The organism is Microvirga lotononidis (assembly GCF_034627025.1).
Classification (GTDB): Bacteria; Pseudomonadota; Alphaproteobacteria; order Rhizobiales; family Beijerinckiaceae; genus Microvirga; species Microvirga lotononidis.
Genome location: NZ_CP141048.1, coordinates 168,320 through 283,144, shown reverse-complemented (window position 1 = coordinate 283,144; position 114,825 = coordinate 168,320). Strand labels below are relative to the sequence as shown.

Annotated in this window: 103 protein-coding genes and 2 pseudogenes (2 of these 105 only partly in view); 59 read left to right on the top strand and 46 right to left on the bottom strand. The window is 64.1% G+C overall.

Annotated elements, in window-relative coordinates:
* Positions 1-5, bottom strand: the 5' portion of a protein-coding gene (locus U0023_RS01340) for an FAD-binding oxidoreductase (protein WP_009764162.1). The gene continues 1,372 nt to the left of window position 1, outside the view; the window shows 5 of its 1,377 coding nt (coding positions 1-5); the start codon lies at positions 3-5; the stop codon falls past the left edge of the window.
* Positions 6-70: 65 nt separating this feature from the next.
* A complete protein-coding gene (locus tag U0023_RS01335) occupies positions 71-1,270 on the bottom strand; it encodes a mandelate racemase/muconate lactonizing enzyme family protein (protein WP_009764163.1) in 1,200 nt (399 codons plus the stop codon).
* A gap of 441 nt (positions 1,271-1,711) precedes the next feature.
* On the opposite strand from U0023_RS01335, the gene U0023_RS01330 reads away from it, so the two are divergent.
* The 4 genes from U0023_RS01330 (at position 1,712) to denD (ending at position 5,692) form a co-directional block, all read left to right on the top strand.
* On the top strand, positions 1,712-2,254 hold the full coding sequence (locus U0023_RS01330; protein WP_040638750.1) for a TRAP transporter small permease: 543 nt from the start codon (positions 1,712-1,714) through the stop codon (positions 2,252-2,254).
* On the top strand, positions 2,251-3,534 hold the full coding sequence (locus tag U0023_RS01325; RefSeq protein WP_009764165.1) for a TRAP transporter large permease subunit: 1,284 nt from the start codon (positions 2,251-2,253) through the stop codon (positions 3,532-3,534). Before U0023_RS01330 ends, U0023_RS01325 begins: the two co-directional genes overlap by 4 nt.
* A gap of 43 nt (positions 3,535-3,577) precedes the next feature.
* Positions 3,578-4,588 carry a TRAP transporter substrate-binding protein gene (locus tag U0023_RS01320; protein WP_009764166.1) on the top strand — a complete coding sequence of 337 codons (1,011 nt, stop codon included), beginning with the start codon at positions 3,578-3,580 and terminating at the stop codon, positions 4,586-4,588.
* Positions 4,589-4,711: 123 nt separating this feature from the next.
* A complete protein-coding gene (gene denD / locus U0023_RS01315; protein WP_009764167.1) occupies positions 4,712-5,692 on the top strand; it encodes a D-erythronate dehydrogenase in 981 nt (326 codons plus the stop codon).
* Positions 5,693-5,734: 42 nt separating this feature from the next.
* On the opposite strand, the gene U0023_RS01310 is transcribed toward denD, so the two are convergent.
* Entirely contained in the window at positions 5,735-6,001 is a 267-nt protein-coding gene (locus U0023_RS01310; protein WP_322883769.1) for a hypothetical protein, read from the bottom strand.
* Between the two features lie 191 nt (positions 6,002-6,192).
* A complete protein-coding gene (locus U0023_RS01305) occupies positions 6,193-6,492 on the bottom strand; it encodes a hypothetical protein (protein WP_009764169.1) in 300 nt (99 codons plus the stop codon).
* Positions 6,493-6,647: 155 nt separating this feature from the next.
* Between U0023_RS01305 and U0023_RS01300 the strand changes: the two genes are divergently transcribed.
* The 5 genes from U0023_RS01300 to U0023_RS01280 all read left to right on the top strand — a co-directional run bounded on the left by U0023_RS01300 (position 6,648) and on the right by U0023_RS01280 (position 11,302).
* Positions 6,648-7,982, top strand: a complete 1,335-nt coding sequence (locus tag U0023_RS01300; RefSeq protein ID WP_040639138.1) for a globin-coupled sensor protein — start codon at positions 6,648-6,650, stop codon at positions 7,980-7,982.
* A 154-nt stretch (positions 7,983-8,136) separates the two neighbouring features.
* Complete coding sequence (locus tag U0023_RS01295) at positions 8,137-8,349, top strand: hypothetical protein (RefSeq protein WP_040638752.1); 213 nt, start codon at positions 8,137-8,139, stop codon at positions 8,347-8,349.
* Positions 8,350-8,524: 175 nt separating this feature from the next.
* Entirely contained in the window at positions 8,525-9,505 is a 981-nt protein-coding gene (locus U0023_RS01290; protein ID WP_009764172.1) for a S1C family serine protease, read from the top strand.
* Between the two features lie 96 nt (positions 9,506-9,601).
* On the top strand, positions 9,602-10,438 hold the full coding sequence (locus U0023_RS01285; protein WP_009764173.1) for an aldo/keto reductase: 837 nt from the start codon (positions 9,602-9,604) through the stop codon (positions 10,436-10,438).
* A 33-nt stretch (positions 10,439-10,471) separates the two neighbouring features.
* Positions 10,472-11,302 (top strand): inositol monophosphatase family protein, encoded by an 831-nt coding sequence (locus tag U0023_RS01280; RefSeq protein WP_009764174.1) that lies wholly within the window; start codon positions 10,472-10,474, stop codon positions 11,300-11,302.
* Here U0023_RS01280 and U0023_RS01275 read toward each other — a convergent pair.
* Positions 11,293-11,934: a helix-turn-helix transcriptional regulator gene (locus tag U0023_RS01275; RefSeq protein WP_009764175.1), complete on the bottom strand. Its 642-nt coding sequence runs from the start codon at positions 11,932-11,934 to the stop codon at positions 11,293-11,295. The two genes, U0023_RS01280 and U0023_RS01275, sit on opposite strands and share 10 nt — an antisense overlap.
* Positions 11,931-13,046, bottom strand: coding sequence for an aminotransferase class I/II-fold pyridoxal phosphate-dependent enzyme (locus tag U0023_RS01270; RefSeq protein ID WP_009764176.1), 1,116 nt, complete (start codon positions 13,044-13,046; stop codon positions 11,931-11,933). Before U0023_RS01270 ends, U0023_RS01275 begins: the two co-directional genes overlap by 4 nt.
* 194 nt (positions 13,047-13,240) lie before the next feature.
* On the opposite strand from U0023_RS01270, the gene U0023_RS01265 reads away from it, so the two are divergent.
* From U0023_RS01265 to U0023_RS01250, 4 genes are read left to right on the top strand one after another with little or no spacing between them, the layout of a single operon-like run.
* Positions 13,241-14,353: an aminotransferase class I/II-fold pyridoxal phosphate-dependent enzyme gene (locus tag U0023_RS01265; RefSeq protein WP_195904221.1), complete on the top strand. Its 1,113-nt coding sequence runs from the start codon at positions 13,241-13,243 to the stop codon at positions 14,351-14,353.
* A 12-nt stretch (positions 14,354-14,365) separates the two neighbouring features.
* Positions 14,366-15,751 (top strand): M20/M25/M40 family metallo-hydrolase, encoded by a 1,386-nt coding sequence (locus U0023_RS01260; protein WP_009764178.1) that lies wholly within the window; start codon positions 14,366-14,368, stop codon positions 15,749-15,751.
* The gene (locus U0023_RS01255) at positions 15,748-16,710 is read left to right on the top strand and encodes a pyridoxal-phosphate dependent enzyme (protein WP_009764179.1); all 963 of its coding nucleotides are present in this window, start codon (positions 15,748-15,750) and stop codon (positions 16,708-16,710) included. The genes U0023_RS01260 and U0023_RS01255 overlap by 4 nt, the downstream gene beginning before the upstream one ends.
* Positions 16,711-16,723: 13 nt before the next feature.
* Positions 16,724-17,683 carry a Rossmann-fold NAD(P)-binding domain-containing protein gene (locus tag U0023_RS01250; RefSeq protein ID WP_009764180.1) on the top strand — a complete coding sequence of 320 codons (960 nt, stop codon included), beginning with the start codon at positions 16,724-16,726 and terminating at the stop codon, positions 17,681-17,683.
* A 14-nt stretch (positions 17,684-17,697) separates the two neighbouring features.
* Here U0023_RS01250 and U0023_RS01245 read toward each other — a convergent pair whose 3' ends face one another.
* The 3 genes from U0023_RS01245 to serA form a co-directional block, all read right to left on the bottom strand.
* Positions 17,698-18,303 carry a hypothetical protein gene (locus U0023_RS01245; protein WP_009764181.1) on the bottom strand — a complete coding sequence of 202 codons (606 nt, stop codon included), beginning with the start codon at positions 18,301-18,303 and terminating at the stop codon, positions 17,698-17,700.
* 356 nt (positions 18,304-18,659) lie between these two features.
* Positions 18,660-18,965, bottom strand: a complete 306-nt coding sequence (locus U0023_RS01240; protein WP_154661152.1) for a hypothetical protein — start codon at positions 18,963-18,965, stop codon at positions 18,660-18,662.
* 388 nt (positions 18,966-19,353) lie between these two features.
* Positions 19,354-20,601: a phosphoglycerate dehydrogenase gene (gene serA, locus U0023_RS01235; protein WP_009764183.1), complete on the bottom strand. Its 1,248-nt coding sequence runs from the start codon at positions 20,599-20,601 to the stop codon at positions 19,354-19,356.
* Between the two features lie 592 nt (positions 20,602-21,193).
* On the opposite strand from serA, the gene U0023_RS01230 reads away from it, so the two are divergent.
* The 3 genes from U0023_RS01230 to U0023_RS01220 all read left to right on the top strand — a co-directional run bounded on the left by U0023_RS01230 (position 21,194) and on the right by U0023_RS01220 (position 24,463).
* Positions 21,194-22,495 (top strand): O-antigen ligase family protein, encoded by a 1,302-nt coding sequence (locus tag U0023_RS01230; RefSeq protein ID WP_009764184.1) that lies wholly within the window; start codon positions 21,194-21,196, stop codon positions 22,493-22,495.
* A gap of 149 nt (positions 22,496-22,644) precedes the next feature.
* Positions 22,645-23,418, top strand: coding sequence for an endonuclease/exonuclease/phosphatase family protein (locus U0023_RS01225; protein ID WP_040638756.1), 774 nt, complete (start codon positions 22,645-22,647; stop codon positions 23,416-23,418).
* Between the two features lie 103 nt (positions 23,419-23,521).
* Positions 23,522-24,463, top strand: coding sequence for a putative bifunctional lysylphosphatidylglycerol flippase/synthetase (locus U0023_RS01220; RefSeq protein ID WP_009764186.1), 942 nt, complete (start codon positions 23,522-23,524; stop codon positions 24,461-24,463).
* A 3-nt stretch (positions 24,464-24,466) separates the two neighbouring features.
* Here U0023_RS01220 and U0023_RS01215 read toward each other — a convergent pair whose 3' ends face one another.
* Complete coding sequence (locus U0023_RS01215) at positions 24,467-25,975, bottom strand: phospholipase D-like domain-containing protein (RefSeq protein ID WP_009764187.1); 1,509 nt, start codon at positions 25,973-25,975, stop codon at positions 24,467-24,469.
* Positions 25,976-26,390: 415 nt separating this feature from the next.
* Here U0023_RS01215 and U0023_RS01210 point away from each other — a divergent pair, with 415 nt between their 5' ends.
* The 3 genes from U0023_RS01210 (at position 26,391) to glgA (U0023_RS01200) (ending at position 29,618) form a co-directional block, all read left to right on the top strand.
* Positions 26,391-26,735 (top strand): DUF2934 domain-containing protein, encoded by a 345-nt coding sequence (locus tag U0023_RS01210; protein WP_009764188.1) that lies wholly within the window; start codon positions 26,391-26,393, stop codon positions 26,733-26,735.
* Between the two features lie 154 nt (positions 26,736-26,889).
* Positions 26,890-28,173, top strand: a complete 1,284-nt coding sequence (glgC, locus tag U0023_RS01205) for a glucose-1-phosphate adenylyltransferase (RefSeq protein ID WP_009764189.1) — start codon at positions 26,890-26,892, stop codon at positions 28,171-28,173.
* Positions 28,170-29,618, top strand: coding sequence for a glycogen synthase GlgA (glgA, locus tag U0023_RS01200; protein WP_009764190.1), 1,449 nt, complete (start codon positions 28,170-28,172; stop codon positions 29,616-29,618). Before glgC ends, glgA (U0023_RS01200) begins: the two co-directional genes overlap by 4 nt.
* A 205-nt stretch (positions 29,619-29,823) precedes the next feature.
* Here glgA (U0023_RS01200) and glgX read toward each other — a convergent pair whose 3' ends face one another.
* The 4 genes from glgX to treZ form a co-directional block, all read right to left on the bottom strand.
* Positions 29,824-32,031, bottom strand: coding sequence for a glycogen debranching protein GlgX (gene glgX / locus U0023_RS01195; protein WP_009764191.1), 2,208 nt, complete (start codon positions 32,029-32,031; stop codon positions 29,824-29,826).
* Positions 32,032-32,111: 80 nt separating this feature from the next.
* Complete coding sequence (gene glgB, locus U0023_RS01190) at positions 32,112-34,376, bottom strand: 1,4-alpha-glucan branching protein GlgB (RefSeq protein WP_154661153.1); 2,265 nt, start codon at positions 34,374-34,376, stop codon at positions 32,112-32,114.
* Between the two features lie 125 nt (positions 34,377-34,501).
* On the bottom strand, positions 34,502-39,361 hold the full coding sequence (locus U0023_RS01185) for a malto-oligosyltrehalose synthase (protein ID WP_009764193.1): 4,860 nt from the start codon (positions 39,359-39,361) through the stop codon (positions 34,502-34,504).
* On the bottom strand, positions 39,358-41,178 hold the full coding sequence (gene treZ / locus U0023_RS01180) for a malto-oligosyltrehalose trehalohydrolase (protein WP_009764194.1): 1,821 nt from the start codon (positions 41,176-41,178) through the stop codon (positions 39,358-39,360). The genes U0023_RS01185 and treZ overlap by 4 nt, the downstream gene beginning before the upstream one ends.
* Before the next feature lie 256 nt (positions 41,179-41,434).
* Between treZ and glgA (U0023_RS01175) the strand changes: the two genes are divergently transcribed.
* From glgA (U0023_RS01175) to U0023_RS01115, 13 genes are all read left to right on the top strand, one after another.
* A complete protein-coding gene (glgA, locus tag U0023_RS01175; RefSeq protein WP_009764195.1) occupies positions 41,435-42,961 on the top strand; it encodes a glycogen synthase GlgA in 1,527 nt (508 codons plus the stop codon).
* Between the two features lie 312 nt (positions 42,962-43,273).
* Positions 43,274-44,530, top strand: a complete 1,257-nt coding sequence (urtA, locus tag U0023_RS01170; protein WP_052600653.1) for an urea ABC transporter substrate-binding protein — start codon at positions 43,274-43,276, stop codon at positions 44,528-44,530.
* A 70-nt stretch (positions 44,531-44,600) separates the two neighbouring features.
* The gene (gene urtB, locus U0023_RS01165; RefSeq protein WP_009764197.1) at positions 44,601-46,190 is read left to right on the top strand and encodes an urea ABC transporter permease subunit UrtB; all 1,590 of its coding nucleotides are present in this window, start codon (positions 44,601-44,603) and stop codon (positions 46,188-46,190) included.
* Entirely contained in the window at positions 46,187-47,323 is a 1,137-nt protein-coding gene (gene urtC / locus U0023_RS01160) for an urea ABC transporter permease subunit UrtC (protein WP_009764198.1), read from the top strand. Before urtB ends, urtC begins: the two co-directional genes overlap by 4 nt.
* Positions 47,324-47,326: 3 nt before the next feature.
* Complete coding sequence (urtD, locus tag U0023_RS01155) at positions 47,327-48,079, top strand: urea ABC transporter ATP-binding protein UrtD (RefSeq protein ID WP_009764199.1); 753 nt, start codon at positions 47,327-47,329, stop codon at positions 48,077-48,079.
* A 2-nt stretch (positions 48,080-48,081) separates the two neighbouring features.
* Positions 48,082-48,777 (top strand): urea ABC transporter ATP-binding subunit UrtE, encoded by a 696-nt coding sequence (gene urtE / locus U0023_RS01150; RefSeq protein WP_009764200.1) that lies wholly within the window; start codon positions 48,082-48,084, stop codon positions 48,775-48,777.
* Positions 48,778-48,892: 115 nt separating this feature from the next.
* Complete coding sequence (locus U0023_RS01145; protein WP_245272998.1) at positions 48,893-49,606, top strand: urease accessory protein UreD; 714 nt, start codon at positions 48,893-48,895, stop codon at positions 49,604-49,606.
* A gap of 9 nt (positions 49,607-49,615) precedes the next feature.
* Positions 49,616-50,236: an urease subunit gamma gene (locus U0023_RS01140; RefSeq protein ID WP_009764202.1), complete on the top strand. Its 621-nt coding sequence runs from the start codon at positions 49,616-49,618 to the stop codon at positions 50,234-50,236.
* Complete coding sequence (gene ureC, locus U0023_RS01135; protein WP_009764203.1) at positions 50,236-51,963, top strand: urease subunit alpha; 1,728 nt, start codon at positions 50,236-50,238, stop codon at positions 51,961-51,963. The genes U0023_RS01140 and ureC overlap by 1 nt, the downstream gene beginning before the upstream one ends.
* A 1-nt stretch (position 51,964) precedes the next feature.
* Positions 51,965-52,444 carry an urease accessory protein UreE gene (locus tag U0023_RS01130; protein WP_009764204.1) on the top strand — a complete coding sequence of 160 codons (480 nt, stop codon included), beginning with the start codon at positions 51,965-51,967 and terminating at the stop codon, positions 52,442-52,444.
* Complete coding sequence (locus tag U0023_RS01125; protein ID WP_009764205.1) at positions 52,437-53,138, top strand: urease accessory protein UreF; 702 nt, start codon at positions 52,437-52,439, stop codon at positions 53,136-53,138. Before U0023_RS01130 ends, U0023_RS01125 begins: the two co-directional genes overlap by 8 nt.
* Entirely contained in the window at positions 53,135-53,758 is a 624-nt protein-coding gene (gene ureG / locus U0023_RS01120) for an urease accessory protein UreG (RefSeq protein ID WP_009764206.1), read from the top strand. The genes U0023_RS01125 and ureG overlap by 4 nt, the downstream gene beginning before the upstream one ends.
* 14 nt (positions 53,759-53,772) lie before the next feature.
* Positions 53,773-54,342, top strand: coding sequence for a HupE/UreJ family protein (locus U0023_RS01115; protein WP_009764207.1), 570 nt, complete (start codon positions 53,773-53,775; stop codon positions 54,340-54,342).
* A 115-nt stretch (positions 54,343-54,457) separates the two neighbouring features.
* On the opposite strand, the gene U0023_RS01110 is transcribed toward U0023_RS01115, so the two are convergent.
* Positions 54,458-55,018, bottom strand: coding sequence for a hypothetical protein (locus U0023_RS01110; protein ID WP_154661154.1), 561 nt, complete (start codon positions 55,016-55,018; stop codon positions 54,458-54,460).
* Positions 55,019-55,412: 394 nt separating this feature from the next.
* Complete coding sequence (locus U0023_RS01105; RefSeq protein WP_009764209.1) at positions 55,413-56,840, bottom strand: protein adenylyltransferase SelO; 1,428 nt, start codon at positions 56,838-56,840, stop codon at positions 55,413-55,415.
* A 364-nt stretch (positions 56,841-57,204) separates the two neighbouring features.
* Between U0023_RS01105 and U0023_RS01100 the strand changes: the two genes are divergently transcribed.
* Positions 57,205-57,405, top strand: coding sequence for a hypothetical protein (locus U0023_RS01100; RefSeq protein ID WP_009764210.1), 201 nt, complete (start codon positions 57,205-57,207; stop codon positions 57,403-57,405).
* Positions 57,406-57,484: 79 nt separating this feature from the next.
* A complete protein-coding gene (locus U0023_RS01095) occupies positions 57,485-57,859 on the top strand; it encodes a hypothetical protein (RefSeq protein ID WP_009764211.1) in 375 nt (124 codons plus the stop codon).
* 44 nt (positions 57,860-57,903) lie between these two features.
* Here the strand turns inward: U0023_RS01095 and U0023_RS01090 are convergent, their stop codons facing one another.
* A complete protein-coding gene (locus U0023_RS01090; protein ID WP_322883768.1) occupies positions 57,904-59,274 on the bottom strand; it encodes a L,D-transpeptidase family protein in 1,371 nt (456 codons plus the stop codon).
* Between the two features lie 164 nt (positions 59,275-59,438).
* Here U0023_RS01090 and U0023_RS01085 point away from each other — a divergent pair, with 164 nt between their 5' ends.
* Both U0023_RS01085 and U0023_RS01080 read left to right on the top strand, forming a co-directional pair.
* Complete coding sequence (locus U0023_RS01085) at positions 59,439-62,771, top strand: transcription-repair coupling factor (RefSeq protein WP_009764213.1); 3,333 nt, start codon at positions 59,439-59,441, stop codon at positions 62,769-62,771.
* A 154-nt stretch (positions 62,772-62,925) separates the two neighbouring features.
* Entirely contained in the window at positions 62,926-63,153 is a 228-nt protein-coding gene (locus tag U0023_RS01080) for a hypothetical protein (RefSeq protein ID WP_009764214.1), read from the top strand.
* Positions 63,154-63,179: 26 nt separating this feature from the next.
* Here the strand turns inward: U0023_RS01080 and U0023_RS01075 are convergent, their stop codons facing one another.
* From U0023_RS01075 to U0023_RS01050, 6 genes are all read right to left on the bottom strand, one after another.
* Positions 63,180-64,013: an alpha/beta hydrolase gene (locus tag U0023_RS01075; RefSeq protein ID WP_009764215.1), complete on the bottom strand. Its 834-nt coding sequence runs from the start codon at positions 64,011-64,013 to the stop codon at positions 63,180-63,182.
* An 11-nt stretch (positions 64,014-64,024) separates the two neighbouring features.
* Positions 64,025-64,723 carry an ABC transporter ATP-binding protein gene (locus tag U0023_RS01070; RefSeq protein ID WP_009764216.1) on the bottom strand — a complete coding sequence of 233 codons (699 nt, stop codon included), beginning with the start codon at positions 64,721-64,723 and terminating at the stop codon, positions 64,025-64,027.
* Positions 64,723-65,478, bottom strand: coding sequence for an ABC transporter ATP-binding protein (locus U0023_RS01065; RefSeq protein WP_009764217.1), 756 nt, complete (start codon positions 65,476-65,478; stop codon positions 64,723-64,725). The genes U0023_RS01070 and U0023_RS01065 overlap by 1 nt, the downstream gene beginning before the upstream one ends.
* Positions 65,471-66,502, bottom strand: a complete 1,032-nt coding sequence (locus U0023_RS01060; RefSeq protein ID WP_009764218.1) for a branched-chain amino acid ABC transporter permease — start codon at positions 66,500-66,502, stop codon at positions 65,471-65,473. The genes U0023_RS01065 and U0023_RS01060 overlap by 8 nt, the downstream gene beginning before the upstream one ends.
* An 8-nt stretch (positions 66,503-66,510) precedes the next feature.
* Positions 66,511-67,431 (bottom strand): branched-chain amino acid ABC transporter permease, encoded by a 921-nt coding sequence (locus U0023_RS01055; RefSeq protein ID WP_009764219.1) that lies wholly within the window; start codon positions 67,429-67,431, stop codon positions 66,511-66,513.
* A 119-nt stretch (positions 67,432-67,550) separates the two neighbouring features.
* Positions 67,551-68,726, bottom strand: a complete 1,176-nt coding sequence (locus tag U0023_RS01050) for an ABC transporter substrate-binding protein (protein WP_052600613.1) — start codon at positions 68,724-68,726, stop codon at positions 67,551-67,553.
* A gap of 396 nt (positions 68,727-69,122) precedes the next feature.
* Here U0023_RS01050 and U0023_RS01045 point away from each other — a divergent pair, with 396 nt between their 5' ends.
* The 8 genes from U0023_RS01045 (at position 69,123) to U0023_RS01010 (ending at position 78,737) form a co-directional block, all read left to right on the top strand.
* Positions 69,123-70,796, top strand: a complete 1,674-nt coding sequence (locus U0023_RS01045) for a benzoate-CoA ligase family protein (protein WP_009764221.1) — start codon at positions 69,123-69,125, stop codon at positions 70,794-70,796.
* A gap of 48 nt (positions 70,797-70,844) precedes the next feature.
* Positions 70,845-73,199 (top strand): bifunctional salicylyl-CoA 5-hydroxylase/oxidoreductase, encoded by a 2,355-nt coding sequence (locus U0023_RS01040; protein ID WP_009764222.1) that lies wholly within the window; start codon positions 70,845-70,847, stop codon positions 73,197-73,199.
* Between the two features lies 1 nt (position 73,200).
* Positions 73,201-73,968, top strand: a complete 768-nt coding sequence (locus U0023_RS01035; RefSeq protein WP_009764223.1) for an SDR family NAD(P)-dependent oxidoreductase — start codon at positions 73,201-73,203, stop codon at positions 73,966-73,968.
* 2 nt (positions 73,969-73,970) lie between these two features.
* Positions 73,971-74,480: a MarR family winged helix-turn-helix transcriptional regulator gene (locus U0023_RS01030; protein WP_009764224.1), complete on the top strand. Its 510-nt coding sequence runs from the start codon at positions 73,971-73,973 to the stop codon at positions 74,478-74,480.
* The gene (locus tag U0023_RS01025; RefSeq protein ID WP_009764225.1) at positions 74,477-75,313 is read left to right on the top strand and encodes an enoyl-CoA hydratase family protein; all 837 of its coding nucleotides are present in this window, start codon (positions 74,477-74,479) and stop codon (positions 75,311-75,313) included. Before U0023_RS01030 ends, U0023_RS01025 begins: the two co-directional genes overlap by 4 nt.
* A gap of 1 nt (position 75,314) precedes the next feature.
* Positions 75,315-76,520, top strand: coding sequence for an acyl-CoA dehydrogenase family protein (locus U0023_RS01020; protein WP_009764226.1), 1,206 nt, complete (start codon positions 75,315-75,317; stop codon positions 76,518-76,520).
* Positions 76,521-76,533: 13 nt separating this feature from the next.
* On the top strand, positions 76,534-76,977 hold the full coding sequence (locus U0023_RS01015; protein ID WP_009764227.1) for a RidA family protein: 444 nt from the start codon (positions 76,534-76,536) through the stop codon (positions 76,975-76,977).
* Between the two features lie 284 nt (positions 76,978-77,261).
* The gene (locus tag U0023_RS01010) at positions 77,262-78,737 is read left to right on the top strand and encodes a sensor domain-containing diguanylate cyclase (RefSeq protein ID WP_009764228.1); all 1,476 of its coding nucleotides are present in this window, start codon (positions 77,262-77,264) and stop codon (positions 78,735-78,737) included.
* A 238-nt stretch (positions 78,738-78,975) separates the two neighbouring features.
* Here the strand turns inward: U0023_RS01010 and greA are convergent, their stop codons facing one another.
* The 9 genes from greA to U0023_RS00965 form a co-directional block, all read right to left on the bottom strand.
* A complete protein-coding gene (gene greA / locus U0023_RS01005; RefSeq protein WP_009764229.1) occupies positions 78,976-79,443 on the bottom strand; it encodes a transcription elongation factor GreA in 468 nt (155 codons plus the stop codon).
* 64 nt (positions 79,444-79,507) lie between these two features.
* Positions 79,508-80,632 carry a branched-chain amino acid ABC transporter permease gene (locus tag U0023_RS01000; protein ID WP_009764230.1) on the bottom strand — a complete coding sequence of 375 codons (1,125 nt, stop codon included), beginning with the start codon at positions 80,630-80,632 and terminating at the stop codon, positions 79,508-79,510.
* Complete coding sequence (locus U0023_RS00995) at positions 80,629-81,651, bottom strand: branched-chain amino acid ABC transporter permease (RefSeq protein WP_009764231.1); 1,023 nt, start codon at positions 81,649-81,651, stop codon at positions 80,629-80,631. Before U0023_RS00995 ends, U0023_RS01000 begins: the two co-directional genes overlap by 4 nt.
* Positions 81,648-82,373 (bottom strand): ABC transporter ATP-binding protein, encoded by a 726-nt coding sequence (locus U0023_RS00990; RefSeq protein ID WP_009764232.1) that lies wholly within the window; start codon positions 82,371-82,373, stop codon positions 81,648-81,650. Before U0023_RS00990 ends, U0023_RS00995 begins: the two co-directional genes overlap by 4 nt.
* The gene (locus U0023_RS00985) at positions 82,366-83,145 is read right to left on the bottom strand and encodes an ABC transporter ATP-binding protein (protein WP_009764233.1); all 780 of its coding nucleotides are present in this window, start codon (positions 83,143-83,145) and stop codon (positions 82,366-82,368) included. Before U0023_RS00985 ends, U0023_RS00990 begins: the two co-directional genes overlap by 8 nt.
* A gap of 6 nt (positions 83,146-83,151) precedes the next feature.
* Entirely contained in the window at positions 83,152-84,342 is a 1,191-nt protein-coding gene (locus tag U0023_RS00980; RefSeq protein ID WP_009764234.1) for a substrate-binding domain-containing protein, read from the bottom strand.
* Positions 84,343-84,449: 107 nt separating this feature from the next.
* Positions 84,450-85,385 carry a DMT family transporter gene (locus U0023_RS00975; RefSeq protein WP_009764235.1) on the bottom strand — a complete coding sequence of 312 codons (936 nt, stop codon included), beginning with the start codon at positions 85,383-85,385 and terminating at the stop codon, positions 84,450-84,452.
* 220 nt (positions 85,386-85,605) lie between these two features.
* Positions 85,606-86,520: an SMP-30/gluconolactonase/LRE family protein gene (locus U0023_RS00970; RefSeq protein WP_009764236.1), complete on the bottom strand. Its 915-nt coding sequence runs from the start codon at positions 86,518-86,520 to the stop codon at positions 85,606-85,608.
* A gap of 17 nt (positions 86,521-86,537) precedes the next feature.
* The gene (locus tag U0023_RS00965) at positions 86,538-87,374 is read right to left on the bottom strand and encodes a universal stress protein (protein ID WP_040638758.1); all 837 of its coding nucleotides are present in this window, start codon (positions 87,372-87,374) and stop codon (positions 86,538-86,540) included.
* 140 nt (positions 87,375-87,514) lie between these two features.
* Between U0023_RS00965 and U0023_RS00960 the strand changes: the two genes are divergently transcribed.
* Positions 87,515-88,567 (top strand): YdcF family protein, encoded by a 1,053-nt coding sequence (locus U0023_RS00960; protein ID WP_009764238.1) that lies wholly within the window; start codon positions 87,515-87,517, stop codon positions 88,565-88,567.
* A 9-nt stretch (positions 88,568-88,576) separates the two neighbouring features.
* Here the strand turns inward: U0023_RS00960 and U0023_RS00955 are convergent, their stop codons facing one another.
* Positions 88,577-89,401: a polyphosphate kinase 2 family protein gene (locus tag U0023_RS00955; protein WP_009764239.1), complete on the bottom strand. Its 825-nt coding sequence runs from the start codon at positions 89,399-89,401 to the stop codon at positions 88,577-88,579.
* Between the two features lie 139 nt (positions 89,402-89,540).
* On the opposite strand from U0023_RS00955, the gene U0023_RS00950 reads away from it, so the two are divergent.
* Positions 89,541-90,176: a glutathione S-transferase family protein gene (locus U0023_RS00950; protein ID WP_009764240.1), complete on the top strand. Its 636-nt coding sequence runs from the start codon at positions 89,541-89,543 to the stop codon at positions 90,174-90,176.
* A gap of 3 nt (positions 90,177-90,179) precedes the next feature.
* Here the strand turns inward: U0023_RS00950 and ligD are convergent.
* The 8 genes and pseudogenes from ligD to U0023_RS00915 all read right to left on the bottom strand — a co-directional run.
* Positions 90,180-91,049: pseudogene (gene ligD / locus U0023_RS35480) on the bottom strand (non-homologous end-joining DNA ligase); the annotation flags it as partial.
* 75 nt (positions 91,050-91,124) lie between these two features.
* Positions 91,125-91,760, bottom strand: a pseudogene (locus U0023_RS35475) (DNA polymerase ligase N-terminal domain-containing protein); the annotation flags it as partial.
* A 41-nt stretch (positions 91,761-91,801) separates the two neighbouring features.
* Complete coding sequence (locus tag U0023_RS00940; RefSeq protein WP_009764242.1) at positions 91,802-93,436, bottom strand: ABC transporter ATP-binding protein; 1,635 nt, start codon at positions 93,434-93,436, stop codon at positions 91,802-91,804.
* Position 93,437: 1 nt separating this feature from the next.
* On the bottom strand, positions 93,438-94,580 hold the full coding sequence (locus U0023_RS00935) for an ABC transporter permease subunit (protein WP_009764243.1): 1,143 nt from the start codon (positions 94,578-94,580) through the stop codon (positions 93,438-93,440).
* 7 nt (positions 94,581-94,587) lie between these two features.
* Positions 94,588-95,535 carry an ABC transporter permease subunit gene (locus U0023_RS00930; RefSeq protein ID WP_407667364.1) on the bottom strand — a complete coding sequence of 316 codons (948 nt, stop codon included), beginning with the start codon at positions 95,533-95,535 and terminating at the stop codon, positions 94,588-94,590.
* 58 nt (positions 95,536-95,593) lie between these two features.
* Positions 95,594-97,180: a peptide ABC transporter substrate-binding protein gene (locus tag U0023_RS00925; protein WP_009764245.1), complete on the bottom strand. Its 1,587-nt coding sequence runs from the start codon at positions 97,178-97,180 to the stop codon at positions 95,594-95,596.
* A 170-nt stretch (positions 97,181-97,350) separates the two neighbouring features.
* Positions 97,351-97,785 carry a GlcG/HbpS family heme-binding protein gene (locus U0023_RS00920; protein WP_009764246.1) on the bottom strand — a complete coding sequence of 145 codons (435 nt, stop codon included), beginning with the start codon at positions 97,783-97,785 and terminating at the stop codon, positions 97,351-97,353.
* A gap of 136 nt (positions 97,786-97,921) precedes the next feature.
* Complete coding sequence (locus U0023_RS00915; RefSeq protein ID WP_009764247.1) at positions 97,922-99,145, bottom strand: urate hydroxylase PuuD; 1,224 nt, start codon at positions 99,143-99,145, stop codon at positions 97,922-97,924.
* A 193-nt stretch (positions 99,146-99,338) separates the two neighbouring features.
* Here U0023_RS00915 and uraH point away from each other — a divergent pair, with 193 nt between their 5' ends.
* From uraH to U0023_RS00885, 6 genes are all read left to right on the top strand, one after another.
* Complete coding sequence (gene uraH, locus U0023_RS00910; RefSeq protein WP_009764248.1) at positions 99,339-99,692, top strand: hydroxyisourate hydrolase; 354 nt, start codon at positions 99,339-99,341, stop codon at positions 99,690-99,692.
* Positions 99,693-99,694: 2 nt separating this feature from the next.
* Positions 99,695-101,137, top strand: a complete 1,443-nt coding sequence (gene puuE / locus U0023_RS00905; RefSeq protein WP_009764249.1) for an allantoinase PuuE — start codon at positions 99,695-99,697, stop codon at positions 101,135-101,137.
* Between the two features lie 78 nt (positions 101,138-101,215).
* Positions 101,216-101,662, top strand: a complete 447-nt coding sequence (gene lysM / locus U0023_RS00900; RefSeq protein ID WP_009764250.1) for a peptidoglycan-binding protein LysM — start codon at positions 101,216-101,218, stop codon at positions 101,660-101,662.
* A 66-nt stretch (positions 101,663-101,728) separates the two neighbouring features.
* Positions 101,729-102,046, top strand: coding sequence for a rhodanese-like domain-containing protein (locus tag U0023_RS00895; RefSeq protein WP_009764251.1), 318 nt, complete (start codon positions 101,729-101,731; stop codon positions 102,044-102,046).
* A gap of 135 nt (positions 102,047-102,181) precedes the next feature.
* Positions 102,182-102,619 carry a c-type cytochrome gene (locus U0023_RS00890; RefSeq protein ID WP_009764252.1) on the top strand — a complete coding sequence of 146 codons (438 nt, stop codon included), beginning with the start codon at positions 102,182-102,184 and terminating at the stop codon, positions 102,617-102,619.
* A 173-nt stretch (positions 102,620-102,792) separates the two neighbouring features.
* Entirely contained in the window at positions 102,793-103,740 is a 948-nt protein-coding gene (locus U0023_RS00885) for a c-type cytochrome (protein ID WP_009764253.1), read from the top strand.
* 661 nt (positions 103,741-104,401) lie between these two features.
* Here the strand turns inward: U0023_RS00885 and U0023_RS00880 are convergent.
* The 3 genes from U0023_RS00880 to U0023_RS00870 all read right to left on the bottom strand — a co-directional run bounded on the left by U0023_RS00880 (position 104,402) and on the right by U0023_RS00870 (position 106,425).
* Positions 104,402-105,019, bottom strand: a complete 618-nt coding sequence (locus U0023_RS00880) for a helix-turn-helix domain-containing protein (RefSeq protein ID WP_009764254.1) — start codon at positions 105,017-105,019, stop codon at positions 104,402-104,404.
* 105 nt (positions 105,020-105,124) lie between these two features.
* Positions 105,125-106,057 carry a DMT family transporter gene (locus U0023_RS00875; protein WP_009764255.1) on the bottom strand — a complete coding sequence of 311 codons (933 nt, stop codon included), beginning with the start codon at positions 106,055-106,057 and terminating at the stop codon, positions 105,125-105,127.
* A 110-nt stretch (positions 106,058-106,167) separates the two neighbouring features.
* Positions 106,168-106,425, bottom strand: a complete 258-nt coding sequence (locus U0023_RS00870; protein WP_009764256.1) for a CBU_0592 family membrane protein — start codon at positions 106,423-106,425, stop codon at positions 106,168-106,170.
* 184 nt (positions 106,426-106,609) lie between these two features.
* On the opposite strand from U0023_RS00870, the gene U0023_RS00865 reads away from it, so the two are divergent.
* Positions 106,610-107,422: a UDP-2,3-diacylglucosamine diphosphatase gene (locus U0023_RS00865; RefSeq protein WP_009764257.1), complete on the top strand. Its 813-nt coding sequence runs from the start codon at positions 106,610-106,612 to the stop codon at positions 107,420-107,422.
* Entirely contained in the window at positions 107,422-108,429 is a 1,008-nt protein-coding gene (locus U0023_RS00860) for a glycosyltransferase family 4 protein (protein WP_009764258.1), read from the top strand. Before U0023_RS00865 ends, U0023_RS00860 begins: the two co-directional genes overlap by 1 nt.
* Before the next feature lie 5 nt (positions 108,430-108,434).
* Here U0023_RS00860 and U0023_RS00855 read toward each other — a convergent pair whose 3' ends face one another.
* Positions 108,435-108,935 carry a hypothetical protein gene (locus U0023_RS00855; RefSeq protein ID WP_009764259.1) on the bottom strand — a complete coding sequence of 167 codons (501 nt, stop codon included), beginning with the start codon at positions 108,933-108,935 and terminating at the stop codon, positions 108,435-108,437.
* A gap of 154 nt (positions 108,936-109,089) precedes the next feature.
* Between U0023_RS00855 and U0023_RS00850 the strand changes: the two genes are divergently transcribed.
* On the top strand, positions 109,090-110,271 hold the full coding sequence (locus tag U0023_RS00850) for an MFS transporter (protein WP_009764260.1): 1,182 nt from the start codon (positions 109,090-109,092) through the stop codon (positions 110,269-110,271).
* On the opposite strand, the gene dgcA is transcribed toward U0023_RS00850, so the two are convergent.
* Positions 110,241-111,224, bottom strand: coding sequence for an N-acetyl-D-Glu racemase DgcA (gene dgcA / locus U0023_RS00845; RefSeq protein WP_009764261.1), 984 nt, complete (start codon positions 111,222-111,224; stop codon positions 110,241-110,243). The two genes, U0023_RS00850 and dgcA, sit on opposite strands and share 31 nt — an antisense overlap.
* Before the next feature lie 146 nt (positions 111,225-111,370).
* On the opposite strand from dgcA, the gene U0023_RS00840 reads away from it, so the two are divergent.
* The 4 genes in view from U0023_RS00840 to U0023_RS00825 are tightly spaced (at most 9 nt apart) and all read left to right on the top strand, a layout consistent with a single transcriptional unit that may run on beyond the window.
* The gene (locus U0023_RS00840) at positions 111,371-112,453 is read left to right on the top strand and encodes an ABC transporter permease (protein ID WP_009764262.1); all 1,083 of its coding nucleotides are present in this window, start codon (positions 111,371-111,373) and stop codon (positions 112,451-112,453) included.
* 4 nt (positions 112,454-112,457) lie between these two features.
* Positions 112,458-113,258, top strand: coding sequence for an ABC transporter ATP-binding protein (locus U0023_RS00835; protein WP_009764263.1), 801 nt, complete (start codon positions 112,458-112,460; stop codon positions 113,256-113,258).
* Positions 113,259-113,266: 8 nt separating this feature from the next.
* On the top strand, positions 113,267-114,604 hold the full coding sequence (locus U0023_RS00830) for an MlaD family protein (RefSeq protein ID WP_009764264.1): 1,338 nt from the start codon (positions 113,267-113,269) through the stop codon (positions 114,602-114,604).
* Between the two features lie 9 nt (positions 114,605-114,613).
* A protein-coding gene (locus U0023_RS00825) for an ABC-type transport auxiliary lipoprotein family protein (RefSeq protein ID WP_009764265.1) crosses the window boundary here: on the top strand, positions 114,614-114,825 show its beginning. Its footprint extends 478 nt past the window's final position; only the first 212 of its 690 coding nucleotides appear in the window; its start codon is at positions 114,614-114,616; its stop codon lies beyond the right edge, outside the window.

Sequence of the window (114,825 nt, the reverse complement as noted above, 5' to 3'; positions counted from 1 at the left end):
CTCATTGTCGTCTCACTCGATATCAGAAGCGGCCTGGTGCGGAGGGATCATTCGCAGGTCGTTTGCATTCCTATAACCTGTCGGTCAGGCGCACGATGGCATCAGGCCGCTGCCAGAGTTCCGGCAGCAATTCGAGGCCGAGGCCCGGCTTCATGTTCACCGTCACCTCGCCATTCTTGACGGTCGGCAGTTCCGTCACGAGTTCAGTGTACCATCCGGTATAGAAAGCCCGGACGCTCTCCTGGATCAATGCATTGCGCGCATGCAGGGAGAAATGGCAAGAAGCGGCATAAACCACCGGGCCCGTGCAGTCGTGCGGCGCGACCGGCACATGCCATGCTTCCGCCAATGCGGCGATCTTGCGCGCCTCCGTCAGGCCGCCGCACCAGGACAGGTCGAGCATGGCGACGCCGGCGACGCCGGTTTCGAGATATTCACGGAACGCGTGGGTATAGGACAGGGTCTCAGACGCACAGACCCAGGCCTTCGAGTGTTGCGCGTATTCCTTGAGGTCCCCGATATTGTCGAGGCGGAAGGGATCCTCGTGCCAGTAGGTGTCGAACTCGGCCAGCGACGCAGCGAGCTTCTTGGCCATCGGCAGGCTCCACAGGGAGTGGAACTCGACCATGATGTCCATCTTGTCGCCCACGGCCTTGCGGATCTTGGCAAAGGGTTCGAGCGCCGTCCGGAGTTCGTCCGGCGAGATGTCGTAACCGTGGCTGCGTTCGGCCGCGACGTCGAAGGGCCAGATCTTCATTCCCGTGATGCCCTGTTCCAGCAGGGAATGGGCGAGCTCGTCCGCGCGGTGCAGGAACGCGTCCAGATCCTCGTAGGCACCTTCCGTTTCGCCGACGCCCCAGTTGGCGACTTTCTGCGCCCGGCTGTCGCGAATGTAACGGTAGCCGGCACAGGTATTGTAGACCCGGATCCTGTCCCGTGAGCGGCCTCCCAGCATGTCGCAGACGGGCTTGCCGTGGACCTTGCCGAAGAGATCCCACAAGGCGATGTCGACGGCGGAGTTGCCGCGCGTTTCGACGCCGGCGGAGCGCCAGCCCAGATAATTCTGGAGATCGCGGTTGATCCCTTCGATCTGGAGCGGGTCGCGTCCGATCAATTTGGCCGCGACGGTCTCGTGAATATACGCCTCGACGGCCGCCGCACCCATGAAGGTTTCACCGAGGCCGATGAGTCCCTCATCCGTGTGCAGGCGGATCCAGACGATGTTCGCGAATTCCTGGAGACGGATTGTTTCGACGCCTGTGATCTTCATGGGATCCTCGTTTGGATTGCGCTCTCGTGGCGATCGGCAGAGGCGGAACGTTTGATGCCTCCTGCAGACGGGATGGAAGCCGCCGCTCTCATGATATCCACCGAAATGCTTCGCGCGAGCAGGTATTCATAAGTCTAATTTGATACATTGATGCAAGATGGGCATGGCTCACCTTTTCCCTTGAAGGCGTACGATAGAATTTTCCAAGGCATGCATGGATGTTGCCCGCAAATGAAAATGCGGGCGAACAAGACGGAACGGGAAAAGTTCATCGTCCTGCACCGCGTTCAGCTCGCGAAACCGCTCCATCGGCTGAATTGACACTCCCTTTAACTGCGCCTTAGATCGACTAACATGTTTGGCTTTCCCAAGGCTTGAAGCATGCTTTGGGAAGAACAGAATAATGAGCGCCGAAACGGGCGCCAATGGCAGGGAGAACGCGTGAGCAGGGTAATCTCCATCTTTTTCAAAGGCTTGGAAGGACTGTTGGTTCTTCTTCTCGCCGCCATGGTCGCCATGGTCTTCGGCAATGTCGTCCTGCGCTATCTCTTCGATACCGGCATCGATGTCTCGGAGGAGCTGTCCCGTTTCTTCTTCGTCTGGCTGACCTTCATCGGCGCCGTCGTGGTGGGGCGCGAGAATGCCCATCTGGGCGTCGAGACCCTGGTGGCGCGTCTCGGCGACAATGGCCGCAAGGTCTGCATGGTCCTGTCCGACCTGTTCATCATCGGGTGTTGCGCGGTCTTCTTCTGGGGGACATGGCAGCAGGCCGAGATCAACGCCACGAACTATGCGCCCATCACCGAGATCTCGATGCTCTGGGTCTACGGGATCGGGTATTTTACCAGCATCGGCCTGGGATTGATGGCCGCCCTCCGGATCATGCGCGTCCTCACCGGACGCGTCAGCGAGCATGAGCTCAAGGTCTTCGCCGGCGACTACAGCGGCGACGAAGCCCATGCCTTGAAGGAGCGGCTCGAGTGACCATTCTCGTTTTCCTCGTCTCGCTTCTCGGGGCCATGGCGCTCGGAATGCCGATCGCCTTTGCGCTGATCGTCTGCGCTCTCGCGCTCATGCTCTGGCTCGGCAACTTCGACAGCCAGATCGTGGCTCAGAACATGATCATCGGCGCCGACAACTTTCAGCTTCTGGCCGTCCCGTTCTTCCTGCTCGCCGGCGAGCTGATGAATGTCGGCGGCCTGTCGAAGCGCATCGTCAACTTCGCCCTGGCCTGCCTCGGCCATATCCATGGCGGTCTTGGATACGTCGCCATCGTGGCGGCGCTGATCCTCGCGGCCCTGTCCGGCTCAGCGGCCGCCGATACGGCGGCGCTGGCAGCCATTCTGATTCCTATGATGCGCAATGCCGGCTACGACATTCCACGCGCAGCGGGCCTCATCGCGGCCGGCGGCATCATCGCGCCGGTGATCCCGCCGTCGATCGGCTTCATCGTCTTCGGCGTCGCGGCCAACGTGTCGATCTCGCAGCTTTTCCTCGCGGGCGTCGTTCCCGGTCTGATGATGGGGCTGGCGCTCGTCGTCGCCTGGGCCATCGTCAGCCGACGCGACAAGATGAAGACGGCGCCCCGCGCGACGATGCGAGAGCGGGGAAGGGCCTTCATCGATGGCTTCTATGCTCTCCTCATGCCCGTGATGATCCTGGGCGGCATCAAGTGGGGCATCGTCACGCCGACGGAGGCCGCCGTCCTCGCCGCCGTCTATGCGCTCGTCATCGGCATGTTCGTCTACCGCGAGCTGAAGCCGTCGATGCTCTACGGCGTGTTCCTCACGGCCGCGAAGACGACGGCCGTGGTGATGTTCCTGGTGGCGGCGGCGCTCGTGTCCGCGTGGCTCATCACCCAGGCGAACATTCCCGGCGAGATCAGCGGGCTCATCGAACCCCTGATGGGCAACAAGACCATTCTCATGTTCGCCCTCATGTTCCTGGTGGTCATCGTCGGAACCGCGTTGGACTTCTCGCCCACGGTCCTGATCCTGACTCCGGTTCTCATGCCGATCGTGAAGCAGGCCGGCATCGATCCGGTCTATTTCGGCGTGCTGTTCATCATCAACAACGCCATCGGGTTGATCACGCCTCCGGTCGGAATTGTGCTGAACGTGGTAAGCGGCGTCGCCCGTGTGCCCATGGGCGCGGTCATCCGCGGGGTGAACCCGTTCCTGATCGCTCAGCTCATCGTACTCGTCCTGCTCATCATCTTCCCCGACTTGGTCATGGTACCCTTGGCCTGGCTTCGGGGGCGTTGAGACGGCAGAATTGTTGAAAAACCAAAAGAGAGAGGAAACGACCATGAAAGCACTCACATTCGCACTTGCCGCCGGCGTGGCAGCGACCATCATGGCGGCCGTTCCGGCCAATGCCCAGTTCACGGAACGCAACATCCGCCTGTCCAATGGCGTGAACGAGGATCACCCGAACGGAAAAGGCGTCGAGAAATTCCGCGCCTGCCTTACGGACAAGTCCGGGGGCAAGATCAAGGTGCAGGGCTTCTGGGGCAACGCCCTCGGAGGCGATCTCCAGGCCACGCAGGCGCTGCGTTCCGGCACCCAGGAGATGGTCGTCACGTCCAGCTCGCCCCTCATCGGAATCCTGCCGGATCTCGGCGTGTTCGATCTGCCGTTCCTGTTCGCCAACAACAAGGAGGCCGATTCCGTCCTCGACGGTGAGTTCGGCAAGTACATCGACGGCAAGCTCGAAACGGTCGGCCTCGTCAATCTCGCCTATTGGGAGAACGGCTTCCGCAATCTCACCAATTCCCGCCGTCCGGTGGAGAAGTGGGAGGACTTCAAGGGCTTGAAGGTTCGCGTCATGCAGAACAACGTGTTCCTCGACACGTTCAAGAACATGGGCGCCAACGCGGTGCCGATGGCGTTCGGCGAGGTTTTCACCGCCCTTGAGACGAAGGCGATCGACGGTCAGGAAAATCCGTTCGTGACCATCGATACGTCGAAGTTCTACGAGGTGCAGAAGTACCTGTCCGTGACACGTCACGCCTATACCCCGTTCCTCGTGCTGTACTCCAAGAAGCTGTGGGACGGGTTGTCGAAGGACGAGCAGGCTGCCCTGCGCGAATGCGCCGCCGTCTCTCGCGATGAGCAGCGCAAGGTTTCGCGCGAGCTGTCGGAATCCTCGCTGAACAAGATCAAGGGCGCTGGCATCGTCGTCAACGAGCTGAACGAGCAGGAGGCGAACCGCATGCGCGAGCAGGCAAAGCCCGTCTGGGAGAAGCACGCCGCAACCATCGGACCCGAGACGGTGAAGATGATGCAGGCGGAGCTCGACAAGGTCCGGCAGAAGTAAGATCCTACTCAGATCAGCGCGCCGCCGTTCGGAGCCTCCGTGCGCCGGACGGCGGCGCCCCATTCCCTTCCGCCTGAACGACAATCGTGGTCGGCAGGCCCGATTAGAAAAGATTGCCGATCGATGCAGATCCTCATTCTCGGGGCGGCCGGAATGGTCGGCCGCAAGCTCACGGAACGCCTGGTCAGGGAAGGCCAACTGGGAGGTGAGGCGATCACGCGTCTCATTCTGCACGATGTGGTCGAACCCGAACGCCCTCAGGCGTCCTTTGCCGTCGAAACCCTGACGTCCGATTTCTCGATGCCCGGAGAGGCGGAGAAGCTCGTTGCGGGTCGTCCCGACGTGATCTTCCACCTTGCGGCCATCGTGTCCGGCGAGGCGGAGGCCGATTTCGACAAGGGATATCGGATCAATCTCGACGGAACGCGCTTCCTGTTCGATGCCATTCGCATCATCGGCGATGGGTACGGGCCGCGCCTCGTCTTCACGTCCTCCATCGCGGTGTTCGGCGCGCCGTTCCCGGATGCGATTGGGGACGAGTTCTTCCTGACGCCGCTGACGAGCTACGGGACGCAGAAGGCGATCGGTGAACTGCTGCTGGCCGATTATACCCGGCGCGGGTTCTTCGACGGCGTCGGGATCCGGCTTCCCACGATCTGCGTCCGTCCGGGCAAACCCAACAAGGCGGCATCGGGCTTTTTCTCCAGCATTATCCGCGAGCCGCTGAACGGTCAGGAGGCCGTTCTTCCCGTCTCGCTGGACGTCCGCCACGCCCATGCTTCGCCGCGATCCGCCGTCGGCTTTCTCATCCATGCGGCGAGCATGAACACGTCTAGGATCGGACCTCGGCGCAACTTGACGATGCCGAGCGTGTCGGTGACCGTCGGCGAGCAGATCGACGCGCTTCGGCGCATCGCCGGCGAGCAGACCGTCGCCCGGATCCGCCACGAGCTCGATCCGACCATCATCCGTTTCGTCGAGGGATGGCCCCGCCGCTTCGATGCGAGCCGCGCCGAGAGCCTGGGTTTCCGCGCGGAGTCCAGCTTCGACGAAATCATCTCCATCTATGTCGAAGACGAGCTAGGCGGCGTCGTCCCAACCTGATCGGTTCCCGCATGGATGGATTATCGCCGGTCGGGGAGACGCTTAGCGCAGGGGACGCTCGGGGAAGAATCGCTGCCTGAGCGAAGCCCATTTCTGGATCGCCCAAAGGGTAAACCGGCCCACGGGCTTCTGCAGGATGGGGACGTCGCGGGCGATCAGCAGAAGACCCAAGGGCAGCATCCACAATCCGAGGACGGGCAGAAACGAGAAGATGCCGCCCAGGATGAGAAGCAGGCCGGCCGGGATCCTGATCCAGCGCGAATTCGGGTGGCGAAGGCTGCGGAGCACGCGGGCGACCTTGCCCGGCACTTCATGCTCCAGGCGTCTGAACGCTTGCCTCAGGACGGCTCGTCCGCTTTGGTGTCCCATGCTCTTTGAAGTGTCAGCCACCGAGAGGAGTTCCCCCATGATGCGCCTTTGTGAGCCCGGGGCAGTGAACGCGGGCTGAAGACCTCGGTCCGCCGGAACGAGGCCAGCCGCGGATTCTTCTCCGAATGGCTCTAGCAGGTGAAGCCAGCGAGAGCTTCGGCCACGGCCTGTGTGCCCTGTTCCCGAACCCGCATGATCCTGAGAGTCCGCTCCTTCTGCTCAAGGCGGTAGAGATAGGGGTCGAATTCGAGCGGGAGCGCGGGATCGCCGAGGTAGCGCGGCTTATCGGACCGCTCATAATAATCGGCCCTCAGCAGCCGGCCGAGATGCTCCTGGACCGAGTGAGGAAGCGGCGGAACGTTGTGGCGAACGGGCAACGCCATGGAAGCCGATTGGGTCAAATCAGGATTCTTCGCAATGTTATCAAGCATCGCCTGGCCCCTTGAAACTGCCTAGATTAACGCGCGGGGCGCCGTCCGGTTTCGGCCGCGGGTGGCGCAAACTGCCGCAGGCTTGGCCGGGGAGCAAGCTTCGGCCAAGCCTGCCACCTTAGATGTTCGCGGAAGACGAGGTTTGGGGAAAAATTTTGCAGAACGACCTGTTTCTTGCCGAGCGGCTCGCATTCCTGGGCATCGACGACGATGCCTGCCGGGAGCTTCGCGGGATCTGGCACGACATCTCCCCCGAGCTGCCGAAGATCCTCGAACGCTTCTACGCGCATATGCATCGGCAGCCGGAGCTGTCACGGCTGATCGGCACGCAGCAATCCCGGCTTGTGTCCGCCCAGATGCAGCATTGGGGCAGGCTGTTCAGCGGCAGCTTCGATGCCGCTTATGTGGAAGGCATCCGGCGCATCGGCCTGATCCATAACAAGATCGGCCTCGCGCCGCGCTGGTACATCGGAGGCTATGCCTTCATCCTCAACGAGCTGATTCATGTGCTGTCGCGGAAGCACCGCTTCAGCGGAGGGGCTCTTGCCCGCAGGCTGGCGACGGTGAACAAGGCGGTCATGCTCGACATGGACTTCGCCATCTCCGTCTATCAGGACGCCTTCGTTCACGATCGCCAGAAGAAGGGTGAGGACCTGTCGCAGGCCGTCGCCTCCTTCTCCGAGGCCGTACAGGAGAGCCTGGAGATCTCGGGGCAGGCGAGCCATGCCCTCTCTGCGAGCGCAACGGTTCTCGACCAGGCGACCGGAAGCGCCAGGAGCCTTGCCGTTCAGGTCACGACGGCGGCCGAACAGACCGCGTCCAACATGCAATCCGGGGCGGCCGCCACGGAGCAGCTCGCATCGTCGGTTCGCGAGATCGGCCAGCAGGCCAGCCGCTCGGCGGATGTGGCGCGCCATGCTCTGGAGAGCTCCCAGCGGACGAAGGAAACCGTCAACGGCTTGGCCGAGCAGGCGAAGGAGATCGGAGACGTCGTCGATCTGATCGAGCGCATCGCAGCTCAAACCAACCTGCTCGCCTTGAATGCCACCATCGAGGCGGCCCGCGCCGGGGAGATGGGCAAGGGGTTCGCCGTCGTGGCGCAGGAGGTCAAGACTCTCGCCAACCAGACCGCCCAGGCCACGACCGAGATCGGCTCGCGCATCGGAGCGATCCAGGACGCGACACAGCGTAGCGTGTCCGACATCGACAATATCGGCCGCATCATGGAAGAGCTGAGCGGGATCGCCACGGCGATCGCGGCCGCCGTCGAAGAACAGGCTGCGGTGACGTCGGAGATTTCCGTCAGCGTCAACCAGACGACGGACCATACCCATGCGGTCGTGCGGAGCATCGAGGCGCTGACCGGGTCGACGGCCTCCGCGGCCTCCGCCGCGCAGGAGGTGTCGAGTGCCAAGCACACCCTGGACCAGCAGCTTCAGCGCCTGAGGCAGGACATCGACCGGTTCCTTGCGACCGCCAGGGCCGCCTGACGCCTTTACAAGCGACAATAGCGATTTGTGGCTGAATCGTGTCTTTTTGGGTACAGACAGGAATCCGCAAATCAGACACCTTGCCAACAGTTGCCGCCGGACTTGCTCTCGGCGCAACTGGCGGAGCCGTGAGGGCTCCTGTGTGGGGGCACAGGTGGATCAGACGGACCAGGAAATCGAGCAGATCGCTCGGGCATTCTTTGTCGCGCGGCATGAGGACGGCGTTTGGGAAACCGCATCGCGGCTTCTGCAACACGAATTTCGTCTCTATGCCCGGCAGGCTCTGCGCATGCTGGAAAAGAAGCATGAGCAGGTCTGGAACGAGGCGCCCGCAATGATGCGGGCGGATGTCCTCGAAGCGGCCTAGCAAACCTTTGCCCTTGGGACGCCCTGTGAGAGGCAGGCCGGACGTCCGCTGTGCCGGATGCGATTCCGTGTAACGGCTTTTTGTGCGTCAAATGGGGGAGGCCTGTTGAAGGCAGCCCTTGCTCGGCCAATTTTACAGGGTGCAGACTCTCTGCCGAGGGTCTGAGGAGCTTTGCATGCAATCACCCGATGAATGGGAAATCCCTCCTGAGTATCAACCGGATCCGAGATCGCTCGGCTATGACCTCAAGGACGCTCTGGCGGCTGTCGTCTCCCTGAGGGCGCGGGTTCCCGATGATGCCTTCACGGCCGAAACGCTCGGGACGGAACGGGCCGGGCAGGGCGTCGTCATCCGGGACGACGGTCTCGTCCTCACCATCGGCTACCTGATTGCCGAGGCCGAAGAGGTCTGGCTCACCACCAATAAGGGGCGGGCCGTTCAGGCCGATGTGCTCGCTTACGATTACGAGAGCGGTTTCGGATTGGTGCAGGCGCTCGAGCCCCTTGGCGTGCCGGTACTGGCCCTGGGCGATTCCCGCCATCTGAAACCGGGCGATCATGTGGTCATCGGCGGGAGCGGAGGACTGAGCCACTCCCTGGCGGCCCAAGTGGTCGCCTGCCAGGAATTCGCCGGCTATTGGGAGTATCTCATCGATCCGGCCATCTTCACCGCGCCAGCCCATCCCAATTGGGGCGGCACGGCCTTGATCGGACCCCGGGGTGATCTCGTCGGCATCGGTTCGCTCCAGCTCCAGCATCAGGCTTCCGGCGGCACCGTGGTGCCTCTCAACATGAGCGTGCCGATCGATCTCCTGAAGCCGATTCTGGACGATCTCCTGACCCTCGGTCGGACCAAAAGCAAACCGCGGCCTTGGCTCGGATTCTATGTCGCAGAGGCCGAGGATGATCAGATCACGGTCATCGGCCTTGCCGGCGATGCGCCGGCGCAGCGGGCAGGCTTGAGGGCCGGTGACCAGATCCACGCGGTTGCCGGTCAAACGGTGACCTCTCTCGCGGAGTTCTATCGCGCCGTCTGGGATCTGGGCGCCGCAGGGGTCGACGTCCCGCTCACGCTCGAGCGGGAGGGAGATATGTTCGACGTGACGATCCGGTCCGCCGACCGGGGGCGCTTCATGAAGGGGCCGCGCCTGCAGTGATCGTCCGGGTGCCGTGAAATGTGCTTGGCGCCCCGCCGCTCTCACGCGCGATCGTGAATTTTCCGAGCGAGGATCGCTCCAGGCGGAGGTTGAGACATGGGCCTTGAAGTCATGTTGCCGGGCGGTGAAGCCGTTCCGGCTCTCGGGCAGGGGACCTGGCACATGGCCGAGTCGGCGAGTCACCGGGCGCGGGAGATCGACGCGCTCCGCCTCGGCGTCGAACTCGGCATGACGCTCATCGATACGGCCGAGATGTACGGCGAGGGCGCGGCGGAGCAACTCGTCGCGGAGGCGCTCGCCGGGCAGCGGGATCGGCTCTTCCTCGTCAGCAAGGTGTATCCCCACAATGCGAGCTGCCAGGGCGTGATGCAGGCCTGCGAGCGCAGCCTCGGGCGGTTGAAGACGGACCGGCTGGATCTCTATCTCCTGCATTGGCGCGGCAGCGTGCCGTTGGAGGAAACCGTTGCCGGGTTCGAGGAGCTTCGCCGCGCCGGCAAGATCCGGCACTGGGGTGTCAGCAACTTCGACACCGCCGACATGGAAGAGCTGTTCGCGATTCCGGAAGGCGCGAACTGCGCCACCAATCAGGTGCTCTACAACGTGAGCCGGAGAGGGCCGGAATTCGACCTCATCCCGTGGATGCAGGACCATCGTATGCCCCTCATGGCCTACAGCCCGATCGAACAGGGCAGGCTTCCGCGCAGAAGCATCCTGGACAGGGTCGGGCAGAAACATGGAGCAAGCCCGTTCCAGATTGCTCTGGCCTGGGTCCTAGATCGGCGCGGCGTGATCGCAATTCCGAAGGCGTCGAGCGCCGATCACGTGCGGGACAATCATCAAGCGCTTGAGATCCAACTGGATAGGGACGATGTTGAGGCCATCGATGCAGAGTTTCCGCCGCCTCGGCGCAAGCGCCCGCTCGAAATGATCTGAATCGGTTCCGAAACAGCAGGGTACGACAAGACCATGACCTTCACCCGAGCCGATGCACTCGCCGTTGCGGAGATCCTCCGGGCGACCGCCCAGGCCGAGATCCTGCCGCGGTTCCGGAACCTGTCGGCCGACGCGATCCGGACCAAGTCCTCACAGCTCGACCTCGTGACCGATGCGGACGAGGCCGCCGAGCGCGTCATCGAGGCCGAGCTCCTGCGCCGGTTTCCGGGTGCGCTCGTCGTCGGCGAGGAGGGCGTCAGCCGGGACGCGAGTCTGCTCGACGGTCTTGGACAAGCCGAGCTCGCCTTCATCCTCGACCCGGTCGACGGCACGTTGAACTTTGCCTCGGGCCTTCCGCTCTTCGGCGTGATGGCCGCGGCCCTGGTGAAGGGCGAGATCGTCTGCGGCGTGATCCTGGATCCGATTTCGGACGACTGGTCGATGGCCGTTCGCGGCGAGGGTGCCTGGGTCCAGCGTCCCGACGGCAGCGCCAGCCCGCTTCAGGTCGCATCGAAGGTTCCCTTGTCGCAGATGGCGGGCAACGTTTCATGGCGTTACCTGCCGGAGAACCTTCGCCCCGTGGTGACGGGCAACCTGCCAAAGGTCGCCATGGCGGCGGATCTGCGGTGCGCGGCGCATACCTATCGCCTGACGGCCGCCGGGTACCTGCATTTCTCTTTCTCGTCGAGCGTGATGCCATGGGACCATGCGGCCGGGTGGCTGATCCATCGCGAGGCCGGCGGGTACACGGCGCATTTCGATGGTTCGCCGTATCGTCCCGTCAATCGCGGCGGCGGCCTCATCAGTGCGCCGGACGAGGAGAGCTGGCAGGCTCTGCGAGATGCGCTTCTCCCTCAGGCCTGATCCTTCTTGAGATAGTTGTAGACGGTGGCCCGGCCCAATCCCAGCACGCGCGAGATATAGGCTGCCGCGTTGCGCCCGCCGAAGGCGCCGTCGCCGGCAAGATCCGTCACGAGCTGCTGCTTCTGCGCGCGGCTCATCTCGGCGATGGTCAGACCTCGCTCGCGCGTCCATGACTGGATGTATTCGTTGATGCGCTCGTGCCAGTCCTCCTTGAACAGCGAAGCCGGCTTCTCGGGCGATTGCGGCACGGCGACAAGCGCCGTCAGCGTCTGCATCACGGCGTGGAAATGCGACACGTCCACGTTGATGCAGAGAATGCCGATGGACCGTTCATGCACACGCAGGACGGCGCTGACGGACTTGATGCGCCGCCCGTCCCAGTTCACCTTCTCATAAGGCCCGATGATGATGTCGGACGGCTTGAAGTCGATCTCGTGCAGGAGGGACGGCTCGCCGAGTTCGCGCTTTGAGAAGGGATTGGAGAGATGCACGACGGTCTCGGTGGCGAGATCGTGGAGCACCACTTCCGCATAGGGCTGGAAGAGCAGTGCGATGGCGTCGCAGACGGGCGCATAGCTCGCCAGTTCAGGCGAGAGCGATGTCTTCGCTCCGATTTTTCGCGTGCGGTTCATGTGGCTTGCGCGCGCACGAACGCGGCGAGACGCTCCAGGCCCGCCTCCAGATGGTGCGCGGGGGCGCCGATACCGATCCGGATGTAGCGATCCATGCCGTAGACGTCGCCCGGCAGCAGCATGACGCCGCGCTCCTCGCGCAGGCGGTGCACCAGATCGGTCGAGTTCATGGACATGGCGTAGCGGATGAAGGCCATGCCGCCGGCCTTGGGCGGTACGAAGGAGAAGAGGTCGCCGTTGGCATCGACCCAGCGCTGCAGCAAGGCGAGGTTCTCGCGCAGGATGCGCTTGCTGCGGGACAGGATCTCCTGCCGCTTGGCGGGCTGCACGGCGATCTCCGCCACGAACTCGCTGACCGCACCCGTCGTGATCGAGGTGTAGTCCTTGCGCTGCCAGGACGTGTAGATCTCCTCGACGGGGCCGACCAGCCAGCCGATGCGCAGGCCCGGGAGCGCCATGGCTTTCGACAGGCCGTTCGTCACGATGGCTTTCTCATAGAGGTCAGCGAAGCTCGGAGGTTCGTCCTGATCGAGTTCCGCACCCTTATAGACCTCGTCCGCATGGAGATAGATGCCGTGCTCGCGGGCGATCCCCACGAGACCATCCATCGTCTCGCGCGACAGGACGGCGCCGGTCGGATTGTTGGGATTGCAGATCGTCATCATCTTCGTGCGGCTCGTGACGGCCTTGCGCACGTCGTCGAGATCTGGCGTCCACCCGAGTTCCTCGCGCAGCAGAACCTCCTTCACGGTCACGCCGATGGCGCGGGCCCAACCCCAGATCTGCAGATAATTCGGAACGAAGACCACGAGCTCGTCGCCGGGCTCGAGCAGCGACATCACGAGGATAAAATTCGCCTCGGCCGAGCCGTTGGTGACCATCACATGTTCGGGGGTGCGGTTGGGATGCAGATTGGCGATGGCCTGGCGCAATTCCGTGCGACCGTTGGTCCAGCCGTAGCCGAGTTCGACGTCGAGCACCTGGCTCTGCTGTTCGGGCGTCAGAAGCTCACGCAGGGAATAGGGATGCACGCCGCTGTCGGACAGGTTGTACTCAACCGTGTTCTCATAGAGCGACTGGATGCGCTCGAGCGTGAACTCTTCGATCTTCATGGCAATCCCCGCAATGCGAAACGATACGATTCATGGCCTCTTAGCACCGCAAAAATAGACTTCATAGTCCAAATTGGACTTGACGGTTCAATCTTCCGCCTGCCATGGTCCGCCCCTGCCGCGTGCCCGGGTCCTGCGTTGGCGCGGCCATTCTCTACCATTGCCTCGACCCGATTCCTGATTGGAGCTTTTGGGTGCAGTTCGATACTTTCCTAATGGAGCGGAACCAGACGCTGTTCGAGAACGGCGTCGAGATCAATCTGACCGAAAGCGGGGTGCATCCCTGCAGCATCGAGGAGATCCTTCCGCCGGACGAGGCCCAGGCGCTGTTGCGCCAGCCGCTCGGCTACGGCTGGACCGACGGACGCCCCGATCTCAGGAGCGCCATAGCCGGCTGGTATCCGGGCGCATCCGCTTCCAACGTGCTGGTGACGAACGGCTCGTCCGAGGCGACGATGATCACCCTGATGGCGATGATCGATCCTGGCGACAAAGTGCTGTTCGCGGTTCCGAACTTCATGCAGGTGGACGGTCTCGGGCGGGCGCTCGGCATGAACGTCGAGCGCCTTCCCCTGCTGGCCGACCAGGGTTGGCAGGTGGACGAGAAGGCGTTGGCCAAGGCGCTGGACGGCGTGAAGCTGATCGCCGTCACCAATCCCGGCAATCCGACCGGCGCCGTCCTGTCGCGCAGGAGCCGCGAGGCGTTGCTCGATGCGGCGCGGAGGGCAGGTGCCTGGCTGCTGGTCGACGAGATCTATCGCGGAGGCGAGATCGACGGGGCCGAGACCGAGACATTCTATGGAGAGTATCCACGCGTCATCGTCACGAGCAGCCTGTCGAAATCCTTCGCATGTCCCGGCCTGCGCCTCGGCTGGATCGTCGGGCCGGAAGAAGTGGTTGAGGCTGCGGCGGAGCGGCAGGATTACACGACCATCGGCAGCGGGATCCTGAGCCAGATCCTCGGAGCGTCCGTCATGGAGCCGCAGAACCGCGAGCGCATCCTGGCGCGCGGGCGTGCCCTTCTGCGCGAGAATGCCGACATCGTCGAGCGCTGGGTCGAGAAGCGGAACCGCTGGTCCTGGCAGCGTCCCGCCGCCGGCGGCATGGCGTTCCTTCGCTATGACTTCGACATGTCGTCCGAGGATCTGTCGAACCGTCTGCGGGAAGAGGAGAGCGTTTTCGTCGTCGCAGGGAGCTGGTTCGGGATCGAGGGCCACATCCGCATCGGCATCGGCGTGAAGACCGAGCATCTGGTGGAGGGGCTGACCCGGCTCGATGCGTTCCTGTCTCGTCACGGCCTCGCCTAGAAGGCGCAAGCGATGCTGCCGAAAGAGAGCCTTTGGCGGGCAAGAGAGGATCTGAGGCGCCTCGTCGGCATCCCGTCCGTGAGTGCGCGCGGGGAGCGTCTTTCCGACTGCGCCCAAGCGGTCCGTGATCTGCTCGCCGGAGCCGGTTTCGAGGCGGAGGTCTGCACTGGGGAAATCGGGCCGTTCGTCGTGGGCGAGATCGGCGACGGCCCCCTGACCGTCATGATCTACAATCATTACGACGTGCAGCCCGAGGATCCGGTGGATTTGTGGCACAGCCCGCCGTTCGAACTGAGCGAGCGCGACGGGCGCTGGTATGGACGCGGCGTTGCCGACGACAAGGGCGAGTTCGTCAGCCGTCTCGAAGGCTGGCGCCTGTTCCGGGAGCGGCATCCGGGCCCCTTGCCCTTCAGGATCATCTGGCTCGTCGACGGCGAGGAGGAGATCGGCAGTCCGTCGCTCGAGGGGTTCCTGAAGAGGCGCTTCTCCGGCGTGACGGCGGACATCTGCTGGTGGGAATATGGCGAGATCGACTCGAGCGGCCACCCCGTCATCCTCTGCGGTTTCAAGGGGGTGATGGCCGTCGAGCTGCGCTGCAGGACGGCGAGAGCCGATCTGCATTCGAGCCTGGGCGCCGTGTTCGACAATCCGCTCTGGCGGCTCGCGGCCGCGACAGCCTCCTTGCGCGACGGTTCCGGCCGTGTGCTGATCGACGGCTTCTACGATACGGTCCGGCAGCCCACGCAGCAGGAACGGGATCTTGCCACCGTGCCGCCATTCTCGTTCGACAGCTTGGCTCGGGCGACGGGCGGGCAGCGGGTTCTCGATGGCATCGACGGAGCCAGTTTCTACGCGGCGATGAACTTCGCGCCGTGCATGAACGTGAACGGCTTCTCCGGTGGCTATGCGGGCGAGGGCGCGAAGACCGTGCTGCCGGCCGAAGGCTCCGTCAAAATCGATTTCCGCCTTGTCCCCGATCAGGATCCGCAGCACGTCGTAAGCCTTCTTCGCGCGCATCTCGACCGGCAAGGTTTCGAGGATATCGAGCTCATCGTTCACGATGCCAATGTGAAGCCTGTCAGGTCGTCGACGGACCATTGGTTCATTCAGGACGCGAAGGAGCTTCTGGAGCGGCATTTCGGGCGGCCCGTCATCGTGCAGCCGAGTTCGCCCGCATCCGGGACGTCGCATCCCTTCGTCGAGCAGCTCGGCGCGAATATCGTCGGCATCGGCCTCACGCATCACGGTGCCATGCTCCACTCGCCGAACGAGAACATCATCGTCGCGCAGTTCGAGGCGATGATCGCCTGTTCCGCGGACATCTTTCAAAGGCTCTTGGAACGCGCGAACGGGACAAGGGCGAACGATACGTCTCCGATGGATGGAGGAGCGCCATGACCAGCATCGTTTTCGAGTCCGCCGCGCGGTCGGTTCAGTCGCGTCGACGCATTCGCCACCATATCTATGAGACGCCTCTTCTGCCGTCCCGCCGGATCGGGATCGAGACGGGATCATCCGTCTTCTTCAAGGCCGAAAATTTTCAGCTGACCGGCTCCTTCAAGATCCGAGGTGCGGCGAGCAAGATGACGGCGCTCGGGAGCGACCGCGCGGTCATCACCGCGTCCTCCGGCAATCACGGCATCGCATCGGCGCAGGCGGCGAGCTCGATCGGTCAGGCCTTGACCGTCGTGCTGCCTGAGAACGTCGCCCCGGCGAAACTCGAACGGATCCGCTCGTTCAACGTCGATGTGATCCTGCACGGCGCCGAGAGCGGGCTCGCGGAACTTCATGCCCAGCAGGAAGCTGCTTCGCGCGGCCTCGTCTATGTCTCTCCCTACAACGATCCCGAGATCGTGGCCGGGCAGGGGACCATCGGATTGGAGCTGCTGGAGCAGGCCGAGAGCATCGACAATGTCTTCGTCGCCATGGGGGGAGGCGGGCTGATCGGCGGCATCGGTTCCGTTCTCAAGAGCTTCAGTCCGCAGACCCGTGTCTTCGGTGTGGCGGCTCGAAACTCCGCTGCGCTGGCCGCTTCGATCATCGCCGGGCGCGTGGTCGAAACCGAGCATTTCGACACGCTCGCCGATGGCGTTGCCGGCGGCATCGATGAGGACAGCATGACCCTGCCCCTGGCCATGTCCGTCATCGACGAGGTCGTGACCTGTACCGAGGCCGAGATTGCCGGCGCTCTCAAGGATCTGGCCTTGAAGGAAAACCAAATCGTCGAGGGCGCGGCGGCCCTCGCCCTGGCCGGGTTCCTCAAAGTTGCCGAACGCTGCAAAGGACAGAGGAACGTCATCGTTCTGTGCGGGGCGAATTTCGACCGCGATAAGATTTTCTCTGTCCTGAACGGTTAGGGTCCCGACCGCCATGGTGACTGCATCCTCCATCACCTTTCTCGATCTCGCGCAGATCGAAGAACGCCTGAAAGGTCTCGATCTGGTCGGTCTGATGGAAGGGGCTTTCGCGGCCTTCTCCCGCGGCGAGGCCGTGGTGCCGGCACCCGGTGAGCTATTGCTCGAAGAACCGCCGGGAGAGGTGCACATCAAATATGGGTATCTGACCAGCGGCGATACCTATGTGATCAAGATCGCTTCGGGGTTCTGGAACAATCCCGCACGGGGCCTCAGCAGCAGCGACGGGCTGCTCCTCGTCTTCAGGAAGGACACGGGAGAGCTGGCGGCGGTGCTGAATGATCGCGGCCGGCTGACGGATCTGCGCACGGCCGCCGCCGGTGCCGTCGCGGCGAAGCACTTGGCGCCTGAGACGGTGGAACCCATCGGCGTGCTCGGGTGCGGCATCCAGGCGGAGCTTCAGGTGCAACTGCTGCAATCCGTCAGGCCCTGCCGCAATATCGTGGTCTGGGGGCGCAATCCTGAACGGGCTTCGGCCTATGCGCGACGGATGCAGGAGAAGGATTTCTCCGTCGAGGTCGCATCGTCGCCGGCAGAGGTCGCGTCCCGTTGTCGGTTGATCGTCACGGCGACCGCCAGCCCGTCGCCGCTGCTCGTATGGCGTGATCTCCAGCCCGGTACACACATCACTGCCATCGGTGCCGACAGTGCCGACAAGCAGGAGCTGGATGCATCGATCATCCACAATGCCGATATCGTCGTGACGGATAGCAGGGTTCAGGCTCAGTCAAGAGGCGAGCTCGGACATGCCTACGGGGGCGATCCGTCAGCCATGAATACCGTGGCCGAGATCGGTGAGATCGTCATGGGCAAGGCGAGAGGCCGTGAGACGGCGGACCAGATCACCGTTTCTGCATTCTCGGGGCTGGCCGTCCAGGATATCGCGATCGCGTCGGCCGTTCTGAAGCATTCGTGACGGATCCATCCCTATCAGGACGCCCGCTCGATCCGGTCGATCAGGGCATCGATGTCAGAGATCTTCCTGAGACGGCGCTTGCAGGTTCTGTCGAGATACCAGGCTCTGCCGATGCTGAAGCCGAGAAAGGGCAGAGCCCAGAGAAGGCTGACGGCATTCAGGAGAACGAGGCCGAGGAACGACAGAGAGAGGATCCAGGACTCGATGCGCCCGAAGCCCTCGGTGAGTTGGTTCTTCACCAGCAATTGCTGCCGCTCGATCAGAAGCTGAATCTTCGCGTGATCCATTCTGGACTTCTGCGAGACCGTGGACAGCGCGCCGCGCAGGGTTACGAGCGAATCTTTGATATCGTACAGGTGCGATGAGCGTTCCGGCGCATGCGGTTCGATTGCAACCGGCGCAAATGCTGCCGTGATATTGCGATAGAACGCGACCAGTGCGGGTGGCCGGTTGTCCTGCTCCGTCTGGAATTCGCCGTGCCGGAAGCTGTCCGTGATGCGGCTTCGGCTCCGCGCCGCGATGGTGACATCCGTGTTCCGGCCGCTCCGCTGGAAGGAAATGGCGACATGTTTGGCGATTGCCAATTCGAGTGCCGCTTCGGCCCGTTCCGTCGACATCATTGACTTCCTTCGCCTCTAGAGCTGTTTCCACTTACGCGAAATCAGCTCTCTTCTTTGTTTTTCGCATCTTTCCACGCAAAACCGGTTCCCACTTTTGCGTTCGATGCTATGGCGCATCGTGCGAACCCGAAGGGTCACGCCAGTGAAAAGTGGCCCCGGCTTTCGCTGACGCGGCCCTCCGGATCCGCCCCGGATGATGCGCTCTTCAACGAGTGGGACGTCGGACGGGGCCGCTCCACGTCGATAGTTTCCTCAAGGTGAAGGAACGTGGTTAACGGATGATTAATTGCCGGGCGAATTCCGTGCGCTGTCAGGAGGATACTCTCAAGGCCCCGACACTTTGCTTCGACGGCTCCTCAGCGTTGATCGTCCGGGAGCATGGCGGCGAGGTCCTGCAGGAACTTGATGGACGCGGGCGGTCGTCCTTCCTGTTCGGCGATCTTGATGATGTTGTTAAGGATATGGGCGATCTCGCTCAGCTTGGCGACGCGTCCCGCCGACAGGACGTGGAAGAAGGTCGAGAAGGCGACCACGATCGCCTGGTCGTGTTCTTCGAGCCTGCGGCATTGCTCCTTGAGCGCCTTGATGTCCCTTTCCTGGGCCGAGACGATGTCAACGAGAGTCAGCATCTGTTCGGCCAGGGTATCCACGGAAGCATTCATGTCGATTGAGCGTCCCAAGTCTTCGATGCCTGAGCGTGGCGGAGGAGTGAAATCGTCGGCAACGTGGTGCCGAAGCGATGCACTGACGGAATGGAGCGCCGATGATACGCGATCCGGTTCGTCCAGGCGAGCATAGACCTTCGTGGAAGTCTGCTGAGCAGGAGCGGCGTCCGGTTTGCCGCCGGCAATCCTGGCCCGGGCCCTCAGGCGGAGGAGGCGGGACGCAACTTGCTGCAAGAAGCTGCGCAACTTACCTCGAACATCGGAAATCACGGTTCTACGCCTGCTCCGCCAACTTGCACTCTTGTCTCCTAGGAGGAGGGCCTCCCTGACGGTAGCATGACTTCAGCACGAATGCTTCAGGAAGCTTCCTGTGAAACCGTGACGGTTATCCTCTGGCATAGAGCAGCCGTGCCCGGATGGTTCCATCAAGAGCACGGATCTCGTTGAGGGTTTCGCGGCTTTGCCCGGGGAGCCCTTCCGCTTCGATCACCACGTAGCCGATCTCGCCGTCCGTCTGCAGATGCTGGCCCGTGATGTTGAGGCCGCGCTGCGAGAAGACGTTGTTGAGGCGACCGAGAATGCCGGGCACGTTCCGGTGCACATGGATGTAGCGCGTCCCCGCTGCACGGGACGGCAGCTGAACCTGCGGGAAGTTGACCGCTCCGACGGTCGTGCCGACATCGGAGTATTCGACGAGCTTCTTCGCGACCTCGGCGCCGATGCGTTCCTGGGCCTCCTCCGTCGATCCGCCGATATGCGGTGTCAGAATAACGTTGGGCAGGCCTTGCAGCGGCGTGACGAACGGTTCCTTGTTCGAGGCGGGCTCGACGGGGAACACGTCCACGGCGCCACCGCGAAGATGGCCGCTCCGCAGGGCCTCGGCCAGCGCGTCGAGGTCGACGACCGTGCCGCGGCTGTTGTTGATGAGATAGGCGCCCTTCTTCATGGCTGCGATCTCGGCCTTGCCGATCATGCCATGGGTGGCCGGCGTCTCGGGAACGTGCAGGCTGACCACGTCGCTCTGGCCCAACAGGGCGTGCAGGCTGTCGGCGGGCTCCGTGTTGCCATGACGGAGCTTGTCCGTCTGGTCGAAGAAGATGACCCGCATGCCCATTGCCTCGGCCAGGTAGGAAAGCTGCGAGCCGATATTGCCGTAGCCGACGATGCCGAGGGTCTTGCCGCGGACCTCGTGGCTGTCGGCGGCGGATTTATCCCATTGCCCGGCATGAGCCGCCACGGATTTGGGGAAAGTCCGCCGCAGCAACATCACGATCTCGCCGATCACGAGCTCGGCCACGCTTCGGGTGTTGGAGAAGGGGGCGTTGAAGATCGGGATACCCGCCTGACGCGCGGCCTCCAGGTCCACCTGATTGGTGCCGACGCTGAAGCACCCGACGGCGATCAACCTGTTGGCCGCTTGCAGGACCTTGCCCGTCAGCTGCGTCCGCGAGCGAATGCCCAGCAGATGGACGCCCTGCAGGGCTTCGATCAGCTCGGCCTCGTCCAGGGCCGTCTTGAGATGGGTCAGGTTCGTGTAGCCGGCGCCTCTGATCAGTTCGACAGCACTGTCGTTCACGCCTTCGAGCAGGAGAACGCGGATCTTGTCTTTCTGAAGAGAGAACATCTCGGACATGTCAGCTCCAATTCGCCATGTGCCGGGATGGCATACCGCGCGGGAACGGGGGCGCAAGCCCCTTTCGGTGCATCGCGCCCATGTCCCAGAGGGCAGGGCAGCCCTCGGGTGGGCATTCCGGTACCTCCAATGCGCCGTCCCCACCAGGTCGGTCTGGACTATGATGAATCAATCCGGGTGCAGCGGCAGCCGGTCAAGGAGATGGGAGCCAGTGCCGGATGTACGCACGGCTCCCGTTTCTTTTAGAGCGCCCTCCGGTCGTCTCGACCTGAAAACCAGTCCGGATGGGGAGCCGCCGAGCCTGTCGTGCCGGAACGTGAGTCCACTTTGAAGCGCGATGCACTAGCTTTCCGTAAGGGCGGTGCCCGTTGCCTCGAACTTCACCAATCGGTTACCATGGCATGTCGCCGATAGAATCTGTCAAATCTGGCCGTCGGAGCGACCGAGGGACATTCCGTCATTCGAGTGGACTCCAATCTTTCTAGGCTATGAATGTTGTTTCATATCGACTACCCGTGCTGTTGCGCTCCTGATCGGTGCTCAAGACCGATCCGGCGGCCGGGTTACAGGATTTCGAATAACGAGAAGGCGCATGATTGCGGATGCTAAAGGGGACCATGAGCAAGACCATGTCGGCGATCCGCAGAAGACTGTAAGCGTGGACGATATTTCCCCAAGATCCGTTGCCGGCAGGCAGAAGAGGCTCGGAGTTCATCTGGACAATATCGGCCATGGATTCATCGTTCTCCTGCCGATAGCGATGGTGGTCGCCAATCGCTCCTCGCCATTGTTGCTGGCTTGCGCGGCCTTCTTCGTGCTTGCTTCACGCTTGGCCTCTGGTGCGATCGGATCCGATCGATCGCCGTTCAAGAATGTGCGACCGGGCGTCCTGCTCCTCGTGCTCTGCGGGATTGCCTATCCGCTGATCTCTCTCAGCTGGGCGATTGGTCCGGCTGTCGGCTTGTTTTCCTGGGGTGAGGCCGTGCTGCCTGCCGTGTCGAGCGCGGCCCTGATCATGAGCTGGCGTGCCGCTCCTCCGCCGCAATGGATGGCGAAAGCCCTCGCATGGACGATGCTGATCGCCGCAGGACTGATCGCAGTCGAGCTTCTGCTCAAATTCCCATTGAGACGATTTCTGCCCGAGCGCATTGGCGGTTTCATTCACAACAGGCCTGTGGTGACGATTTTGCTCCTGCTGGCGCCCGTTCTCGTTCTGGTCGATTTTCGCTCGCATCGCATGCTCTGCTCGGCGCTGCTGCTCATCGGTATAGGCACCATCTTCGTCTCCGACAGCGAGGCCGCAAAGCTCGGCTCGCTGGTTGCGGTGGGAACCTTTGCGCTGAGCTACGCCCCGTTCATCTGGGTCAAGCGGTTTCTGACGGTCGTCCTCCTCGGCCTGATCTGGATGCAGCCCTTTTTCGGGAGCGCCATGAGGAATTTGCCCGAATCCGTGGTCGAGGCGACCAAGGCCGGCCATTCGCGGGAGCGCATTGCCCTGTGGCAGGCGTTCAGCGACGTCACGCACCACTTCCCGGTCCTCGGAACAGGCTTCTCGTCCTCGCCGCACATGGCCCGCCATCCGGTCGCGGCGCAGATCGACCCTGCCTACCGTCCAATGCTCAGGGTCGGCCATCCTCATAACGCCTTCCTGCAGGTCTGGGTCGAACTGGGGGCCGTAGGCGCCCTGCTTCTGTCCGCTCTCGTCCTGTGGGTTCTGAGGTGCCTTTCGGGCGCACCGGAGGATGTCCGGCGGGTGGGCCTGATGACTCTTATGACGGCGAGCGCCATCGCCCTCGTCAGCCACGGCGCGTGGCAGGGGTGGTGGATTGCCGCCGTCACCCTCGCAGCCGCACTCCTGACCATCCGCCCCGTCCAGCCGAAACCTATGGAATGACGGCAGGCTGCTGGAAGGAGCTTCCTCCCGCAGTGTCAGGCTTGGCGGGATCCAACCCCAGGCGATCCGAGTTTGGCTTCAAACTGGACCGAATTGGCCCTCACGGATCGGAGACGGTCGCGCAGGGAGGGTTGCGACAGGGGGGGCGAGTGCCGCGAATTCTGACCTATAACGTGCACCGCTGTCTCGGGACGGATGGCCGGCTCTCCCCATCCCGGATCGCCGATGTGATCGCCGCTTACGAGCCGGATGTGGTTGCCCTTCAGGAACTCGACGTGGGGCGCCTGCGCACGGGCGGCATCGACCAGGCTCACGCGATCGCGCAGGCACTCGGGATGCAAGTGCATTTCCATGCCAGCCTGAAGGTGCTCGAGGAGGAATACGGCAACGCCATTCTGACCCACAGGCCCTCGCAGCTCGTGAAGGCGGAAGCGCTGCCGGGATGGGTGCGCAAGCCCGGCTTGGAGCCAAGGGGGGCCCTCTGGGCCTCTGTCCGGATCGGCGGCAGCGACGTTCAGGTGATCAACACCCATCTGGGTCTGCGCCGGCATGAGCGACTGGCCCAGATCGACACTTTGCTGGGGCCGCGATGGCTCGGGCACCAAGCCTGCCGGGACCCGGTGCTCCTGGTCGGCGATCTCAACGCCACGCCTCGGTCCAGGGCCTACCGTCGGCTGGCCTCGCACCTGTGCGACGCGCAGGCTCAGATCCGGCTTCCCCGGCCCAGGCCGACCTTTCCCTCCCGGTTGCCGATGTTGCGCATCGACCACGTCTTCGTCAGCCGCTCCGTGCGCGTCCTGCGGGTCGAGACCGTTCGGACGCCGCTTGCCCGCGTCGCCTCGGATCACCTGCCGCTCCTCGTCGAGTTTGAGATCGCCCAGGGCCTAGGGCACAGATCCGCCCTTGCTCATGCACAGGAATAAAAGTGGCGTGAGACGCCTTACGGATCGCAGGGCGTTCCACCGCGTTTAGCTCCTCGGAGCGAAGCCGTTTCAAGGGCTGGCTCATGCAGGACGAGGAGTGCGGATGCGGAACTGGAAATACGTGATTGCCGTGGCGGCCATCGGCCTTGCGGCGTTCCTTCTTTACCGCACCCTCAGCCGTTACAGCCTGGACCAGCTGGTCGCCGCCGTGACGGCCGTTCCCGGGCCACGGCTCCTGGGTGCCATGGGTTTCGCCGCCGCGAGCTACCTGTCCCTGACCCTCTTCGACTATCTCGCCCTGCATTACGTAAAGCGGCCATTGCCGTACCGACAGACAGCCCTGGCCTCGTTCACGGCCCTGTCCCTCGGGCACAATATCGGGTTGGCCGCCTTGAGCAGCGGGGCGGTCCGCTACCGCTTCTACGACCGCTGGGGCCTGAAAGCCGCCGAGGTCGCCAAGGTGATCGTCTTCTGCGGAATCACGGTCGGCTTGGGCCTTCTGGTTCTCGGGGGAGCGGCCCTCATGCTGCGCTCCGGGCTGGCGGTGGAGATCACGGGACTGACCCGGCCCGTCGTCCTTGCCCTAGGGGCCGGCTGCCTCGCGCTTCCCACCCTGTACCTGATCCTGGCGGCCTTCGTCCGAAAGCCCCTGACGATCCGGCGCTGGTCGCTTGAGATGCCTCCCCTCAGGCTTGCCATCGGGCAGGTCCTGGTCGGATCCGTCAACTTCGCCTTCGTGGCCGCCTGCCTTCACCAGACGCTCGCTGCCGTGGCCGACGTGGCTTATCCGGGGGTGGCATCGGTCTATGTGATCGCCAATGCGACGGCCCTGGTCAGCCATGTTCCCGGCGGTCTCGGGGTCATCGAGAGCGTCGTCATGTATCTGCTGCCGCAGGCCGACCTGATCGGGCCGCTTCTGGTGTTCCGGTTCGTCTATTTCCTCGTGCCGCTCGTCCTCGGCAGCATCCTGCTCGCGGTCACTGAACTCGTCTACCGGCGCAGGGCCGGGGCCTATGTGGCCGATGGCATCGGCGCGAATGCGTGACGCCTATTCCTTGCTGCGCTTGAACAGGGACAGGGGATCGAAGGGTTCGAGCGGATCGAGGAGCCCCGTGCCCGCCGCCGGGACGGCAGGACCGTCATCCGTCATGGCCTGGAAGGCGCGAAGGCCGCGGATGTTCGTGTTGAGCTCTTCGACGGCCGCGATGACGGAGCCGCCATGGGCATAGAGAGCCCGGTCGAACGTCTTGGGAGCCACGTCCAGATGCTCCGCGAGGAGGCGGTTGCGAAGGGCCACGATGGTCCGGCGCATCTCGTCCGTCGTAGCCTCGATGGCGGCGTCGCATTCGCTGTCGAGACCGATGGAGCGGTTGTTCAGGTTCGAGGAGCCGATGCGGACAAAGACGTCATCGACGATGATGAGCTTGGAATGGATCAGCACCTGGCATTCCCCGCCATTTCCGTTGGGAATGACCGGGTAATAGACCCGCAGGCGGCCATGATGGTCGCATCGGCGCAGGCGGCGGATCAGCCGGTCCCGGTTGGTGCCCATGACGAGCTCCTCGGCCCAGCCGTGGGATTCATGGGTCTGGACGACCACGACCTCGGGCCCGTCCGGATCGGCAAGACGCCGCTCCAGCACGTCGCCCACATAGGGTGCCGTCATGTACTGCGCCTCAATGTAGATCGTCTTCTTGGCGGCCGAGAGCGCATCCAGCGTGAGCGCCGCCGCCTCGTTGGCGGCAGGCTGCTCGCCCCAGGCCGGATAGGTGCGGGCGATGGCGACCGGTGCATGGCGGAAATCGGGAACGAGGCCGTCGGGCCAGGGGGGCGTTGCGCTCGGAGCCGGCGCGAGCTCTTCGCCGGTGGCGAATTTCCAGCGCCCGTAACCGACCTCGGCAATGGCCCGCGCCGCGTCGCCGTCCACCGCCATCTGGAGATCGTGAACGGGCTCGTAGATGGTCCCGTCGTCCTTCAGGCGGGTCGGGTCATCGCAGGCATGGCGGGAGGTGTCCCAACGCTCGACGGTCAGGTCCATGCCGCCGATGAAGGCCAGGCTGTCGTCGATGCAGACGATCTTCTGATGGTGGGCGGCATAGAGCGGGTGATGGGTGTCGAGCCTAAGCTGCAGGCGCGGATGGTCCTGCCAGTCGGCCCCGAAGATGAGAGGGCCCGGCGCGCCAGGCGCATGAACGACCGCGACGCTCCAGACGAGAATCCTCACCTCGAGGTCGGGCCACTCGTTGACGAGCGAGCGGAGCAGGGGACCGAGCTGCGGCGATTCCTCGATGCCGACATCGGGCCTGAGGCGAATGCTGCCGTCGAAATCCCATCCGATGATGAGAATCGAGCGGCGAGCCTTGCGCAGGGCGGCTTCGAGATTGGCGAAATAGGCGGCGCCGTCGATCAGGACGCTCGCCCGGTCGGCCTCGGCCACACGCCAGCAATTCTGCCCCGGGCGCAGGATCGGAGCCGCGGGAGGTTTCACCGCCGGAACCCTGTCGAGGGCCTGCCTGCTTGTCGCTTGTTCCAGAAGTTGCACGTCAGCCACGATCATGAACGGAGTAACTTCCCAACTCGGGACTGAAGCCAAGGTTCCGGTTGACGCAGCCAGGACACGCTCGCGGAAGGATCGCCGTGCGGCCGCACAGCCGGGCGAGGGCGCATCGAACGGCTCGATCGCGTCGCAAACGTCATCGCCGGATCGACGCTTTGGGGCGTGTCCCGGCTCGTCCACTTCAAGGCGCCGGAATCGTCGTGGTCGCCCGCGCTGAAAACTTCATCCCAATGCGCATCAAGTTCGGGCAAACATTTGCCGCAGATTCGGCGGGCGGCCGTTGCCATTCGCCGGAACTGCCTAATAATTTACACAGTTCAGTTTCCGATGAACGCGCAACCTTGCGACTGGGCGGTGATGCCAGTCCGCTTCGCGCGGCATCCGAGCGCGCACGGTATGAGGACAAAGGTTAGTCATGGACAAGCAAATCGAAGAACGAATCCGTGAAAGGGCATACGAGCTCTGGATGCGGCACGGGAGCATTCACGGCCGCGCCGATGAATATTGGTATCAGGCCGAGCAGGAAGTTCTCGGTGGGGGCAGCGAGACGGAAGGCACTAAGGCGCCGATCGTCGATCCGGCGCCATTGGGCATGACAAGCATGACGGCGGATGAAGAGCTCTCCAGCCCAGCGGCTCCGAAGACTCGCAGGAAGCGCAGTCCCGCGGCTGCTCCTGCGGCTGATGCAGCGCCCGGCGCGGACGGCGGCGAGGCGCCTCTCGCGGCGCCGAAGCGCAGGCGCACAACGCGTGCGACCTGAACGCGCGACATGACATGAGCCTTCGGCCGATGCGGCCGGAGGCTCAAGGGGCAAGAGGAAAACTGAGGCCGGTATCAACAAGCCAAGAACTTGCGGGCGGTTTCAGCGTCTATAAAGCGGGGCAGGTGGCTGCCGTTGATGTGAGGACCCGGTCTTGCCTAATTCCAGCGTTACGAATGCCCCTCTCGCCCGCCATGCGATGGCTTACATTCTCGCCGGCGGACGCGGCAGCCGCCTGATGGAGTTGACCGACATCCGCGCCAAGCCCGCCGTTTATTTCGGCGGCAATACGCGGATCATCGACTTCGCCCTATCCAACGCCCTGAACTCCGGCATCCGGCGCATCGGCGTGGCCACGCAGTACAAGGCGCACAGCCTCATCCGGCATCTCCAGCGAGGCTGGAACTTCTTCCGCGCCGAACGGAACGAGAGCTTCGACATCCTGCCCGCCAGCCAGCGCGTCTCCGAGACGATGTGGTACGAGGGCACGGCCGATGCGGTGTACCAGAACATCGACATCATCTCGAGCATCGACCCGGAATACATCATCATTCTTGCGGGCGACCACGTCTACAAGATGGATTACGAGATCATGCTGCGGCAGCACGTCGATTCAGGAGCCGACGTCACCGTCGGCTGCCTCGAGGTGCCGCGTATGGAGGCGGTTGGTTTCGGGGTGATGGCCGTCGACGAGACGGACCGCATCATCTCGTTCCTGGAAAAGCCCGCCGATCCTCCGGGCATGCCCGACAAGCCTCACATGGCGCTGGCCAGCATGGGCATCTACGTCTTCAACACCCGGTTCCTGTTCGAGCAGTTGCGCCGCGACGCGGAAACGCCCGGCTCGAACCGGGATTTCGGCAAGGACATCATCCCCTATCTGGTGCAGTACGGGAAAGCCGTGGCCCATCGCTTCACCAGTTCCTGCGTCCGTTCGGGCGCCGAGGCCGGGGGGAGCGACGCGGAAGCCTATTGGCGCGATGTGGGAACGGTCGACGCCTACTGGGAGGCCAACATCGATCTCACGGCCATCGTCCCGTCGCTCGATCTCTACGATCGCGACTGGCCGATCTCGACCTTCTCTGAGACATGGCCGCCGGCGAAATTCGTTCACGACGAGGACGGACGCCGTGGGCACGCGATCAATTCGCTGGTTTCCAGCGGCTGCATCGTATCCGGCGCGGCCCTGCGACGGTCCCTCGTATTCACGGCGGTGCATCTGCATTCCCATGCCGATGTGGAGGGCGCGGTCATTCTTCCCTTCGTGGAAATCGGTCGCGGCGCACGGCTGCGAAACGTGGTCATCGACCGCGGTGTCCGCATCCCCGATGGATTGGTGGTGGGCGAGGATCCCGAGTTGGATGCCCGACGCTTCCGGCGCACCGAGAAAGGCGTCAGCCTCATCACCAAGCCGATGATCGAGAGATTGGCGGAATGAGGCCTCTGAACGTTCTGTCGGTCGCGTCAGAGGTCTTTCCCATCATCAAGACAGGCGGGTTGGCCGATGTGGCCGGCGCTCTGCCGTCCGCGCTTGCGGAGGAGGGCGTGACGGTCGTCACGCTCATGCCGGGTTATCCCGCGGTGCTCAACGCCCTGGAGAACGCGGAGACCCTGCATCAATATCCCGCCTTCTTCGGCGGAACGGCGCGGCTCCTGTCCGGCCGGGCAGGGGGCCTCGACCTCTTCGTCATCGACGCGCCCCATCTCTTCGAACGCCCCGGCTCACCCTATCTCGCGCCGAACGGGCGCGACTGGCCGGACAATGCCCGGCGCTTCGCCGCGCTCGGACGGGCGGCTGCCGATATCGGACAGGGGCTGGTCCCCGGATTCATTCCCGATATCGTGCACGCCCATGACTGGCAGGCGGCTCTCGTTCCCGTTTACCTGAGCCTCACCGGCCAGCCGCGCCCCGGCACGGTCGTCACCATTCACAACATCGCCTTTCAAGGAATCTTTCCGGCGGATCTCCTGTTCGAACTCGGCCTGCCGGCCAGCATCTTCACGGTGGACGGCGTCGAGTATTACGGACAGATCGGCTTCCTGAAGGGCGGCCTGCAGCTGGCCGATCGCATCACCACCGTATCGCCGACCTACGCCAAGGAGATCCAGACGCCCGAGGGCGGGATGGCACTCGATGGGTTGCTGCGCGCAAGGTCCGGCATCGTGTCCGGCATCCTCAACGGCATCGACGACAAGGTGTGGGATCCGGCAACGGACCAGCACCTGGCGCTCACCTATGATCGCGGCAGCCTCGAGCGACGGGCTGCCAACAAACGGGCGCTCCAGGATCGGCTGGGATTGAAGCCCGATCCCGACGCGCTCCTGTTCGGCGTCGTCAGCCGCCTGTCGGAGCAGAAGGGGCTCGACCTCGTGCTCGCGGGTCTCTCACGTCTGCTCTCCGAGGGCGCGCAGCTGGCTCTGCTGGGCGCCGGGGATCGCACCCTGGAGGAGAGTTTCCAGACGGCGCGCGTCGTCTATCCGGGCCAAGTCGGATGCGTCATCGGCTACGACGAGAAGCTGGCTCATCAGATCCAGGGAGGAAGCGACGCGCTTCTCGTGCCTTCGCGGTTCGAGCCCTGCGGCCTGACTCAGCTCTGCGCCATGCGCTACGGGAGCATTCCGGTCGTCTCTCGCGTGGGGGGATTGGCCGACACGATCATCGACGCCAACGAGATGGCCATTGCCAACGGGGCCGCGACGGGTTTCCAGTTCGGACCCGTCACGTTCGGCGCAGCCCTGGATGCGATCGACCGGGTGAAGCATCTGTGGCGCGACAAGGATGCTTGGCACCGGCTCCAGGCGAACGGCATGGGAGCCGACCTGAGCTGGCATCGCCCGGCGCGGCAATACGCCGATCTGTATCGCAGCCTTCGAGCCGTGTAGGCGAGAGACTGATAGGTTCTTCGTTCGTGGAGCGCAGGTTCACCTCGCCCCGGTGAGGGAGGTCGAGCGCAGCGAGGGTGAGGGGGAGAGCGCTCTCCGGATAGACCCGTAACCCCTCACCTGCGCCTGAAGGCGCGACCTCTCCCTCAGGGAGAGGTGAAACAGCGCTCTTCCTTCATGAGCCAGCCTTTGAGGAAAGCGCCTGTCACGCGCCCCTCTTCTTCTCCGCCTTCCGCTGCTTCTCGGGCTTCAGCTGGAACAGAAGCAGGGAATGGGCCGTCACGGTGTATTCCTTGCCGAACCTGAATTCGGTAGGCGCCTCCAGATCCGGCTGGTTGGTGTCGATGTGGCACATCCAGGCCTCGCCGCCCACCACCTCGGGCAACGTGCACTTCACCACGTCGTGGTGCGCGTTGAGGATCAGCAGCAGGGTCACGTCCGTGCCGCGTCGGCGGATGCCGGTCGGCTGGGCGCGGCCGTCGAGCAGGATGCTGATGCAGCGGGCGTTCGGGTCCTGCCAATGCTCCGGAGTCATCTCGTCCCCGGCGGGCGTGAGCCACGTCACGTCCTTGACGTCGAGCTCCTCGTTGTAGACGCCGGACAGGAACCGTCCTCTGCGCAGGATCGGCAGGTCCTGGCGCAGCTGGATCAGCTTGCGGGTGAATTCGAGCAGCTCGATGCCGTCGTCGTCGATCCCCTCCCAGTCGATCCAGGAAATTTCGTTGTCTTGGCAATAGGCATTGTTGTTGCCCTGCTGCGAGCGGGCGAATTCGTCGCCTGCGAGCAGCATCGGCGTTCCCTGCGAGAACAGCAGGGTGGCGAGCATGTTGCGCATCTGCCGCAGCCGGAGAGCGCGGATGTCCGGATCGTCCGTCGGCCCCTCGACGCCGTAATTGGAAGACAGGTTGTGGTCGTGCCCGTCCTTGTTGTCCTCGCCGTTCGCCTCGTTGTGCTTGTCGTTGTAGGAGACGAGATCGTGCAGCGTGAAGCCGTCGTGGGCGGTGATGAAATTCACCGACGCCCACGGCCTGCGTCCGCGCTTGTTGAAGATGTCGGCCGATGCGGTGAGGCGCGAGGCGAGTTCGGGAAGCTTTCCTTCCTCGCCCTTCCAATAGGCGCGCACCGTATCGCGATACCGGTCGTTCCATTCCGCCCATCCTGGCGAGAAACGCCCGACCTGATACCCGCCGGGGCCACAATCCCAGGGTTCGGCAATGAGCTTGACCTGGCTCAGGGCCGGATCCTGGCGGCAGGCGTCGAGAAAGCGCCCGTCCTCCTCGAAGCCGTGCGGCTCCCGCCCCAGGATCGTCGCGAGATCGAAGCGGAAACCGTCGATCTTCACCTCCTGGGCCCAGTAGCGCAGGGAGTCCGTCACCATCTGCAGCACGCGGGAGTGGCTGAGATTGACCGTGTTCCCGGTTCCGGTGTCGTTGATGTAATAGCGCTTGTCGGGCGCGAGCCGGTAATAGGATGCGTTGTCGATGCCCTTGAAGGACAGGGTCGGTCCGAGCTCGTTGCCCTCGGCGGTGTGGTTGTAGACCACGTCGAGGATGACCTCGATCCCGGCGTCGTGAAGGTGGCTCACCATCTCCTTCACTTCGTTCACGAAGGGCGTCGCCAGATAACGCGGCTGCGGCGCGAAGAAGCCGATCGAGTTGTAGCCCCAGTAGTTCCGCAATCCCTTGTCGATGAGATAGCTGTCGTCAACGAAGGCATGGATGGGAAGCAGTTCGACGGCGGTGACGCCGAGGTTGCGGATGTATTCAATCACCTCATGCTGCATCAGGCCCGAGAAGGTCCCCCGCAGCTCGCGCGGGACGGCCGGATGCTGCATGGTGAAGCCGCGCAGATGCGTCTCGTAGACGATCGTGCGCTCCCACGGAATCTGCGGCCGGCGTCCACGGCCCCAGGTGAAGGCCGATTCCACGACCCGGCATTTGGGCATGAACCGCGCGCTGTCCCGCTTGTCGAAGGACAGGTCGGCATCCGGCGAGCCGATGGTGTAGCCGAACAGGGCCGGGTCCCAGGTCAGGTCGCCGATGAGCTGGCGGGCGTATGGGTCGAGCAGGAGCTTGTTCGGGTTGAAGCGGTGGCCTTCCTTCGGGTCGTAGGGACCATGGACGCGATAGCCGTAGGTGGTGCCGGGACGCGCATCGGGCAGGTAGCCGTGCCAGACCTCGTCGGTGTATTCCGGCAGCTCCACCCGTTCGAGCTCCGTGACGCCGTCCAGATCGAACAGGCACAGCTCGACCTTGGTGGCGTTGGCGGAGAAGATGGCGAAATTGACCCCCAGTCCATCCCAGGTCGCTCCGAGGGGATATGGCAGTCCTTCGCGTACACGGGACGTGCGCCTCACATTCGGGGCGACGATCTGAGCTGCGGAGAGCTCACGGGTATCGACTTTGTCGTTCATCGAGGATCTCGGAAAACAAGCGGAGCAAAACGTTCATTTCATCAACGCGCGAGCCCGGATGAGGTCCCGCGCAAGCGGAACTATATGTTGGGTCCGGAGCCTTCGTGATCGAGGACGAGAATGAGCGTCGCGAGAGGCGGAATCGTCAAGGTCAGGGAGCAGGGCCGGCCATGGCTCGGGACGTCCTCGGCCACGACCCCTCCGAGATTGCCCACGTTGCTTCCGCCATACTGGCCCGCATCGGTATTGACCGCTTCACGGTAGAACCCCGGCAGCGGAACGCCGATGCGGTACGCCTCCCGCACGACCGGCGTGAAGTTCGACACCACGATGGCGACCGAGGTCTCGTCGTCGCCGCGACGCAACCAGGCGATGACGCTGTTGTCGCGGTCGTCGGAGACCAGCCATTCGAATCCCCTCGCCTCGCAATCGCGTTCGTGGAGGGCGGGAATGGACTGGTAGGCGTGGTTGAGGTCTCTGACCAGCGACTGCACGCCCTTGTGGTAGGAGCTGTCAAGGAGATGCCAGTCGAGGCTCTCGTCGTGGTTCCATTCCCGCTCCTGCGCGATTTCTCCGCCCATGAACAGGAGCTTCTTGCCCGGATGTCCCCACATGAATCCGAAATAGGCGCGCAGATTGGCGAAACGCTGCCATTGATCGCCCGGCATCTTGCCGAGGAGCGATCCCTTGCCGTGAACCACCTCGTCATGGCTCAGGGGCAGAATGAAATTCTCGGAGAAGGCGTAGAGCAGCCCGAAGGTGAGATCGTGATGATGGTACTGGCGGAAGACGGGATCCTTGCTGATGTAGCGCAAGGTATCGTGCATCCAGCCCATGTTCCATTTGAACCCGAAGCCGAGGCCGCCGGTATAGGTCGGCTGGGATACGCCCGGCCAAGCGGTCGATTCCTCCGCGATGGTGATGGCGCCCGGCGAGGTGGCATAAGCGACCTCGTTCATCTTGCGGATGAAATCGATCGCGCCGAGATTCTCGTTGCCGCCGTAGCGGTTGGGAATCCACTCTCCGGCCTTTCGCGAGTAGTCGAGGTAGAGCATCGAGGCGACTGCATCGACGCGCAATCCGTCGAGATGGTACCGCTCCAGCCAGAAGCGGGCATTCGCCACGAGGAAGCTCATCACCTCCCGGCGCTCGAAATTGTAGATATAGGTGCCCCAATCCTGATGGAATCCCAGCCGCGGATCGGCATGTTCGTAGAGATGCGTACCGTCGAAATAGGACAATCCGTGCGGATCGTTCGGGAAATGCGCCGGCACCCAGTCGAGGATGACGCCGATGCCGGCCGCGTGCGCCGCTTCCACGAAAGCGGCGAAATCCTCCGGCGTGCCGAACCGGCTCGTCGGCGCATATACCGAGATCGGCTGATAGCCCCATGAACCGTCGAACGGATATTCCGTGATCGGCAGAAGCTCGATATGCGTGAAGCCGAGATCCTTCACATAAGGAATGAGCCGCACGGCCAATTCGCGATAGGTCAGATAGCGGTTGCCTTCTTCGGGGACGCGCGACCATGAGCCCAGATGGCACTCGTAGATCGACATCGGCGCCTTGCGGTGGTTTTCACCGGCGCGCGACTTCATCCACTCCGAATCCTGCCAGTCGAAGCTGGGAGCGCTCTTGAGGATGGAGGCCGTTTCCGGCGGATGTTCCGCGGCAAAGGCGATGGGGTCGGCTTTCAGCGCGAGGAGGTTGCCGTGCAGGCCGATGATCTCGAACTTGTAGCGCTGCTCCGGCGCGATGTCAGGAATGAACAGCTCCCAGATCCCGCCTTCGTGACGGCGGCGCATGAGGTGGCAGCGACCGTCCCAGGAATTGAAGTCGCCCACCACGCTGACCCGGCGGGCATTGGGCGCCCAGACGGTGAACAGGAAACCTTGAATGCCTCCGAGGTCCAGAAAATGCGCCCCGAGCTTCGTATAGACCGCATCGCTCGTCGGATCGCCGATCCGCACCAGATCGTCGTGGGACAGGAAGGTGCCGAAGCTGTAGGGGTCGTGTCGGATTTCCACGATGCTGTGCCGCTCGATCCGCAGCCTGTAATCGGGCCGCTCGGAGGCATGGAACGAGGCGACGAGAAGGCCGTCCGGAGGCATCCGCTCCATCGGAGCCAGAACGGTCTGTCCATCGCGGTCGAGCACCGTCACGGCGTCGACATCCGGAACGATGGCGCGGATCTCCCATTGGCCGGGTGAAATCTCGTGGGGCCCGAGAACGGAGAAGGGATCGCCCGAATTGACGATCTCGGCAACCGATGGCGGTTCGGCCGGGCGCGGCGATGCGCTCTGCGATCCACGACGGTGCTGATCCATTCGGTCGTCCCCCTTCATCTGCTGTCCCTTGGGCGCTCCCGGACCGGGGTGCCGGCCGGTCCTTCGAGAGATTCCATTATGGAGCAGGTGTCGATTTGGACCAGAAGGAGTGCAGCCCCTAAAGGGGCCCACACCCATCTTTGTTAATGCGGGATGCCGTCGCCTCCATCGCGCTTGAGAACGGCAAAGGGAAGAGTGCCCAGGAGTGACGCCATCGCCGCGTGATCGGATTCGATGAGAATATCCTCTCGCGTGAGCACGTTTTTCCAGCGCCCGTGGGGCAGGGAGACGGCTGTATCGCCCCAGGTGGGCTGATCGGAAGGATTGTCCTCGCTGTCTGTCAGACCGTTCCAGAGGCGCGGCACGATGACGGCGAGGGCCGTGTCGTCGTGCTGCCTGAGATAGCCGAGCAGGTGAGTCGAGAACTCGCCCTCTAACGACAAGGGCTGGTAATCACCCTCGGCATAGAGGTCAGGCGCTGCCGCACGGTCGTGAAGCAGCCGCATGAGAATATACTGCTTGATCCGGCCTTCGGGCCAGGATTCCATCAAGGCCGCAGCCGGCTCGTTCATGTCGAGCGCCTTGATCCGGGCTTCGTAATCGACGGGTCGCCGATTGTCAGGATCGACCAGGGAGAAGTCCCAGAACTCGGTGCCCTGGTAAATGTCGGGAACGCCCGGCAGGGTCATCTTCAGGATGGTCCGCGAGAGCCCGTTCAGCATGCCCAGACGAGAGAGGCGTCGGGCGAGAGGGTTCAGGCGATCGAGGATGCGGTTCTGCGGGTCGAGCGCCGCCTGAAGGAGCCGACGGGCTGCTGCCTCATAGGCTCCGTTCGGGGCAACCCAGCTCGTATGTCGCTTGGCTTCCCGGAGAGCCTTGGTGAGATATTCCTCCATCCGCTCCTGGAACGCTGCGAGATGCTCGGCATCCGTCCCGTTCAGAAGCTCCAGGGGCCATGCGCCGAGGAGCGCCTGGAGCAGGATCACCTGATCGTTGGCATCAGGCGCGAGCGCGCCGTCCACCTCGGACAGGTGAGGAGCGGCGATGTCCCGCCAGAGGTCGAGCGCCCGCGCCCATTCCTGCGGCATTTCCGAAAGCGCGAGCAGGCGCGCTCGCGCATCCTCACCGCGTTTCGTGTCGTGCGTCGCGGTGGCGATCATTGCATACGGCCAATTGCGGGCACGATCCGCATTCGTCTGGTGGAAGGCTTGCGGAGACAGGCCGAAATGGCCCGGGTCGCCGCCGACTTCGTTGAGCGCGATCAGGCGGCCATAGCGATAGAACAGAGTGTCCTCCAGGCTCTTGGCCATGACCGGGCCTGTGAGCTGCTGGAAGCGACGCCGGAAGCGGCGGATATCGGCAGGATTGGCTTTTGTCTTGCCCAGAAGGGCGGAGGCGATGAAATCGTGCACGCTGCGATCGGGCAGGGTGCTTGCTTGCTGCGCGTCCCGGATCGTCTCCCCGAGCAACCGCACATCTTCCACCGAAGGTTCGCCGTCACCGAGATAGCTGCGATAGACCGGGAAGGCTGCCACGATCTCGATGAGGGCTCGGCGTAAGGAGAAAGCCGTATAATCCCGCGTGCGTCGGTCGGCATCAGCGATGGCCTTGATGTCCGAGACCAGAACCTCCAGCTCGCTGGCGAAATTTTTCTCGGTGATCTCGACCTTGGCCTGTTTCAGCAGGTCGGCATAGGAGTCCTGAAGGCCTGAAGCGTCCCTATAGATGCGTTCGAAGGTATCGCCTGCCTCAGCATTCACCAGTACGCCGTCGATCACGTTGAGCACGTCGTAGCCGGACGTTCCCGCCACCGGCCAGGGGCGCAGTTCCTCCCCCGGCTCCAGGATTTTCTCCACCGCCACGAAGAAGCCCGGTCCCACCTTCCTCTGAAGGGCACGGGTATAGCCCTCCGGATCGGCGAGCCCGTCGATATGGTCGATCCGCAACCCGTGGATAAGGCCTTCGCCCACAAGGCGGACGATGAGCTCGTGCGTCTTCTCGAAAATCTCCGTGATCTCGACCCGAATGCCCGCCAGGGTATTGATGTCGAAGAAGCGGCGGTAGTTGATGTCGCTCGATGCGACCCGCCAATAGGCGAGGCGATAGGACTGGGCGTCCAGGAGACGGTGCAGAATGTTGAAGCTTTCCGGCTGGCCGGGAGCGCCGTTGACGACTGCGACCGCGCCGTCGACGGCCTTCTTCACGGCCGTCGAGGCCGCGACCGCCTGGGCTAGGTCTCGCTTTATCCTCTCGGCTTTCTCCGGCAGGGAACCGCGCTCTTCCTGAGGATCCTTCAGCGCCCTCAAGCGCTCGGCAAGGGCCCGCAATTCACCGGCCTTCGTCCCGTCGGCGATGGCGGCAAGCGCCAGATCGAGCACGGCCGGATAGGTCGTCGGACAGATCGGGAAGCGGTGCTCCCAGTGCCAGACGCTGAAGGAGCCTTCCTCGGGGTCGAATTTCAGCTGGAGTTCGCCCTTCTCCAACACCTCCCCGTAAAGACCGCTCAGGGATGGGACGATCAGCTTGCCGTCGGCGCCCGGCCGCTCCCAGTCGATGTCGAACGCATCGGCCACAGGCGAGAGCCGGCCCCATTCGAGCACCGAGAGCCACCAGCCATTGTCCTTCCCGCCCACGCCCATGTGGTTCGGAACGATGTCGAGCAGGAGCTTGAGGCCATGCTCCTTCAACGTATCGGAGAGGCGGCGGAAGCCCTCTTCGCCGCCGAGTTCCGGATTGATCGTCGAATGGTCGACGATGTCATAGCCATGGGTCGATCCGGGCGCGGCCGTCTGGATCGGCGAGGAATAGACATGGCTGATGCCGAGCTTCGCCAGATAAGGCACGATCTTCACCGCGTCGTCGAAGGTGAAGCCCTTGTGAAACTGCAGGCGGTAGGTGGCGCGGGGTGGAGTCGAGGCGAGGGCATTGCGGCGGGCGCGGAAGTCCCGCCCTTCCTCCGCCAGGGCGACGGCCAGCCTGGGCATCAGGCTGTCCGGCGAGGTGATGGTCTCGATCGTGTTCGACAGGCGCCGGCGCCAATTGGGGTGCCCCGCATCCATGCCCGGCATGTTGGGCTGGTTCAACTCTCCCGAGGCGTCCTCGATCTGGAGGGCGGTGAGCACGCACGACGTGCGCCCGAGATAGCGGATCGTTTCCTCGAGCGGCGGTTCATCCGGAAGTCGAGATGAGGGAAGGAGACCCTGGTCAGCCAGGGCTTCCGTCAGATGCTGCCTGTCGGCAGCTCTTGCGAGGCGCTCGTCGGCCGCTTTGGCGGGATCGAAGATGCCCAGCGTCTGACGCAGATCGATGTCGAGGCCGCGCCACCAGCCGGTGAAGGTCGGAAGGTCATGGGTCGTGATGACGGCCATGGCCGAGCGCGGATATTCACCCGGCTTCTTGAATGCCGATCCGTCGCGCTCGAAAGGAAGCACCCGGTAGCTGAGAACTCCCGATTCCATGATGGCGTCGGAGAAGCCCTCCGGGGCCGTGCCGAGATCCTCGGCGATCACGAGACATTGGGCGCGATGGCTCTCCACGCGCAACACGGCCAGCATCGCCTCGAACGGATAATCCACATAGGCACCCTGGGACGCGGGGGCGCCGGAGGGGATGAGAAACAGGCGCTGGAGCTGGAACGCATGGTCGATCCGGATCGCCCCGGCATGGCGCATATTGGCGGAGACGAGATCGCGGAACGCGGCCAGTCCCTGCTCCTCAAGGGTGAGTGGATTGAAGGGCGGCAAGCCCCAATCCTGCCCCTGGGGTCCGAGCGGATCCGGGGGCGCCCCGATGGACAGCTCTGGCGCATAACGCTCCGGCGTCGCCCAAATCTCGGAGCCGCCGCCATCCGCGCCTACCGCGAGGTCCCGGTAGAGACCGATGGGAAGGCCCGCGCCGCGGGCCCGTTCCGCCGCCTGCGCGAGTTGATCGTCGGCCAGCCATTGCAGCCAAGCATGGAAGGCCACCCGTTCCGCGTGATCCATGCGAAACCGCCTGACGGCGACGGAATGGACCGAGCGATATTCCTCCGGCCAATCGCCGCTCCAGAACCGGCCCTGCTCGCGGAAGTGCTCGGAAAGGGCTTCGAACGTGGCGTGGGCCTCGAGGGCTTCGCCGCCGGCCCTCCGAAAGGCTTCGAAGGCATCATGCTCGCCCGATCGCCGGAAACGCTCCCAAATGGCATCGAGAAGCGGGCGCTTGAGAGCCCAGACCTCGGCATAATCGATGAGCTGGGCGCTACGGAGCCGGCCGAGGCGCGCCTTCGCGTCCGGCTCGTCGAGGAGCTTTGCGGCACCGCTCTCGGTAAAACCAGCAGCCGCCGTCGGGTCGATGTAGATGGATTCGAGGAAGAGCCGCGAGGAGGGCGAGTAGGGCGAGATCTTCGAGCGATCCGAGGCAAAGAGCGCGTGGACGGGGCTGAGGCCCAGGAAGGCCCCGCCGAGGCGGCCGATGCTCTCGGCCGCCAACGTCACATCGGAATAGTCGCCGATGCCGAGATCGCGCTTGGAACGCAGGGAATATATCTGTGCGACCGCGCCCCAGAGCTTTGCCTTCCCCTGAAAAGCGTCCGGCTCCCAGCACCGGGGCGGGGCGGCGATGATGGTCGTCTCCGTGTCTCCCAGACGGAGGCGGTGATATCCTGTCGGCAGGGCGGGAAGGTCCAAGCTGCTCTCGTGTTTACCAAGGCGGCCTTCATGGACCGCGCCGTTCTCCTCGATCAGGATCCAGGAATGCGGCCCCGGAGCCGCGCGGAACTCGATTGTCGAGGACCTGTCCGCCTCGACCGTGACGACGGCCGGGACCGGACCGTTCTTCAGGCGCTCCAGCCGGTCGAGGCTCTCGCGAGCGCTGGTCTCGGACGAGGTGTCGAGCCCGAGCGCGGTCAGCAGTGCCAGACGCGTGGCCGGGCTGGTCTCGACGCTGTTTCCGAATGCATCGGTGTAGTCCGGAGAAATACCGACAAGGGCGGCCATGCGCTCCAAGAGAGCGTCCAGCTTGCTCATGCCGATTGTCCTTTCAAGATGATGCCCGACCAGGGCGTGAGTTGAAGATCTGCGCTGCTGACATCGATGCCGGGGCTCGCCCAGAGTGCGCGAGCATTGCCCTCGACGGGTATGGTCATGAGAGCGCCGCCGAAATTCGCGAGAAGACGGAGCGTGCTCCCGGCGAAGCGCCAGCTGACGTCGAGCGTGTTCTCCGAGGACACCTTATATTGCGAACCGCGATAATCGCTTTTGAGCAACGGAACGATTTCACTGCGCCTGATGTCGAGAAGATGACGGGTCCGTGACAGGACCTCGCGATGCGGCGAACGCTCCACCTCCGTCCAGTCGATCCTGGATCGCTCGAAGGTCGTTCGGTCCGTCGGGTCGGGAATCCTCTGTGACATTTCCGGATCCGTGAACGCCTTGAAGCGCTTGAACTCGCCCCGCCGCCCATCCCGAACGGCTTCGGCCAGGTCCGGTTCGCTCTCGAAGTCGACGAAGAACTGGAACGGCGTCGATGCGGCCCATTCCTCGCCCATGAACAGCAAAGGGATCTGCGGCGAGAGCAGGAAGATGGCTTGCGCGAGTTCGAGGCGCTCGGGTGGGATCAGATGCGCAAGGCGCTCGCCGAAGGCGCGGTTGCCGATCTGGTCGTGGTTCTGCAGGAAGGCCACGAAGGCGCTGGGTGGAAGATGCCCCGACGGCTCGCCGCGAAGGACGCCCTCCTTGTGCGGCGACGGATCGCCCTGATAGGCGAAGCCTTCCGCCAGCGACCGGCCGAGGTGCTGGAGCGGCTTGTTCGCATAATCCTCGTAATAGCCCTCGTTCTCTCCGGTCAGGAGCGCGTGCCAGGAATTGTGGATGTCGTCCGCCCACTGCGCCGTATGGAGCTTCGGCTGTCGTGTCTCGCCGCGATCGAGCCAGCGCGCCTGATTGGCTTCGTTTTCGAGCACCAGGTGAACATGGCGGTCGGGAATGGCCTGCCTGATGCGGTTCGCCAGCTCCTCGATGAAGTGCGGCCGACCGTCATCCGTGATGGCATGGACGGCGTCGAAGCGAAGCCCGTCGAAGTGGAACTCCTGCAACCAGTAGAGCGCGTTGTGGAAGAAAAAGTCACGCACCACGCCCGCGCCTTCGCCATCCACGTTGATGCCGGCGCCCCAGGGCGTCGGGTGGCGTTCGGTGAAGAAGGTCTTGGCGTAGGCATGGAGATAGTTTCCGGAAGGCCCGAAATGGTTGTAGACCACATCGAGGAACACCATGAGTCCGAGTTCGTGCGCGCGCTCGACCAGACGCTTGAGATCCTCCGGGCTTCCGTAGGCGGCGTCCGGTGCATAGGGCAGGACGCCATCGTACCCCCAATTGCGATGACCCGGGAACTCGCCGATCGGCATGAGTTCAATGGCCGTCACGCCAAGGTCTCTTAACGCTTCGAGCTTGCCCATCAGGCCCGCATAGGTGCCTTCCGGCGTGGCCGTTCCCACGTGGACCTCATAGAGGACGGTCTCTTCCCAGGGGCGGCCCGCCCAGGAGGCGTCGGACCAATCATAGGATTGCGGATCGACCACGAGGCTGAGCCCATGGACATCGTCGGGTTGGAAGCGGGATGCCGGATCGGGCACGACGATATCGCCGTCGATCCTGTAGCCGTAGCGGCTTCCGGCTCGCGCAGATCCGGAGACATGGCGGTACCAGCCGTCGCTGTCCTTGCTGAGTGAGTGTTCCCCATCGTCGAGCACAAGGCTCACCTCGCGCGCCGTCGGCGCCCACAAGGCAAAGCGAATGCCATCGGAGGTTATCTCTGCCCCAAAGGGCATGGAGTGAACGCGCCGCATCGGATCCCCGGAATCTCTTCATGGAAGCACTTGCGAACGAGCATCTTAAGGCAATGTTCCAGCCGGTACTAAAAAAACAGCCAAGCTCGGATTCCATGCAACGTTCGCCATGCCCGGAAAAGCTCGGCCGTCCGCTCAGTTCGAGGTACCCGAAAATTTTCTGAAATTTCGACGGAACCCGTTCCGGGGGCAGCGAGTTAAACAGCGCGACTGCCTATGGCGCGGGGGTCGCTGGGGATTGCGCCGCTGAGCGAACATGCTGGAATCATTTGAACTGGAAGCCGATGCGGCTCTCCCGACGACGGCGCATGCCGAATTGCAGGACATGGTTCCGTCGTCCGTTTCCGTGAAACGTCGTCAGTCCATTCTATTCGTTACGTCCGAAATTGCCGACTACATCAAGGCCGGTGGCCTGGGCGAGGTCTCCGCGGCGCTCCCGCGCGCTCTCCGGCGCCAATACGACGTGCGCATTCTCATCCCGGGCTATCGTCAGGTTCTGTCGCAGATCGGACCGGTGGAAGAGATTGCCCGCCTGCCTGCCTCCTTCGGGATCCCCGCCTGCGGCCTGGGGCGCGGCACGACGCAGGACGGTCTGACGGTCTATGTTCTGCTCTGCCCGGAACTCTATGACCGCGACGGCTCGCCTTATGTCGACGGCTTCGGCATGGACTGGAGCGACAACGACATTCGTTTCGCACGCCTCGGCCTTGCCGCAGCGGATATCGCTTGCGGCAGCGGCGATCCCCTCTGGCGTGCCGACCTTATGCATCTCAATGATTGGCCGTCGGGTCTCGCATCGGCTTATCTGGCTTGGCGCGGACAGCACATTCCAACCATCCTGACGATTCACAACCTTGCCTATCAGGGCAACTTCGATCGCAGCCGGATGTCCCATCTCGGTATTCCCGACGCGGCGTTCCAGATCAACGGCGTCGAGTTCTACGGCAAGCTCTCCTTCCTGAAGGCAGGCATCTATTACTCGTCCCACATCACGACGGTCAGCTCGACCTATGCCCAGGAGATCACGCGGCCGGAATTCGGCTGCGGTCTCGACGGCTTGCTGCGGACCTGCGCCGAACAGGGCCGACTGGACGGCATCATCAACGGCATCGACGAGAGCTGGGACCCGAGCCGGGATCCCTATCTGGTGAGCCCTTTCTCGGCGGAGAACTGGCGCGGCAAGCGCATCAATGCCGACAATGTCCGCGAGAATTTCGGCCTTGCCCTGTCGAACGGGCCGCTCTTCGCGGTCGTTTCGCGGCTGGTTCACCAGAAAGGCGTCGATCTTGCCATCTCGGCGGCCGAAACCATCGTTTCGCAGGGCGGGCAGATCGCGGTCATCGGCCAGGGCGAGCCGCGCTTCGAATCCGAATTGCAGGCGCTCGCGAGCCGTCATCCCGGTTCCGTCGGCGTGAAGATCGGTTACGATGAGGGTGATGCCCGGCGCATGTATGCGGGCAGCGACTTCCTGCTCATGCCGTCCCGCTTCGAGCCCTGTGGTCTGAGCCAGATGTACGCGCAGCGTTTCGGCTCCCTGCCGATTGCGCATCGAACCGGCGGACTTGCGGATACGATCGAGGACGGCATCAACGGGTTCCTGTTCGGCGAGCCTTCACTCGGTCGCTTCATGGATGCCATCAGAAGAGGTCTCGAAACATTCCGCTCGGGATCTCGCCTCACGGCTATGCGAAGGGCTGCGATGAGCAGGCCGCACGGTTGGGACCGGTCCGCCTCCCGGTATCAGGAAGTCTACGAGCGTGCCTGCCGGACCGCACTCGCGTAGTTCCTGCTCACAATGGAAATCTGTAACAATGGGCTGGGCGATGTTCAGCCCATTTTTCGTTCAACCTGATCGACGAATGGTCGATGCTGACACGACGTTGCAGCCTTATTCTTAAGCCTGTGCCGTTTTTTCGTGCATGTGGCGTCTGAATGTGTCTCCGTCGGTGCCTGGGATAGAAGTCAGCCCGATCTGAAGCATAAGGCATTATTCGACCTGGCATGGTTCTTGCGTAATCGACCGGTGTTGCACCTGAAACAGGGCGGCCAAGGGAGAGGACCTATGTCGATGTTGAAGATGACCCGCAGACACCTGATGGCGCTGGCCTCCGCCGCGCTGGTCTCCGGCGCTGTCATGGGAACGGCGCAAGCGCAGGAGACGATCAAGGTCGGTGTTCTGCACTCTCTGTCCGGCACGATGGCGATCAGTGAGACGACGTTGAAGGACGTCATGCTGATGCTCATCGACGAGCAGAACAAGAAGGGCGGTCTGCTCGGCAAGAAGCTCGAGGCGGTCGTCGTCGATCCCGCGTCCAACTGGCCTCTCTTCGCCGAAAAGGCCCGCGAGCTGATCAGCCAGAACAAGGTCGCGGCCGTGTTCGGATGCTGGACCTCCGTGTCCCGCAAATCCGTGCTGCCGGTGTTCAAGGAACTCAACAGCATCCTCTTCTATCCCGTGCAATACGAGGGCGAGGAAAGCGAACGGAATGTGTTCTACACGGGCGCCGCGCCGAACCAGCAGGCCATTCCGGCCGTCGACTATCTCGCCAAGGAGGAAAAGGTCGAGCGCTGGGTCCTCGCCGGCACCGACTATGTCTATCCGCGCACAACCAACAAGATTCTCGAAGCCTACTTGAAGTCCAAGGGCGTGAAGTCCGAGGACATCATGATCAACTACACGCCCTTCGGTCATTCCGATTGGCAGACCATCGTGGCCGACATCAAGAAGTTCGGCTCGGCCGGCAAGAAGACGGCCGTCGTCTCCACCATCAATGGCGATGCCAACGTGCCGTTCTACAAGGAACTCGCCAACCAGGGCGTGAAGGCGACGGACATCCCGGTCGTGGCCTTCTCCGTCGGCGAAGAAGAGCTTGCCGGCATCGACACCAAGCCGCTCGTCGGGCACCTTGCCGCCTGGAACTACTTCCAGTCCGTCGACACGCCCGAGAACAAGGCCTTCATCGAGAAATGGAAAGCCTTCACCAAGAACGACAAGCGCGTCACCAACGACCCGATGGAAGCGCACGTGATCGGCTTCAACATGTGGGTGAAGGCTGTCGAGAAGGCCGGCAGCACGGATCCCGACAAGGTGATCGACGCCATCGTGGGTGTCGAGGTTCCGAACCTGACCGGCGGCGTTTCCAAGATGCTCCCGAACCATCACATCACCAAGCCGGTTCTCATCGGCGAGATCAAGGAGGACGGGCAGTTCGAAACCGTCTCTCAGACGGATGCGCTCGTCCCGGGCGATGCCTGGTCGAAGTATCTCGAAGGCTCGAAGGACCTGATCGCCGACTGGAAGGATCTCAAGTGCGGCAACTACAACACCGTCACGAAGAAGTGCGGCGCGTGATCTAGGCACGCATTCCAACGAGGGCGGCCTGCGGGCCGTCCTCGCCCAATCCTCCGTTCGAAGTGATCGCATGACCAGCTTGCGCAGCATTCTGCAGGCCATCGTTCTGCTCATCGGGACGATGTCGGCCGCCATGGCTGGCCCCTATGAGGACGCCCTGCCCAAATTCGCGACCGACAGCTATGCCGATACAGAGGCGGCGATCGGCGCCGTCGCGACCAGCGGCTATACGCAGGCCATGAGCCTCGTCGAAGCCCTGCGCGACGGACGGCTGATGGCCGCTGCGGGCCGGGTCTATATCCGCGAGGCCGCAGGCGGGTTCGTCGATGCCGCGACAGGGCAGGCGGTCGCACCTCCTGCGGGTGCCAAGCCGGTGCGGGTCAACAATCGTGTCCGCCGCGCCGTCGAAGCCGCGCTCGGCAGCATGACGTTGCTCAGCCCGCAGTCCGACATACGGCTCGATGCCGCCCGCGCGGTCTTCCGCTCGCGCGATGCAGCGGCGCTTCCGACCCTCGAGCGGGCCATCGCCCAGGAGAGCGACGCTCGCGTGAGAGAGGCGCTCGAAAGCGCCCGCGCGGCCGTTCTCCTCGGCAAAGCCGATGTTTCAACGGCCGACAAGCTCGCCGCCATCGAAACCCTGCGCGCCCGTGGCGACCAGGAGGCGCTGGCGCTCCTGTCCTCCCTGCCATCCGGAACGCCCACGGAGGTATCCGATGCCGCGAGCAAGGCCGTCGACGGCATTCGCTCCCGGCTTGCGCTCTGGAACGGCGTGCAGAACGTCTGGTACGGGATCTCCCTCGGGTCGGTCCTGCTGCTGGCCGCGATCGGTCTCTCCATCACCTTCGGCACGATGGGCGTCATCAACATGGCCCATGGCGAGATGGTCATGATCGGAGCCTACACGACCTTCCTCGTGCAGGAGGTGATCCGAAACCACGCTCCCGGCCTTTTCGGCGCATCGCTCTTCATCGCGCTGCCGCTCGCCTTCCTGGTGGCCGGGCTGATCGGCATTCTCATCGAGCGGACGGTGATCCGCTTCCTGTATGGCCGGCCGCTCGAAACGCTTCTGGCCACATGGGGACTGTCCCTCATTCTTCAGCAGGGTGTGCGCACGATCTTCGGCCCCACCAACCGCGAGGTCGGCACGCCCGCCTGGATGAGCGGCGCGCTGGAGATCGGGGGCTTGAGCCTCACCTATAACCGCATCGCCATCGTGGTCTTCGCCTTCGCGGTCTCCACGGCTCTGCTCCTCGTGCTGCGCTACACCGCGCTCGGCCTCTATGTCCGCGCCGTCACGCAGAACCGGCGCATGGCGGGCTCCATGGGCATCAGGACCAACCGCATCGATGCCCTGGCCTTCGGGCTCGGATCCGGCGTCGCCGGAATTGCCGGCGTGGCGCTCTCGCAGATCGACAACGTCAGCCCCAATCTCGGGCAGGGCTACATCATCGACAGCTTCATGGTGGTCGTGTTCGGCGGCGTCGGAAATCTCTGGGGCACGCTGGTCGGTGCGATGACGCTCGGCGTCGCCAACAAGCTCCTCGAACCCTATGCGGGCGCGGTGCTCGGCAAGATCGTCCTGCTCATCGCGATCATTCTCTTCATCCAGAGGCGTCCGCGCGGTCTCTTCGCGCTCAAAGGCAGGGCGGTCGAAGCATGACAACGCAATCGGTGCTCGATCGCCATAGCATCATCGTCCTCCTCCTGCTCGGAGCGGCCGCCATTCTGGTGCCGGTCCTGAACGTGGCCGTTGCGCCGGGATCGCCGCTCCACCTGTCGGACCATCTCGTGCCGCTCATCGGCAAGTATGTCTGTTTTGCCCTGCTGGCGCTCTCGGTCGATCTGATCTGGGGTTTCTGCGGCATTCTCTCTCTCGGGCATGGCGCCTTCTTCGCGCTCGGGGGCTATGCGATGGGCATGTACCTCATGCGCCAGATCGGTCCGCGCGGAGTTTATGCCGATCCGATCCTTCCTGACTTCATGGTGTTCCTGAACTGGAAGGAGCTGCCTTGGTTCTGGCAGGGTTTCGACTGGTTTCCGTTCGCAGCCCTCATGGTGCTCATCGTGCCGGGACTTCTGGCCTTCGTGTTCGGATGGTTCGCCTTCCGCTCGCGCGTGACCGGCGTCTACCTTTCCATCATCACGCAGGCCATGACCTTCGCTCTGATGCTCGCTTTCTTTCGCAACGACATGGGCTTCGGTGGCAATAACGGATTGACCGACTTCAAGGACATCCTCGGCTTCCCAATTCAGTCCGCCTCGACGCGCATCGTCCTCTTCGTCCTGTCCGTGGGGGCGCTGGCCGGCGGCTATCTGCTATGCCGTTGGGTGGTCAATTCGAAGTTCGGCAAGGTGCTCGTCGCAGTTCGCGACGCGGAGAGCCGCACGCGCTTCCTCGGCTATCGCGTCGAGCACTACAAGCTCGCCGTCTTCACGCTCTCGGCCATGCTGGCGGGTGTTGCGGGCGCGCTCTACGTGCCGCAGGTCGGCATCATCAATCCGAGCGAGTTCGCGCCGGCCAATTCGATCGAGTTGGTCATCTGGGTGGCGGTCGGCGGCCGTGGAACGCTGGCCGGCCCCATTCTCGGTGCGTTCCTGGTGAATGCGGGCAAGACCTGGTTCACGGGCGTGCTGCCGGAATTCTGGCTCTTCGCCCTCGGTGGCCTCTTCGTCTTCGTCACGCTCCTGATGCCGCGCGGGATCCTAGGCGCCGCCACGGATCTCTGGACGGGCGCCGCCCGGAGGATGAAGTCCCGGCCGGTGCCCGAGACGGTCTCGCAGGCGGCGGAGTAGACCATGGCGGCACCCATCACCCCGACGCTTCTCTATCTCGACAATGTCTCCGTGTCCTTCGACGGCTTCCGGGCCTTGAATGCCCTGTCTCTCGCGGTCGATCACGCGGAGATGCGCGCCATCATCGGCCCCAACGGTGCGGGCAAGACCACGATGATGGACGTGATCACCGGCAAGACCCGTCCGAACGAGGGCACCGCCCTGTTCGAGGGCACGCACGACCTGACGGCGCTCGACGAGGCGGCGATCGCCGAACTCGGGATCGGCCGCAAGTTCCAGACGCCGACCGTGTTCGAGATGCACAGCGTCGAGGACAACATCCTGCTCGCCCTCAAGGAGAACCGTTCGGCCTTTGCCACGCTGCTGTCGCGGCGCACCGCCCGGGAGCGCGAGCGCATCGACGCCCTTCTTGAGCGGGTGCGCCTGACTGCGCATCGTCACCGCAAGGCGGGAGAACTGTCCCACGGCCAGAAGCAATGGCTGGAGATCGGCATGCTGCTGGCGCAACAGCCGAAGCTCCTGCTGATCGACGAGCCCGCTGCCGGCATGACCGATCAGGAGACCGCCGATACGGCCGATCTCCTGCGCGACATCGCGAAGACGCAGGCCGTCATCGTTGTGGAGCACGACATGACCTTCGTGCGCGACCTCGACGTGAAGGTCACCTGCCTTCACGAAGGCTCCGTGCTCGCCGAAGGCACGCTCGATGCGGTGAGCGCGAACGAGCGGGTCGTCGAGGTTTATCTGGGACGATGACGATGCTCTCTGTCGAGAACCTTTCTCTCTATTACGGTGCCGCGCAGGCCCTGCGCGGCGTCTCCGTCAGCGCCTCCATCGGCGAGGTCACCTGCGTGCTCGGCCGGAACGGCGTCGGCAAGACGTCGTTGCTGCGCGCCATCACCGGGCAGCGCCCGATTGCGAGCGGAAGCATCCATTTCGAAAGCCGCGATATCGCCCGCCTCAAGCCCTTCGAGCGCGCGGCGCTCGGGATCGCCTATGTCCCGCAGGGCCGCGAGATCTTTCCACTGCTGACCGTGAAGGAAAATCTCGAGACGGGATTTGCCCCCCTGAAGCGTGGCGAGAGGACGATCCCTGAGGAGGTGTTCGATCTGTTTCCGGTCCTGAAATCCATGTTGGGCCGGCGCGGTGGCGATCTCTCCGGCGGCCAGCAGCAGCAACTGGCCATCGGGCGGGCCCTGGTCACGCGGCCGCGCCTGCTCGTGCTCGACGAGCCCACTGAAGGCATCCAGCCCTCCATCATCAAGGATATCGGCCGAGCGATAACCTACTTGCGTGATCGGAAGGATATGGCCATCCTTCTGGTCGAGCAGTATTTCGACTTCGCCCGCGATCTGGCCGACCGGTTCGTGGTGATGGAGCGCGGCGAGATTGTCCAGCACGGCGACCGCTTGGCGCTTGAGGGAGATGATGTCCGTCAGCGCTTGGCCATTTGATGGCGTCTCCCCATCCATCGATCGACAGCGTCAGCGAGCGGTCGGGCGGGTTGCGTTCAGCGCAGCCGGCCTGGATGGCCGCACGCGGCCCATGCGGATCGAAGAGAGCGGATCCATGCGGATCAGGCTGCCCAAGAGCCGGGGGAGCGGGCTCGATGCCGTTCTCGTCAACACGGCAGGCGGCATCGCCTGCGGCGACCGCTTTGCCGTCCAGATCGAGGCGCGGTCCGGCGCGGCCGTCACGGTGGCGACACCGGCGGCCGAGAAGGTCTATCGCTCGGACGGTCCGGTGGCCGAACTCGCAGTCGATCTGAAAGTGGCGGCCGAGGCGCGGCTCGATTGGCTGCCGCAGGAAACGATCCTGTTCGACAAGGCGCGCCTTCGCCGGAGCCTCTCTGCCGAAATGACCGCGAATGCGAGCCTGACCTTGTTCGAGGCCGTCGTGTTCGGGCGCGAGGCGCGGGCGGAGAGCATCGTGGACGGATTGTTCGAGGATCGCTGGCGCATTCGTCGAGGAGGGCGCCTCGTCTATGCCGATACCCTGCGGCTCGACGGCCCGATCGATCGTCTTCTTCAGAAGCCCGTCGTCGGCAAGGGAGCCCGTGCCTTCGCCACGTTGATCCACGCGGCGCCCGATGCGGAAGCGCGCCTGGACGCGGTGCGCGAGCATCTCGCTTCCGTCGATGGCTGCGATGCCGCCGCCAGCGCATGGAACGGCCTTCTCGCCGTCCGCTTCTGCGCGATGAAGGTCGAAGCGCTCCGCACTGCCGTAATCCCGTTCCTGCTCGCCTTTCGCGGCGAGCCCTTGCCTCGTGTCTGGCTCAGCTAGGGTCGAACCATGCAACTCACTCCCCGTGAAAAAGACAAGCTCCTGATCGCCATGGCGGCCATGGTCGCGCGCCGGCGGCTGGAGCGCGGCGTGAAACTCAATCACCCGGAAGCCATCGCCCTCATCACCGATACGGTTGTCGAGGGCGCGCGCGACGGGCGTTCCGTCGCCGAGCTGATGGAGGTCGGCGCCCATGTCATCACCGCCGACCAGGTGATGGAAGGTATCGCCGAGATGATCCATGACGTGCAGGTGGAGGCGACCTTTCCCGACGGAACCAAGCTCGTGACCGTGCATCATCCGATCCGTGGCGCGGCCTCGAAGGATGTGCCCGGCGAAGTGACCGCGCAGGAGGGCGAGATCGTGTTCAACGAAGGAGCCGAGCGCACCGTTCTCACGGTCGCCAACACGGGCGACCGGCCGATTCAGGTCGGCAGCCATTACCATTTCTTCGAGACCAACCCGGCCCTGTCCTTCGATCGCGAGAAGGCCCGCGGCATGCGGCTCGACATCGCGCCCGGTACGGCGGTGCGGTTCGAGCCCGGCGCCACGCGTGAGGTGGTGCTGGTCCCGCTGTCCGGCAAGCGCGAGGTCTATGGGTTCCGCCAGGGTGTGATGGGAGCGCTGTGATGTCGAATGCAAGAAAGCCAGCCTCCCTGCCGCGATCCGGCTATGCGGACATGTTCGGCCCGACAACGGGGGACCGCATTCGCCTCGCCGACACGGCTCTCGTGATCGAAGTGGAGAGAGACTTCACCACCTATGGCGAGGAGGTGAAGTTCGGCGGCGGCAAGGTGATCCGCGACGGGATGGGGCAGGCGCAGACGACACGCGCCGAGGGGGCGTTCGACACGGTCATCACCAATGCGGTGATTCTCGACCATTGGGGAATCGTGAAGGCCGATATCGGCATCAGGGGAGGGCTGATCGCCGCCATCGGCAAGGCGGGCAATCCGGACGTGCAGCCCAATGTCGACATCATCATCGGACCGGGTACGGAGATCATCGCCGGCGAGGGCAAGATCATCACGGCCGGCGGCTTCGACTCCCATATCCACTTCATCTGTCCGCAGCAGATCGAGGAGGCGCTCATGTCCGGCATCACCACGATGCTGGGTGGTGGAACCGGTCCTGCGACGGGCACCTTCGCGACCACCTGCACGCCGGGACCATGGCATATAGCCCGCATGATCGAGGCGGCCGACGCCTTCCCGATGAATCTTGCCTTCACGGGCAAGGGCAATGCCTCGAAGCCGGACGCTCTGGTGGAGATGGTCGAGGCCGGTGCCTGCGCGCTGAAGCTGCACGAGGATTGGGGTACGACTCCGGCGGCAATCGATTGCTGCCTTTCCGTCGCCGATGCCTATGACGTGCAGGTGATGATCCACACCGACACGCTCAATGAATCCGGTTTCGTCGAGGATACCATCGCGGCGTTCAAGGGTCGGACGATCCACGCCTTCCATACCGAGGGAGCGGGCGGTGGCCATGCGCCGGACATCATCAAGGTGGCGGGCCTGCCTAACGTCCTGCCGTCCTCCACCAACCCGACGCGCCCTTATACGGTGAACACCATCGACGAGCATCTCGACATGCTCATGGTCTGTCACCATCTTTCGCCGTCGATCCCTGAGGATCTCGCCTTCGCCGAGAGCCGCATCCGCAAGGAGACCATCGCGGCGGAGGACATCCTGCACGATATCGGGGCGCTCTCGATGATGTCCTCCGACAGCCAGGCGATGGGCCGCGTCGGCGAGGTCATCATCCGCACGTGGCAGACGGCGCACAAGATGAAGGTGCAGCGCGGCGCTTTGCCCGGCGAGGCCGGCGACAACGACAATTTTCGGGCCCGCCGTTACGTCGCGAAATACACGATCAATCCGGCCATCGCCCATGGAGTATCCAGGCATATCGGGTCGGTCGAGGTCGGCAAGCTCGCCGATCTCGTGGTCTGGACGCCGGCCTTCTTCGGCGTGAAGCCCGATCTCGTGCTCAAAGGCGGCGCCATCGCGGCGGCCCTCATGGGCGATCCCAATGCCTCGATCCCGACGCCGCAGCCGGTGCATTATCGGCCGATGTTCGGCGCCTACGGCCGGGCGCTTTCCACGACCTCGCTCACGTTCGTGTCGAAGGCAGCAGTGGAGAACGGCCTGGCGGCAAAGCTCGGCGTTCAGAAGAAACTCGTCGCCGTCGAGAACGTGCGTGGCGGGATCGGCAAGAAGGACATGGTGCTCAACGATGCGACGCCCATGATCGAGGTCGATCCCGAAACCTACGACGTCCGCGCCGACGGCGAGCTGCTCGTTTGCGAGCCCGCGAAGGTTCTTCCCATGGCCCAACGCTATTTCCTGTTCTGACATGATCCGCGCCACATCCATCATCCGCCGAGATGCCGTCGAGCAGGATCGCATCGTCGACGTCATCACCCTGGATCATGGCGACAGGCACCGCCGCCGCATCATGCTCAATGCCGATGGCGGGACCGCCTTCCTGCTCGATCTCGACAAGGCAGATGTGCTGGAGGACGGCGACGCCATCCGGCTCGAAAGCGGCTGGCTCGTCGAGGTTCGGGCCGCACCGGAAAAGCTCGTGGAGATCACGACGGAGGATCCGCTCGACCTCCTGACCGTTGCCTGGCACATCGGAAATCGGCATGTCCCGGCGGAGATCGCACGAGAGGCGATCTACATCGCCTACGACCATGTGCTGGTCGATATGCTGCTGGGGCTCGGCGCCAAGGTCGAGATCGTCGAGCGCCCCTTCCGGCCCGTGCGCGGTGCCTATCACCATCACGAGCATGGCGGGCCTTCTCACCACCATAGGCACGGTCATGGATGACGGTTCCCCGAAAACGCCGGGATGGAGAGGAGAGGCGGCGATCCTGCCGCTTTTCGCGTGGCTCTCGCCCTCCTATCCGGTCGGCTGCTATGCCTATTCGCACACGTTGGAATGGGCCGTGGAAGCCGGTGACGTGAGCGATGAAGCAAGTCTCGTCGCATGGTTGACCGATCTGCTCATGCTCGGACTCGGGCGCAACGATGCCATTCTCCTGAACCACGCCTATCGTGCCGTCGAGCAAGGCGACCATGAAGCCCTTGAGACAGTGAACGAACTCGCTCTCGCCCTCGCGCCATCCGCCGAACTCCATCTCGAAACCAGCCAGCAGGGACGCAGCTTCCTCGATGCGACGCTCGCCGCATGGCCTTCGCCGCGCCTGTTCGGGCTCGAAGGAGACGTTGCCTTTCCCGTCGCGATTGGCATGGCGGCGGCAGCCCATGGTGTTCCCTTGCCGATCACGACGCAGGCCTACCTCTTCGGGCTCGTGCAGACGCTCGTCTCCGCCGCCATCCGACTCGCGCCCATCGGGCAGACGGCGGGCATCCGCGTCTCTGCTGCATTGGCCGAGATCGTGCAGGATATCGCGCGGCAGGGGATGAACCTGGCGCTCGACGATATCGGCGGCTCGACCTTCCGCGCCGATCTAGGCTCATTCCATCATGAAAACCAGTATACGAGGCTCTTTCGCTCATGACATCTCACACGGGACCCCTTCGCGTCGGCATCGGCGGGCCGGTCGGCTCCGGCAAGACGGCCTTGATGGAAGCGCTCTGCAAGACGCTCCGGGCACGCTACGACATCTGCGCGATCACCAACGACATCTATACCAAGGAGGATGCGCGGCTCCTCACTGTCGCAGGGGCGCTTCCGGAAGAACGCATCATGGGCGTGGAGACGGGCGGGTGCCCTCACACGGCCATTCGTGAGGACGCCTCGATCAACCTTGCGGCCATCGCGACCATGCGCAAGCGCTTTCCGGATCTCGACATCGTATTGGTGGAATCCGGGGGCGACAATCTGGCGGCGACTTTCTCGCCCGAGCTCGCCGATCTGACGATCTACGTCATCGACGTCGCCGGTGGCGAGAAGATCCCGCGCAAGGGCGGTCCCGGCATTACGCGATCCGATCTCCTGGTGGTGAACAAGATCGACCTCGCGCCGTATGTCGGTGCAGATCTGTCGATCATGGAGGAGGACACGAAGCGAATGCGGGGCCAGCGACCCTACGTGTTCAGCAATATCCGCGATGGCGTTGGGGTCGACGCCATCGCGGCTTTCATCGAACAGGCCGGCGGCCTGTCCGCGGCGAACTGAAGGAGAAGCGCGCCATGTTCACACGCTCCATTGCCACCATGCTGCTGCTCGCGGCAGCCACGCCTGCCCTGGCCCACACGGGCCACGACACCGCTTCCGGCCTTCTCGCAGGCATCTCGCATCCGATGGGAGGCCTGGACCATGTTCTCGCCATGGTGAGCGTCGGCCTCTTTGCGACCTTGCTCGGAGGGCGTGCCCTGTGGGCGCTGCCCGCAAGCTTCGTGGGGATGATGCTGGTCGGCGGCCTGATGGGCCTCGCCGGCGTCGGGATCCCCGCGGTCGAGATCGGGATTGCCGCTTCCGTCGTCGTGCTCGGCGCGGTCGTATCGCTGGGATGGGCATGGCCTGTCGGAGCGGCGATGGCGCTCGTCGGGCTCTTCGCCATTTTCCACGGTTATGCCCATGGTGCTGAGATTCCGGCCGAAGCCGGCGCTGCGCTGTACAGCGCCGGCTTCGCTCTGGCGAGCATGGGGCTGCATGGACTCGGCATAGCGTTGGGATTGCTGACCGCCCGTCAGGCGCATGCCAGTCGCTTGGCCGGCGCGGCGGTCGCAGTCGCTGGAATCGTCCTCTTGGCCGGTTAGGAAGAGGGCTGCCGCTTCAGGCCATGGTCGGGGACGCCAATCAGGGATCTGACTCCATCGACAAATTCCCTGGCCACGAGACGTGGCCAGGGAACGCCTTTCAACTCAGGTGACGTTAGCGCTTGCCACCGCCATTCCCGTGGCCGCCACCATTTCCTGCGGGACCGTCTTGGTCGGTCCCATCGCCATTGTTGGAGCGACCGGGATTGGACGAGTCGTTGCCGTCGTCGTCATTGCCGTGCCCGTTATTGCCATGACCGCCGGCATTGCCGTTTCCATTCCCCTGACCGTTATTGCCGCGGCCGCCGCCATTGCCTGTCGCAGGGCCAACGCTGCCGGTTCCGACGCCTCCACTTCCGGCGCTGACGGTTCCGCTCCCTGTTCCGCCAATTCCGCTGACGCTGTCGTTCGAACCAACTGCACCGGCTCCATTACCGCCGCTGCGACTGCCGCTCGTACCCGAGGCCTCCGTGCCTGCCGCAGCAGCCCCGCGGCTCGAACTCGAGCCGCCGCCGATGCTCCCGGTAGTGCCGGTGCCGAGAGTACCGCTGCCGAGAGAATTGCTGCCGACTGCGCCGGAGGCATTGCGGTCCGAACTCGTGAACCCAAGGACGGCCGCAGGGCCGTTGCTGATCGACCCGGTGACGCTGCCGTATGGGGCCGCAGGTCGGTCCATTCGGCGCAGGGCTTGAGGCCGAACGGCACAGCGGCAGGTCTCCTGACCTTGCACGATGTGAAGTCGGCAGTTGTGATACATGGAGGCATCAGCGACCGCGGGGACGCATTGCTGCCCCGCTCTGATGCTTTGGGCGCTGGACGAAGTTCCAAGCGCAAGGAGAAGGGCCGCGCTGGACAAAGCAAGAGCGTATGAACGCTGCATCGTGTTCACCTACATATAGCCATTTCTGATGATGAGCCGGCGCAAGGCGGCTCGCTTGGCTATAAGACGCAGGTTCAGGAATCGCGTTCCGTTATAAAGGCAAAATTTCTCTCCCTAGGAAAGGGAACCATTTTGAAGCTTAGGCTTTCACGCGAAGGGCCCGAGTAGCCGAGCTTGGCTTCGGCAGTCCCTATGCGGATTCCGCCCCATAGGCCTGGGCCATGCTGCGGATCTCGGTGAGCTTCGTCTGGAAAGGCATCCAGTCGTCCTCGGCTGCGATCGGAGCCCAGAGCGCCTCGACCTCGTCGATCAGCATCGTGCAAGGTGCGGGACGCGCGAAATACGGATGCGCGAGCTGAAGCCGGGTAGCCGGTTCGAAGCTTGCGAGAGCATCGCGGACAGGCTCGAATGAGGGTTGTGCGTAGAAAGGCGCAGATGAGTTCTTCTCCGCGCGATGCGCACTCAGGAGCCCGCCATACCAGTCGAAGAACGTCTGCTCGAAGGGGGCTTTGCTCTCGTGCAGAAACGTCCATAGGGATTTGGCCAGGATCCCATCCTGCTCGAAGCTCTTCGATTGCAGGCCGAGACGACGCAGGATCGCGCTCGGAAATTCGCGGTGGAGCGCAGGCTCGAAGGTGGCGAGCGCTTTCTCGAGCTCCGCCTGCGGCGCCAGGGGCAGAAGGCATTCCGCGAGACGATACAGATTCCACAGCAGTGTGTCGGGCTGCCGGCCGAAAGCGTAAAGGCCCGTCTCGTCGAAATAAGCAGCCGTGAATCCGGGCTCGTAGACGGGCAGGAAGCGCCAGGGACCGTAATCGAAGCTTTCTCCCGTGACGTTGATGTTGTCGGTGTTGAGCACGCCGTGCACGAAGCCCGCCGCCATCCATTGCGCGCCCATGCGGGCCACGCGTCGGCACACCTCTTCCAGGAAGGCGACGGCGCGGCCGGGTTCATCATCGCGCCACGTCTGAGGCAAGTAGATTTGGATGGTGTAGTCGAGGAGCTTTCGGAGGTTGTCGGTCTCATCCAGGTAGAGCAGCCGCTGGAACGTTCCGATGCGAATGTGCGAATGGCTGAGGCGAACCAGGACCGACGAGCGGGTGGGCGAGGGTTCGTCGCCGCGCTCGAGTTCCTCGCCGGTTTCGATCAGGCTGAAGGACTTGGACGTCTCAACTCCAAGCGCTTCGAGCATTTCCGTTGCCAGGATTTCCCGAACGCCGCCCTTCAGGGTCAGGCGGCCATCGGCGTGGCGCGACCAAGGCGTCTGCCCGCTGCCTTTGGTGCCGAGGTCGAGAAGCCTGCCGTCCTGAACATCATGGAGTTGCGCGAAGAGAAAGCCGCGTCCGTCGCCCAGATGTGGATTGTAGGTTCGGAACTGATGGCCGTGGTAGCGCAAGGCGAGGGGCTGTTCGAAGCTCGCTGGAAGCGGCACGAAGCGTCCGAAATGGTCGATCCATTCTTCGTCGTCGAGAGATCCAAGCCCCACCCGCTCGGCCCAGCGGTGGTTCCGGTACCGCAGGATGTGCTGCGGAAACTCCGCCGGCCGGACGAGGTCATAGAAATCGGAGCCGAGGTCCCGGTGGCGTGTCGAGGCGCGATAGCTGGCGGAAGCGGGCATGTGCGAGATCCGATGAACCCGTGTTCAATTCGAGTGCGTCCGAAATGTTCAGATTTGTCGCGATGGATCAAGTCGCGGCCGAGTCCGGCGCGCGATCAATGAAAGACCCCCCGGCGTTGAAACGATGCTACTCGAAGATAACGCTATACCACGTTACGATATGGCGTGAAGAAGGGCATGCCATCGAATCCAGCTAAAATATTACGCGGCGCTTCAGTCAGAAAAGGCATTCTTTTCCCTTGCGTTGCCGAGCATTGTTCAACCGGCATCACGCTGTCGTCGCTGCAAATTATGCTTTGGTCTATTGGCTACGGCGAAAAGCTCCCCTAGGATTCTTTCGTTAAGGAAGACGGGAGGAAGGTTTATGGCATTCAAGGATATGCTGAGCCTTTGCGGCCGGATTGGTCTGATCGTCGTGGCCTTTGCATTCGTTGCCGGGATCATCGCCGGTCCTGTCCTTGAGAGAATCTGGTCGTCGCGGCTTACCGTGACGCAGAACAACGAGACGCCTCTTCCTGCTCCGCCCAGAGCCCCGGCCGATCCCAAGACGGCGGAACCGGGCTAACGCCTTTTTAGAACTCTCCAGTTCATACAACAGCACCGCCGTCGAGGCGGTGACAGAAGTCCTATTGCGGGAAGGTGCGATGAGCAGCGAGGTGCTTTTGCGGCAGGAGATTCGACACTCTCTTGGTTATGTCCGCGGCATGATCGATCATTACTCCGGTCTCTACTCGGGCGAAAACCTGACTCAGGACGTGCTCAGCTTCTGCGATGGGATGATCAGGGCAGAGGAGCCGAACTCCCGGCTGCGGGAGGCGCGGCGGCTGGTCGAGGAGCGTTGCCGTCAGTTGGCTGATGCGACGGATCGCTTTTCTCAGCGGGACCCGGCTTCGATCGCCGCCATGCGGGCCCAGGCGGTTGCCGCCATCGATCTGTTTCAGGATGCCGCCTTCGAATGGCACAAGGCCCGCGCGAACATTCCATCGTCGGGACGCCTGCTGCGCAGGAAAAGTCTTTAAAGTATCAGGCCCCGAAAGTGCATGTGCACTTTGGGGCCGATGTTTTAACGCGTCGTCATCTTTGCGCCGTCCTCCAGGCGCTTGGGCTTGATCGAGGCCGTCGCCGGAACGTCCACGAGTTGCGGTTCAGGCACGGGGTTGGTCTTCGGCGCGTCGAGCCCATAGACGTCGTCTCGGAAATGCACTGTGCCGTCCGCTGTCGCGTAACCCGTCAGATAAACCCACGCCACGGGAACGGGCTTGTCGAGACGGATGTCCTGACGGGTCGCGCCGGCAATGGTCGTATTGATTCCGTCTTTCGTCCAGGCGCCCGCTTGACTGTTGGTGCCGCGCAGAAGCCATTCGGCGAAATCGGCCACGTCGGCCACACGTACGCAGCCCGATGAATGGAAGCGGGCATCCTGCGCGAAGAGCTGCTTCTTGGGCGTGTCGTGCATGTAGACGGCGTGCTTGTTCGGCATGTCGATGCGGATCTGTCCGAGCGAGTTGATCGCCCCGGGATCTTGGCGCAGGGTGTAGTTCACGGCCTTCTCCGTCGACCAGTCGAGGGTCTTTGGATCGACCTCCTGTCCCTTGGCGTCGAGGATGCGGATCTTCATCTTCTCCAGATAGGCGGGATCCTTCCGCACATGGGGAATGATGTCCTTCTTGATCAGGGAAACCGGCACAGTCCAGGTAGGGTTGATGTTGACGGCGGTGACCCGGGTTTCGACGGTGGGCGAGGGGCGATCCACCTTGCCGGCGATGGCGACGAAGCGGCGGGCCACCTGTCCACGTTCGATCGCTTCGACGGCGGCGGATGGAATATTCACCACCACATAGCGATCGCCGAAGGAAAAGGTGGAGCCTGCCAGCCGTTGCGCGGAAGCCGTGAGCTGGCGATGGCGCGTGAGCGCCGGGACGTTCAAGGCCTCCAGGGTTCGCGCCCGCACAGCGCCGGATTCCGGCAGGCCGTGGCGGGCCTGGAACCGTTTGACCGCACCGGTCAGTTCCGCATCGAAAACAGTGTTCGTCGCGGCATTGTCCGGGAGGTCGCCCTCCAGAGCGAGACGTTGCCGAAGGGTCGCAACGAGCGGCCCCTTGTCGCCGCTCTTCAGAACCGTGCCCGCGGGCAGGCTGGGCCACCCTCCCGCCTCGGCGATGCGCTTATAGGTCCAGGCGGCCCGCATCGTGTTGATGAAGGTGCTTGCCTCCAAGGTCGGCCGGGTATCCTGCGAGATCGTTGCCACAGGCATGGGCGCCACCTTCTCGGGCGGCTTGGCCGGTGCCGTGGCGGTCGCCTTGGGGGGCTGAACCGCGCCCCCGGCCGGAGGCGGCGATCCATTCGGCAAAGTCTTTGCCGGGGCGTCCGAAGGCGAACTTTCGGCAGCCGCGAAGGCGCCGGGAGCACTCCAGATGGTGGAGCACAGGAGCAAGGCTAATCCGAAGCGGAGACGGTGTGCATTCCCATAGGTCATGTTCCGACTATGAGGGTTCTTGGTTTACAAAATCCTGTAACGGAAGGGCCATAGCGGGGACTGCAACTGGGACAGGGCGAGGACGTTGTCCTGGACCCTCTGACCGCCCCAGCGAGTGTTCCATGCGTGCCGAGCCTCTCCCCCCTCAGGATATCAGGCGGATCGACCTGCCTTTGCCATCGTCCGTGGGGCTTCATGCGGTGCGTCTCCTCGAACAGGCGAAGGAGGCTGGACCGTCAGGGGTCGTTTATGTCGCAGGAGGAGAGCGCTGGGCCGAGCAGATGGCGCAGGCCATGCAGGGCTTGGCGCCCGGCCTCGACATCTGCCTTCTGCCGCCATGGGACTGTCTGCCCTACGACAGAGCTTCGCCTTCGCGGGAGGCCATGGGACGACGCATGTCGGTGCTGCGGCGGATGAGCGAACCGGGTGCGGGCCCGCGCGTCCTGATCACGAGCGCGGCCGCGATCATCCAACGCGTGCCGCCCCGCGACGTAGTGAAGAAGACATTCTTCGCCTTTCGCGCAGGCGAAGAATTTTCTGTGGATGCCCTGAACGACTACCTGCATCGAGCCGGGTACGTTCTGGATGAGCGGGTGGACGAGCCGGGCGAAGCGGCGATCCGGGGGCAGGTGATCGATCTCTTTCCGGCCGACAGCGCCTTGCCTTACCGGGCCGAGCACGATGGTCGAACCATCGCGGCCATTCGCTCCTACGATCCGATTTCACAACTGACGGAAGCGGAGGTCGATCATCTCGTAATCGGCCCGGCTTCGGAGATCGTTCTGCCGGAGGCGGGCCATGGCGAAGAATCCGCCGAGCGTTTCGATGGAATGGAGCAGCGTCTGCCGGAATTCTACCCGCAGCTGGAAACACTCTTCGATTACTGGCCGGACGCATCCATCGTACTGGATGCGAAGTTCGAGGAGAGGCGGCAGCTCGTGATGGAGCAGGCCGCCGATGCCTACGACACCCGGATCAATCTCCGCATGCAGGGCAGGACCGCGACATCGGCCGTTGCGCCCGAGCGGCTCTTCATCCAGGACGACGAATGGGCTGACGCCCTGTCCAGCCGCCGCGCCATCTACATTCATGCCGTAACGCCGGACGAATCTTCGCAGCACGCGGTGCCGAATTTCGCGATATCGTCCAGACCATCCAAGGCGCTTGCGGATTTCCTGCGCACCCAATCGGATGCGGGACGGAAGATCGTGCTCGTTGCGGCGGCCCGCTCGGACTTGGGCCGGCTGCGGCGTAGGGTCCAATCCGTCGGGCGGCCCGACGAGGTGGGCGACTGGGATGCCGTCCTGGACGGCCCGTCCAAAGGATGGTTCGCGCTGCAGGCCGACATCAAGCGCGGCTTCATCGATGAACGCGACGGCATCGCGGTGATGACGGCCTTCGATGTTCTGGGAAGCCGTGCTCGCGGCAGTGCGGAAGTCGAGGTCAGTGCCGCCGCGTCGAGCCTCACGGATACGGGGTTCCGGATCGGCGACGCGGTCGTTCACATCGATCACGGCATCGGCGTGCTTCAGGGCATCGAGAGCGTCGATGCCGGAGATGCCGGCGAGAGCGAAGCGGTCAGGCTCGGCTACGCGGCCGACACGACGCTTCTCGTTCCCGCGACGGAAATGGACCGGGTCTGGCGCTATGGTGCGATGTCGGACGCTCTTTCTCTCGACAGGCTGAAGGGCGATGCATGGCAGGTCCGTCGCGAGAGGATCGAAGCGGAGATCGCGGAAACCGCCAGGCATATGATCGGCCTCGTCGACGCTCGCAGGTCGAAGACGCTTGAGTCGCTCGTTCCGCCGGGCCGGGATTACGAACGCTTCGTCGCCCGCTTTCCCTTCTCCGAAACCGCCGACCAGATCAACACCATTGAGGCCGTTCTTGAAGATCTCTCGTCGGGTCGGGCGATGGACCGGCTGGTCTGCGGCGATGTCGGCTTCGGCAAGACGGAAATTGCCTTGCGGGCCGCCGCCGCCGTGGCCCTCGCGGGCAAGCAGGTGGCCATCGTCGCTCCGACGACCGTCCTGGCCCGTCAGCATGTGAGAAGCTTCGAGAGGCGCTTCGCGGGCCTTGGCATCGAGATTGCACATCTGTCCCGCCTTGTGCCGCCATCCGAAGCGCAGGCGGTGAAGAAGGGCTTGGCCGATGGATCGATACGCCTCGTCATCGGTACGCATGCGCTCGCCGCAAAAGGCGTGGCGTTCAAGGATCTCGGGCTCGTGGTCATCGACGAGGAGCAGCGGTTCGGCACGGCGCACAAGAACAAGCTCAGAGAGCTATCGGCGCAAGCCCATGTGCTGACGCTGACCGCCACGCCGATCCCGCGAACGCTGCAATCGGCACTGGTCGGATTGCAGGACCTGAGCATCATCGCCACACCGCCGGCGCGCCGGCAGCCGATCCGCACGTTTCTGACACCTTTCGATCCGGCCAGCGTGCGCGACGCGCTCATGCGCGAGCGCCGGCGGCGCGGTCAGAGCTTCGTCGTGTGCTCTCGGGTCGAGGATATCGAGCCGATGCGTGAGCGATTGGCGAAGCTCGTTCCGGAGCTGGACATCATGGTCGCTCACGGACAGATGCCCGCGGCCGAGACGGATGACGTGATGGTTCGCTTTGCCGACGGGGAGGGCGATGTTCTTCTGTCGACCAACATCATCGAGAGCGGACTGGATGTTCCCCGCGCCAACACCATGCTCGTGTGGCGCGCGGATCGCTTCGGCATGGCGCAGCTGCATCAGCTCCGCGGGCGCGTCGGAAGAGGGCGCGTCCGCGGGACGGCTTACCTGCTGACGGAGCCCGGTCAGGAGCTTCCGCAGGCGACGGAAAAGCGTTTGCGGACGCTGACGGCGCTCGACAGGTTGGGAGCGGGTTTCGCCATCAGCGCACAGGATCTCGATCAACGCGGGGCGGGAGCGCTGCTGGGCGACGAGCAAGCAGGCCACGTCAAGCTGATCGGCACGGATCTCTATCAGCATATGCTCGCGCACGCCCTGCGCGGCGGGAGCCTGGAGGACGACTGGACGCCGGATCTCAATATCGGGCTGTCCGGCGCCGTTCCGGAGTCCTACGTGAACGAGCCTGAGATGCGGATCAATCTCCATGCCCGCATCGCGCGTTTCGGCTCAGCCGAGAGCATCGATGATCTGGAGGCTGAGATCGAGGATCGTTTCGGCTCCATCCCCGAACCGGTTCGGAACCTCCTGAGGTTTGCGCATCTGCATCAGGTGTGCCGGCACCTGGGAATCGCCCGCATCGATGCCGGGCCGCAGGCCATTGCCCTGACCTTTCGGCCCGGCTCGGCGGACAAGCTTCCTTTGCTGGCGAAGATCGATGCTTCGCAGGGAATGCTCGCCTGGAGCAAGGAGCGTCTGGTCTGCGCGATATCGAGTGACCAGGCGGAGGAGCGTTACGAACGGATCGTCGAGCTGCTGGATACGCTCTCGCGCTGAAGCGAGCTTCCAACGGTCACGGCGAGAACTGTCGCATTTTTCGGCGAACCGGATCCACTTCGCCGAAAAATGCCCTAGTCTCGCGCGATTGAAGCGTGAACGGATTTCGCTCCGCTGACTTAATAATGAAAATAGTCTTGATCGTGAGGAGCCTATGACGTCCGAGGAAATCCAGGAGCTGAACGCCGCGCGCGAAAGCCTCGTGAAACGGCGCAGGGATATGACGCGGCAGATTTCCGAAGCGCCGCTTCCCTCCGTCGAGATGGCGGAGGAGCTCACAAAGATCCTGGTGGCCATCGAAGCCTTGGACCGGGCGCTCAACGAGGCGGGCCATCCTTACATGAGCCAGGGTGTGGTGGATCAGCTCGCGAGGGATAGCTGAAATCACCTGCCGCCGTCAGGCAGCGATCAAGCGTCCGCCGACAGCTCCACGAGCATGTCCACGAGCGGGTCATCCGGGCGAGCCAGACCGGCGATGACGTCGAAGTGATGCGCTCCCGGCACCTCGTGATAGCGGGTCGCGACGCCGGCCTGACCCCAGCGCTCGACGATGGTGCGGGACTGGCGCAGGAACTCGCTGCTCTCCGCCCCGCCGACGACGGCGATGAGGTGTCCGCCCCGGGGAGGAGCCCATTCCATCGGGCTCAAGGTGTGGGCCTCCTCGACGGTGAGGCCGAGAGCCTTGTTGATCGAGGTCGGAACCAGCGGCGGCAGGTCGAACAGCCCGGAGATGGGCATGGCGGCGCGAACGGGCATGCGCAGCGCATCGGGCCGCGCCATGAGGCATACGGTCAGATGCCCGCCGGCCGAATGGCCGCTCACGACGAGGGGGCGGCCCAGGCGCCCGATGACGAAATTGGCCGCAGCTTCGATCTCGGACACGATGTCGGCCAGCTTGGCGGCAGGCGCGAGGGTATAGCTCGGGATCGCCACGGTAAGCCCGCGCTCGTTGGCGCCGCGCGCCAGATGGCTCGACGTGGATCTGTCGAGCGATTGCCAATATCCGCCGTGAATGAACAGCACCACCGGGCCGCCGGCATCTCCGCTCTGCGGATGGAAGAGGTCCAGCCGGTTCCGCTCGCCCGGCCCATAGGGGAGGTCGAGCTCGCAGGTCGCGCTTTCGCGATATGTGGCTGAATCCCTCTGCCAGCCTGCGATGTGAACCGGGTGATCGGGCACGCGTGCCCGGTTGTTGTACTCGGCCTCCAGGTCGAGGTCCCGGGCACGGTCTTGGGCGGCCATCGCGATTGTCCTTAAACGTGGAGGTAGCGGTCCTTGAGGCTGGTGTCGTTCATGAGCTCTTCGCTCGTTCCCGTCCAGACCGAGCGTCCCTTCTCGATGATCACGTGCCGGTCGGCGAAGCTCGCCAGCGCGCCGATATTCTTGTCGATCACCAGGATCGACTGGCGCTCGCCCTTGAGGCGCTTGAGGCAGCTCCAGATCTCCGCGCGGATCAGCGGCGCCAGGCCTTCCGTGGCCTCGTCCAGGATGAGGAGTTTCGGGTTGGTCATGAGCGCCCGGCCGACGGCGAGCATCTGCTGCTCGCCCCCGGAGAGCTGCGTGCCCAGGTTGCTCCTGCGCTCCTTGAGACGCGGGAACAGGTCGTAGACCGCATCGAGCGTCCAGCGACCCGAGCCGGTTCGGTTCGAAGCCGTGGCGACGAGGTTCTCTTCCACGGTCAGTGTCGGAAAGATCTGCCGCCCCTCCGGCACGAGGCCGATCCCCGTCTTAGCGATCCGATAGGGCGCGAGGCCGGTCACGGCCGCGCCGTCGAAGCGCACCTCGCCGCCGCGCGGGCGGAGCAGGCCCATGATGGACCGGATGGTGGTGGTCTTGCCCATGCCGTTTCGGCCGATGAGCGTCACCACCTCGCCGGCATTGACCTCAAGCGAGACGTCGAAGAGCACCTGTGCGGCGCCGTAGGACGCTTGGAGCTGTCGGACGGAGAGCATCAGACCATCTCCTCTTCGCCGAGATAAGCGGCGCGGACCTCGGGGTTCTCCCGGATCCGCTCGGGCGTGTCGGTGGCGATCACGCGGCCGTAGACGAGCACGGAGACGCGGTCGGCCAGGGAGAAGACCGCATCCATGTCGTGCTCGATCAACACGATGGTGAGACGCTCCTTGAGGCGCCGCAGGGTCTCGACGACGCGCTGGGATTCCTCGTGGCCAGTGCCGGCCAGCGGCTCGTCGAGAAGCAGCAGCCTCGGCGCGGTCGCAAGCCCGATGGCGAGTTCGAGCTGGCGCTTCTCGCCGTGGGACAACAGGCCCGCCGGAATATGCGCGCGCGCCGCGAGGTTGACCTGCGCCAGGCATTCCATGGCAGGCTCGTTCAAGGCCCTTTCCTGCGCAGCGTTACCGAAGAGACGGAAGCTCGATCCCGAGCGCGCCTGGACGGCGAGCGCCACGTTCTCCAGGGCGGAGAACCCCGGGAGGATCGATGTGATCTGGAAGGACCGTGCGAGCCCGCGCCGGACCCGCTGCGGCATCGAGAGCTGCGTCACGTCCTCGCCGCCGAATAGGACGGATCCGGAATTCGACGCCAGGGTGCCGGAGATCTGGTGGATCAGCGTCGTTTTGCCCGCCCCGTTGGGGCCGATGATGGCGTGCAGTTCGCCGGGCCGGACGGACAGGCTGACGTCGTCGGTGACGACGAGGGCGCCGTAGGCCTTGCGCAGGTTGCGCAATTCGAGAAGCGGCTCAGCCATGGTGCGGCCTCCGCAGCAGGCCCATGATCCCGCCTCTGGCGAACAGAACGATCAGAATGAGCAGCGGGCCGAACACCATCTTCCAGTTTTCGGCGAGATGGGACCGGGCTTCCTCGCTCAGGAAGAAGCTCAAGGAATGCAGGATCTCCGGCAGGAATTCCTCCAGAAGCAGGAACGCGGCAGCGCCGATGACGGCGCCATGCAGGGAGCCGAGCCCGCCGAGCACGACCATGAAGATCAGCTCGCCGGACCGCTGCCACGTCATGAAGGCCGGGCTGACGAACTCGGCCTGGTTCGCCAGCAGGCAGCCGGCGAGTCCCGCCAGCATGCCGCTGACGACGTAGGCGGCGAGCTGGAAGCGGAACGGCTGGAAGCCGATGGCTTCCATGCGGATGGCGTTCTCCCGCGTGCCACGCAGGACGCGCCCGAACCGGGATGCAACGACGGAGCGCGAGAACGCGTAGGCTCCGAGAAGGCAGAGCAGGCAGACCCAGTAGAAGGTGAAGTCGTTCTTCAGAACGCTCGATCCGGCCAGGAGGCTGCGCGACGACAAAGTCATGCCGTCGTCGCCGCCATAAGCCGCGAGCGACGTAGCGAGGAAGTACAGCATCTGCCCGAAGGCAAGGGTGATCATGATGAAATAGACACCCTTGGTCCGCAGCGAGATCGCCCCGGTGATCAAGGCAAAGAGAGCCGAGGCGGCAAGCGCCACGGGAATCTGCACGAGGGCATCCTCAATCCCGTGGCTGGCCAGGATGCCGACCGCATAGCCGCCGAGCCCCAGGAAGGCCGCGTGGCCGAAGCTCACGAGCGCGCCGTAGCCGAGGATGAGATCGAGCGCCATGGCGGCGATGCCGAAGATCATCACCCGCGTCAGCAGGGACAGGACATAGCCCTCGGCTCCCGAATAGGTCGCGAGCAAGGGGGCCGCCGCGAAGGCGGCGAATAGAACGATGGGAACGATCTCAAGCCGTGTGGTGAGTGATGGCATGGGGGCGGAGGGCGTTTCAGCGATTTCGGACATGACGCACCCTAGCGCTTCACGGGGAATAGGCCGGAGGGGCGGAAGAACAGCACGGCGGCCATGAAGATGTAGATCAGCATCGGGGCGATGGCGCGGCCTGTCTGGCTTGCGGCGGCGGGGTCGAGAAAGAGGCGCAGCAGGTTCGGCGCGAAGCTGCGCCCGACCGTATCCACGAGCCCGATCAGCAGGGCTGCGAGGAACGCCCCGCGGATCGACCCGATGCCGCCGATCACGATCACCACGAAGGCGAGGATCAGGATGTTGTCGCCCATGCCCGGCTCGACGGAGAGGATCGGCGCGACCATCGCGCCGGCAAATCCTGCCAGCATGGCCCCGAAGCCGAACACGATCATGAACAGCCTCTGGATGTTGACGCCAAGCGCCGACACCATCGAGGCGTTGCTGGCGCCGGCGCGTACCAGCATGCCGACGCGGGTGTGGTTGACGAGGACATAGAGCTGGGCGGCGACCACGAGTCCCGCCGCGATGATCGCGAGACGATAGACGGGGTACAGGAGGCCGCTCGCGATTTCTACCGAGCCCGAGAGCAGATCGGGAACGGGAACGCTCAAGGGGGCAGCGCCCCAGACGAACTTGACGCCCTGGTTCAGGAACAGGATGACGCCGAACGTGGCGAGCACTTGGTCCAGATGATCGCGGTCGTAGAGATGCCGGAAGACCAGCACTTCGAGCAGGAGGCCGAAGGCCAGCGCTGAGGGCAGGGCGAGCAGCAGCGCCCAGCCGAAGCTGTCGGTCCAGGCGCTGAACGCCGCCACCAGATAGGCGCCGACCATGTACTGCACGCCGTGAGCGAGGTTGATGAAGTCCATCACCCCGAACACCAGCGTGAGCCCGGCGGCGATGAGGAAAAGGATGAGGCCGAACTGAAGGCCGTTCAGAGCCTGGACGAAGAGGAGTGTTGCGTTCATCGGCACGTCACTGGCAGCAGGCCTGCTCGGGCACTCTCGTGCGAAAGCACCATGATGATGGCGTCAAGAAAAAGGATCGATCCACCTGATCGGGCAGATCGATCCTTATGCGGAGCGCCTTAGTTCGTTGCGCTGCATTCCTTGGCATAAGCGTCGGTGTAGTCGTCGAACACCTTCTCGACGATTTCCGTCTCCAGCTTGCCGTCGGCGCGCTTGGCCGCCTTCACGAGGTAGAAGTCCTGGATCGGGAAGCCGTTGGCGCCGAACTTGAAGTCGCCGCGGAGCGACTTGAAGTCAGCCTTCTTGATGGCGGCGCGCAGGGCTTCCTTGTCGTCGGTCTTGCCGCCGGTCGCCTTCAGGGCCGAGTCGATCAGCAGGGCCGCGTCGTAGGAATGCATGGCATAGGAGGCCGGCACGGTGTTGTAGGCCGCCTCGTAGGCCGCGACGAACTTCTTGTTCGCCGGATTGTCCATGTTCGGAGCCCAGTTCGAGCCGCTGAGCATGCCAATGGCGGCATCCTGCTGTGCGGGCAGGTTGGTCTCGTCGACCGTGAAGGCGGAGAGGAACGGGATGCGATCGGCAAGGCCGGCGGCGCGGTACTGCTTGACGAGGTTCACGCCCATGCCGCCCGGCATGAAGGTGAAGATCGCATCCGGCTGCATGGAGGCGATCTTGGCGAGTTCCGATTGGAAGTCGAGCGTGTTCAGCGGGATGTAGGATTCCTCGACGATCTCACCCTTGTAGTGGCGCTTGAACCCGGCGAGAGCGTCCTTGCCGGCCTGGTAGTTCGGCGCCAGCAGATAGACCTTCTTGTAACCGCGATCCTGCGCGACCTTGCCGAGAACCTCATGGTTCTGGTCGTTCTGGTAGGAGGTGGCGAAGAAGTAGGGGCTGCAGCTCTTGCCCGCGAGGTTCGACGGACCGGCATTCACGCTGATGTAGAAGGTCTTGGCATCGACGATGGGCTTCTGCGTGGCGACCGCCACGTTGGAGAAGATCGGCCCGACGACGAAATCAACCTTGTCGCGCTCCAGGAGACCCTTCACCTTCGTCACGGCCACGTCGGGCTTCAGCTCGTCGTCGACGACGATGACTTCCACATCCCGGCCACCGAGCTTGCCGCCGAGATCCTTTACGGCGAGCTGAAAGCCGTCACGGGCATGCTGGCCGAGCACCGCCGACGGGCCGGAGAGGGTCAGCAGCAGGCCGACCTTCAGCTTCTCCTGCGCCATGGCCGGAGCCGCAGCCAGGCCGACGGCCGCTGCAAGGCCAAGGGTTTTGATCGTTACGTTCATCATGGTCTCCCGAGTGGCTATTCCCTGCGCACATTGGCTGTGCTGCGTGATTGTTCCCGGCGCGACGTACGACGCCTCGACGGACAAGTCGGCGATACTCTGCCGTAAAACTTTTCTGCCGAACACTCCCTTTGTCGGAGCTTTGTCACCGGCATCCCCAGTCTTTGCCCAATCTTTGGGATTGCCAAGGATTATTTTAAGATTAAAATATTTTTCCGGTTCTTCAAGCGGATTATTCCGCAGAGGATGGCAGGCGAAATGACGAGCGCGTGATTGGCGGCGGGCAGGCAGCGATACGAAGTTCGCCATGACGCGGCTTCCGACGATCTGCTTCCGTTCCGGCCAAGCTGAAAGCGCTCCGTTCTCCTGACGCACAAGAAAACAGAGGAGCGGACGATGGCGGACACGGCGCATGTGGATACCTTTGCGAGGGACAATCTTCCGCCTCGCGACCTATGGCCGACATTCCAGTTCACTCGTCCCGAGCTTCAATATCCTGATCGGCTCAACTGCGCCGTAGCCTTCCTCGACCGGTGGGTCGACGAGGGACGAGGCGACGAGCCCTGCATCATCAGCCCGACCGAAACCCTGACCTATCGCACCCTGCAGGAGCGGGTGAACCGAATCTGCAACGTGCTGGTCCACAGGCTCGGCTTCGTGCCGGGCAATCGCGTCCTGCTTCGCTCGGCCAACAACCCGATGATGGTGGCCGCCTATCTGGCTGTTCTCAAAGCCGGCGGCGTGGTCGTCGCGACCATGCCGCTGCTGCGCGCCAAGGAGATCGCCTACCCGCTGAACAAAGCGCAGATCACCATCGCGCTGTGCGACCACCGTCTGGCGGACGAGATGGAGCGCGCCAGAGCGATGGCGCCTGGCCTGCAGCATGTGGTCTATTGGGGCTCGGGCCAGCCCGACAGCCTCGAGGCGATGATCGCCGAGGCGTCGCCGGAATTTGCAGCCGTCGACACGGCGGCGGACGATGTCTGCCTGATCGGCTTCACCTCCGGCACGACCGGCGAACCGAAGGGGACCATGCATTTCCACCAGGACATGCTGGCGATCTGCGACGGCTATGGGCGAAATGTCCTGCGCCCCGAACCGGACGACCGCTTCATCGGCTCGCCGCCGCTCGCCTTCACCTTCGGGCTTGGCGGAATCGTGCTTTTCCCTATGCGCGTCGGCGCTTCGACCGTGCTGCTGGAGAAGGCCGGGCCCGACGATCTTCTCCCCGCCATTCAGCAGTACAAGGCGACCATCTGCTTCACGGCCCCGACCGCCTACCGCGCCATGCTGTCGAAGCTCGAAGGCTACGACATCTCGTCCCTGCGCAAATGCGTCTCGGCCGGCGAGCCTTTGCCGAAAGGCACGTTCGAGGCTTGGAAGGCCGCAACGAAGATCCGGCTCATGGACGGCATCGGCGCCACCGAGATGCTGCACATCTTCATCGCCGCGACGGAGGACGAGATTCGTCCCGGCGCGACCGGCAAGCCCGTTCCGGGCTACGAGGCGAAGGTCGTCGACGACGAGGGGCGCGACCTCCCGCCCGGCAGCATCGGCCGCCTGGCCGTGCGCGGCCCGACGGGATGTCGCTATCTCGCGGACGAGCGGCAGCGCAAATACGTGCAGGACGGCTGGAACATCACCGGCGACACCTATCTCATGGATGAGGACGGGTACTTCTGGTACCAGGCCCGCTCCGACGACATGATCATCTCGGCGGGCTACAACATCGCGGGTCCCGAGGTCGAGGCCGCGCTCCTCACTCATCCGGCCGTCGCCGAATGCGGCGTGGTCGGGGCTCCCGACGATGGGCGCGGAACGGTGGTCAAGGCCTATGTGGTGCTCCGTTCCGGCCATGTGCCCGGTCCCGAGCTGACCAAGGTGCTCCAGGACCACGTGAAAGCGGAGATCGCACCCTACAAGTACCCGCGCCTCATCGAGTTCGTGGATGCCCTGCCGCGCACGCAGACCGGGAAGCTGCAGCGCTTTGAGCTGCGGCGGATCGCCCAGGACGTCGAGAGCCATCAGGAGGCGATGAGCGCCTGCTGCTCTTCTCGGCTTGTGCGATAATTATTTTAAGCTTAAAACAATAAGCGCAGTTTCTCGGGTAGGAATCTCATGAAGACGGCGATCATCGGCGGCGGCCCGGCGGGGCTTTATTTCGCGATCCTGCTGAAGAAGCTTCGGCCGGAATCCGACATCACGGTCTATGAGCGCAACCGCGCCGATGAGACGTTCGGCTTCGGCGTCGTGTTCTCCGATGCGACGCTCGACAATTTCGAGAAATACGACCTGCCGAGCTACCAGCGGATCGTGCGGGAATTCGCCTATTGGGACGACATCGCCATCCACTTCCGCGGCACCGAGCACCGGATCGGCGGCAACGGCTTCTGCGGCTGCTCCCGACGCACGCTGCTCCTGATCCTGCAGGATCGCGCGGAGGAGCTCGGCGTCAGGCTGCGCTACGAAGTGGACGTGGATGACGAGAGCCTGTTCGACGATGCGGATCTCGTGGTCGTGGCCGACGGTATCAACAGCCGCTTCCGGGAACGCTATGCGGACCACTTCCAGCCGGAGGTCGATCTGCGCCCCAACAAGTTCACCTGGATGGGCTCCACCAAGCCCCTGGATGCCTTCACCTTCATTTTCCAGGAGACCGAGTGGGGACCGTTCATCGCCCATGCCTACCAGTATGAGGCAAACCGCTCGACCTGGGTGTTCGAGACCGATCCCGAGACGTTCGAGCGTGCGGGCCTGAAGGACAAGAGCGAGGCCGAGTCGGCGGCGCTCATGGAGAAGATCTTCGGCTGGTTCCTCGGCGGGCACCGGATCCTCACCAACCGTTCGATCTGGCGCAACTTCCCGATGATCCGCAACAAGCGCTGGGTCATGGGCAACAAGGTGCTGCTCGGCGACGCCAAGGCATCGGCGCATTTCTCCATCGGGTCAGGCACGAAGCTCGCGATGGAGGATGCCATCGCGCTCTATGAAGCCCTGCGCCGCGATCCGAGCGTCGAGGGTGCGTTGTCGCTCTACGAGACGGGACGGCGCGAGGAGGTCGAGAAGACCCAGCACGCGGCCGACGTGTCCTTGGTCTGGTTCGAGCACGTGGCGCGCTTCTGGAATTTCGACCCGGTGCAGTTCGCCTTCGGGGTCATGACCCGCGCCAAGGCGATCACCTACGATAATCTGCGCCTGCGCGCGCCCGACTTCGTGGCCGATGTCGACAGGACCTTCGCCCGGCAGGTGCAGAGACAGGGCTTCGACGTGTCCGTCGAGAACCCGAGCGCGCCGATGTTTCAGCCTTTCCGCCTGCGGGACATGACGGTCGCCAACCGCGTCGTGGTTTCGCCGATGGACATGTATTCAGCCAAGGACGGCGTACCGGGCGATTTCCATCTCGTCCATTACGGCGCGCGTGCCATGGGCGGCGCCGGGCTCGTCTTCACGGAAATGACCTGCGTGTCGCCGGAGGCGCGCATCACGCCGGGCTGCACCGGCCTCTGGAACGACGAGCAGGAAACCGCTTGGAAGCGAATCGTCGACTACATCCACGCCAATTCGGCGGCGAAGTTCTGCCTGCAGCTCGGGCATTCCGGACGCAAGGGCGCGACCAAGCTCATGTGGGAGGGCATGGACCGGCCCCTGGAGGAGGGAGGCTGGGACATCTGTTCCGCGTCTCCCATTCCCTATTTCCCGGACAGCCCGGTGCCGCGCGAGGCGATGCGCGCCGACATGGATCTCATCAAGGCGCAGTTCGTCGAAGCGGCGCAGCGCGGCGAGCGAGCCGGGTTCGACATGCTCGAACTGCACTGCGCCCACGGCTACCTGATGGCGAGCTTCCTGTCGCCGCTCACCAACCGCCGCACAGACGAATATGGCGGTTCCCTGGAGAACCGCCTGCGCTTCCCGCTCGAAGTGTTCGACGCCATGCGCGAGGTCTGGCCCGCGCGCAAGCCCATGTCCGTGCGTATCTCGGCGACCGATTGGGCCGAAGGCGGGATCACGGGCGACGACGCGGTCGAGATCGCCCGGGCCTTTTCGGAACATGGAGTCGACCTCGTCGACGTCTCGACGGGACAGACCGTGCGCGAGGCGCGGCCGATCTACGGCCGCATGTTCCAGACCCCGTTCTCCGACCAGGTGCGCAACGAGGCTCAGGTCGCCACCATGTGCGTCGGCAACATCACGGCGGCCGATCAGGTGAACACGATCCTGGCGGCGGGCCGCGCGGATCTCGTGGCGCTCGGCCGGCCCCATCTGGTCGACCCGTTCTTCACCATGAAGGCTGCGGCCTGGTACGGCGTGAAGGACATCCATTGTCCGCCGCAATATCTCGCGGGCAAGGACCAGATCTTCCGCAATTCCGTGCGCGACCGGCAGGACATGGAAGAGCTCAAGGTGAAGGCGAAGCCCAAGACCCGGGCAGAGTTGAAGATGGAGGCCGGAGAGAAGCCTCTCGCGGCGGAATGACATGACCCTGACAAGCCTCAAGGGCCGGCATGCCCTGGTGACCGGTGGTGGTCGTGGGATCGGCCGCGCCATCGCGGCATCGCTCGTGAAAGCCGGTGCATCCGTCACCATCGTCGGGCGCTCTCCCGCATCGCTCGAACAGGCGATGGTGGAGGGCGATGCCCATGCCGCCGCCATCGCGGACGTCACCGATGCGCCTGCGGTGCAGCGCGCGGTGCGCGAGGCGGTCGATCGCTACGGTCCCGTGGACCTGATGGTCGCCAACGCGGGCGCGGCCGCGTCGGGGCCCTTCATGAAATCGGGTCCTGACGTTTTCCGGCAGATGCTGGACGTGAACCTGCTCGGCGTCACCAACGTGACGCAGGCGGTGCTGGGTTCCATGACGGAGCGCGGCTTCGGGCGCATCGTCGCCGTGGCCTCCACGGCGGGGCTCAAGGGCTATCCCTATGTGAGCGCCTATTGCGCCGCCAAGCACGCGGTCATCGGCTTCGTCCGCGCGCTCGCGCTCGAGACGGCGAGGACCGGTGTCACGGTCAACGCGGTCTGCCCCGGATTCACCGATACCGATCTCGTGGCCGAGAGCCTCGATCGGATCATGGCGAAAACCAACAGAACCCGCGACGAAGCGCTCGGCGAACTCGTGAAACACAATCCCCAGGGGCGGCTGATCGATCCTTCCGAAATTGCCGATGCCGTGCTCTGGTTATGCGGCGAGGGAGCGCGCTCCGTGACGGGACAGGCCATCGTGGTGGCCGGTGGAGAACTCTGACGATGGACGATCAAGCCATTCCCCTCGACGCCGAGACCAAGGCCGTCGAGATGCCCGACGATCATCGCGAGGAACTGCGCCTGTGGCTGCGGCTTCTCACCTGCTCCACGCTGATCGAGGGCGAAGTGCGCCGCCGCCTGCGCGAGCGCTTCGACGTGACGCTGCCCCGCTTCGACCTGATGGCGCAGCTCGACAAGGCGCCCGACGGCATGATGCTGTCCGATCTGTCGAAGCGGATGATGGTGTCGAATGGCAATCTCACGGGCCTCGTCGACCGGCTCGTCGCCTCGGGCCATGTGGTGCGAACCGTATCGCCCATGGACCGGCGCGCCATGGTGATCACCCTGACCGAGGAAGGCCGCGCCGAGTTCAGGACGATGGCGGGCGAGCACGAGCATTGGATCGCCGATCTCTTCGGCGATCTCAACGCCCGGGACCGCAACGACCTCATGCGGCTCCTCGCCAAAACGAAGCTGTCCGCAAGGCGCGCCATCATGGGAGACGACCAGTGACGCAATTCGCCAACTCCGTCACGCTGCCGCTGTCGGGCTACGAGCCGCGCCACTTCCTGCTCGCGGTTGACGGACCCGTCGCGACGGTCACGCTCAACCGGCCGGAGAAGAAGAATCCGCTCACCTTCGAAAGCTATCGCGAGCTGACGGATTTCTTCCATGCCTGCGCCAAGGACGAAGACATCAAGGCGATCGTCGTCACGGGAGCAGGCGGCAATTTCTCGTCCGGCGGCGACGTGTTCGAGATCATCGGCCCGCTCGTCGAGATGGACACCAAGGGCCTCACGGCGTTCACGCGCATGACGGGCGAGTTGGTGAAGGCCATGCGCGCCGCGCCGCAGCCGATCATCGCGGCCGTCGACGGAATCTGCGCGGGCGCCGGCGCCATCGTGGCCATGGCGTCGGATCTGCGTCTCGCGGCGGCGGGCGCCAAGGTGGCGTTCCTGTTCAACAAGGTCGGGCTCGCCGGCTGCGACATGGGCGCCTGCGCCATCCTCCCGCGCATCATCGGCCAGGGGCGTGCGTCGGAACTGCTCTACACGGGCCGCTTCATGAGCGCCGAGGAGGGCGAGCGCTGGGGCTTCTTCAGCCGTCTCGTCGAGGCTTCCGAATTGATGGTCGAGGCCGGCAAACTCGCCCGCGCCATCGGCACCGGTCCGACCTATGCCAACACCATGACGAAGCGCATGCTCGCCATGGAATGGGCCATGTCGGTGGAGGAGGCCATCGAGGCGGAAGCGGTCGCGCAGGCCCTGTGCATGACCACGGAAGATTTCGCCCGCGCCTACCGCGCCTTCGCGGCGAAAGAGAAGCCTGTTTTCCGGGGAGATTGACGTGATCGATGCGAGCTTTCTCTCCTGGCCGTTCTTCGAGGATCGACACCGGCAATTCGCCGCAGACCTGAACGCCTGGGCGAGCCGGGAAGTCGAGCTGCTCGTCGATCATCACGACGTCGACGCTTCCTGCCGCCGTCTCGTGCGGCGCCTGGGCGAGGGCGGCTGGCTCAAGGCAGTGGTGCCGCAGGCCTATGGCGGTCTCACTCCTGCTTTCGATGTCCGCACCCTGTGCCTGGCGCGGGAAACCCTTGCCGCTCACGAAGGCTTGGCGGATTTCGCCTTCGCCATGCAGGGACTCGGCACGGGGCCGATCACCCTGTTCGGCACCGACGCGCTCAAGGAGCAATACCTGCCGCCCGTGGCCCGGGGTGATGCCATCGCGGCCTTCGCGCTGTCCGAGCCTGAGGCGGGATCCGATGTCGCCGCCATGAGCACGATAGCGATCCCGGATGGACCTGACCATGTGCGACTCGACGGCCTGAAGACCTGGATCTCCAACGGCGGAATCGCGGATCATTACGTGGTCTTTGCCCGTTCGGGCGAGGCACCCGGCGCCAAGGGCCTGTCCGCCTACGTGGTCGATGCGCAGACGCCCGGCCTGAGCATCGAGAACCGCATCGACGTCATCGCGCCGCATCCGCTCGCGACGCTGCGGTTCGAAGGCTGCCGCGTGCCGCTGGCGAAGCGCATCGGCGGTCCGGGCGAGGGGTTCAAGGTCGCCATGGCGACGCTGGACGTCTTCCGCTCCACGGTCGGTGCGGCAGCGCTCGGGCTGGCGCGCCGCGCCCTGGCCGAGACCTTGCAGCATGCGTCGTCGCGCAAGCTCTTCGGAGCGCCGCTCGGCGATCTGCAGATGACGCAAGCCGCTTTGGCCGACATGGCGACGGGCGTGGACAGCGCTGCCCTTCTCGTTTTTCGCGCCGCCTGGACCAAGGACCAGGGAGCGCCGCGCGTGACGCGCGAGGCCGCCATGGCGAAGATGTACGCGACGGAAACGGCGCAGAGCGTCATCGACAAGGCGGTGCAGATCTTCGGCGGTCTCGGCGTGACCAAAGGCGTGAAGGTCGAGGAGCTCTATCGGGAGATCCGCGCCCTGCGCATTTACGAGGGCGCCACCGAAGTCCAGAAAATCGTGATCGCGCGCGAGCTCCTGAAGATGCTGGAGGCGCAGCGCGCCCGGGATCTCGCCGCGTCCGATCGATAAGGGAGGAAGAATGATGACGGCCGCACTGGAAGGCACTCCCATGCCTGACATCGACGAGGGACCCGAGGTCCTGAACCCCAAGCATTGGCGGGCGCCGAAGGGCTATGCCAACGGCATGATGGGCGAGGGGAGGGTTTTGGTGACCGGTGGCATCGTCGGCTGGGACGAGAAGGAAGTCTTCGCCGACGGGTTCGTCGCGCAGGCCCGCCAGATCTTCGAGAATATCCGGGCCATTCTGGCCGTGGGAGGAGCCGAGCCCCGGCATCTCGTGCGCCTGACCTGGTACGTTGTCGACATCGACGAATACCTTACTCACCTGCGCGAGCTGGGCCGGGCCTATCGGGACGTGTTCGGCGCGCATTACCCTGCCATGGCGCTCGTTCAGGTCGTCAGGCTCGTGGAGAAGGCGGCCCGGATCGAGATCGAGGCAACGGCCATCGTACCGAGCAAGCGTTAGAGCATTTTTCGGTGAAGTGGATCCGATTCACCGTCAAAAATGCAGCTAGGCAAAGAGAAGAGCTGATTACACGTGAGGGGAAGCAGCTCAAGTGCTCGCCGCCACGAGGAAGGTAAGTTTTCTTGAAGGTTCAGGGAGGCCTGCGACGACTTTGCAAGTGTTGCAGGAATGCCTATGTCTTTGACAACTTCGCGAATGCCTATTAAAACGCCAGCATCGATCTAGTATTACATTGCTGATTTGCGGTGAATGACGCCTGGAATCAGGTTCACCGCAGGTCTTCTATGCTGGACTCCAAAACCGAAAGATCCGCCGTTCCTTCGTCGAGCGAGTTCGCCGACGACGCCGAGATGTTCGAGCTGGCTCCCGTATCCCTCTGGCTCGAGGATTACAGCGAGCTCAAGGAGCTGTTCGCGCAATGGCGCGAGGCCGGAGTGACGTCGCTGCGTGACTACCTCCTGGAGGATACGGCGCGCGTTGCGACCTGTTCGAGTCTGATCCGCGTCATCAAGGTCAATCGCAAGACGCTCAGCCTGTTCGAAGCCGAAGACCTGTCGCAGCTGGTGGGCAATCTCGACCGGATCTTCCGCAATGACATGCTGAAGACTCACATCGAAGAACTCGTGCAGCTTTGGGACGGCCACACGGAATTCTTCGGCAATACCGTGAACTACACCCTGTCGGGCAAGCGGCTCGACATCCAGCTCAAGGGCAGCGTGCTGCCGGGCCATGACGCGCGGTGGGATCGGGTTCTGATCGCCATCGAAGACGTGACCGAGCGCGAGACCGCGCGCCGGCAGCTCGCCGCCAGCGAGAGCTACGCGCGGGGCCTGTTCGAGCATTCGCCCGTATCGCTCTGGGTGGAGGATTTCAGCAGCGTCAAGCATCTCCTCGACGACGTGCGTCGGCAGGGGATCACTGATTTTCGCGTATTCACCGATGTGCATCCGGAATTCGTCACGCGGTGCATGAGCGAGATCCGCGTGATCGACGTCAACCGGCATACGCTCGAGCTGTTTTCGGCACCCGACAAGCAGACCCTGCTGATGCGTCTGGGCGACGTGTTCCGTGACGAAATGCGGGAGCATTTCAGGGAGCAGCTGATCGACCTCTGGAATGGCAAGATTTTCCAGCAGCGCGAGGTGGTCAATTATTCCCTGGCCGGCGACGAGCTGCATCTTCACCTGCAATTCTCCGTGCTGCCGGGCTACGAGAAGGACTGGTCGCTGGTTCAGGTGGCGCTGACCGACATCACGGCCCGCAAGCGCGCCGAGGCTTATCTGGAATATCTCGGCAAGCACGACGTCCTGACCAAGCTCTACAACCGCTCCTTCTACGTCGACGAGCTCAATCGCCTCGAGCGCAAGGGGCCGTTCCCGGTGTCCGTGGTCATCATCGATCTCAACGGCCTGAAGGCTGCGAACGACCAGCTCGGCCATGCGGCCGGCGATGCGCTGCTGCGCCGTGCCGGCGAGGTCTTGAACAAGGCGGTCGACAGGCCCTCCTGCGCCGCGCGCATCGGCGGCGACGAGTTCGCCCTCCTGATGCCCGGCACGGATGAACGGGATGCCAAGGTCGTGGTGGAAGCCATCGAGACCCTGCTCGAAGTGAACAATCAGTTCTACACCGGCCTGCCTCTCCGCTTCGCCATGGGCACCGCGACGAGCCAGCCGGGCGAGCGGCTGGAGGCCGTCGTAAAGCGCGCCGACCTGCTGATGTACGAGGCCAAGCGCGCCTATTACGCGGCGGTTGCAGGGTAGCGCTCCGCTGTCATCCCCGGCGGCCGCAGGCCGGGAAGGGGATCCAGGCTGGGAGCGTGCGGGTGGTTTCCCTTCCCCTCCGCTGCGCTTCGGCCGGGAATGACACCCGCCATGTCATGGCCCCCCGGACTTGATCCGGGGACCCGTGCCGGCCATCCCGATACGGCGAAGCACCGCGCTCATCAGAAGCGAGATCACCGGCACGAGGCCGGTGATGACGAGCGGGGATAACGAATTCTCACAACCCGATCTCGACGATCTCGGCCGTTGTCTGCCCGACGGGCACTACGTCGCCGATTTCCTTGCCCATGAGGGCCTGCGCGAGGGGAGACACGTAGGACAGGCTTCCCTTGGCCGGGTCGGCCTCGTCCTCGCCGACGATCCGGTAGGTCTGGCGGCGGCCGTCCTCGCGCTCGAACGTGACGCGGGCGCCGAAGCGGACGTGGGCCGCATCCGTGGGAGGAGGCACCACCTCGGAGGAGGCGCGGCGGGCGGACCAGTAACGCAGGTCACGGGTGATGCGCGCGACTTCGGCTTTGTCGTCGGCGGTTTGAGCCTCGGCGAGACGTTTCTGCAGGGCCGCGATTTCCGCGTCCATCTGGGCGAGCCCCGAGGGCGTCACGAGATGGTGCGGACTGATCATCCGGTCGGGGAGGTCCTCGAAGGCTTCTCCACCCTCGGTCTCACGAACAAAGGCACGGCTCATTACGTCTCCTCCGCTCTTTGGAAGGAAACGGTTCGAGGCTCGCTAAGGTTTCCGGGACTAACCTTTATTGCTTGGCTTGCCTCAAGCGCCCGACGATCCCGCCCGGGAAGGCATAGACGCTAATGATGAACAGCGCGCCGAGCCACAAGAGCCACCGGTCGGGGTGGATCAGGTTGGGCAGGAGCGGGAGTCCCGCCAATGCCGCGCTGCCCGCGCCCATCAGCACCTGCAGATAGCTCTGGGCCAGGACGAAGAGCGCCGCTCCGATCACGGCGCCGTACATGGTGCCCATGCCGCCGATCACGACCATGAGCAGGATGTCGATCATGATCGAGAAGGACAGGGTGGTGTCGGGACCGTTATAGCGCAGCCACAGGGCCATGAGCGCGCCCGCGATCGTGGCGGCGAGCGCCGAGATGACCGAGGCGGCCGTGCGGTAGGCTACGACCCGGTACCCGAGAGCCTCGGCGCGGAACTCGTTCTCGCGGATCGCCTGCAGCACGCGCCCGAAGGGCGAGTTCACGATGCGCAGGAGAACGAGGAAAATGACCAGGGAGACGAAGAACACGAGGTAATAGGCGAGGAGCCTCCCGTTGACCGCGGTGCCGAAGACGGGCTCCGACAGGAGCCGGAAGGCCGGGCGCAGAGCCTGCGGCAGCTGGAACGACAATCCGTCCTCGCCGCCCGTCACGTCGGAGAGCTGCGAGGCGAGAACAGCGGCCGCCGAGGCGACCGCCAGCGTGATCATCGAGAAGAAGATGGCACGCACGCGCAGCGACAGGAGACCGATGGCGATGGCGAGCAGCGCGGACAGGGCGAGCGCCGCGATGAGACCGATGGCCGCCGAACCCCAGGTCGGGCCGAGGCGCTCCAGCGCGATGGCGATGCCGTAGCCGCCAATGCCGAAAAACATGGTGTGGGCGAAGGACACGATGCCGGAATAGCCGAGCAGCAGGTCGTAGCTTGCGACCAGCACGATGAAGACGCAGATCTTCGCCGCCGTGCCGACCGGCTGGCTGCCGGAGAACAGGAACGGCGTCGCGGCGAGCAGCAGCAGGATGGCGAGGAGGAGGGCGCTCAGCACCTTCGAGCGTGGCCTATCGGAGGACAGGAGCGCGCTCAAGGGGCCGCCGCGCCGGCGCGTTTCGTCGAAGGGAAGGGCACGGGCGGAGGTGGGAGATGCGTTCATCGGCGGGCCACCGGAAACAGGCCCTGCGGACGCCAGATCAGCACGAGAGCCATGACGAGGATGTTGGAGATCAGGGCGAGCTTGGGTTCGATAAAGCCGACATAGTTGGCGACGAGCGCCACCAGGATCGAGCCGACGAAGCAGCCGCCGACGGAGCCGAGGCCGCCGATGATGATGACGATGAAGACGAGCACCATCACCTCCATGCCCATGCCGGCCGTGAGGGTCTGGCGGTAGAATGCCCACATGACGCCGCCGAGCCCGGCGAGCGCCGAGCCGGCGATGAACACGCTCACGAAGAGGCGGCGGATGCGGTAGCCGAGCGCCTCGACCATCTCGGGGTTCTCGACGCCCGCCCGGATCAGCAGCCCGATGCGGGTGCGGTTGAGGAGGAGCTGCATGCCGATGAAGACCGCGAGCCCGATCACGACCGCCACGACCCGGTAGCGCTCCATGACGATGTCGCCGAGCACGAAAGCGCCGCGCAGCGATTGCGGCAGCGGGATCGGGATGGGCGAGGCGCCCCAGATGGCGTGGATGAGCTGCTCGGTCACGATCAGCCCGCCCATGGTGACGAGGATCTGCTTCAGGTGGCTGCCATAGACCGGGCGCACGATCACGCGCTCGAAGACGGCACCGGCCACTCCCGTCACGGCCATGGCGGCGAGGATGCACAGGAGCAGCAGGGCGAGGTTCAGCCCGACGGAATCCGCCGTCGCCCAGCCGGCCAGCGGCCCGAGCACGAGGAGGGTCGCGTAGGCGCCAAGCGAGATGAACACGCCGTGGCCGAAATTGATGATGTCCATCAGGCCGAAGACCAGGGTCAGCCCCGAGGCCATGAGGAAGATCATCATGCCCATGGCGAGCCCCGCCACGGTGAGCGTCACCCAGGTCGAGGGGCTGCCGACGAAGGGGAGCGCCAGGAGCGCCAGCGCCGGGATCAGGAGGAGCGGGAGCCAATCGGACTTGGCGCGCGGCAGCTCGGCCGGGGCGGCGGCGTCAGTGGTCAGGTCGCTCATTGATGCGCATCCAGGGAAAGGCCGAGCAGGCGCTGCTGCAGGGCCGTGTCGGCGACGAGATCGCTCATGGCGCCGGCATGCACGATGCGCCCGTCATCCATGACGACCACGTTGTCGCCGAGCGCCGAGGCGGCATAGAAGTTCTGCTCCACCAGCAGGATCGTCTCGCCCGAGGCCTTCAGGGCCTTGAAGGCCTCGATCATGGAGCGCACCATCACGGGCGCGAGACCCTTGGTCGGCTCGTCGATGAGGAGCAGGCGGCGCGGCTCCGCGATGGCGCGGGCGATGGCGAGCATCTGCTTCTGCCCGCCGGAGAGATTGCCCGCCGGCAGGTTCCAGAACCGCTTGAGGGCGGGAAACAGGCCGAGGATCCAGTCGAGCCGCGTCTTGTCGAGCGGCCCGCTGCGGGCGGCGAGCACGATGTTCTCGCGCACGGTCAGGTCGGTGAAGATGCCCATGGATTCCGGAACGTAGGCGATCCCTGCGTGCGCGATGTCCGGCGTGGCGCTCGCGGTGATGTCGCGGCCGTCGAACCGGATGCGGCCGGACGAAGCCTGCCACAGGCCCATGATCGTGCGCAGGGTCGTGGTCTTGCCCGCGCCGTTGCGGCCCAAAAGCATCGTCAGTTCACCGGTCGGCACCGAGAAGTCGACGCCGTGCAGGATGTGATAGGGACCGATATGCGTGTGCACGTCGCTCAACAGGAGGAGGGGCTCAGGCACGGGCGACCTCCACGCCGAGATAGGCTTCTTGGACCACCGGCGAGGCGATGACCTCGGCGGGTTCGCCGTCGGCGACGAGCGTGCCGTTGTGCAGCACGATGATGCGGTCGGAGAGCGAGCGCACCACGTCCATCTTGTGCTCCACGAGAAGTACCGTCGCGTCGCCGCGCTGCTTGATGTCGTGGATGAGTTCGAGCACGGTCGGCACCTCGTCGACGCTCATGCCGGCGGTCGGTTCGTCGAACATGAAGACCTTCGGCTCCATGGCGATCAGGAGCGCCACTTCGAGCTTGCGCTGGTCGCCATGCGACAGCGCCTTCGGGGCGATGTGGCGCTTGTCCGCCAGCCGCACCCTTTCCAGGATGCTCTCGGCCTTTTCGATCAGGTCGCGGCGCGCGTTCCACACCCTGAACAGGGACCAGCCCGCCTCGGCGCGGCTCTGCACGGCGAGGCGCACGTTCTCGAGAGCGGTCAACTGCGGAAAAAGATTGGTGAGCTGGAACGCGCGGCCGAGGCCGCGCTTCGCCCGCGCGGAGGCGGGCAGCGACGTGACGTCCTCACCCTCGACGACGACCTGGCCCGAGGTGGCGCGCAGCTGCCCGGAGATGAGGTTGAAATAGGTGGTCTTGCCGGCGCCGTTCGGGCCGACGATGGCCGTCAGCGTGCCGGGCGTGAACCGGCACGAGACGTCGTTGACGGCCACATGGCCGCCGAAACGAATGGTAAGCCCGCGCGTTTCGAGCGCGGGCGTCTTTGCTGTCGATAGGATCACGAGGGCTCAGCGCTTGTTGCGGACCGGGATCGGCATCTTGTCGGCCGGGATGGTGGCCACGAGGTCGAGCAGGTCGTTGGCGTCCTTGCCGTTGGCCTTGACCTTGAAGTGATACATCTCCTGCAGGGCCTGATGATCCTCCTTGCGGAAGGTCATGGGGCCCTTCGGCGTCTCGAAGGTCATGCCTTCCATGGCCGTGATCAGCTTCTCGGTGTCGGTGCCGCCCGCCTTCTGAATGGCCGTGACGGCCGCCGAGGCGGCGGCGAAACCGCCAGCGGTGAAGAAGTCCGGCGGCGCGTTGTAGCGCTTCTGATGCTCGGCCACGAGCCAGTCGTTCATCGCGTTCTTCGGGAAGGCGTAGTAGTAATACACCGCGCCTTCCATGCCGGGATAGTTCTTGTAGATCTGCATGGCCGGCAGGATGTTGCCGCCGGGCGCGATCTCGATGCCGAAGCGCTCGGGCTTCAGGTCCGCGATCTTCGGCAGCGGGTGCTGCCCGGCCCAGATGATATTGATGATCTTCTTGCCGGGCTTGTCCTTGAGCGCGTCGAAGATGCGCTGGGCGGACGCCGTGAAGTCGGTGGCGTTCTGCGGCGCGTATTCCTCGAACACCACCTTCGCGTTCGGACGGATCTCGGCGAGCGCGTTCTTCAGGGCCGCCACGCCGTCCTTGCCGAAGGCGTAATCCTGCGCGAGCGTCGCGATGGACACCTCGCCGCTCGCCGGTACGGCGGCTGCGGCGCCATAGGCATCCTGGGTCGAGTTGCGCGCGGTGCGGAAGATGAAGCGGTTCCACTTCTCGCCCGTGATCGCGTCGGCCACGGCGGGCTCCACGATCAGCACCTTGCCGTTTTCTTCCGCCACTGGCAGCATGGCGAGAGCCGCGGCGGACGACGTGGTGCCGATTGCGAGATCCACGTTGTCGTCGTTGTAGGCCTGCTCCAGCAGGGTCTTGGCGAGGTCGGCCTTGAGCTGGTCGTCCTTCACGATCACGTTGATCTTGCGGCCGTCGACGGCCATCGTGCCCTTCGTGAGATATTCCAGGCCCATCATGAAGCCGGCTTCGGTCTGCTTGGCGTAAGCTTCGAGCGGTCCGGTCTTGCCGGCGATCAGCGCGATCTTGATGTCCTGGGCGAAAGCCGCCGAGGCAAAGAGAATGCCTGCCGCTGCGGCAGCGATGGTGAACTTCAGGCGCATCGAACTCCCCCTGTTATATGAGGTCATTGATGGCTTCGCAGTGCAGCATGTCAAGTTCGACTCTCGGACCATCCGCAGGGAAGATGACATGATGTAACTGCGTCGACTCAGGCCTCCGGCAGAACGGGCGTCTCGATGTCCTTGGCTTCGCGGCCGCGCCGGGCGGCCTCGCGCTCGAGAAGGATCAAAGCCACCCCGGCGGCGCAGATGACGGCGGCGCCGACCAGCGTCCAGAAGCCGACCACGTCGCCGAAGAACAGGTAGCCGAGGACGATAGCCCACACGATCAGCGTGTATTGATAGGGTGCGACGACGGAGGCCGGGGCGATCTTCAGCGAGCGGTTGACGCAGACATGGGCCGCCATGGACACGATGCCGAGGAGGAACAGGCCCGCCAGGTCGAGCGGTCCCGGCGTCACCCAGGCGAGCGGGGCCGCGACGAGGCCGAAGATCAGCGCGCCGAGGATCTGGCCGAAGACGAGCGTCGCATCGTCGGTGTCCCGCAGCTTGCGTGTGGTGATCATCAGGAGCGAGTAGAACAGGCTTCCCGCGAGCGCGATGAGAGCCGGCAGGGACAGGGTGGCTGGTGACGGGCGCAGGGCGATGAGGACGCCCACGAAGCCGACCGCGATCGCCAGGATGCGCGGCTTGTCGATCCTCTCGCCGAGCCAGAATGCCGCGAAGGCGGCCACATAGATGGGCCCCGCCAGGTAATAGGTCATCACGTCGGCGAGCGGCAGATAGGTGACGGCCCAGTAGAAGCAGGCGACTTCGAGGGTCGAAAGCGTGATGCGAACCGCATGAAGGCCCGGTTGCGGCGGAATGGCGAAGGGCACCTTCCTCTGGCGCATGATGGGCAGAAGAACCATCAGGGCCGCGATGCTACGCAGAAGCAGAACCTGACCGACCGAATAGGTGGCGACGAGCCACTTGCCCATGACGTCGTTCATGGCGAACATGAACACGCCCAGCAGCATCAGGCCGATGCCGACGAGGGTGCCTGAACGGACGATTTGCGTGGGGGACGAACCGGGGCGACTCATGGGGCGCATACATGAGCGATGCGCAGGCAATGCACAAGCATTGTCGGACACGACCTTAGTCAGGGGAGCCTGCGGAGCATGTTCACGGCGTGAGCGGGACGCGCCGGCCCGCGACGAACGAGGCTTGCCCCCTTTCACGACATGGCCGGCACAAGACCGGCGATGACGTGGGGGACTTGGCAGCCAGAATGTCGGCAATGACACCGGGCGGGCGCCAGCCCTAAAACGTCTTCGCCCCGTTCACCGGCAGCATGATCGCGTAGAGGGATGTGGTGGCGCAGATGTAGAGGCGGTTCCGCTTCGGTCCGCCGAACACCACATTCGCCACGGTCTCGGGCACCAGGATCTTGCCGATCAGGGTGCCGTCGGGATCGTAGCAATGGACGCCGTCGCCGGCGCTGGTCCAGATGTGTCCCGCATGGTCCAGCCGGAAACCGTCGAACAGGCCCGCCGTGCAGGTAGCGAAGACCTTGCCGTTCGAGAGGTCACCCTCGGCGCTGACGTCGAAGACGCGGATATGGCGCGGACCGTCCTTGACGTGGGTCGCGCCGGTATCGGCCACATAGAGCCGTGACTCGTCGGGCGAGAAGGCGATCCCGTTCGGGCGGACGAAATCGTCGCCGACGATGCGGACATCTCCCGTCCGCGGATCGACACGATAGACATGGCAGGCGCCGATCTCGCTCTCCGCCTTGTGCCCCTCGTAGTCGGAATCGATGCCGTAGGCCGGGTCCGTGAACCAGATCGAGCCGTCGGACTTCACCACCACGTCGTTGGGAGAGTTGAGGCGCTTGCCCTGATGATGGCTCGCCAGCACGGTGATGGAGCCGTCATGCTCGGTGCGCGTCACGCGCCGGTTTCCGTGTTCGCAGGTGACGAGGCGCCCCTCGCGGTCGACGGTGTTGCCGTTGGAATACCCGGCCGGATGGCGAAAGACGCTCACGGCGCCGGAGGTCTCGTCGAACCGCATCATGCGGTCGTTGGGAATGTCGCTCCAGACGACGTAGCGGCCCGCCGGAAAATAGGCCGGCCCCTCCGACCAGCGGCAGCCCTCGTAGAGCTTCTCCAGACGGGCCGATCCCTTGAACAGGTGCTGGAAGCGATCATCGAGAACAACGGCGACATCTCTGAACATGGGAGCCCGATATCCTGTCAGTGAGCCATCAAAACGGGAACGGTCGTGTTGCTGAGGATATGGCTGGTCGCGCCGCCGAAGAACATCTGCCTCAGGCGGCTCTGGGTATAGGCCCCCTTCACGAGAAGATCGCAGCCGATGGCGGCGGCTTCGGACAGGATGACTTCTCCGGGCTTGTTCGAGGGGTCGGGCACCGTCATCGCCTCGGCCGGCATGTCGTGCATTCGCAGGTGCCTTGCGAGTTCCGCGCCCGATGGGCCGGGCACGCCCCAATCCTCGAGTTCGAGAACGACGATGCGCCGAGCCTTCTTGAGCAGGGGCATCGCGCCCAGGACCACGCGGGCGGTCTCGGTGCTGCGATTCCAGGCGATCACGACCGTCTCGGCGAAGGTGCGGGGCGCTTGAGGCGGTGCGATGAGGACGGGGCGGCCGGTCTCGAACAGGGCCGCCTCCACGGTGGAGAGGCGGGTCTGGCCGTTCGACCCGTCCGGCCGTCCGACCACGATGACATCGAACACCCGGCCATAGGCGCCGAGGAACGCGTCCTCCGTCAGCCCGTCCTGCCGCCAACCGAAGCCCAGGCCTGGCAAGCCGGCGGAAGCACGCTCGATCTGCTGCACGGTCATGAAGGCTTCGAACCGCTCGCGGCAGGCGCGGGCCATTTCGAGGCGGTTCTCCGGGGTGATGGGAGAGGGAACGCCGATGGCGATGTCCACCGGCAGGACGACCGGGTAATCGGGGGTGATGGCGATCCCCTCGATGTAGCTGTCGAATATACGGCCGACCTGCAGGGCGGTCCGCAGCTGGGGCTCGACGATTCCGTGGTCTTCGATCGGGACGAGAATGCTCTTCATGAGGATTATTGTCGCGCTTAAACCCACGCTCGGCAAGACCATCCGAAAGTTCACCATGGGCTGTGGATGGCTTTGGGTTTGACATCCGATTGTCGTCGGCTCCAGCTTGAATGCCCCGCCTTACCAAGGAGTCCCACGAGATGCGTAAGTTCGCGACCATCGGCGCAGCCACTCTCCTCGCGCTGTCCATCCCCATGACCGCCCATGCGTTCGATCAGGGCAACACGAGCCGGATCAAGACATTGGTCGATACGGGCATGCAGTATTACTGGTCCGGCGGGGACGTGAAGAAGGCCGAGGCCGAGATCTTCAAGGGCATCACCCTGCACGGGCGCTACGACGTGGTGGAGAAGGCGTTCGCGGAGGCTTCGACCCTTGCGCCCGAGCGCCTCGATTTCCGCTTCGCCGTCGCCTCGTCCCAGATCCTGCAGAAGAACCTTTCCGGCGCGCGCGCGACCTATCAGGACATTCTCGCCAAGAATCCGGCCTCCTTCGATGCGCAGGCCTGGCTCGCGGCGCTCGCCCGGATCGAGGGCCAGGCCGACGAGGCGGCCCTGACGGATCAGGCTCTCGCGGCTCTGGATCGAGAGCGGGCGGAGGCCTATCGCCAGCGCTTCGCCCGCGCCGAGGCCATCATGGCCGAGCGTCCGAACATGGACGTGCCGACCGTCCCGGGCCGCGTGATGATCGTCACGCTCGGTTATGCGCTGGCCAAGGACGGCACGGCGGAAAAGCCGCTCCTCGACCGCCTGGACGTGGCGCTGAAGGCCGCGAACGCCAACCCGACGGCCCGCGTCATGGTCACCGGAGGCCAGCCCCAGGCCGGCCTCACGGAGGGCGACGTCATGACCAAATGGCTTGTGGAGAAGGGTGTCGACCGCGACCGCATCCTGATCGAGGACAAGTCGAAGGATACGGTCGGCAACGTGCTCAATGTCGCCAACCTGCTGAAGCGCCACACGGCCGATGCGGTCATCCTGGTGACGAGCTCCAGCCACATGCGCCGCGCCCGCACCCTGCTCGAGGACGCCTTCCGGCAATACGGCATCAGCGCGCCGATCCTGCCCGTCGTGGCCCTCGATGCGCCGTCGGTCGAGGAGGCGGCGAAAGTCTCCAAGGACGAGAGGATGGTGATCTACCGCGATCTCATGCGCGTCTCGGGGCTGTGGGCCTATCCGGGCATCCAGCAATAGCCGGACCGGTCACTCGATCTTGAAGTCTCCTGGCTTCCAGGAGACTTTCGGGTATTGCGGGTCCATCTCCTCCAGGGTCGCCTTGACGATGGAGGCGATGGCCGCGTTGCGGACCCATTTCCGGTCGGCGGGAATTACGTGCCAGGGCGCCCATTTGGTCGAACAGCGATTGAGCATGATCTCGTAGGCCTCCTGGTACTCGTCCCAGCGCTGCCGATCCTCCAGGTCGCTCGGGTTGAACTTCCAGTGCTTCGTCGGATCGTCCAGGCGCTCCTGCAACCGCTCCTTCTGCTCGTCCTTCGAGATGTGCAGCATGAACTTGAGAATGGTCGTGCCGTTCTCCGCGAGCATCTTCTCGAACGCGTTGATCTGTTCGTAGCGCTGCTCGATGACCTTGTCCGGCGCAAGCTTCCGGACTCGGCCGATCAGGACGTCCTCGTAATGCGAGCGGTTGAAGATGCCGATGGTGCCTCTTCTTGGGACGGCCTCATGGACGCGCCAGAGATAGTCGTGCTCCAGTTCGTCCCGTGTGGGCGGGCCGAAGGCATGGACCGAGACGCCCAATGGCCCGGTCGCATTGAACACGCCGCGGATCGTGCCGTCCTTGCCTGACGTATCCATGCCCTGAAGGATCACGAGCAGGGACCGCGTTCCCTCCGCGTAGAGCCGATCCTGAAGGATGTCGATGTCCTTCGCGAGAGCCGCCGTCGCGACCTTCGTCTCCTCCTCGTCCTTGAAGAGCGATTTGTCCCGCGGGTTCCAGTCCTTCAACCGGACCTTCCCGTCGGGTTCGACCCGAAGCTTGTTCAACAAGGTCCGTTCCTGATCCGCCATGCCCGTTCCTCCACGTCTCCAGGACGATAGGGCACGGCGGCCGGAAAGGAAGGTTGGGATCGCGGCCGGCGGGCTCTTTACGGACGTTGTGGCAGTGCCTACCAATGCTCTGCCAACCGACATGGGAGAGGCTGCCACGATGCTTTCACTCTACTATTATCCCGGCAATGCCAGCCTTCTGCCGCACATGATGCTGCGGGAAATCGGGGCGGAGTTCGAGCTGCGGCTCGTGGATCGCGGGCAGAACGCCCAGAAAAGCGCCGAATATCTCAAGCTCAATCCCAGCGGGCGCATTCCGGTTCTCATCGACGGCGACCTGGTCCTGTTCGAGACGGCCGCCATTGCCCTCCATCTCGCAGACAAGTTCCCGGAGGCGGGCCTTGCCCCGGCCGTCGGAACCGCCGAGCGGGCCACGTTCTACAAGTGGATGTTCCACCTCTCGAATACGCCCCAGGCGGAATATCGTGCGTGGTTCTATCCACACGAGCACGTCGTCGACGAGGCCGCGACACTGACCGTCAAGCAGGCCGCTGGAGAGCGCCTCAACCGCATGTTCGACGTGATCTCCGGGCAGCTCGGCGACAAGACATGGTTCCTCGGCGAGCGCTTCTCCGCGGCCGATCTCTTCCTGTTCATGCTGATCCGCTGGGGCCGGGGCATGCCGCGCCCGCCGCGCAGCCTTCCGAACCTCAACGCCCTGGCCGAGCGGGTGCTGGCACGGCCTGCCGTTCAGAAGGCGCTCGAGGTCGAAGGGATCAAGGCTCCGGTCTTCTGAGCCCTATGCCTTGCGTGCTGTCCGCTTCGATGCGCGGCGTTCGGGCAGCACCTGATCGACCTTGCGCATCTCCGCCCAAGGGTCTCGTTTCAAGGAAGCGAGACGCTCGCTCAGGTTCCTGACGGTGAACCCGTTGGGCTTGAGATCGGGCGACAGTTCTTCCCACCCGATGGGCGTGGCCACGGGAGCGCCGGGCCGCGAGCGGGTCGAGTAGGGGGCAACCGCCGAAGCCTCGCGGTTGTTGCGCAGGTAATCGATGAAGATGCGGCCCTCGCGCTCCTGCTTGACGGAGGTTGTCGTATAGCGATCCGGCTCGTCAGCCGCCATCGCCTCAGCGATGTCCCGCGTGAACGCGAGAGCGTCGTTCCATGGCGCTTTCGGTTCGACCGGCACGACCACATGCAGGCCCTTGCCGCCTGTCGTCTTCACGAAGCTTTCCAGCCCAAGGGCCTTCAGACGTTCGCGGACGGCCACCGCACCCTCGACGACCCGCGGCCATCCCACACCTTCCCCCGGGTCGAAATCGAAGATGAGCCGGTCGGGACGTTCCAGGTCGCTCAGGGTCGCGCCCCAGACATGCATTTCCAGCACGCCGGACTGGACGAGGGCCAGCACGCCCTGAATGTCGCGAACCGTCAGGACTTCCGATTGGCTCTTCCCGTCCGGCACCATGTCCCGATGGATGAAGGGACTCATGCCCGCCCAGGAATGGCGCTGGACGAAGCATTTCCTGTCCGTCCCGCCGGGACAGCGGATGAGCGTGAGCGGCCTGTCGATCAGGTGCGGCAGCAGCCAGTCCCGGATGCCGAGATAGAACTCGGCCAATTCCTGCTTGGTAAGCCCCTGATCCTCCCACAGGACGCGGTCCGGGTGGGTGATGGGAACGCCAGCCACTTCGATCTCGCTCGCTGTCGCGGCCTTGCCCGTCGAGGACACCTGCTTCGCGGGCTTGTCCGACTTGGCCGATAGCGCCTTCTTCGCCGGAGCCTTTTTCTTAGCCGGGCTCGCCGCCCCGCGTCCCGGCGCGATCTCCTCCAGCGAGCGGCCCGTCTTCACCGACAGAGGCGCTTCGTCCAGAATGTCGGGGTCGTCCTCGGCACGGGCATAGTTATCCTCGGCCTTGATCAGAAGCCAGGATTCCTGCTTCTCGCGCGGACGCTTCGCCATACGGACGAGATGCCATGTCCCGTGCAGCTTCTCGCCGTCGAGACGGAAAGTGAGGCGGCCCTTCTCGTAGCCTTCCTGCGCATCGCCTTCCGGCTCCCAGGTGCCGCGATCCCACAGCAGAACGGTGCCGCCGCCATATTGGCCTTCAGGGATCGTGCCTTCGAAGTCGCCGTAATCGAGCGGGTGATCCTCCACATGGACCGCGAGCCGCTTCTCGCCTTTCACGAGGCTCGGCCCCTTGGCGACCGCCCAGCTCTTGAGCACGCCGTCGAGTTCGAGGCGGAAATCGTAATGCAGGCGTGAGGCGTCGTGCTTCTGGACGACGAAGGAGGCTCCGCGACGGCGGGAAGCTTTGCCCGCCGGCTCGGAGGTTTTCGTGAAGTCGCGCTTGGCGCGATAGGTTGCGAGCTTTGCCATGGCGCGGAGTCAAATCCGCGCCATGGGGTCTGGTTCCAGCCTCAGGAGGCCAGAGGCTGGGTTGCCGCTTCGGCGTTGCCGCGCTCGGTCAGGAAGGCGGCCGCGATCAGGTCGCGGGTGTAATCCTCCTCCGGCCTGTCGAAGATCTCCTCGGCCGTGCCGCGCTCCACCACCTTGCCGCTCTTCATGACCATGATCTCGTCCGAGAGGGCCCGCACGACCGCGAGGTCGTGGCTGATGAAAACATAGGCGAGGCCATGGGCCTTCTGCAGGCCGCGCAGCAGCTCGACGATTTCCTTCTGGACGGAGCGGTCCAGCGCCGAGGTCGGTTCGTCGAGCACCACCAGCTTCGGATGCAGGATCATCGCGCGGGCGATGGCGATGCGCTGACGCTGGCCGCCGGAGAACTCGTGCGGGAAGCGGTTGCGCCAGGCCGGATCGAGCTGCACCTCCTCGAAGGCCTGGGCGGCGCGCCGGTCGCGATCCTTGCGGGAGATGCTGGGTTCGTGCACGAGCAGGCCCTCCGTCACGATCTCGCCCGCCGTCATGCGCGGCGAGAGGGACCCGAAGGGGTCTTGGAAGACGAGCTGGAGATGGCGCCGCAGGGGCCTCATGCCGCCCCGGTCGAGAGGCATCAGGTTGCGGTCCTCGAAGCGGACGAGCCCGGAGGCGGGGAGCAGGCGCAGGATGGCGCGGCCGAGGGTCGACTTGCCCGAGCCGGATTCCCCCACCACGCCCACCGTCTCGCCGGCGCGAACCCGCAGGCTCACATCGTCGACGGCGCGGAGCACGTGGGTCGCCTTGCCGAAGAAGCTTTTCTCCAGCGTGAACTGAACCGCCATGTTCCTTGCATCGAGCACGACGGGAGCCGTGGACGCGACCGGTTCCTTGCGACCGGTCGGCTCGGCATCGATGAGCATCTGCGTGTAGGGGTGCTTCGGGGCCGCGAAGATGGTGTCGGTGTCGCCGCTTTCGACCACCTCGCCGCGCTTCATCACATAGGTGCGGTCGGCGAAGCGCCGCACCACGCCGAGATCGTGGGTGATGAACACGATCGACATGCCGAGCCGCTTCTGCAGGTCCGCGAGAAGCTCCAGGATGCGGGCTTGGACGGTCACGTCGAGAGCCGTCGTCGGCTCGTCGGCGATCAGCACGTCCGGATTGTTGGCGAGCGCCATGGCGATCATGACGCGCTGCCGCTGGCCGCCCGACATCTCGTGCGGATAGGCATCGATGCGCCGCGCCGGATCCGGGATGCGGACGAGCTCCAGAAGCTCGATGGCGCGCTTGCGGGCCTCGGCCTTGCTCAGGCCGCCATGGGTGGTGAGCGGGAGGGCCAGCTGATCGCCGATCCGGTAAAGCGGATCGAGGGAGGTCATCGGCTCCTGGAAGATCATGGTGAGCTTGGAGCCGCGGTAATTGTTGAGCCTGCCGGGAGACAGGCCCACCAGCTCCTCGCCGCGATACTTGACCGAGCCTTCGGCCCAGCCGTTCGAGGCCAGAAGCCCCATGACGGACATCATGGTCTGGCTCTTGCCCGAGCCGGACTCGCCCACGATGGCGACGGTTTCGCCCGGGTTGATGTCGAGGTCGATGCCCTTCACCGCATGAAGGATGCCGTCCCCGGTGCGGAAACGGACGTGAAGGTTGCGGACGGAAAGTACGGGTTCAGCCATCTCAGCGATCCTTCGGGTCGAGAGCATCGCGCAAGCCGTCGCCGATGAAGTTCAGGCAGAAGAGGATCGCGACAAGCGTGATGGAGGGATAGAGCAGCATCCAGGTGGCGCCCTGGATGTTCTTGGCGCCTTCCGAGATCAGGACGCCCAGGCTGGTATTGGGCTCCTGGACGCCGAGGCCGAGGAAGGAGAGGAAGCTCTCGAGCAGGATCACCTTCGGCACGAGAAGCGTCATGTAGACGACCACCGGGCCCAGCGTATTCGGGATCACGTGGCGGCGGATGATTCCCTTGGTTTCGACGCCCAGGGCCTCGGCGGCCTGCACGTATTCCTGCCGCTTGATGGAAAGGGTCTGGCCCCGAACGATACGGGCCATGTCGAGCCATTCGACGGCGCCGACCGCGATGAACATCAGCACGAAGTTGCGGCCGAAGAACACGACCAGCATGATCACGAAGAAGATGAAGGGCAGCGAGTAGAGAACGTCGACGATGCGCATCATCACGAGATCGACCCGTCCGCCGAGATAACCGGAGGTCGCGCCGTAGATCACCCCGATGAGGATCGCCACGAAGGTGGCGAGCAGGCCGATGGCGAGGGAAACCTGGCCCGCCTTCATGGTGCGGGTGAGGAGATCGCGCCCGTTGGTGTCGGTGCCGAAGAAGAAGTACTGCCGCTTCAGGGGCACGTCGACGACGAGGCGCTGCCCCTCTTGCTGCTTGTCCACGATGCGGGCCGGGCCGAACAGGTCCGAGCGCTCGAAATAGGCGAGGAGCCGCTCGTCGATCGGCCGGTTGCTCGAACTCACCAGCGTCATGTGGACGACATCGTTGTCGATGGCGATGTTCTCGGCCTTGGCGCGGACCCGGGCGCCGATGCGCTCGATGTTGGGCTCGATCTGGTCGGCCTTCGGATAGGCCTCGAGGCTCGCCGGTACCTTCACGTAATCGGGATAGACCCGGTCGAAGGGGTGGCCGGTGAAGAACGGCCCGAAGATGCAGGCGAGCGCGATCAGGCTCAGCACGATGATGCTGGTCAGCGCGGCGCGGTTGCGGATGAGACGTCCACGGGCCTCGGCCCAGAGGGATCGTCCGGCGATGGGGCCCGTCATGGTCTCGACGGGAAGAACGGCGCCTTCAGCCATGGGAGTCTCACTCGTAGCGAATGCGCGGATCGATAAGGGCGTAGAGGATATCGACCACGAGGTTGAAGAGCAGAACGAAGACGGCAACCACCACGACCGTGCCCATGACGAGCGTGTAGTCGCGGTTGAGCGCGCCTTCGACGAAGTAGCGTCCGATGCCCGGCAGACCGAAGATCGTCTCCACCACCACGGAGCCGGTGAGCAGGGCCGCCGCCGCCGGGCCGAGATAGGACACCACCGGCAGGGCGGCGCCCCGCAGGGCGTGGGCCACGATCACCCGCGTGGGCAGGCCCAGCGAGCGCAGGGTGCGGATGTGGTTGGAGCGCAGGTTCTCGATCATGGCCGCGCGGGTCATGCGCGCCACCACGGCGATCTGCGGCAGGGACAGGACCAGCACGGGCAGGATCAGGTTTCGGATATTCCCGTTGGCCCAGCCGGCGACCGGAAGCCATGCCAGCGCCAGGCCGAAGACGATCTGGAAGATCGGCGCCACCACGAAGTTCGGGATGGTCAGGCCCAGGGCGCCCATGCCGGTGACGAGGTAATCGATGATGCTGTTCTGGCGCAGGGCCGCGATGGACCCGAGGGTGCCGCCGACGAGGATGGCGAAGGACAGGGCCAAGGCGCCGAGCGTCATCGAAATCGGCAAGCCGCGCGCGAAGAGCTCTCCCACGGAGAAGTCGCGCAGGATGAAGGAGGGACCGAAATCGCCCCGCACGACGGCGCCCAGATAGAGCAGGTATTGCTCATAGAGCGGCTTGTCGAGCTGATAGATCCTGTTGAGGTTTTCCATCACCTTGGCCTCGAGGGGCCGCTCCAGATCGAACGGCCCGCCCGGTGCAAGCCGGATCAGGAAGAACGAAATGGTGATGATGATGAAAAGGGTGGGGATGGCCGAAAGGAAACGGCGAAAGATGAAGGAGAGCACGGAAAGCTCCTCCCGCTGATACAGCATAACAGTAAAAGAATAGGGCGGTCTGTCCCGCAGACCGCCCCCTCTAACAGATTTATTTTTACTGTGTCTTCGACAGGAAGCGCGACGGATAGACGCCGCGGGTGTTCTGAACGAAGCCCTTGATCTTCGGCGAGATCAGGTTGCTCTTGCCGTAGTACATGATCGGGATCCAGGGCATGTCCCGCATGAGGATCGCCTCGGCCTTCTTCATCATCTCGGCGCGCTTGGTCAGATCCAGCTCCTTGGCGGCGTCGTCGAGCAGCTTGTCGAACTCCGGATTGTTGTACTTGCCGTAGTTGAAGCCCTTGTTGTCGCTCTTGAGCAGGAACAGGAAGTTGTTCGGATCCGAGTAGTCGGCGATCCAGCCGTAGCGGGCCACGTCGAAGTCGCCGCCGTCACGCAGGTGGGCGAAGTGGGTCTTGCCGTCCGTGTTGATGAAGGAGGTCTCGATGCCGGCCTGCTTCCACTGCTCGGAAATGGCGATGACCGTGTTCCGGTTGTTGTCCGTGGTGTTGTAGCGGATCTCGACCTTCAGCGGCTTGCCGGGGCCGAAGCCAGCTTCCGTGAGGAGCTTCTTGGCGGCGTCCTCGCGGTCGATCGGGGACTGGTCCTTGTAGCTCATGTAGGCCGGTTCGCCGTAATTGCCCACGCCTGGAGGCATGAACGAGTAGCCCGGCTGCATGGTCTGGCCCCAGATCTGGTCCGCGACGAATTCACGGTCGATCAGCATGGAGAGAGCTTGGCGCACCTTCACGTCGTTGAACGGAGCCTTGGAGGAGTTCACGACGAAGAACCACGTGCCGAGATACGGACCGAGCTTGACCTGGTCCTTGAAGCGCTCCTTGAGCGACTTCATCTGGTCGGCCGGAACGTCGTCGGTGGTGTCGAGCTCACCGGCCTCGTAACGGCGCACCATGGCGGCGAAATCGGGGGTCGGGAAGTAGTTGACCGTATCGATCTGGACGTTCTTGGCGTCGTAGTAGTTCTCGTTCTTCACGAGCTTGATGTGGGAGTTCGGCACGAACTCGGCCAGCTTGTAGGCGCCGTTCGTCACCATGTTGCCCGGCTTCACGAAGTCCTTGCCGAACTTCTCGACCGAGGCCCTGTGCACGGGAAGGCTGGTCTGGTGGGTCAGCAGCTCGATGAAGTAGGGGGTCGCGGCCTCGAGAGTGATCTCGACGGTCTTGGGGTCGACCGCCTTCACGCCCAGCTCTTCGGGTTTGCCCTGGCCCTTGTTGATCTTCTCGGCGTTCTTGATGGGATAAAGGATGTTGGCGTATTTCGCGCCGGTCGCCGGATCCATGATGCGGCGGTAGGAATAAACGAAGTCCTCGGACGTGACCGGGTCGCCGTTCGACCACTTCAGGCCATCACGGAGCGTAAAGCGATAGGTCTTGCCGTCGTCGCTGATTTCCCACTTCGCGGCCTGGCCAGGAACGGCTTCGCCCTTGGCGTTGTAGGTCACGAGGCCTTCGAGCATGTCGCGCAGGATGTGGGATTCCTGGACGGTCGAGGTCTTGTGGGTGTCGAGCGTCTCCGGCTCGCCGGAATTGGCGCGGTTATAGACGACTTCCGCCGACGCGGCGCCCATGAGGGCAGCCGTGGCGACGGCGGCCAGAGCCGTACGTTTGATCCATGTTGACATTGGTCGGGTTCCCTTCCTGGTTTATTTCAGGGTTTTGAATGTTTCGGTCACAGCCGATTAGGGCAGCAACCTTGCCCTATTTGTTGATCAATCAACTGTTTATGTCCAGTACTATCCCTCAAAGTCGAGAAAAAGCAAGAATAGTAAAGATTTAGCAGTCTGAAGCGGGCTCAGGCCCCGGTGTCGAACACCAGTCCTGCCGCCTCGATGCCCCCGGCGGCGGCGATCTCGTCGTTGTCCGAGGTATCGCCCGAGGCGCCCACCGCGCCGAGAACCCGGCCCTGAGCGTCCTTGATCAGGACTCCACCCGGAACCGGCACGAGCTGGCCGCCGACCGCATGGGTGGCGGAGGCAATGAAATAGGGGCGGTCGGTCGCCATCTTGTGCAGGGCGCGGGAGCCGACGCCCAGGGACAGCGCCCCATAAGCCTTGCCCATGGCGATCTCGGCCCGCTTCAGGCTGGTCCCGTCTTCCGACAGGAGCGCCTTGAGGGCGCCGCGAGCGTCGTAGACGACGACGGAGAGCGGCTTGAACGCCTTTTCCCGGGCGGTCTTGAGAGTGGCGGTGGCGATTTTCTGGGCTGCGTCCAGGGTGAGTTCGGTCATGTGGTTTCTCCAATGGCTGTCGTTGTCGGTGGCGGACCCGCAGGTCTACGGCATCGGACCCATGTCCGATGCCCTTGGTTTCCGGCGTCTCGCATCTTTCCACGCAAAACCGGTTCCCGCTTTTGCGTTCGATGCTCTAGCGCGTGGCCGTGTCCTTGGCGGCGAGCCAGGTCGCCACGGCTCTGCGCTCGTCCAGGGTCATTTCGGTGATGTTGTTGGGCGGCATCGCGTGGGTCAGCACGCTCTGGACGCGGATCATCTCCGCATGGCGGGCGATCTCCTCCGGCGTGTCGAGGCGAACGCCCTTCGGAGCCGTGGTGATGCCGTCCCACGCGGGCTCGGCCGCATGGCACATGGAACAGCGGGACTGGATGGTGAGCACGGCCTCGTCGAAGGAAGCCGTGACGGCAGCGGGCGTCGCATTCGTGGAAGCCGCCAGATTGGCGTTCCCGGGCTTGCCGAGGATCGAGAGCCAGATGGCCGCCCAGATGCAAAGCGCCGCCAGGGCCCAAGTCCACCAGGGCGATCCCTTGCCGGCATGCTGCGAGTTGAAGAAATGCCGGATCGCCGCGCCGGCGATCACGATCATTCCGATGATGGCGACCGAGTAGCGCGACGACCATGCGAGCGGGTAATGGTTCGACAGCATCAGGAAGATGACGGGAAGCGTCAGGTAGTTGTTGTGCGTCGAACGCAGCTTGGCTTCCTTGCCGAGTTTCGGGTCCGGAGAACCACCGGCGAGCAGGGTGTCCACCACCTTCTTCTGGTTCGGGATGATGATGAAGAACACGCTCGCGGACATCCAGGTTGCGATCATCGCGCCCGTATGGAGAAAGGCCGCGCGGCCGTTGAACACCTGGGTGAAGCCGAAAGCGGCGAGCAGGATGTAGACGAAGAGCGCAACGCCGAGGACGATTCCGTTCTTGCCCAGGGGAGAGCGGCAGAGGCCCTCGTAGACGAACCAGCTCACCACGAGGCCGCCGATGCCGATGGCGGGGGCCTGCCATGGCGCCAGGGCCCTCACGCTCGGATCGATGGTGTAGAGATCGGCGTGGAGATAATAAACCCAGACGATGAGAAAGAAGCCGCTGATCCAGGTGGAATAGCTCTCCCATTTGAACCAGGTCAGCTCCTTCGGCATCTCGGGTGGCGCAACGAGATATTTGCGCATGTTGTAGAACCCGCCGCCATGAACCTGCCAAGCCTCGCCGCCGACGCCCTCCGGCAGTCCCTCGCGCTTCTTCAGGCTGAGATCCAGATGGATGAAATAGAAGGACGAGCCGATCCAGGCGATCGCGGTAATCACATGGGTCCAGCGAATGATCTGGCTGATCCATTCGGAAATCTGCGGGTCGATCATGCAATCACTTGTGCGATAAGGGAACGTTCACCCTATGGCGGCGCCTCCGTTTGCGGAAGGCCCGGTTCCAGGCTTTTTCAACAGGAACCCTGTCCCGGAAACCCGGACTTTCGGCAATTGGACTTATGGAGGTGACTTGACGTCAGGCCATGGGGCCGAAAGATTTCCAGCATCTCTTCACCTGCGAGGTCCCATGGGACGCCTGTCCACCCACGTTCTGGATACCGCCAACGGCCGGCCGGCGCGCGGCGTCGCCGTCGAGCTGTTCGCCCTCGAGGGCGAGCAGCGCCGCTTGGTGCTGCGCACAGCGACCAATGCCGACGGACGCACGGACGCGCCTTTGATGACCGGCGAGGCGTTCCGCACAGGAACCTACGAGCTCGTCTTCTCGGTCGGTGATTATTTCAAGGCTCTCGGCACGGCGACCGCCGATCCGCCGTTCCTGGATGCCGTCCCGATCCGCTTCACCATCGCAGAGCCCGACGGGCACTATCACGTTCCGCTCCTCGTTTCGCCCTGGAGCTACTCCACCTATCGAGGAAGCTGACCTTGCCCGAGACAACCTATCCCCGCGACCTCGTCGGCTACGGCCGCAACCCGCCGCATCCGCGCTGGCCGAACCAGGCGCGGATCTGCGTTCAGTTCGTGATCAATTACGAAGAGGGCGGCGAGAACAACATCCTCCACGGCGACCGTGCCTCCGAGGCGTTCCTGTCGGAGATCGTGGGCGCTCAAGCATGGCTCGGCCAGCGCCACATGAGCATGGAGTCGATCTACGAATACGGCTCACGCGCGGGCTTCTGGCGCCTGTGGCGGATGTTCACCGAGCGCAACATGCCCGTCACCGTCTACGGCGTCGCCACGGCGCTCATGCGCAACCCGGAGGCGGTCGCCGCCATGAAGGAGGCCGGTTGGGAGATCGCCAGCCACGGCCTGAAATGGATCGACTACCGCGACTTCTCGGCGGAGGAGGAGCGGGCGCACATGAAGGAGGCGATCCGCATCCATACGGAAGTGACCGGGGAGCGGCCGCTCGGCTGGTATACGGGCCGCACCTCGGAGCATACCAACCGCCTCGTCGCGGAGGAGGGCGGGTTCCTCTACAGCGCCGATTCCTATGCCGACGAGCTGCCCTATTGGGAACAGCACGGCGACCGGCAGCAGCTGATCGTGCCCTATACGCTCGATGCCAACGACATGCGCTTCGCCACCCCGCAGGGGTTCAACGCGGGCGATCAGTTCTTCGCCTATCTGAAGGACAGCTTCGATACGCTTTACGCGGAGGGCGAGACGGCGCCGAAGATGCTGTCGATCGGCCTCCATTGCCGCCTCGTCGGCCGTCCCGGCCGCGCCGCGGCCCTGGCCCGGTTCCTGGACTATGTGGCGTCGCACGAGCAGGTCTGGGTGGCCCGGCGCATCGACATCGCCCGCCACTGGGTCCGGCATCACCGCCCGGCCGATCTCAAGCCCAGTCGCATGAGCCGCATGGTGTTCGTCGACGTCTTCGGCGACATCTTCGAGCACTCGCCCTGGATCGCGGAGCGCACCTACGAGGCCGGGCTGACCACCGGGCTGGACACGGCCGAGGGGCTCCAGGCCGCCATGGTCCAGGTGCTCTCGCAGGGAACACACGAGCAGAAGCTGGCCCTGATCAACGCCCATCCGGACCTCGCCGGGCGGCTGAAGCTCGCCGATCTCACGGCCGATTCCCGCAACGAGCAGTCCTCCGCCGGCCTCGACAGCCTGACGGAGGAGGAGCGCAACCGCTTCCTGAAGCTGAACGACGCCTACCGGCAGAAATTCGGCTTCCCCTTCATCATGGCCGTGAAGGGCCGCTCGAAGGACGAGATCCTCGCAGCCTTCGAGGAGCGGTTGGACCATGAGCAGGACATCGAGTTCGAAACCGCCATCGGGCAGATCGAGCTGATCGCCCTGCTGAGGCTGAAGGACCGGCTGCCGTCGCTCGCCGATGTCTTCTCGAACCTGGCCTGACCGGAACCCCGCGGGCGAATGCGCGTCTTCCTCCCAGCTTGGCCATCGCGAGCCAAGCTGGAGCAAACGGAGGAAGAAATGGGTCTGTTCAAGTTCATCAAGGAGGCCGGCGCCAAGATCTTCGGGGGAAGCGCCGCCGCCGCTACTTCCGACAAGCTTCAGCAAGAAGTCCAGGGACACGGATTCGACGCCTCCAAGCTTGGAATCCAGGTCGAAGGCGACAAGGTGAAGCTGTCGGGCCAGGCCACCAGCCAGGAGGAAGCCGAGAAGATCATCCTGTCCCTCGGCAACACCTATGGGGTGGCCGAGGTCGATACGAGTGAGCTTCAGGTCCAGCAGCCGGCGCAGGCCTCGACCATGTATACCGTTCAGAAGGGCGACACCCTCTGGGAGATCGCCGAGAAGCATTACGGCAAGGGCAAGGGCGCGAAATACACCGAGATCGTCAAGGCCAACTCCCCGCCGGTCAAGGATCCTGACATGATCCAGCCGGGCTGGGTGCTGCGGATTCCGCCCCTCGCATGAGCCGGGATCCGATTGCGCTCCTCCCTGCGAAGCCGGTATGTGTGGCCATCGCAGGGAGACATTTCCATGACTGAAGCACCGAAAATCATCGATCTCGACCGGGAGGCCGTCAAGCAGGGGCTTCAGGAGGGCTCTCTCGTCCTGGTCGATGTCCGCGAACCGCATGAATTCGCCGCCGGGCATATTCCCGGTGCCGTGTCCCTTCCGCTCTCGGCCTTCGACCCGTCTTCCCTGCCCGAAGGGAAGCGGATCGTGTTCTCCTGCGCGGCGGGTGTCCGGTCAGTCCGGGCCCTCGAATTCGCCCAGGCCGCGGGCCTTGACGTCCGTGAGCACTACAAGGGCGGGTTCAAGGATTGGATTGCATCGGGCGAACCCGTGGAATGAATGGGGAGCATGTGCACCTCACATAGATTTGTTCGAGGGTGGAGTGCTCAAGCTTAACGAGATATGCGCTAATGCCGGCCCGCTGACGGTGGTTCGTAGGGACGCCATCGGTCGCGCCCAACAGGGAAAGACAATATGAAGCTTACGATTTTTGCCGCCGGCCTCGTGGCCCTCGGGGTGACTGCCGCCATCGCGCAGAGCGATGTCGTCGCGCAGCGCCAGGGGCTGATGAAGGAGATGGGGGCTCAGACCCGGCCCATCGGAGCCATGATGCGCGGCCAGGAGCCGTTCGATCTCGCCAAGGTACAAGCCAGCCTGAAGGTGCTTGCGGACAACCCGGTGAAGTTCGTGGCCCTGTTCCCCGAGAACTCGAAGGATGCACCGAAGACCGAGGCTCTTCCGGCCGTTTGGGCGAACAAGGCCAAGTTCGATTCCTATGGCACGAAGATGAGCCAGGACGCTCAAACCGCCATGGCTTCGATCAAGGATGAAGCTTCTTTCAAGACCGAGATGCCCAAGGTGCTTCAGAACTGCGGAACCTGCCACAACGAGTTCCGGAAAAAGAGCTCTTAAGTTTCGAGAGCCCGACAACGGGCGGCCTTAGAGCATCGGACCCAAAAGTGGATTTGCACTTTTGGGATCAATCCGATGCTCCCTCTTTTGGCTAGCGCATCGTCCGAGCGGAAAACCGGCTCCACTTTCCGCACGATGCGCTAGGGCCGCCCGTTTCATTTGGAGAAGCGTCGATGCGCAAAGCGCTCGTGGGTCTTTTGGTTCTGGCTCTTGTCGGAGCCCTGGGTTTCTGGGGCCTGACCTCGCCGATGGCCTATGACCTGATCAGAGGGAGCGATCCTGCCCCTTCGACAACGTCAGGCGGTTCAAATCGCCAGCCCAACCTCGAGAACGGCCGCACTCTGTTCTATGCCGGAGGCTGCACCTCCTGCCATGCGGTGCCCAATCAGGATGACAAGCTGCGGCTGGGCGGCGGCTATGCGCTGAAGTCGCCGTTCGGCACGTTCCACGTTCCGAACATTTCACCCCACAAGCAGGACGGCATCGGCTCCTGGACCACGGCGGATTTCGTCCGCGCCATGCGCGAAGGCACGTCTCCCGACGGACGCCATTACTATCCAGCCTTTCCCTATACGAGCTACCAGCGCATGAGCCCGGAGGACCTCGGGGATCTCTTTGCCTTCATCATGACGCTTGCGCCTGTCGAAGGGCGCGCTCCGGCTCACGATCTGCCTTTCCCCTACAACATCCGCCGCGGGGTCGGGCTGTGGAAGCTGGCCTTCCTGGACGGAAAGGTCTTCCAGCCGGATCCGTCCAAGCCGGCGAGCTGGAACCGGGGCGCCTTTCTTGTGAACGGGCCGGGGCACTGCGCCGAGTGCCACAGCGAACGCAACGCTGCGGGCGCCATCATCGAGGCCAAGCGCTTCGCCGGCGGACCCGACCCGGAGGGCAGGGGCATCGTTCCCAACATCACGCCGCATCCGACCGGCATCGGTGGCTGGACGGCCGATGATCTCACGACCTTGTTGAAGACGGGCGAGACGCCGAATTTCGACACGGTCGGCGGCCCGATGGGCGCCGTGGTGGGCAACACGGCGCACCTTCCCGACGCGGACCGTCAGGCCATCGCGGAATACCTCCTGTCCCTGCCGCCGAGGCCGGGCTTCAAGAAGCCCGAATAGGGCGCGATAGGGAGGCGGGGTCGCTGCCGCGTCGCGGGGGCGACGTCCGCTCACGGCATGGCCCGGCCATCCCGATTGCTTGAAGCGCCGCGCCTCTCGCATCGGGATACCGGCACAAGGCCGGTGATGACGTGGCGGAGGCGGATTGCCCCTTCCGCAGTTCGTGCTTCGGTTCTGCCACCCTCACCCGTCATGGCCGGGCGTGTCCCGGCCATGACGGCAAGGCTCCGAGAGCAACGTTATGTTCTCACTTTGTTCTTGACAGGGGGATGAACCTTGGCTATATCGTTGCACAGCCTGATCCGACGAGGGGCGCGCTTCGCGAGGCGTCGCACGGTGTGGGATCCGGCACGGTCCTGTCCGCCGGCCACGCAGCCGGCGGCAGGAGGCCCTTGGCAGCCCTGCGCTGGTCCAAGTTTAAACGCCTAAAAGAACCGTGCGCGAAGCGGCCTTCCGGCTCTTCCAGCTAACTTAACACAGCGAGCCGGACGGCCCGTCGCGCCACCCTCGATCTCCTGAAAGGCTCGCAGCGCAAGCTGCGGGCCCCAAGGTGCTGCTCTTTGACAGGAACAATCGACCTGCACCCGCTGCGTCACGGTCGTCCCGGGCCCGATCCGGTCACCGACGTCTTGGGAACTTGGCTCACTTTCCGGCCCTGTCCTCAATCCATCACGGCGGCCTTGAGGATGCACACCATGGTGGCGCGGCCAGGCGCATTGCCGACGCAGCGCACCGAATGGGGACGGTCGCAGCGATAGCGCAGGCTTTCGCCGGCCTTCGCCTGCTGGGTCACGCCGCCGACTTCGACCTCGAATTCCCCTTCCAGAACGGACAGGCATTCCACCGAACCGCGCTGATGGCTGTCTGAATCGAGCACGCCGCCGGGCTCGGACTGCACATCGTACCATTGCAGCCACTCGATGGTCTTGAGCCAGCCGATGATGGCGAGACGAATCTTGCCGTCTTCCGAGACGAGGATCGGGGTATCTGCCTTGGAGGATTTCTCGATGAAGGGCTCCTCGTCGCCCGAGGCGAGAACCCGCTCGATGGAGACGTCGAGGGCTTGGCTCAACCGCCAGATGGTGGCCAGCGTCGGGTTCGTCTCGTTGCGCTCGATCTGGCTGATGATCGACTTCGCGACACCGGATTGCTCGGCAAGTTCCGACAGGGACAGGTTGTAGGCCTTGCGCAACCGCTGGATGGTCTTTCCCATGTTGCCGGACAGAACCTGGGCGCCCGTCTCCAGGTCCCGGTTCCGTTCTTTGCCCTCGACGCCCATGACTGCCTCTGTTCCGTAAAAGAGAACGATCGTTCCTCAAAACGGTTGTGGGGTAATCAATGGGGCGGGTCAAGCACCGGGGCGGGCGTGGCGCCTCTTTTCGGCTCAGACGCCGGGCCTTTGAGGGGTCGCCTGCAGCTCTTTCGTTCGCAGAAGCCCGAGTCGGTGCTCGCGCCAGACGATGAACAGGCCGGTCGCGGCCACGATGGCCGCGCCGGTCAGGACGGTGAGCGTCGGCAGGTCGTCGAACAGGAACCAGCCGAAGAGGAGCGCCCAGATCATGGTCGTGTATTCGAATGGAGCGATCACGGACGTGTCCGCATAGCGGTAGGATTGCGTGACCAGGATCTGGCCGACGCCGCCCAGGATGCCGATGAGGATGAAGAGGGCGAGGTCGTGACCATCGGGCATGCGCCAGCCCAGGGCGATGGTGCAGAGCGAAAGGCCCGATGCCATGATGAAGAAATAGAACACGATGGCGCCGGTCTTCTCCGTCTCGGTCAGGCGGCGGACCTGGATCATGGCGCCGGCCGAGCAGAAGGCACCGGCGAAGGCCAGCATCGCCCCGAGAGTCGGCCCCGCGTTCAGGTCCCCGCCGAAGGTGCCGACGTTCAGGTATGGCGACAGCATGATCAGCACACCGACGAAGCCGATGCCGACGGCGGTCCACCGGTAGGCGCGCACGGTCTCCTTGAGGAGGAGCGCTGCCAGGATGACGGCGATGAGAGGCGAGGCGTAGCCGATGGCGATCGCATCGTGCAGGGGCAGATAGGAGAGGGCGGCAAAGCCGAGATACATCGCCCCCGTGCCGATGAAACCGCGCTTGAAATGCCCGATGACGTTCTTCGTCCGCACCGCGTTGATGAGATCCCCCTGCCACTTCAGCCACAACAGCAGCGGCAGCAGCGCGAAGGTCGAGCGGAAGAAGACGATCTCTCCGACGGGATAGCGGGCGGCGAGGGTCTTGAGGGTCGCCGACATCATCGTGAAGACGACGGCGGAGATGACTTTGAGGGAGATCCCCAGAAGAGGTTTCACGGGAGGAGGATTTTCACGGATGGCGTCGCTTGAAGGCTGCAACCAACCACGGACGGGGCCCGTCGTGAACCCCTAATCGACGCGTCAACCCATGCGCCGGGTGCAAGGGTTTAGGTTTCAACGGCCCGGGAGCGCTTGAGATGGGAGCGGATGTAGCCGATCGCGGTCAGGACCAGCCAGGCGGACTGGGTCACGAAGGACGCCAGATTGAAGTCGAACAGGAGTGAATAGAGGATGAGAAGGGCGCCCAGCGCGTTGAGCAGCGCATAGCGGCGATCCTCGACCTTCAAGGTGCCGAGCTGCAGCAGCCCATAGGCCGAAAGATAGGCAACGACACCGATCAGCCCGACGACATCGGGTAGGCTCATGAACGATCTCCGCGCGATCCGACGCAGAGCCTCTATGGCAAATCGATCAGCGTTAAAAGCAAGCTTTTGACCGCCTGTCGACGTTCGTCCGCCGGCCGCCGTCACAAATCTGCAGAAAAAGCGTCATGGGGACGAGATGCGAATCCGGTTTGGCTCTTGAACAGCAAGCCCGCCGGAGGAGCCCATGGCTCAGGAAGTGAATGCTCTGCGCGTACGGACATTGTTCCTGTCCGATCTCCACCTGGGCACGAAGGGGTGCCAGGCAGGGGCGCTGCTCGAGTTCCTCAAGGCCTACGATGCCGACACGATCTATCTCGTCGGCGACATCGTCGACGGCTGGCGACTGAAATCCGGCTGGTACTGGCCGCAGACCCACAACGACGTCGTGCAGAAGCTCATGCGCAAGGTTCGCAAGGGAGCCCGCCTCGTCTACCTTCCCGGCAACCACGACGAGTTCCTGCGCGACTATATCGGGGTGAACCTCGGGGGCATCGAGCTGGCGGATTACGCCCTGCACGAGACCGCGGACGGCAAGCGCTATCTCGTGATCCACGGAGACCAGTTCGATCTGGTGGTCAGGCACGCGCGCTGGCTCGCCCTGCTCGGAGACGGAGCCTACGCGGCGGCCTTGTTCGTCAACACCCACCTCAACATCGTGCGGCGCCGCCTCGGCCTGACCTACTGGTCGCTCTCGTCCTGGGCCAAGCTGAAGGTGAAGAACGCGGTGAACTACATCAGCCGCTTCGAGGAGCTTCTCGCCGCGGAGGCCCAGCGTCAGGAGGCCGACGGTGTGATCTGCGGCCATATCCACCACGCGATCATGCATGACCAGTTCGGCGTGTCCTATGTGAACACCGGCGACTGGGTCGAATCCTGTACCGCCGTGGTCGAACATTACGACGGTTCCTTCGAGCTGATCCGGTGGACCGAGCTCCAGCGCGAGGCAGTCCGCGATCAGAGCCTTCCCGAGGTGAAATTCAGCGAGAAGGCCGCCTGATGCGCCTGCTGATCGCGACCGATGCATGGCGTCCCCAGATCAACGGGGTGGTGCGCTCGCTGGAATACATGGCGTCCGAGGCGCCCCGCTTCGGCGCGGAGGTCGCATTCCTCACGCCCGAGCGGTTCCGTTCCATCCCCATGCCGACCTATCCGGAAATCCGGCTGTCCCTGGTCAGGCCCGGAGCTCTCGCCGAGATCCTCGAGGAGATCCGTCCGACCCATGTCCATGTCGCCACGGAGGGACCCATCGGCTTGGCAACGCGGCTCGCCTGCCTTCGGCAGGGACGCGCCTTCACCACGAGCTACCACACGCGATTCCCGGAATACGTGGCGGCGCGGACCGGGATTCCCGAGGCGTGGTCCTATGGGGCGCTCAGGCGGTTCCACCGGGCGGCCCGCGCCATGATGGTGAGCACGCCCTCCCTGGAGCGGGAGCTCACGGGGCGCGGCTTCCGGAACATCATGCGCTGGACCCGGGGCGTCGACACGGCCTTGTTCCGGCCCAGAGGCGAGCGGATCCTGGACGCTTCGGCGCCCATCTTCCTCTATGTCGGACGGGTCGCCATCGAGAAAAATCTGGAGGCTTTCCTGAGCCTCGACCTGCCCGGCACGAAGGTGGTCGCCGGCGACGGGCCGTCCCGTGCGGAACTCGAGCGGCGATATCCGGACGTTCGCTTTCTCGGATCTCTCACGGGCGAAGACCTGGCGCGGGTCTATGCCTCCTCGGACGTTTTCGTCTTCCCGAGCCTCACCGACACCTTCGGCATCGTGCTGATCGAGGCCTTGGCCTCCGGCCTGCCGATCGCGGCCTTTCCCGTCACGGGACCGCTCGACGTGATCGGCTCGTCAGGCTGCGGCGTCCTCGGCCCCGACCTGCGGAAGGCCGCCCTCGAGGCCCTCGATATACCGAAGGACCGCTGCCGGGCTTATGGCGAGACCTTCACTTGGCACGAAAGCGCCCGGCAGTTCTTCTCCAATATCGAGAAGGCCCATTCCAGGGCCTAACCTGCCTACATCAGGAAGGCGGGACGCGGGTGGGAATGCTGGACCTTCTCACCCGCGAAAGGGCCAGTCTCGACCGAGGCATCGCTTCGTTCGATTTCGACCCGCGTGAGATCGATCATGCCCTGGATCTCGCTTTCCAAGGCATGGAGCGTCGATACCATGAGCCGGATGCGCTGCTCGGCCGCTTCCTGGAGCTCAGTCTCCGAGAGGGCATTGAGCGGATCGGCGACGTCTAAAGCCGGAAAGGAGCGGACCTCTTCCTTGGTCTGCCGGATCGAGGCGGCCATTTTCTCCAGGCAGGCCCTGAATGGCTCGACCGTCCGGGCATCCAGGGGCAGGACCTTCAGGCGCTCGACGGCTTCGAGGACGGCCTGCGTATCCGCATTGCGGTTGCGGCGGGCATATTCCTTCAGGAACCAGCGGCCACGAGCCGTCTCCATGACGGCCGCTTCAATGGTGTTGAAATCCAGATCGCCGAACGTGACGTGCGTGTCTTCATCGGGCATGGTAACACAATCCATCTTTGCCGGGTTTGATTCCTGTCTCCAACAGATGTGTGCAAAGCGCCCGCAAGCTCAACCCCTGTAAGGCTTTCCGAGGTAGTCTTGCACCGCGTTCTTTGGTCGACTCCATTTTTTGTTCCAGAAGATCACACCCCTGATGCATCCGTTCAAAGCACTGGAAATCCGCCTGGGTGCGCTGCAGGCCGCCAGCTTCACCAGTCACGGGATGTACCTCCCGTTCTTCCCGCTCTGGCTCCAGAGCAAGGCCCTGTCGCCGACCGTGATCGGGTTCGTGGTCGCCATACCGATCATCGTACGCATCCTGGCGACGGCGCCGCTCATGAGCCTCGCGGATCGGTCCTTCGGAGCACGGCGGCTTCTTCTGGCCAGCCATTTCGGTCAGCTCATCGGTTTTCCGCTCTTTCTCCTCGTCGACGCCACTTGGGCCATTATGGCCCTGGTGGCGCTCGTTGCCGTCGCGCAGTCCTGCGTCATTCCGGGCAACGATCTCGTCTCCACCAACGCGGTTCAGAAGCATCCCGGCTTGAATTACGGCCGGATCCGGGGTTCGGGCTCCGTGGCATTCTTCATCACCAACATCGTGGGCGGGTATCTGGTCGGCGCCTTCGGGCCGGATGTCGTGATCGTCGTCCTGACAATCATCCCGATCCTGGGGATCACGGCCACTCTGGTGGCCGTTCCGCACGAGAGATCCGAATCCTCCAGCCATGGCGAACCGCGGAAAGATGAGGCTCCTTCCCGGCTGTCCAGGATCCTATGGCTGGTCCTGATCGCCGGGGCGGTGACCCAGGCAAGCCATGGGGCGCTCAATGCCTTCGCCAGCATCTACTGGCGTTCCGTCGGCTTCTCCGATCAGGTCATCGGATATTTCTGGGCGGCCGGGGTGATCGCCGAGATTCTGGTCTTCGTTTATCTGGGGCGCCATGTCGGCCGAAACTCGGGCATCGGCTTGATCATGCTCGGCTCGGCCGCTGCGGTCATCCGCTTCACCATCATGTCCCTGCAACCGGGAACGGAGATCATGTTCGTGCTGCAGACCATGCACAGCCTGACCTTCGCCGCTACCCATATCGGCACCATGGCGGCGCTGGCGGCCTTCGCGCCCATGACGGCAAGAGGGCGCGCGCAAGGAATCTACGGTTCCTTGGCCGCTTTGACGACTGCGGCATCGACCATCGTCAGCGGCCTCATCTACACCGATGCGGGTGCCGGCGTATTCGCCGCGATGGCTCCTCTGGGAGCCATCGCGTTCGTTCTGATGCTGATGGCCGTCCGCCTTCAGAAGGATCAGCCCCAGAGGGCCGGCTCCGGCGGGTAGACGATGCTGCCTTCGTAACGCAGGCCCGGCTCCCGGTCCCTGGCGAGGAGGAGGGGGCCGTCGAGGTCGACGAAACGGGCCCGAGGCGCGAGCACGAGGGCGGGCGCCATCGCAAGCGACGTGCCGACCATGCAGCCGATCATGAGCGAAAAGCCCTGGGCTTCCGCCGCATCGGCCAGGGCCAGGGCCTCCGTGAGACCGCCTGTCTTGTCGAGCTTGATGTTGATGACCTCGTAGAGACCCACGAGCCGGTCGAGGCTTGCACGGTCGTGGACGCTCTCGTCGGCGAGGATCGGAACGGGGCGCGAGATGCGGCTCAGGTATCCGTCTGCCTTGGCGGGGAGGGGCTGTTCCACCAGGGCGTAGCCCTCATCTGCGCAGACCGCGAGGTGCCGTTCCAGGTTGTCCTCCGTCCAGCCCTCGTTGGCGTCCGCGATCAGGGTCGCCTGGGGGGCGGCACGGCGGACGGCCCTGATCCGGTCGATGTCGCCGTCCGGAGCGCCGAACTTCACCTTGAGGATCGGCCGCTCGGCCGCTTTGGCGGCGGCTTGCGCCATCCCTTCGGGCGTGTCGAGGCTGATCGTGTAGGCGGTGGTCGCCGGAGGCCAGCGGGGCAGCCCGGCAGTCACATGGGCGCGGATGCCGGAGCGCTTGGCGTCCAGATCCCAGAGGGCACAATCGACCGCGTTCCGGGCCGCGCCCGCAGGCATCAGGTTCTGAAGCGCTTCCCGGGTCAGGCCCGCCTCGATCTGGGGACGGACCGCCTCGATGGCCGCGGCCACGCCCTCGACCGTCTCGCCGTATCGGGGGTAAGGCACGCATTCCCCATGCCCGACGGCGCCGTCCTCGGAAATCGTCGCCGTCACGACCACCGCCTCGGTCCGGGAGCCGCGGGCGATCGTGAATTTTCCGGCGATGGGGAAACGGTCGATGGAAACGGTGAGCTTGCGCATTCTCTTCAGTCTCTTCTTAACTTCGTCTCGACTTGTGGCTCAATGACACGCTATCACCAAGCGGAATCAACGCCGAAGGGATGATCGTGGCGCAGAGCACCTTGGCTCGAGAGCCGGAAGTCACAATCGACCGCGCCGGAGGGCGGATGACAGCCCGGCTGGCCGGTCCCTGGACCGCTCCGCATGCCCAGAAGGTGGAGGCCCTGGCCGGTGAAATCGCCGACGGGGCCGAGAGCTTTCCTCTCATCCTCGATCTGACCGGCGTCGAGCGTCTCGATACTCTCGGCGCTTGGACGCTCAATCGGACCCGGCATGAGCTGTCCGCCAGAGGGCAGGTGGATTTCGCCAATGCCTCTCCCGAGCAGAAGATCCTTCTCGACGAGGCGGCCTACCGCGACTTTCGGGGTGAGCCGAAGCCGCGACACTCCCGCTTCGTGGATTTCCTCGTCGATGTGGGCCAGAGCGTCGCCGGTGCCGGCAAGGACATGGTCGGAGGCGTCGGGTTCCTGGGCGAACTCGTCGCGGCCATGATCCGCGTGATCCTTCATCCCCGCCGTTTCCGGGGAACGGCCGTGATCAACCAGCTGGAGCAGATCGCCTATCGCGGTGTGCCGATCATCGTCCTGATCTCGTTCCTCGTCGGCTGCATCGTGTCGCAGCAGGGCATCTTCCAGCTCGTGAAATTCGGTGCGACGCCCTTCGTCATCGACCTGATCGGTATCCTGGTGCTGCGCGAACTGGGCGTGCTGCTGACCTCCATCATGGTGGCGGGCCGGTCGGGTTCCGCGTTCACGGCCGAGATCGGCTCCATGAAGATGCGCGAGGAAATCGATGCGCTGAGGGTCATGGGCCTCGACCCCATCGAGGTTCTCATCGTCCCGCGCATTATGGCGCTGGTGATCGGCCTGCCGCTCCTGGCCTTCATCGCGTCGATCGCGGCGCTCGTCGGAGGCGGCCTGACCACATGGGTCTACGGCGATATCAGCCCGGACATCTTCCTGAACCGCCTCCGGGCCGCCGTGGGAATGAACACCTTCCTGGTCGGGATGATCAAGGCCCCATTCATGGCCCTGGTGATCGGCATCATCGCCACCCTTGAGGGTCTGGCTGTTGAGGGGTCCGCCGAATCCCTGGGCCGCCATGTCACCTCCTCGGTGGTGAAGGCCATCTTCATGGTCATCGTGCTCGATGGCCTCTTTGCCATGTTCTTTGCAGCGATAAATTACTGAGATGATGCTCGAACGGCGCCACCCCGCTTCTCTGGAGACCCACGACGTGATCATCCGCGTCCGCGGGGTCGAGGTCGGCTTCGGAGAGAGGACAATCCTCAAGGGGCTCGATCTCGACGTCTACCGCGGAGAGATCCTGGGCTTCGTCGGCGGTTCGGGCCAGGGCAAGTCGGTCCTGACCCGGGCCATTCTCGGGCTCGTCCCCAAGCGGGCGGGCACCATCGAGGTTCTGGGCCAGAACCTCGACGAACTCTCCGCCGAGGGACGCCGCCAGCTCGAGCGGCACTGGGGCGTGCTGTTCCAGCAGGGCGCCCTGTTCTCGGCCCTGACCGTGAAGCAGAACATTCAGGTGCCGATGCGGGAATACCTGCATCTGTCGGACCGGCTGCTCGACGAACTGGCCATGCTCAAGATCGAGATGGTGGGCCTCAATCCGGATGCGGCCGACAAGCTGCCGTCCGAGCTGTCCGGCGGCATGATCAAGCGCGCGGCTCTGGCGCGGGCTCTCGCCCTCGATCCTGAGATCGTTTTCCTCGACGAGCCGACCTCGGGTCTCGATCCCATCGGCGCCGGCGAGTTCGACGACCTTATTGCGACGTTACAGCGGACTTTAGGCCTGACGGTATTCATGGTAACCCATGACCTAGACAGCCTCTATTCGGTCTGCGACCGCATAGCGGCTCTGGGCGAGGGAAAAATTCTCGCGGAGGGTCCCATCGAGGTGATGCTGGAATCGGATCACCCGTGGCTCCGCTCTTATTTTCATGGAAAACGGGCACGCGCGGTCATGGCCGGCGGCGCGTAAGGGTAACGATGGAAACGCGTGCAAACTACGCCTTGATCGGCCTCTTCACCCTGGCGGTGATCGCAGCCGCCTTCGGCTTCGTCTACTGGTTCTCCGGCGGAGAACGGGGACAGGCGCGCCAGAACATCCGCATCGTGTTCTCCGGCTCGGTCTCGGGACTGTCCCAGGGATCGAGCGTGTCCTTCAACGGCCTGCGGGTCGGCGAGGTGACGAGCCTCGACCTTCTGCCGGAGGACCCCCGCCGCGTGGTCGCCATCGCGACGGTCAACAGCAATACGCCGATCCGGTCCGACACGCGGGCCCGCCTGGAGTACCAGGGACTGACCGGTGTCGCCAATGTCGGCCTGTCGGGCGGCGAGGCGGGCGCTCCGCCGCTCGTGGCGGGCCCGGGCCAGCCGATGCCGACGATCTTCGCCGATCGTTCCGATTTCCAGGACCTGATCGAAACCGCACGCAACATCGCCCGCCGCGCCGACGACGTGCTCGAACGGGTCGGCCGGGTCATTGCCGACAATGAGGGATCCATCAATCGGACCGTCCAGAATGTGGAGCGCTTCTCTCAGGCTCTGGGCGAGAATGCCGAGGGCATCGACCGCTTCCTGGCTCAGGTCGGTCAGGCGGCCGAGAAGGTGGGGCCTCTCGCCGAGAAGCTCGAGACCCTGGCGACGAATGTCGATGAGGTCGTACGCTCCGTCGACCGCCAGCGGGTTGCCCGCATCGTGGAGAATGTCGACAACTTTACCACGGCTCTCGGGGAGAACCGGCAGGTCGTGAGCGACGCCCTCAAGGATGCGGCGAGCCTGATCGCGCGGCTGAACGAGACCGCGCCGAAGCTCGATACGGCAGTGGCCGAGATCGCGGAGGTCACCAAGGCGATCGACCCGGCCAAGATCGGCCGCACGGTCGACAACGTGGACACTTTCACCCAGACCCTGAGCCGCCGCAGCCCGGATATCGACAAGGCGATCCAGGAGGCGCGCTCCATCACCGAAAAGCTCAACCGGTCGGCCGACAAGATCGACAGCGTTCTGGCGGGCGCCGAGAAGTTCCTCGGCTCGGCTTCCGGCGAATCCGGCAAGAGCGCCTTCGACGAGATCCGGGCGGCCGCCGTGGCCGTGCGCGAACTCGCCAACGACCTCAACACCCGAACCGAGGGCATTCAAGGCATCCTGGGCGGCGTCAACCGCTTCACGGAATCGGGCTTGCGGGAATACGAGGCACTGGCCGTGGAAGGGCGCAAGACCCTGGGCGATATCAGCCGGGCGGTCCGCAGCATCGAACGTAATCCACAGCAGTTTATTTTCGGTGGTAGCCCCAATCTCCCCCAATACAATGGACGCCGTTAAGTAACCTTCATGCGTGGATCCTCAGTGTCACTCCTCCAGACTGAACGAGCCGGCCTGTTCCGGGGACTTGCCCCGGTTCTGGTGTTGGCGGCCTTGACCGGCGCCTGCTCGTCAGGTCCTGCACCGGCGACGTTCGATCTCTCGGCCCCGACCTCCCGGATCCGGGGGGCAGCCGGCGTTCAGCTTCTGGTCAACGAGCCGGCGGCCCTCCAGGCGCTTTC

Bases quoted from the DNA above. Each gene is read 5' to 3' on its own strand.
- U0023_RS00890 (WP_009764252.1), top strand. From the start codon at position 102,182: ATGAAGCTTACGATTTTTGCCGCCGGCCTCGTGGCCCTCGGGGTGACT.
- U0023_RS01040 (WP_009764222.1), top strand. From the start codon at position 70,845: ATGAAGACGGCGATCATCGGCGGCGGCCCGGCGGGGCTTTATTTCGCG.
- U0023_RS01010 (WP_009764228.1), top strand. From the start codon at position 77,262: ATGCTGGACTCCAAAACCGAAAGATCCGCCGTTCCTTCGTCGAGCGAG.
- U0023_RS01000 (WP_009764230.1), bottom strand. From the start codon at position 80,632: ATGAACGCATCTCCCACCTCCGCCCGTGCCCTTCCCTTCGACGAAACG.
- U0023_RS01015 (WP_009764227.1), top strand. From the start codon at position 76,534: ATGACGGCCGCACTGGAAGGCACTCCCATGCCTGACATCGACGAGGGA.
- U0023_RS00965 (WP_040638758.1), bottom strand. From the start codon at position 87,374: ATGAAGAGCATTCTCGTCCCGATCGAAGACCACGGAATCGTCGAGCCC.
- U0023_RS01255 (WP_009764179.1), top strand. From the start codon at position 15,748: ATGACCAGCATCGTTTTCGAGTCCGCCGCGCGGTCGGTTCAGTCGCGT.
- dgcA (WP_009764261.1), bottom strand. From the start codon at position 111,224: ATGCGCAAGCTCACCGTTTCCATCGACCGTTTCCCCATCGCCGGAAAA.
- U0023_RS01075 (WP_009764215.1), bottom strand. From the start codon at position 64,013: ATGGCCGCCCAAGACCGTGCCCGGGACCTCGACCTGGAGGCCGAGTAC.
- U0023_RS00995 (WP_009764231.1), bottom strand. From the start codon at position 81,651: ATGAGCGACCTGACCACTGACGCCGCCGCCCCGGCCGAGCTGCCGCGC.
- U0023_RS00840 (WP_009764262.1), top strand. From the start codon at position 111,371: ATGACAGCCCGGCTGGCCGGTCCCTGGACCGCTCCGCATGCCCAGAAG.
- U0023_RS01240 (WP_154661152.1), bottom strand. From the start codon at position 18,965: ATGAATGCTTCCGTGGATACCCTGGCCGAACAGATGCTGACTCTCGTT.
- uraH (WP_009764248.1), top strand. From the start codon at position 99,339: ATGGGACGCCTGTCCACCCACGTTCTGGATACCGCCAACGGCCGGCCG.
- U0023_RS00975 (WP_009764235.1), bottom strand. From the start codon at position 85,385: ATGAGTCGCCCCGGTTCGTCCCCCACGCAAATCGTCCGTTCAGGCACC.
- U0023_RS00980 (WP_009764234.1), bottom strand. From the start codon at position 84,342: ATGCGCCTGAAGTTCACCATCGCTGCCGCAGCGGCAGGCATTCTCTTT.
- U0023_RS01065 (WP_009764217.1), bottom strand. From the start codon at position 65,478: ATGGCTGAGCCGCTTCTCGAATTGCGCAACCTGCGCAAGGCCTACGGC.
- U0023_RS01305 (WP_009764169.1), bottom strand. From the start codon at position 6,492: ATGCTTGATAACATTGCGAAGAATCCTGATTTGACCCAATCGGCTTCC.
- U0023_RS01250 (WP_009764180.1), top strand. From the start codon at position 16,724: ATGGTGACTGCATCCTCCATCACCTTTCTCGATCTCGCGCAGATCGAA.
- U0023_RS01220 (WP_009764186.1), top strand. From the start codon at position 23,522: ATGCGGAACTGGAAATACGTGATTGCCGTGGCGGCCATCGGCCTTGCG.
- U0023_RS00835 (WP_009764263.1), top strand. From the start codon at position 112,458: ATGCTCGAACGGCGCCACCCCGCTTCTCTGGAGACCCACGACGTGATC.
- U0023_RS00940 (WP_009764242.1), bottom strand. From the start codon at position 93,436: ATGGCTGAACCCGTACTTTCCGTCCGCAACCTTCACGTCCGTTTCCGC.
- U0023_RS01245 (WP_009764181.1), bottom strand. From the start codon at position 18,303: ATGATGTCGACGGAACGGGCCGAAGCGGCACTCGAATTGGCAATCGCC.
- U0023_RS01110 (WP_154661154.1), bottom strand. From the start codon at position 55,018: ATGGACCGACCTGCGGCCCCATACGGCAGCGTCACCGGGTCGATCAGC.
- denD (WP_009764167.1), top strand. From the start codon at position 4,712: ATGCAGATCCTCATTCTCGGGGCGGCCGGAATGGTCGGCCGCAAGCTC.
- U0023_RS01185 (WP_009764193.1), bottom strand. From the start codon at position 39,361: ATGAGCAAGCTGGACGCTCTCTTGGAGCGCATGGCCGCCCTTGTCGGT.
- U0023_RS00960 (WP_009764238.1), top strand. From the start codon at position 87,515: ATGCGTAAGTTCGCGACCATCGGCGCAGCCACTCTCCTCGCGCTGTCC.
- serA (WP_009764183.1), bottom strand. From the start codon at position 20,601: ATGTCCGAGATGTTCTCTCTTCAGAAAGACAAGATCCGCGTTCTCCTG.
- U0023_RS01335 (WP_009764163.1), bottom strand. From the start codon at position 1,270: ATGAAGATCACAGGCGTCGAAACAATCCGTCTCCAGGAATTCGCGAAC.
- U0023_RS00950 (WP_009764240.1), top strand. From the start codon at position 89,541: ATGCTTTCACTCTACTATTATCCCGGCAATGCCAGCCTTCTGCCGCAC.
- U0023_RS00850 (WP_009764260.1), top strand. From the start codon at position 109,090: ATGCATCCGTTCAAAGCACTGGAAATCCGCCTGGGTGCGCTGCAGGCC.
- U0023_RS01260 (WP_009764178.1), top strand. From the start codon at position 14,366: ATGCTGCCGAAAGAGAGCCTTTGGCGGGCAAGAGAGGATCTGAGGCGC.
- U0023_RS01085 (WP_009764213.1), top strand. From the start codon at position 59,439: ATGCGTGCCGAGCCTCTCCCCCCTCAGGATATCAGGCGGATCGACCTG.
- U0023_RS01080 (WP_009764214.1), top strand. From the start codon at position 62,926: ATGACGTCCGAGGAAATCCAGGAGCTGAACGCCGCGCGCGAAAGCCTC.
- U0023_RS01050 (WP_052600613.1), bottom strand. From the start codon at position 68,726: ATGAACGTAACGATCAAAACCCTTGGCCTTGCAGCGGCCGTCGGCCTG.
- U0023_RS00830 (WP_009764264.1), top strand. From the start codon at position 113,267: ATGGAAACGCGTGCAAACTACGCCTTGATCGGCCTCTTCACCCTGGCG.
- U0023_RS01035 (WP_009764223.1), top strand. From the start codon at position 73,201: ATGACCCTGACAAGCCTCAAGGGCCGGCATGCCCTGGTGACCGGTGGT.
- U0023_RS00870 (WP_009764256.1), bottom strand. From the start codon at position 106,425: ATGAGCCTACCCGATGTCGTCGGGCTGATCGGTGTCGTTGCCTATCTT.
- U0023_RS00930 (WP_407667364.1), bottom strand. From the start codon at position 95,535: ATGCTGTATCAGCGGGAGGAGCTTTCCGTGCTCTCCTTCATCTTTCGC.
- glgA (WP_009764195.1), top strand. From the start codon at position 41,435: ATGCTGGAATCATTTGAACTGGAAGCCGATGCGGCTCTCCCGACGACG.
- ureG (WP_009764206.1), top strand. From the start codon at position 53,135: ATGACATCTCACACGGGACCCCTTCGCGTCGGCATCGGCGGGCCGGTC.
- U0023_RS01100 (WP_009764210.1), top strand. From the start codon at position 57,205: ATGGCATTCAAGGATATGCTGAGCCTTTGCGGCCGGATTGGTCTGATC.
- U0023_RS00970 (WP_009764236.1), bottom strand. From the start codon at position 86,520: ATGTTCAGAGATGTCGCCGTTGTTCTCGATGATCGCTTCCAGCACCTG.
- urtD (WP_009764199.1), top strand. From the start codon at position 47,327: ATGGCGGCACCCATCACCCCGACGCTTCTCTATCTCGACAATGTCTCC.
- U0023_RS01130 (WP_009764204.1), top strand. From the start codon at position 51,965: ATGATCCGCGCCACATCCATCATCCGCCGAGATGCCGTCGAGCAGGAT.
- U0023_RS01070 (WP_009764216.1), bottom strand. From the start codon at position 64,723: ATGCTCTCCGTCCGACAGCTCCAAGCGTCCTACGGCGCCGCACAGGTG.
- ureC (WP_009764203.1), top strand. From the start codon at position 50,236: ATGTCGAATGCAAGAAAGCCAGCCTCCCTGCCGCGATCCGGCTATGCG.
- U0023_RS00885 (WP_009764253.1), top strand. From the start codon at position 102,793: ATGCGCAAAGCGCTCGTGGGTCTTTTGGTTCTGGCTCTTGTCGGAGCC.
- U0023_RS00895 (WP_009764251.1), top strand. From the start codon at position 101,729: ATGACTGAAGCACCGAAAATCATCGATCTCGACCGGGAGGCCGTCAAG.
- U0023_RS01230 (WP_009764184.1), top strand. From the start codon at position 21,194: ATGATTGCGGATGCTAAAGGGGACCATGAGCAAGACCATGTCGGCGAT.
- U0023_RS00860 (WP_009764258.1), top strand. From the start codon at position 107,422: ATGCGCCTGCTGATCGCGACCGATGCATGGCGTCCCCAGATCAACGGG.
- U0023_RS01125 (WP_009764205.1), top strand. From the start codon at position 52,437: ATGGATGACGGTTCCCCGAAAACGCCGGGATGGAGAGGAGAGGCGGCG.
- glgA (WP_009764190.1), top strand. From the start codon at position 28,170: ATGAGGCCTCTGAACGTTCTGTCGGTCGCGTCAGAGGTCTTTCCCATC.
- U0023_RS01055 (WP_009764219.1), bottom strand. From the start codon at position 67,431: ATGAACGCAACACTCCTCTTCGTCCAGGCTCTGAACGGCCTTCAGTTC.
- urtC (WP_009764198.1), top strand. From the start codon at position 46,187: ATGACAACGCAATCGGTGCTCGATCGCCATAGCATCATCGTCCTCCTC.
- U0023_RS00880 (WP_009764254.1), bottom strand. From the start codon at position 105,019: ATGGGCGTCGAGGGCAAAGAACGGAACCGGGACCTGGAGACGGGCGCC.
- U0023_RS01285 (WP_009764173.1), top strand. From the start codon at position 9,602: ATGGGCCTTGAAGTCATGTTGCCGGGCGGTGAAGCCGTTCCGGCTCTC.
- treZ (WP_009764194.1), bottom strand. From the start codon at position 41,178: ATGCGGCGCGTTCACTCCATGCCCTTTGGGGCAGAGATAACCTCCGAT.
- U0023_RS01105 (WP_009764209.1), bottom strand. From the start codon at position 56,840: ATGCCCGCTTCCGCCAGCTATCGCGCCTCGACACGCCACCGGGACCTC.
- U0023_RS00920 (WP_009764246.1), bottom strand. From the start codon at position 97,785: ATGACCGAACTCACCCTGGACGCAGCCCAGAAAATCGCCACCGCCACT.
- U0023_RS00915 (WP_009764247.1), bottom strand. From the start codon at position 99,145: ATGATCGACCCGCAGATTTCCGAATGGATCAGCCAGATCATTCGCTGG.
- U0023_RS01095 (WP_009764211.1), top strand. From the start codon at position 57,485: ATGAGCAGCGAGGTGCTTTTGCGGCAGGAGATTCGACACTCTCTTGGT.
- U0023_RS01210 (WP_009764188.1), top strand. From the start codon at position 26,391: ATGGACAAGCAAATCGAAGAACGAATCCGTGAAAGGGCATACGAGCTC.
- U0023_RS01275 (WP_009764175.1), bottom strand. From the start codon at position 11,934: ATGAACCGCACGCGAAAAATCGGAGCGAAGACATCGCTCTCGCCTGAA.
- U0023_RS00935 (WP_009764243.1), bottom strand. From the start codon at position 94,580: ATGGCTGAAGGCGCCGTTCTTCCCGTCGAGACCATGACGGGCCCCATC.
- U0023_RS00925 (WP_009764245.1), bottom strand. From the start codon at position 97,180: ATGTCAACATGGATCAAACGTACGGCTCTGGCCGCCGTCGCCACGGCT.
- U0023_RS00955 (WP_009764239.1), bottom strand. From the start codon at position 89,401: ATGGCGGATCAGGAACGGACCTTGTTGAACAAGCTTCGGGTCGAACCC.
- U0023_RS01145 (WP_245272998.1), top strand. From the start codon at position 48,893: ATGCGGATCAGGCTGCCCAAGAGCCGGGGGAGCGGGCTCGATGCCGTT.
- U0023_RS01140 (WP_009764202.1), top strand. From the start codon at position 49,616: ATGCAACTCACTCCCCGTGAAAAAGACAAGCTCCTGATCGCCATGGCG.
- U0023_RS01320 (WP_009764166.1), top strand. From the start codon at position 3,578: ATGAAAGCACTCACATTCGCACTTGCCGCCGGCGTGGCAGCGACCATC.
- glgX (WP_009764191.1), bottom strand. From the start codon at position 32,031: ATGAACGACAAAGTCGATACCCGTGAGCTCTCCGCAGCTCAGATCGTC.
- U0023_RS01215 (WP_009764187.1), bottom strand. From the start codon at position 25,975: ATGATCGTGGCTGACGTGCAACTTCTGGAACAAGCGACAAGCAGGCAG.
- U0023_RS01270 (WP_009764176.1), bottom strand. From the start codon at position 13,046: ATGAAGATCGAAGAGTTCACGCTCGAGCGCATCCAGTCGCTCTATGAG.
- U0023_RS01060 (WP_009764218.1), bottom strand. From the start codon at position 66,502: ATGTCCGAAATCGCTGAAACGCCCTCCGCCCCCATGCCATCACTCACC.
- U0023_RS00865 (WP_009764257.1), top strand. From the start codon at position 106,610: ATGGCTCAGGAAGTGAATGCTCTGCGCGTACGGACATTGTTCCTGTCC.
- U0023_RS01280 (WP_009764174.1), top strand. From the start codon at position 10,472: ATGACCTTCACCCGAGCCGATGCACTCGCCGTTGCGGAGATCCTCCGG.
- lysM (WP_009764250.1), top strand. From the start codon at position 101,216: ATGGGTCTGTTCAAGTTCATCAAGGAGGCCGGCGCCAAGATCTTCGGG.
- U0023_RS01030 (WP_009764224.1), top strand. From the start codon at position 73,971: ATGGACGATCAAGCCATTCCCCTCGACGCCGAGACCAAGGCCGTCGAG.
- urtE (WP_009764200.1), top strand. From the start codon at position 48,082: ATGCTCTCTGTCGAGAACCTTTCTCTCTATTACGGTGCCGCGCAGGCC.
- U0023_RS01290 (WP_009764172.1), top strand. From the start codon at position 8,525: ATGCAATCACCCGATGAATGGGAAATCCCTCCTGAGTATCAACCGGAT.
- glgB (WP_154661153.1), bottom strand. From the start codon at position 34,376: ATGAAGGGGGACGACCGAATGGATCAGCACCGTCGTGGATCGCAGAGC.
- urtB (WP_009764197.1), top strand. From the start codon at position 44,601: ATGACCAGCTTGCGCAGCATTCTGCAGGCCATCGTTCTGCTCATCGGG.
- urtA (WP_052600653.1), top strand. From the start codon at position 43,274: ATGGCGCTGGCCTCCGCCGCGCTGGTCTCCGGCGCTGTCATGGGAACG.
- U0023_RS01115 (WP_009764207.1), top strand. From the start codon at position 53,773: ATGTTCACACGCTCCATTGCCACCATGCTGCTGCTCGCGGCAGCCACG.
- greA (WP_009764229.1), bottom strand. From the start codon at position 79,443: ATGAGCCGTGCCTTTGTTCGTGAGACCGAGGGTGGAGAAGCCTTCGAG.
- U0023_RS00855 (WP_009764259.1), bottom strand. From the start codon at position 108,935: ATGCCCGATGAAGACACGCACGTCACGTTCGGCGATCTGGATTTCAAC.
- U0023_RS01045 (WP_009764221.1), top strand. From the start codon at position 69,123: ATGGCGGACACGGCGCATGTGGATACCTTTGCGAGGGACAATCTTCCG.